Here is a 113,464-nt window from a genome sequence, read left to right as displayed (position 1 = left end):
GAACGCCGGGATCGGCTCGCCCGGGCGCACCAGCGTCTGGAACTCACCCAGCACGATGCCGCCGCGCACCTTCACCGCACCGATCTCGGTGATGTTCCTGCCGGCGGGTGCGCCGCCGGTTGTCTCCAGGTCGAGCACGACGAAGGTGACATCGGACAGTGGTGTGCCGAGATCGTCGAGTGTCGCCTGGACTGCGACCGGTCTGGTGGACATGTTCCGAACGCTAGGTGCCGCCACCGACAACGACCCGTAGGACGCGCGGCGCAGCCGGTGGACAGCGTCGGGAGGGCCGTGCTCGAGGCGTGTCCGCGGCTCGTCCGAGGTCGGGCCCGAGCAGGTTGTCGGTGCTCACCCTTAGCGTCTTCGGCGTAGTGGAAACCGAGTCGGAGACCAAGCGATCCGACCGAACCCGAAGGAGGACCACATGCACGACGAACTGCACATCGACTGCCGTACCTGCCCGGTCCGAGACCGGATGTGTGGCGACTGCATGGTCACCCATCTGTACGCACTCGCCCCGCCCGCCCCGCGACAGCCCGCACTCGACCGCGGCGAGCGAGCAGCGCTGGACATGTTCGTCTCACTCGGACTCGTCGACGTCGCGGACCTCGCGAGCGTCGAGGTGGAGGTGGATGAGACGGGCCTGCGTTCGGTCGGCTGACCTGGCGCTCCACCGATCTCGCCATCGGCGACGATGTGTCCATGGCTGAAGTCGACCGTCGCGGTGCCCTCACGGGGTTCGCCGGCCTGGTCGGTGTCGCCGTGCTGACGTCATGCGGTCGATCTGTCGAATCCGAGTCGTTCGAGACGTCGGCGACCTCCGCCCGTTCGACGAACCGCGCCCGCATCGTGCTCGACGCCCAAGGACTGCCGACGCAACTGCGAGCAGCAGTGAGCCGCGACGCCGAGAAGGCGGCGAGCATCGTCACGTCCTTGTGGGGTGATCAATCGCCCTGGCCGTCGGCAGGCGCGCACCTCCGCGCCTTCGCAGACCACGACGCGTTCGTTGCTGCCGGTGGGGACCGCAACGCACGATCCGTCACTGCGACCACCACCGAGGACGGCACCGTCCTCATCTCGCCATCCCTCCTCGAATCTCCCTCAGCAGCCAGGGTTTTCGTCCTTTCTCACGAGTTCACTCATGTCCGGCTCGGGGTTCGCTCCGCGGCTGCTCGATGGGTTGCCGAGGGCGCGGCCGAGCTCACGGCCTGGCACGCATCCGGTCTGTCGTTCGCGCAGTACGCACCGACCTTCGTGCGTCGTGTTCGAGCGGGTGACCGGCCATACGGGCCACCGTCGGACGCCCAGCTGGACTCGGACGCCGCCGACCTTCAGCGCGCCTACCAGCACGCCTGCGCCTACAGCGACTTCCTGCTCACGCGCACCGATCCGGTGGGCTACCGCCGTTTCGTCGTTTCCGCGGTCGCCGGAGGGCGACCCTTCGACGACCTGTTCGACGCCACCTTCGCCGCCACCCAGCGAGGCGCTCGGTGCATCGTTCGCCGAGCATCTGGCGAAACTTGCATCCGGCCGTCGATAGGGTGGCCGCATGGCCGACAGCACCCAGTCCACGATCGACATCGCCGCCGACGCGGCGACGGTTCTCGACATCATCGCCGACTTCGACGCCTACCCCGAGTGGGCGACCCAGGTGAAGAGCGCGAAGGTGCTCTCCGAGGACGAACTCGGGTGGCCGGAACAGGTCGAGTTCACCCTCGACGCTGCACCGATCCGCGACACCTACGTGCTGGAGTACGACTGGGACGTCACGGAGGACGGCACCGGATCGGTCAGCTGGCACCTGGTGCGGTCCGACCTGCTCAAAGGTCTCGACGGCACCTACAGCATCACCGGGTCGGGCGACACGACGTCCGTCACCTACAAGCTGGCGGTCGCCTTGAAGATGCCGCTCATCGGTGCGCTGCGCAACAAGGCCGAGCGCACGATCATCGACACGGCCCTCGCCGGCTTGAAGAAGCGCGCCGAGGGGTGAGCCCCAGGCTGCTGCTGGTCGGCGGCCCCGGAGGCTCCGGTTCATCGACCTGGGCCGCTGCGCTCGCCGACGACTGGGCCGCGCGCGGGCTCAGCGTCGGTGTGGTTTCACTCGACCCGAGATTCGGTGCCCACACGCTGACGACACACCGCGACGCCGTGATGGTCCGACCGGAGGTGGACCTTCCGGAGATGTTGTCGTCGGCGGCCCGGTCCTGGGGGCTCGATCCGTTCGTGGTGGACCAGGCGCTGGCGCTGCTGTCTGCCACGGGCGGCCCGGCGCTGTGGCAGCTCCCGCGCCTGCTCGAGCGCTTCGACCGGGTGGTGGTGGACGCCGGGGCGCAGCTGTCCGGACTCGTCCTGCAGGCTCACCGGCTGCCGTGGCTGCTGTCCGAGGCGGGCCCCCTGCACAGCGGCTGGTTGCGCGCCACGCGTCCGGTGATCGCTCTGGCGATGGGTTCATCGGCCATCGACAAAGCAGGCGCGAGTCGACTGGCGGCGGTGGCGGAAGACGCGGTTCGGTTGTCCGAACTGGTGATGTCCCGGGCGACGGCGTCCGTTCTGTGTGCGAGGAACGGGAGCCCGACTGCGAAAGTGCGGCACCACGCCTGCGCCCTCGCTCTTGCCCAGTGCCGTCTGGGGGCGGTCGTGACCGCGGGGGACGACGTCGTGCTGTGCGATGGCCCTCCGGTAGTTCCGATGTGGTCCGACCTGCCCCGGAACTGGGCCGAGAAGCTGGCAGACCCGCGCCGGGAATCGAGCGTCCGGGGGGACGCGCGAGATGGTGCTGTCACCTGGGAGTTGCCCTTGCCGTTCGTCGATCCGGCAGAGGTCGAACTCGAACAGTCAGGTAACCGGTTGACCGTTGCGGTGCAGGAGTCGCGCCGCACCTTCGTGCTTCCCTCACTGCTTGCGCGCCATGTCGCGACAGGTGCCACGGTTCGGCAAGGCATCCTTGGGGTGACATTCGAACCGACGCAGCCCGAGGAAACTTCGTGAACCAGCAGTCCGAACCACGTGCGCCCGAGACCGGCTCGGTCGCCGATGAGGCGATCAAGCTGATGGAATCGCTCGGCGCGTGGGCCGACACACAGGCACAGGCACAGGCGTCGGCTCAGTCGTCCGGTGCTCCCGCTCCGGACACGCAGGAAGCACCAAGGCAGGAGTCAGCCGAGAAGTCGACCACGGGTGGCTGTGACTGCAGTTCGACACACGCACCCAAGGTCTGTGCGGTATGTCCGGTCTGCCGCATCGGTTCGTTCGTCGAGAGCCTCGGCCCGGACGCGATGGAACGCATCGCCGATGTCATCGGGATGCTCGCCGGGAGCCTGCAGGAAGCGGCCCGGCAACGTCGCGGCATGCCGGAGCAGAAGTCGGCCGCCGAGGCCCAGCAGCCACCGCGAACGCACAAGGTTCCGGTCACGACAGAAGCCGGCACAGATCCGGACGCCGCGCGTCCCCGAACCGGCGGCGGTGACTCGGCAGAATGACCAGCGTGAATTCGACGCGAGCGACCATCGGTATCGACATCGGCGGCACGAAGATCGCCGGGGGACTCATCGCCCCCGACGGCACGATCCTCAAGCGCGACCGCCGCGACTCCCCGGCGCAGAACGTGGACGAGATCGCAGCGACAGTCGCCGACGTCATCAGCGATCTCGCCGAGGGCGAGGACGTGGAGCGGGCCGGCGTGGCGTGTGCGGGATACATCGACAAGTCCGGGACCACGGTCCTGTTCTCACCCAACCTCGCTTGGCGCGACGAACCGCTCAAGGAACGACTTGAGAAGTCGGTCGACATCGAAGTGACGATCGAGAACGACGCGAACGCCGCTGCCTACGGCGAGTTCATCCACGGAGCCGGCCACGACGTCGACGACATGGTGATGATCACGATCGGTACCGGAGTCGGTGGTGGCGTGATCATCGACGGTGAGCTCTTCCGGGGCTCCTACGGCATCGCCGCCGAGATCGGTCACATGCGCGTGGTGCCCGACGGTATTCGCTGCGGGTGCGGCAACCGCGGATGCCTGGAGAGCTACGGCAGCGGTCGCGCCCTCGTGCGTGAAGCCCGCGCACTGGTCGCCGGTGGCTCGCCGTACGCCGGCGGCCTCGCCGACAAGTGCGGGGGGACGCCGGACAACTCGAGGGCAAACACGTCACCGAGGCGGCACAAGCAGGGGATCCGGCCGCCGTCGAGCTGCTGGCCGACATCGGCCGATGGATCGGTGAAGGCGCCGCCTCGTTGACCTCGGTGCTCGACCCGGCTCGGTTTGTCATCGGTGGCGGTGTGGCCGATGCCGGCGACCTGCTTCTCGGACCCATCCGTGAGGGATTCGGCCGCCAGTTGACCGGCCGCGGTCACCGGCCGACCGCCACCTTCGAGATCGCCCAGCTCGGCAATGACGCCGGCATGGTCGGCGCAGCGGCCCTGGTGCGGCCGGCGAAGGCGTGAGCGCGAACGTGAAGCCCGGCCGGAGCGACGAACTCGCGATCGGGATCGACATCGGGGGCACGAAGGTCGCCGGCGGCATCGTCGACTCCGACGGCACCGTCGTTGCCCGGACTCGTCGGGACACCCCGCATCGTTCGACCGCGCCGCACGTCGTCGAGGACGTCATCGTCGACGCGGTCCAGGAACTCCTACGACACACCGAGCGCCGCCCGGTCGCGATCGGCATCGGCGCCGCGGGCTTCGTCTCCTCGGACCGGGCCACGGTCGTGTTCGCACCGCACCTGTCCTGGCGGCACGAGCCGCTGCGTGAGGCGTTGCGGCAACGGATCGACCTGCCGGTCTTCGTCGACAACGACGCGAACGCGTCCTGCTGGGCCGAGTGGCGCTTCGGAGCGGTGCGCGATGTGTCCCATGTCGTGATGGTCAACCTGGGCACCGGCATCGGCGGAGCGATTCTCACCGACGGTCAGATGCAGCGTGGCCGGTTCGGCATCGCGGGGGAGTTCGGCCACATGCAGGTCGTCCCCGACGGACACCGGTGTGAATGCGGTAACCGTGGCTGCTGGGAGCAGTACGCGAGCGGGAATGCGCTTGTGCGAGAAGCCCGTTCGATGATCGCAGCGAACTCGCCGATGGCCGCCGACATGGCCGCCATGGTCGATGGCGACGCCTCGAGACTGACCGGCCCGATGATCACCGAGGCCGCGCAAGGCGGCGACCCGACTGCCCAGGAACTCCTGGCCGAGATCGGTACCTGGCTGGGAGTGGGTCTGGCGAATCTGGCCAACGCGTTCGACCCGGGAGCCTTCGTGATCGGTGGAGGCGTCAGCGCGGCCGGTCCGATGCTGCTCGACCCGGCCCGCGCATCCTTCCGCAGGCACCTGTCCGGCCGTGGCTACCGGCCCGAGGCGCGCATCGTGAAAGCCGAACTCAGCAATGAAGCCGGTCTGGTCGGCGCCGCCGACCTGGCACGCACGGAGGTACTGGACGCATGAGGGCAGCGCACACCCTGCGGGTGGTGTCGTACAACGTCCGCGCTTTCAAGGACGACACGGACGCGTTGAAGGAGATCATCCGGCTGATGGAGCCGGATGTGCTGCTGGTGCAGGAGGCTCCCCGGCATCCGCTCTCCGGGCACCGGATCGCGCGGTTCGCGGCCGACATCGAAATGACCTGGGCGAACGGTAAGCGCGGCTGGATGAGCACCACGTTGCTGACCAGCCTGCGGGTGCACGTGCACGACAGCGTCCACCGCAACCTGGAGGTCCGCAAGGGCGACGAGCCGCGCGGGTATGCGCTGGCGACGATCAGCCTGCCCGGACACTCGCCGCTGCACGTCGCGAGCCTGCACATGTCGCTGCGTTCGGACGAGCGCAAACCGCAGGCGGCGGCTGTGATGAGCGTGCTGCAACCTGACGTCATTCCGGCGATCATCGGCGGCGATCTCAACGAGACCCCCGGGCACGACGTCTGGAAGATGTTCGGCGAGACGCTGCACGAGGCGACGCTGGACGAGTTCACTTTCCCCTCGAAAGCTCCGGTCAAGCGGATCGACGCGATCTTCGCCTCTGCGTCCCTGCCGCACAGCCGCCCGGTGTTCTCCCTCGATCCGGCGAAGCTCGCCCGCGCGACAGACCACCTGCCGCTCTATGTCGACTTCGACCTGAGTTCGCTCGCCCTGTAAGGACTACAGCCTGGCGCCGTCGTCGAAGGGGTCGTCCTCGTCCCGATTGGCGGGTTGACGAACCACCATCAGCACGATTCCGGCGATCGTGATGAGCACCGCCGCGACCCACCAGAGTGCGGCGGCGTAGCGGTCGAAGAAGAACAGGTAGAGCAGCCAGAGCGGCCCGCCGACCAGGCAGGCGATCGTTGCCCAGAAACCTTCGTCCTTGGGCAGTGGCGGGGGAGCGGGAGGGTGGAAGTCCTCCTCGTGCTCCTCGACGAAACCGGGGCCGGTGCCGGCGCGCCACTGCGTCGGGACGGTGAACGCCGCGGGTGCGGACGGCTCCGGATCTTCGAGGTCGATCGGTTCGGCGGCTGGGCCGTCCCAGTCGGTCATCATCTCCTCGAACCGTCGGTCGACCTCCTCGTCGGAGTGCGGGTGCTCGTCGGGGCGCTCGTCGCTCATGCGTTTCCTGCAACTCGTCGGGTGAAGTCGGTGACCGCTTCATGAATGCGCGGAGCGTCGTTGTCGAGGGTTGCGACGTGGTAGCTGTTCTCGAGCACGACATCGGTGACGTCGGTGCTCGAGATCCGGGAGAGAAACAGCTGCGCACTCGCCGGAGGCACGATGTGATCCACCCGAGAACGCAGCACCAACACCGGCTGCGTGATCTGCGGCAGGTCGCGGGTCACGCGGTGCCACAGCTGCGCCTGGGTGTGCAGCGGACGCAGCGGCATCCGCTCGTAGGCGTCGTGCGAGACGCCGTCCTTCTTGATGTCGCCGCCGATTCCGGAGACCGTCGAGCGCAGCCGTCGGGCAACCGGGATGAGGCGGAACTTCAGGTTCTTGGTGCGCATGACCGGGTTGATCACCACGAGTCCGGCGATCTCCGGGTTCCGTTGCACCAGAAGGGTGCTCAGCGTTGCGCCCATCGAGAGGCCACACGCGACCACGGTGTCGCATCGTTCCGTGAGTTCGGCGTACGCGCCCTCGAGTTCGGCGTACCAGTCGGTCCAGGTCGTGCCGTCGAGGTCCTGCCACGTGGTGCCGTGCCCGGGGAGTCGGGGAGCGCGAACGCTGAACCCCTCGTCGACCAGATGCTCGACCAACGGGCGCACCGCGGCCGGCGAGCCGGTGAATCCGTGGCAGACCAGGACGCCGGTGCGGGAGCCGTCGTGGACGATCGGGGTGGCACCCTCGCGGATCTGCATGACGTCCATCTTTACGCATGCCTGCGAGGTGGTGGCGGTGGGCGTTATGGTTCAGGCCGAAGCAATTCTTGGAGGCGCGGTGCTGTACTGGTTCTTGAAGCGGGTCCTGATCGGTCCTATTCTCAATCTGCTGTTCCGACCCTGGGTCGACGGTGAGAAGAACATCCCCGATAAGGGGCCGGCGATCTTCGCCAGCAACCACCTGTCGTTCTCCGACTCCTTCTTCCTCCCGCTGGTCGTGCCGCGCCGGATGACCTTCGTCGCCAAGGCCGACTACTTCACCGGCACCGGTATCAAGGGCCGCCTCACGGCCGCCTTCTTCCGTGGGGTCGGGCAGATACCGATCGACCGCGCCGGCGGATCCGCGTCGAGCGGGGCGTTGCAGTCCGGCCTCAACGTGCTACGCCGGGGCGAACTGTTCGGCATCTACCCCGAGGGGACCCGCAGCCCCGATGGGCGTCTCTACAAGGGCAAGACCGGCGTCGCTCGGCTTGCTCTGGAGGCCAAGTGCCCGGTCATCCCGGTCGCGATGATCGACACGGACAAAGCGCAGCCGACCGGTAAGAAGATCCCGAAGATCATGAGGATCGGCATCCGCATCGGCAAGCCGATGGACTTCTCGCGCTACGAAGGCATGCAGGACGACCGGTTCGTGCTGCGCAGCATCACCGATGAGGTGATGTACGAGCTGATGCTGTTGTCCGGCCAGGAGTACGTCGACGTGTACGCGTCCACGGTCAAGGACCGGATCGCGGCCAAGGCCAAGGAGATCGGCGGCGCGGCCGTCGCCGTCGGCAGCGGTGCCGCCCAGGCCATCGGCAACAAGGTGTCCCGACGTTCCGGCGAGGACGCCGGCGCGAAGGACGAGACCTCGCCGGAGGCATCCGAGGGCGGTCTCGCGATCGACCTCGAGACCGACGCCGACACGGTTGCTGGCACTGTCCACGACGCCGACGGTGACGCCGCTCACACCCCTTCGCAGAGCTGACGTCCCGCGCATCGGGCACCTGATTCGGACGTGGTGAGCGGCGCGTAGGCTTGCCGGGTGAGTACCACCGCACTGAACCCCGACGCCCTGAACGAGATGCCCGAGTGGCCGCAGCTGCCTGCCATGCAGCAGCCCACCTGGCCCGACCGTCAGGCCGTCGAGTATGTGCGCTCCGAGCTGGCTTCGCTGCCGCCGCTGGTGTTTGCGGGGGAGTGCGACGTGCTGCGCGATCGCCTTGCCGCGGCCGCGAAAGGTGAGGCCTTCGTGTTGCAGGGAGGCGACTGCGCCGAGATGTTCTCCGCGGCGACCGCAGCGAACATCCGCGACCGCATCAAGACGATCCTGCAGATGGCCGCAGTCCTCACCTATGGCGCGAGCACCCCGGTCGTGAAGCTCGGTCGCATCGCCGGCCAGTACGCCAAGCCGCGCAGCAAGGACACCGAGACCCGGGGTGACGTCACCCTCCCGGCGTACCGCGGCGACATGGTCAACGACTTCGCGTTCACCGAGGAATCCCGCACCCCCGACCCGCAGCGACTGCTGCGCGCCTACCACACCAGTGCCTCGACGCTGAACCTGGTGCGAGCCTTCACCACCGGTGGTTTCGCCGACCTGCGTCACGTGCACGAGTGGAACCGCGGGTTCATCGCCAACTCGGCGTACGCCCGCTACGAGTCGACGGCCCGCGACATCGACCGTGCGATGAAGTTCATGAAGGCGTGCGGCGCCGACTTCGATGCGATGAACGCCCGCACCGTGGAGTTCTTCGCCAGCCACGAGGCGTTGCTGCTCGATTACGAACAGCCGTTGACGCGGATCGACTCGCGGACCGGCAACCCGTACGCGGTCTCGGGCCACTTCGTCTGGGTGGGCGAGCGCACCCGCGACCTCGACGGCGCACACATCGACTTCGTGTCCCGCATCCACAACCCGATCGGCGTCAAGCTCGGCCCGAACGCCGACCCCGACGACGTGCTGCGGATGATCGACCGTCTCGACCCGCAGCGCACTCCCGGCCGCCTGACGTTCATCACCCGGATGGGCGCCGGTGTCGTCCGCGAGAAGTTGCCGAACCTGGTTCGGCGGGTGACCGAGTCGGGTGCCCAGGTCGTCTGGGTCTGCGACCCGATGCACGGCAACACCTTCGAGTCGCCCAGTGGCTACAAGACGCGTGAGTTCGACCAGATCGTCGATGAGGTGCGAGGCTTCTTCGAGGTGCACGCCGCGCTCGGCACGATCCCCGGTGGCGTGCACGTCGAGCTCACCGGCAACGACGTGACCGAGTGCCTCGGCGGTTCGGAACAGATTCTGGACGCCGACCTGGAGAAGCGGTACGAGACCGCTTGCGACCCGCGACTCAACCACCAACAGAGCCTGGAGTTGTCCTTCCTGGTCGCCGAGATGCTCGCGCAGCGCAGCCGCTGACGATCAGCAACAGAAAGGGGCCGGTTCACAGTGAACCGGTCCCTTTCTGTTGCGGCTGACGCGTCAGACGATCGACAGGGTGATCGTGCTGCCCTTCTTCACCGAGGTGCCGGGGCGCAGGCTTTGATCCCGGACGGTGTCGAAGAGCCCGCCGAAGAACCGGTCGAGTTTGACGGTGAATCCCTGTGACTCCAGGAGAGTCTTGGCGGCGCCGCTCTTCATGTCGATAACTCTGGGGACCTGGACCATCTCCGGCCCCTTGGAGACGATCAGTTCCACCGAGTCGCCCTTGTACAGGTTCGCGCCGCTGGCGGGAGTACTGCGGATGACCGAACCCTTGGCGACGTTTTCCGAGAACTCCTCCGTGCCGTAGGCCACCTTCAACCCAAGACGGGTCAACGAACCTTCAGCCTCAACTCGAGGTCGACCGGCAACGTTCGGGACCGGCACCGGCTGCTTGCCCTTGCTCACGACGAAATTGACCTTGGCACCCTTCTTGAGCGCGGTGCCGGGTGCCGGGGTGGACGAAATGACCGAGCCGGTCGGGACGCTCTCGTGGAAGGCCTGCGTCACGGTGCCCACGCCCAACTGCGCCTTCGTGATCGCCGCCCGCGCTGCAGCCTGCTTCGACCCCGCAAGTTTCGGGGCACTGAACCGCTCGGGCCCCTTGGAGACGGTGAGGGTGACGGTGGAGTTCTTGCGCTGCTCAGACCCGGCGCCCGGTTCGGCCCTGATGACCCTGCCCTGTGCGACGCTCTCGCTGAAGGTCTGTCGGACGCGTGCCTTGAGATCAGCCTTGCTGATCCGTTCGACCGCCGAGCCCTGGGCCAACCCGTTCACCGTCGGCACCTTTGTCGACCCCAACGGGCCGGACGTAAAGGCCCAGGCGGCGGCTGCGCCGAGCAGCAGCAACGCCACCAGGAACAGGACGACCAGCAGGAGACGGCGTCGAGGACGCCGGGAGTCCTCGCCCGGCTGATAGCCGCGGGTGTCGAGCGGATTGGTCTTGCTGTGGATGGCAGTGGTGTGCGACCTGCCGGCGTCCACCGGCTCGTGGTCGACCTGTGCATCGGTGGTCTCGGTGGTCTCGGCGTCCGAGGGGAGCGCACGGGTGCGCCGGTCGCCGTGATCGGTGTGATCGGTGTGATCGGTGTGATCGGTGTGATCGGTGTGTCCGGACTCGAGCCCGCGTCGCACCGTCCGGAGCGCGACCAGCAGGTCGGCGGCAGTGGCCGGGCGATCGTCCGGATCCTTGGCGGTGGCCTGGGCGATGAGGTCGTCCACAGTGTCCGGGATACCGCAGACGGCGTCCGACGCGCGCGGCATCGTGCCGTGCACGTGCTGGTACGCGACGTGGATCGGCGAGTCGCCCGGGAACGCCTTCTCGCCGGTGAGGATCTCGAAGAGCAACAGACCGGCGGAGTAGACGTCCGAACGCGCGTCGGCCGATCCGTGCTCCACCTGCTCGGGGGACAGGTAGGAGGCGGTGCCGAGCAGGATGTCGCTGTCGCCCGTGAGTGTGCTCGTGGTGACCGCACGTGCCAGTCCGAAGTCGGTGACCTTCACCTGGCCGGTCTGGCTGATCAGGACGTTCTCCGGCTTCACGTCACGATGTACCAGGCCGGCACGGTGCGCGGCGGCGAGGCCGTCGAGGATCGGGTCCATCAGGCCGAGGGCCTCGTCGACCGGTAGCGGTCCGCGCCGCCGGATCAGCTGGCGCAGCGTGTCACCCAGCACCAACTCCATCGCCAGGAACGCGTACTGCCCGTCCGAGCCCTGGTCGGTCACGGCGACGACGTTGGGGTGCCCCAGGCGGGCCGCCGAGCGCGCCTCGCGTCGGAACCGCGCGACGAACGCGTCGTCGCGCGCGAGGTCCGCACGCATCACCTTCAACGCGACGTCACGCTCGAGGCGCTCGTCGATCGCCACGAAGACCGAGCCCATCCCGCCGTCGGCGAGGTGCCGGGTGACGCGGTATCGACCGTCGATCACTCGTCCCACGATCGAGGCTTCACTGGCTGGACTCACCCGCAAATTCTAAGTTCCTTCCGCATCAGGGCCGGGGAGGTTGGGCTGCGTGTATGGCTCTGCCCGTCACGACGAGACCCGGCGCCGCATCGATCCGACGCACGACATGCCAAGCTGGTGCCGTGAACGATGTGGAAACCCTGGTCGGCTCCTGGCTGTCCGTGCCCGAAGTCGCCGATGCTCTCGGCCTGCCGCACCGCACCGTCCGCCGGATGATCGATGACGGTGAGTTGCTCGCTGCACGCATCGGCTCCAACGAGGCGCTGGCGGTACCGGCCGCCTTCGTCAAGGACGGCGAACTGCTGCCGGCGCTAATGGGCACGATCACGGTGCTGCGCGATGCGCATCTCACCGCCGACGAGGCGCTGCGCTGGTTGTTCACCCCGGACGAGACCCTGCCGGTGGTCGGTTCACCCATCACGATGTTGCAGCTCGGCCGCAAGGCAGAAGTGCGCAAACGGGCCAGCGAACTGGCCTGGTGAGGCACGCCCTCCCGGGCTGAACGGTCAGGCTGCGCGCGCGACGGCGATGCCGATCAATTCGCGCAACATCTGCTCGCCCTCCGGATCGAGGTCGGCCCGGTCGAGTGCCGAGCCGGCTTCACGGCTCAGGTCGGTGATCATCTGCTCGACCCGCTCGACCGCGCCGGACGTGGTGATCCAGTCCCGCAGTCGACCGATTCCGTCGTCGTCGAGATCGTCGTGTCCGAAGGATTCGTTGAACAAGCTGACCTCCCCGGCGGAACTGTTGTCGAGCGCCAGGGCGATCAACACGGTGCGCTTGCCCTCGCGCAGGTCGTCACCGGCGGGCTTGCCGGTGGCTTCCGGGTCGCCGTAGACACCGAGCAGGTCATCGCGCAGTTGGAACGCTTCGCCGAGTGCGAGGCCGTACTCGGACAGCGCCGACTCGGTGTCGGCGTCGACGCCGAACGCGGTCGCGCCGATGAGCAGAGGCTGTTCGACGGTGTACTTGGCACTCTTGTAACGGATCACGAGTCGGGCCCGTTCGATGCGGTCCTGCGTCGAGGCCGACTCCCACGGGCGCACCGATTCCAGGACGTCGAGGTACTGGCCGCCCATGAGCTGAGTCCGCATCCGGTCGAACACGACGCGACCTCGAGCCAGTTCGTCGGCCGGCAGCCCACTGGTGCTGTACAACTCGTCGGTCCAGTTCAGGCACAGATCGCCGGCGAGAATCGCGGCGGCTTCGCCGAATCGGTCCGATTCACCGTCCCAGCCGTGCTCCCGGTGCAACGCCGCGAGCGTGCGATGTGCGGTGGGCATACCGCGACGGGTGTCGCTGCGATCCATCACATCGTCGTGCAGCAACGCCGCTGCCTGGAAGACCTCCATGGCGGTCGCCACCTGCACGATCGCGTCGTCGTGTCGTCCGCCGGCGGCACGGTAACCCCAGTAGCAGAACGCGGCACGTAGTCGCTTCCCGCCACGCAGCAGCGCGTTGATCGGCGCGATCAGGGCGTCCATCTCCGGGCCGATCGGCGCGAGCTCGGCGGTGTGGTGGGCGTGTGCGCGATCAAGGACGGTCTGAACCTGGGCGCGCAACTCCTCGAGGGGAAGGGGCTGGTTCACACGGGGTCCTCTCGGCGGGCTTCATCGGGGGTTACTCACGAGTCGGTCACTGACGGGTCGAGGGCCGGGTAACCGCTAAGGTCGCCCACATGCCCGCTGCGAGCGCTCGTCCGCACCCAAGCATTCCAGACCTGCTCCACGCGCCCGACACGGCGTTCAGTTTCGAGTTCTTCCCGCCGAAGGACGACGCGAGTGAAGCGATCCTGTGGGATTCCATCCGGCGCGTCGAGCGGATCCGACCCTCGTTCGTCTCCGTCACCTACGGCGCAGGGGGCTCGACCCGTGACCGGACGGTACGCGTCACCAGCCGGATCGAGCACGAGACGACACTCACCACGATGGCGCACCTGACCTGTGTCGGTTCCTCGACGACCGAGCTGCGTCAGATCGTCGGCCAGTACGCGGGTGCGGGCATCCGCAACATCCTCGCCCTGCGCGGCGACCCCGCTGGTGGGCTGGGCACGCCGTGGACCCCCCACCCGGAGGGTCTCGACCACGCCGACCAACTGGTCGGTCTGATTCGAGAGCTCGGCGAGTTCACCGTCGGAGTGGCCGCATTTCCCGACAAGCACCCGGAGTCGGGGTCGCTCGAGGACGACGCTCAGGTTCTGATCCGCAAGGCGCAGGCGGGTGCGTCCTTCGCGATCACCCAGATGGTCACCGACGTCGACGCCTACCTGCGCCTGCGCGACCTGGTCGCCGCATCCGGGCGATCGATTCCGATCGTTCCCGGACTGATGCCGGTGACTGCCTACGGCCAGCTGCAACGGATGACCGAACTCAACGGTCAGCCGTTGGCCGCGGAGGTCGTCGAGCGCATCGAGGCGGTGAAGGACGACAAGTCGGCCGTCCGGGAGGTCGGCATCCAGATCTGCACGGAGCACGCGCAGCGCATGCTGGCCGAAGGTGCGCCCGGTCTTCACTTCATCACGATGAACCGGTCGACCGCGACGCTGGAAGTGCACCGCAACCTGGTCGGCTGAACGCTTGCGCGACGGGTTGTCGGTGGGGGAACCTACTGTATGAGCGTTCGAACATGAGTTCGAACAACTCGTTCGGTCCACCCCTTCGCAGGAGGCGCCATGTCCACCGTCACCAGCCCGACCCCGCTCGCCACCGGGGTCCTCGATCTCATCGATCGCTCCCGCGGTTGCCTGCTCGAGGCCTGTCATCAACAGGACGTCATCGAGCGGTACCGCTGCGCACAGCTGGCCGCCTTGCGCGCAGCGGCTGCGTTGCTGGCCGCGCGGAGCCGGCGCAACGCCAGGTCGGGTCCTCGGTCGGTGTGGGAGGTCGTCCCGACCGTCGCTCCCGAGCTCGCCGAGTGGGCGACCTACTTCACCGACACCGGGCGCCGGGGGCAGATCTTCGATCGGGGAGCACAGCGGCCCACCGTGCGCGAAGCCGACGATCTGATTCGCGCCGGTGAGACCTTCCTCGGGCTCGTGCTTCGCTGTCTGGGTCTGCCGATGGCGTCCGTTCTGGGCGCCGGGCTCGACGCCGCGGTGGCTCCGTCGATGGCGCGGTGAGTCGCGGCCGGAAATTCAAAGTGACGAGTTCTGCTGCCCGGCCTACCATGCGGCCCGCCGGCGACTTATCCTCAGAAGTACACGTCGATGCTCGACGTGCATCCGGAACATTTCTGCTGGGAGGTCGACCGTGCCGCTGTCGGAGCACGAGCAACGCATGCTCGAGCAGATGGAACGCGCGTTGTCCGAAGAGGACCCGAAGTTCGCCTCCCAGATGCGTGCGGTCACCAGCCCGCGACGCGGACGCCTGATGATCGCCGCGTTCGGGATGATGATGGGCCTCGCGGTCGCCGTCGTCGGGGTGATGAACAACCTCATCTGGCTCGGCGTCGTGGGCTTCGTGGTGATGGTGGCTGTCGCGGCATGGGCCTTCAACGGCTCTGGTTCGGCCGCGAACCTCGGCACCGTGCAGGACGACGGCACTGTTCGTCCGGCTGAACCCCGCGGGCACCGTCCACGTGGTGGGCGAGGTCGCGGCGTGAGTCGCCCGGGCAAGCAGCGATCCTCCGGTTCATTCATGCAGCGGCTCGAGGCGCGCTGGGAGAAGCGTCGTCGCGAGCAGTGGTGACTCGTCGGTCGGCTTCTCAGCGAGTGAGAAGTAGCCCGCCCACCCACAGCAATGACACGGTGACCGCTGCCGCGAGTTCGATTCCGATGCTGGACAGCACCGCTTTCAAGGCCATCTTGGTCGAGGTCCACGCTGCCGAGGGATTGCGCAGGCGTACCTGCTCGGCGAGGTATACGCCGGCGATGAAACCGAGGAAGAGCCCCACATAGGGGATCACGAAGAAGCCGATCGTGGCCAGCACGATGCCCGCGAGGCGGGACCGCCCGGGGACGCCTGCCTGGCGCAGCGACCTGTTCGGGATCTGGTACTGCAGGAACCAGCCGATCAGCGCGATCACGACACTGATCCCGAAGATCACCCAGGCGGTCGTCGATCCGTTGTCCCAGGCCCACAGCAGGACACCGGCCTCGACCACGAGCAGGCCGGGCAGGACCGGCACGATGAGGCCGAGGATGCCGATGAGGATGAGTGCGCCGGCCAGAAGAGTCACGGGTTCCACGCGATGAACCTATCGCCCGGACAAGCGAATCGCCCGCACCGAGAACGGTGCGGGCGATTCGTTCTCACCGGCATGCCGGTGGGGTGTCTGTCGCGCTGTCAGTCCTGAGCAGCGTGCAGGCGGTCGGTCTCGTCGATGACTTCTTCGGCGACGTCCTGAAGCTTGTCCAAGTGGCTGCGTCCGTGGTGGGCGCAGAACAGCAGCTCCATGTCGCCGGCAAGACGGGCCCGGATAAATGCCTGAGCGCCGCATCGGTCACAGCGGTCAGCGGCGGTCAGCGTAGGTGCGAGTGCAGTGGCCATTGGGTCCATCCTTTCGTCGGGCGCCGAGACGCCGTCAGTTTCCTCTCGAGGAGGTCGTTCGTCACGACGGTCGATGCCCCCTCGCGGTTGCAACGGTGTGCGCCGTTCCGATGAGACAACATCCAAGCACCTCCGTGTGTTCCCGGAGGGGTTCTTCACCGGTGTGGCGTGTGCCATATCCGATCTGTGACCAGAACTGTCACCAGCCTCGGTCGGCCAGCCTCCCGGCGATGTCGGTGAGCGCGGTTACGCTGCGAGCGCCGTCCCGCACGAAGGAGTTCGACCCCCGTGGTTCCTCGCAGTACATCGTCCGCCTCCGAATACAACGCTCGGCACCTGCAGGTGCTCGAAGGTCTCGAAGCGGTGCGCAAGCGTCCGGGCATGTACATCGGGTCGACCGATGGGCGCGGTCTCATGCACTGCCTGTGGGAGATCATCGACAACGCCGTCGACGAGGCGCTCGGCGGTCACGGCGATCGCATCGAGGTCACGTTGTTCGCCGACGGGTCGGTGCAGGTCAGCGACCACGGCCGAGGCATCCCGGTCGACATCGAACCTCGCACCGGACTCTCGGGTGTCGAGGTCGTGTTCACCAAGCTGCACGCGGGTGGCAAGTTCGGCGGAGGCTCCTACACCGCCTCCGGTGGCCTGCACGGCGTCGGCGCATCGGTCGTCAACGCGCTCTCGGCGCGACTCGACGTCGAGGTCGACCGGGCGGGAAAGACGTACGGGATGAGCTTCCGCCGCGGCGAACCCGGCACGTTCGCCGGCGACGGCCCGGACGCGCCGTTCACTCCGTTCGAGGTGGGCAGCGAACTCGCGGTCGTGGGCAAGGCCAAGCGTGGGGTCACCGGTTGCCGCATCCGTTACTGGGCCGACGACCAGATCTTCCTCAAGAACGCACGGTTCGACTACGAAGGTCTGCTGGATCGTGCACGCCAGACCTCGTTCCTGATTCCCGGTCTGGCGATCGCCATCCGCGACGAACGCGGTCTGCCCGAGACTCCCGGTGCCGATGGTCCCCACGAAGAGTTGTTCCTGCACGACGGTGGCATCAGTGAGTTCACCGAGTACCTCGCCGCCGACCCTGCGGTCACCGACGTGTGGCGCTTGCAGGGTGAGAGCACGTTCACCGAGACGGTGCCGGTGCTGGACGACAAGGGCCACATGATGCCGACCGAGGTCGAGCGCAACTGCGTCGTCGACATCGCGCTGAGGTGGGGCACGGGCTACGACACGAAGGTGAAGTCGTTCGTCAACATCATCGCAACGCCCAAGGGCGGCACCCACGTCAGCGGGTTCGAGCAGTCGCTGCTCAAGGTCTTCCGCAAGCAGTTGGAGGTCAACTCACGTCGGCTCAAGGTCGGCAACGACAAGGTCGACAAGGACGACATCCTGGCGGGACTCACCGCCGTCGTCACCGTCCGGCTGGCGGAGCCGCAGTTCGAGGGGCAGACCAAGGAGGTGCTGGGCACCTCGGCGGTGCGGGCCATCGTCAGCAAGGTCGTCGAACAGGAACTCACCGCCAACCTCACCTCGGGCAAGCGTGACTTGAAGACCCAGTCGACCCAGCTGCTGGAGAAGGTCGTGTCGGAGATGAAGACGCGCATCAGCGCGCGTCTTCACAAGGAAACCCAGCGCCGCAAGACAGCGCTCGAATCCTCTTCTCTGCCATCGAAATTGAAGGACTGTCGCTCCACCGACTCCGAACGCACCGAGCTGTTCATCGTCGAGGGAGACTCCGCGCTCGGCACCGGCATGGCGGCCCGTAACTCCGAATATCAGGCGTTGCTGCCGATCCGCGGCAAGATCCTCAACGTGCAGAAGGCGTCCGTGGGCGACATGCTCAAGAACGCCGAGTGCGCCTCGATCATCCAGGTCGTCGGTGGCGGTTCCGGTCGTTCCTTCGACCCGGAGATAGTGCGTTACGGCAAGGTCATCCTGATGACCGACGCGGACGTCGACGGTGCGCACATCCGCACCCTGCTGTTGACGTTGTTCTTCCGGTACATGCGTCCGTTGGTCGAGGCCGGCAAGGTGTACGCCGCCGTGCCTCCGCTGCACCGCATCGAGACCAGTGCGCAGGGCCGCAGCAAGGGAGAGGTGATCTACACCTACTCCGAGGCGCAGATGCGCAAGACGATGGCCGACCTGCAGAAGAAGGGCCGTCACATCAAGCAGCCGCAGCGCTACAAGGGGTTGGGCGAGATGGACGCCGACCAGCTGGCCGAGACGACGATGGAGCCGCGCCATCGCACACTGCGCCGGGTCACACTCGCCGACGCCGAGGCCGCCGAGCGGATGTTCGATCTGCTGATGGGCTCGGAGGTCGCGCCCCGCAAGGACTTCATCGTCGACAACGCAGCGGGCCTCGATCTCGAGCGCATCGACGCCTGAGATCGGGCCCGCCGGGTCAGGGCTGCTACGCGGTCAGTCCTCGAACTCGACGTCCTCGTCCTCGATGTCGACATCCTCTTCGTCGGGGGACTGCTCATCGTCGTCCACGACGTGCAGCGCCGCTTCCTCCGCGGGTTCGGTCTCGTCGCGCCGCTGGTACGCCGAGTCGTCGACCTCGTCGGGGTCACCGATGAAGTCCTGGTCGGCCGGGATCGCGTCCGGGTCGTCACCGCCGGCCATGGCGTCGTCGCGTAACGCCTCCGCCTCTTCCTCCGGCGCGCCGTAGGCGGTGCCTTCCTCGGGGATTTCCTGCCCGATGCGCTGGTCGATCGTCTCTTCCTCGTCGTCGTCGAGGAACTCCCCAGCCCGCGGCTGTCGCTCCGGCGGTGTCCAGGGTTCATCGTCGCTGTCGTTCGGGTCGTCGAGATAGGTCTCGGCGTCCCGGCGCTCCTGCGGGTCGAGTTCGGTGCTGCCGAAGTCGCTGTTCCATTCCTTCGATTCGTCGCTCATCCCCCCACCGTACGACCCGGAAGAGGTGGTCGGGTCGCTGCGCAGGGTGGCCGTTGTCGGCGGCTGATGCGAACATATGTTCGTGTCCGGTGAGGGAGTGGTCGAGGGACCGATGCTGCACGCCGATCTCGACTCGTTCTACGCCTCCGTCGAGCAGCGCGACGACCCTCGGCTGCGTGGGCGTCCCGTCGCGGTCGGCGGTGGGATCATCATGGCGGCCTCCTATGAAGCCAAGGCGTACGGCGTCTCGACACCGATGGGCGAGCGCATCGCCCGCCAACTGTGTCCTGATCTGCTGGTCGTGCCGATGCGGCCGAAGGTCTACATGGAAGCCAGTCGGGCGGTTTTCGAGATCTTCCACGACCTCACGCCGAACGTCGAAGGAATTTCGGTCGACGAAGCGTTCCTGGACGTCGGCGGACTCGCCCGTCTGGTCGGTTCACCGTCCCAGGTCGCTGCGCTGCTGCGGCAGCGGGTGCGGGACGAGGTGGGGTTGCCGATCTCGGTCGGGGTAGCTCGCACGAAGTACCTCGCAAAGATCGCGAGCGCGGTCAGCAAGCCCGACGGCTTGCTGGTCGTTCCACACGACGGCGAGGAGGATTTCCTGTACCCGCTCCCGATCGAACGGCTGTGGGGAGTCGGTAAGAAGACGTCGGAGAAGTTGCACGCCAAGGGAATTCGCACGATCGGGCAGCTCGCCGAGCTCGAGCATCGGTCATTGTCCGAGACAGTCGGCAAGGCCTCGGGGCGACACCTGTTCGCACTGGCGCATTTCCAGGATCCGCGTCCGGTCGAGCGGGGTCGGCGTCGCCGATCGATCGGCTCGCAGCGGGCGTTCGGCCCCGGGCGGCGTAGTGATGCCGAACTCGACCAGATCCTCGTCGGCATCGTCGACCGGGTCATGGGTCGAGTCCGTGACGGTGGCCGACCAGGGGCGACAATCACCGTCCGGGTTCGGTTCGGCGACTACGAGCGGGTCGCCAGATCACGCACGCTGCCTCGACCCACGATGGCCACCGAGACCGTGCTGCGGATCTCCCGTGAACTGTTGCTCGGGCTACGCCCGCTGATCGCTGACCGCGGAATCACGTTGCTGGGCTTGACGATCGGTGCTCTCGACGCAAGCGGCACCACGCAGTTGATGTTGCCCTTCGACGCCCACCAATCCGGTGTCCTCGACACTGCGTTGGACGAGGTGCGCGAGAAGTTCGGGTCGGGTTCGGTGCGGCGCGGTGTGTTGGTCGGCAGCTCGGACGGGTTCGACGTGCCGATGCTGCCCGACGGAATGTGACTCAGTCGGGGTCCTGCGGCCAGGTCCACCGCACCCCGACGGTGCCCGGACCGACATTGCATATCCTCGGAATCGAGGTGGCAGGTGCTCCGGCCGATTCGCCCCGGGGGGCGGCCTAGACTGCGCCGCATGGTGAAGCTGCAGATCGCCCAGGATGTCGAAGCCGACGAGTTGCTCTCCAGTGATCCGTTCGCGCTGTTGGTCGGAATGCTGCTGGATCAGCAGTATCCGATGGAGCACGCCTTCCGTGGTCCGGCCAAGATCGCGTCCCGCCTAGGCACGATCGACCCGAGAGTGATTGCCGCACAGGAGCCCGAGCAGTTCGCCGACCTTGCCTCCACCCCTCCGGCGATCCATCGGTACGGCCGTTCGATGGCCGGTCGCGTGCAGCAGCTGGCTCAGGTCGTCGTCGCCGAGTACGACGGCGACGCGTCGAAGATCTGGTCGACTGCCGGCGACACCAAGGAACTGCTCAAACGATTGAAGGCTCTGCCGGGCTACGGCGACCAGAAGGCCCGCATCTTCGCCGCCCTGCTGGCCAAGCGGCTCGACGTCCGGTCGGACGGCTGGCGTGAGGTGATCGGACCCTACGCAGAGGAAGGGAGCTTCCGGTCGGTGGCGGACGTCGTCGACGGTGAGTCGCTGCAGAAGGTGCGCGACTTCAAGAAGCAGACCAAAGCCGCGGCCAAGGCGAAGGCGGCTGAGGAGTCGAGCTGAATGTAGGCAATAGCCTTCATCCGTAGTACTTTAGGCATATGCCTGAATCGGACGCGGTGAAGGGTTCGGTCGTCGTCACGGCCGACCAGATCGGTAGTCGCAAGGGAGGCGACAACGTCCCGGCGGCGCTGGACGCCCTCGCGCAACTGCGGCTCGGACGAAGCTCGCGCCGATTCGCGCGTACAGCCGGTGACGAGATTCAGGGCTTGGTCACCGATTCGGCTGCGGTGGTGTCTGTCATCGAGACCCTCACGCGGCTCGGTGGCTGGCGTATAGGCATCGGTATCGGCGATGTCGATCGTCCTGTTCCGCGTGACGTCCGTGCCGCGAACGGTCCGGCCTTCCTCGCCGCCCGCGATGCGCTCAACACCGCGCGCAGCGCGCCGCAGGATCTACGCGTCGTGGGCCCTCCCGCATGCGCTGAAGCCGAAGCAGTGCTGTGGCTGTTGCTGAGTGTGTGGCGTCGCCGGACGCCGGCCGGCTGGGAAGCGTGCACCGTCGCCGCCGACGGTCGACCACAGCAGCAGGTTGCCAAGAGCCTGGGTATCACCGCTTCGGCGGTGAGCCAGCGGCTGCGATCGAGTGGGTTCGCCGAGACGCAGGCGGGGGCGCGGCTGGTCGAGCGACTGCTCGACCGGGCTCGCGCCGAGACTGTCGGTGGTCCCGGCTAGCGTGCACACCATGGATCGGGGATCGGCGCTCATCGTCACGGTGATCGGCTTCGTGGCCGTCCTGGTCGGCGGGCTGCTCACCATGCTCTGCTTCCGGGTCGTCGACCGCGGCAGCCACTCGACGCCGCCGGCGGCGGACGCCGACGAACACTCCGTCGAAGCCGCAGGGTCGAGCCTGCGCGGGGGCGCGTGGATCGGGGGTCTGGAGCGGCTGGCGATCTACTCGGGACTTCTTCTCGGTTGGCCCGAAGCGATCCCGATCGTGCTGGCTGTCAAGGGCCTGGGTCGATACCCGGAACTGAAGAACGGCGACAACTCGGCGGTGGCCGAGCGATTCATCATCGGCACCTTCGTCAGTGTGCTCTGGGCCTGCGGATGCGCGGGAGTTGCGCACTGGTTGATCAGCTGAGCCAGAACATCCACCTGGACAGGGTCGCCTGCTGCCTAGACCGAGCGTTTGGTCGCGCCGTCCGGGTAGAGGCTGAGCGCTGCGCGGCGGGTGGCATTGGCGGCGCCCCGGACCGACGCGCCGGGCAGGATCTGGGCCAGCTCGGCATCAAGGGTGCGGTCTCGTCGGTCTGCATGTGATGTATCTGGCGCTCTAGTCGAGCAACTCCACGGTCCAGTAGTTCGACGGTTTCGGCTGCTTCAGGCACGAGTCCTTGAGGTCTGGCCCGGCGCACGAGGTGACTTGCACACGCCAGGTGCGCCCGTTCCGGTGCTGCACCCGCATTCGGTCGACGTCCTCCTCCTCGACGGTGAATGCGTCCAGGGCGAGTTCACCGCTCTCGGCGCGGACGGCGGCTTCGGCGGCCTGCGCGGGTGGTGCGAGCACGCTGCGCCCCCGGTTGTGCGACAACGAATTCAGCGAGGCCGCCACCTCGCGCCGGCGTTCCGCGTCGTATGCGTCGAGCGCCGTCTGCCCGGTCAGTCGGGCGTAGGTCTGACCGGAGGGAAGCATGACCGCAGTGGGTGCGAACCGGTGTCCGCCCGTGTGCGAGCACTCCCACACGCGTCCGGGGTGTTGTTCGGACGCGTGTGCCGCCACCGGTCGGCCCCGTACCGCACAACACTGGTCGCGTTTACTGTTGGCGCAGACCAGGAGGGCGACGTCGCGTGTCTCCTCCAGCAGCGGCACCACCTGGCTCACAGCATCCGGACCTTCGGCGATGTGCAGGCGCCAATCGATACGGAGCAGGTCAGCCGGATCACCCAGCGATCCTTCCAACAGCCACGGGTCATCGGCCGATCCGCCTGCGACGAAACAGAATCGTGAGAGTGAAGTGTCGTGGGTGTCGACGTGTCGACCCGGTCGGCGGATGAGCAACAGCCGACCTCCGGCGTCCGAGATCGCGCGTTCGAGCGCAGGGCCGATACCTTCCGGCAAATGAGCTGTCGCGATGGCGTCATGACCCCACGGTCCGTTCTGTTCCAGCGCGACCCAGAACTGCGCCACCGATGCCGAACCCGGCGCCGGGAGCCCGGCTTCGTCCCACTGCCGCGAACACTGCGTCACGTCACTCATGCGGGCCAGTCTGCCGGACCGATCGTCGACGGTCAGTCGTCGGACGGTTCGGTTGCGGTGTCTGCGACCGAGCCGGCGATCGCAGCGAGGTTGCCGGTGAGGGGCACGCCACTGCCGTCGCGGCGGGTGTCGGCGTCCGGCAGGTCGACCGCGACACCTGCGCCGGTCGCGGCGCGTGGTGCGCGTCCGGCCCAGGCGAAGACGAGCTCGTCCTCACCGCGCAGGAAACGGTGGCAGCGGACGCCGCCGGTGGCCCGACCCTTGCCGGGGTAGGCGGCGAATTCGGTGACCTTGATCGACCCGCCTCCGGTGCCCGGCAGCGCACCGGAGGAGTCGGCAACCGTGACCAGCACCGCGTCGGCCGATTCGACGGCGCCGAACCAGATCGCCTTTGCGCCGGCGCCGAGCTTGATGCCTGCCACGCCACCACCGGTGCGACCCTGCGGCCGCACGCCGGACGCGGGGAAGTGCAGGAGCATGGCCGCCGACGTCACGAATGTGAGTTCGGCTGTGTCGGAAGCGGGTTGAGCTGCACCGACCACCTCATCGCCGTCCTTGAGCGTGATCACCTCGAACGAATCACGGTTCGGGTACTCGGTGGTGACCCGCTTGACCACACCGTTCGCCGTACCGATCGCGAGCGGCGGAGCCGAAGCGTCCAGGCTCATCAACGTGAGCACCTTCTCCCCGGCGGGCAGATCGACGAACGCCGCGAGCGGGGCTCCGCCCGACAACGCCGGCGCCTCATTGGTGGCGACCAGGGTCGGCAGGTCGAGGGCGGTCAGCCGGGTGACCCGTCCGGAGGAGGTCACCACGCCGAAGTCGCCGCGGACCGTCGTGCGTACTGCGCCGACGATCGCGTCATGCTTTCTACGAGAACCGCTGTCGGACAACGGATCCGCTGTCGTCGTGCGAGCCAGCAGTCCGCTGGAGGAGAGCAATACCCAGCACGGGTCATCAGTGACCTCGAGCGGCGTGGCCGTCTGCTTCGGAGCTCCGGAGGACTCAAGCAACACAGTCCGTCGAGGAGTGCCGTGAGCCTTGGCGACGTCGGCGAGTTCGGTCGAGACGAGCTTGTTGAGCACCTTCTCATCGCCGAGGATCGCCTCGAGTTCCTCGATGGCCTTGCGCAGTTCGTCGGCCTCCTGCTCCAACTCGATGCGGGAGAACTTCGTCAGTCGGCGCAGTTGGAGGTCGAGGATGTAGTTGGCCTGCGCTTCGGACAGATCGAACACCTGCATCAACCGGGCGCGGGCGGCAGCGGAGTCGTCGCTGGTGCGGATCACCTGGATGACCTCGTCGATGTCGAGGATCGCGATGAGCAGACCCTCGACCAGGTGCAGACGGTCCTTCTTCTTCGCCAGCCGGAACTCGGTGCGGCGGCGCACCACGTCGATGCGGAAGTCGACGTAAACCTTCAGCAGTTCCTTCAGGCCGAGGGCGCGCGGCTGACCGTCGACGAGCGCGACGTTGTTGATGCCGAACGACTCCTCCATCGGGGTCAACTTGTACAACTGCTCCAGCACTGCGTCGGGGTTGAAGCCGTTCTTGATCTCGATGACGAGTTCGAGGCCCTTGTTGCGGTCGGACAGATCCTTGACGTCGGAGATGCCCTGGATCTTCTTGCCCTGGTGTAGATCCTTGATCTTCTCGATGACCTTCTCCGGACCGACCAGATAGGGCAGTTCGGTGACGACCAGACCCTTCTTACGCGGCGTGACATTCTCGACCCGCACCGTCGCACGAGTACGGAACGAACCGCGTCCGGTGAGGTAGGCGTCCCGGATGCCTTCGAGCCCGACGATCTGGCCGCCCATCGGCAGGTCCGGGCCCGGAACGAACTTCATCAGGTCGTCCAGCGAGCAGTCGGGGTTGGTGATCAGGTGCCGCGCGGCGCCGATGACCTCGACCAGGTTGTGCGGGGGCATGTTGGTGGCCATACCGACCGCGATACCGCTGGCGCCGTTGACCAGCAGGTTCGGGAACGCCGCCGGCAGCACGGCGGGCTGCTGCTCGGATTCGTCGTAGTTGGGTACGAAGTCGACGGTGTTCTCGTCCAGCGACGCGGTCATCAGCAGCGCGGCGGGTGCCGGCCGGGCCTCGGTGTACCGCGACGCAGCGGGGCCCTGGTCGAGCGAGCCGAAGTTGCCGTGGCCATCGACCAGGGGAAGGCGCATCGTCCACGGCTGGGCCATACGCACCAGCGCGTCGTAGATCGCGGTGTCGCCGTGCGGGTGGTACTTACCCATGACCTCGCCCACGACGCGCGAACACTTGACGTGGTTGCGATCCGGACGCAGACCCAACTCGTCCATCGAGAACAGGATCCGGCGCTGCACCGGCTTCAGACCGTCGCGGGCGTCCGGCAGAGCACGGGAGTAGATGACCGAGTACGCGTACTCCAGGAACGCCGTCTGCATCTCGTCCTCGACCGTGATGTCGACGATGTTCTCGACGAAGTCGGGTTCGAGCGGTTGGTCGTCGTTACGACGGCGGGCCATGGGTCTCCCTCGGTGATGCCGGACAAGCTGAGTGTCCTGTCACCGCCGACGGCGACAGGCCATCTGCAAGTGTTGTTCAGCAGGCACCGTCACGCCCGTTCCGACACGCGTTCGCCGCGCAATTCCGGGACGAAAGAAGGGAATCGGAACTCAGCGCTTGGCCCGGCGCCAGCCTGCGTCCCGGGCTTCCTGCTCGGAGCAGAACCAGCGTTCGCCCTTGGACGTCGTGATCCTGGTCTTGTCGTACGCCGATTGACCGGGAAGGTGGTAGATCTTCTCACCCTCGCTGTTGATGTTGCCCTTGATCGAGCAGCCGGCCGGCTCGGCCGCGGGCGGAGGCGTTGTCGGGCGTGCGGTCGGGCGTGCGGTCGGGCGGGGTGCCGGCGGCTGGGTGGATGTGCTCGGCGGGACGAAGGGAGCCGGTGCGGTCGCGGACGGGACGGCGGAGGCCGGGTTGAAGGCCGCGTCATAGCTGCAGGCACCCCACAGGCCGAGCTTGGCCGACTGAGCCTGGGTCTGCGCGGTGCGGAACGTATCCTGCTTGCCGTACGCCGCCGCGTAGGTGTACTCGCGACCGAACCCGCCGGCGATCATCGCCTGAGACACGTCCGTTCCGTCGGGCAGCACGACATATCGCACCAGCCGGTGGTACCGATCACGGTCGACCTGGGTCGGGTCGGCGACCAGGTGAACCTGCTTGGACTGGACCAGGCTCTGCATCCTGCTGGTGGCTTCCTTGGCGTAGCAGGCCACGGCGGTGTTCGGTTTACGACTCTCGGGTGTGTCGACGCCGAGCAGGCGCACCGGCTGCCGGACCCCGTTGATCCACACCTTGATCGTGTCCCCGTCGGTGATGCCGGCCACCTGCACCAGGCTGCCGGCTGGCCGAGCAGAAGCGGTGCTACCGGGTGTCGTGGCCGTCGTCTCACCACCTGTGGACGGTGCGGCTGCCGCCGCTGCCGAGGTAGAGGTGCCGTTGGTCGGCTCGTCGCTCGCTGCTTCCGGTACCGCTGAATTCTCTTGCGCTGCAGTGGATCCGGCGTTCACGGATGCCGTCGAAACGGCCGATGTGTGCTGCGCGACGGAAGTCTGGGTCGTGTCCGGGGCCGGGTTGCAGCTCGCCAGAAGCGGCACGAGCAGGGCAGGAGTCAGCGCACGGAGTGAAAGGCGGGGCACCTCACGAGATTAGATTGCAGTACTCATCCCGCGCAGGCGTTTCGCCGTTTCCGAGTCGACCCAGGAGCACAATCGTCGGTATGGCACTTCGCTGGTACACGATCGTCGTCGACAGCCACGACCCCGCACGACTGAGCAGGTGGTGGGCCGAGACCCTCGGCTGGGTGATCGTGTACGAGGCCGACGACGAGGTCGTCGTTGTTCCGCCGGGCACCAGTATCGATCCGGTGAAGTCGCTGGACGACTGGCTGGCCGAGGGGCAGGGTCTGGTCTTCGTGCCGGTGCCCGAGGACAAGACCGTCAAGAACCGGCTGCACATCGACCTCGCTCCGCACTCATCCCAGGATCGCGAAGCCGAGATCAAAGCGTTGCTCGAACGCGGGGCCACCGGGGTCGAGGTCGGTCAATCGGACGCCGACAAAGGCGCGGTCACCTGGACGGTGCTGGCTGATCCGGAGGGCAACGAGTTCTGCGTGCTGTCCACCCGCGACCGCTGAACGTCCGCAATCGCAGCGAGTTGACCCGCGAGTTTCGCGGACTTTCGGATCAGTTGCCGTTGATCTCGTCGCGCCAACGCAGCCATGGCTCGACCGGAGCGAGGTCGTAGTCAGGCCCGCCGGTGCCCATCGTGAACAGACGCGCACCCAGGTCGTACAGCGGTTGTCCCTCGACCTGCGGAGCGTCCGGGGAGCGTCCCTCGCGCCCCTTACCGCCCACCCCGACGGAGATCTCGATCTCCTCGATGGGGCGACCTTCCCGCTCGCAATGCCCCTGCAGCACCGACAGCTTGTGCTTCAGCACCGCGGGATCGGCGAAGGAGTGCCACGTATCGGCGTACTGAGCGACGAGCTTGAGAGTCTTCTTCTCGCCGCCTCCGCCGATGAGCGTGGGGATCTTGCGCGTCGGTGCGGGGTTCAACTGCTCGTAGCGGTGCTCGATCTTCCGCAGCGCGGTCGCCAGCTCGTCCAATCGGCCTCCGGCAGTGCCGAATTCGTAGCCGTACTCGTCGTAGTCGCGCTCGAACCAACCCGAGCCGATGCCGAGGATCAGACGTCCGTCGCTGATGTGGTCGACGGTGCGGGCCATGTCGGCCAGCAGGTTCGGGTTGCGGTAGCTGTTGCAGGTGACCAAGGCGCCGATCTCGACCCGGGTGGTCTGCTCCGCCCAGGCGGCGAGCATCGTCCAGCACTCGAAGTGCATGCCGTCGGGGTCGCCGTTGAGCGGGAAGAAGTGGTCCCAGTTGAAGATCACGTCGACGCCGAGGTGCTCGGCGCGGCGTACCGCGTCCCGGATCTTGTCGTACGAGCCGTGCTGGGGCTGGATCTGGACGCCGATGCGGACGGGGCGGTTGGTCATGAAACCCACGCTAACGCGGTCCTAGGGTGGCAGGTATGCACCCGATGATCGAAGCTTTCCGGGAGACCGCTGCGCACCGTCTCGACCCACCGTTCTGGCAGTACGTCCAGCGCGGGTGCGGGATGGGAATCTCGGTGGCCGAGGCCGAATCCTCGTGGGCCGCCTACCGTCTGCGTCCACGGACGCTGCGCGATGTGTCGACCGTCGATCTCGGCCTCGACCTGTTCGGCACCTGGTCGAACCCCGTCGGGGTGGCACCGACCGCCTTCCACAAACTCACGCACGCCGAGGGTGAGATCGCGACGGCCGGAGCCGCCGGCGCGGTGGGCAGTCCGTTCGTGCTCTCCAGTCGCTCCACCTGTCGGATCGAGGACGTCGGTGCGGCCGTGCGGGGGCCGTGGTGGTTCCAGGTCTACATGACGCTCACGCGCGAGGTCACCGAAGGGATGGTGCGGCGCGCGGTCGCAACCGGTGCCACCGCCTTGGTGTTGACCGTCGACACCCCGTACGTCGGACACCGCAACATCCCCGACTCCGGGCGTCCGATGGAGATGACCGACGAACTCGCGCTGGTGAACATGGGCGATCACCTCACTCCCCAACAGGCCCGCGCCCCGTGGTCGCACATCGACCAGGACCCGGCGATCGGGGTCGAGACGATCGAGTGGTTGAAGCAGATCAGCGGCCTGCCGGTCGTCGTGAAAGGTGTGCTCCGCGAGGACGACGCACGCTTGTTCGTCGATCACGGCGCGGACGCCGTCTGGGTGAGTGCGCACGGCGGACGCCAGCTCGACCGTGCCGTGACGCCCGCGAGTGTTCTTCCCGAAATCGTCGAGGCGGTGGGTGATTCGGTGCCGGTGGTCGTCGATGGCGGAGTGCGTGACGGCTTCGACATCCTCACCGCTTTGGGCCTCGGGGCGTCAGCGGTCTTCGTCGGTCGCCCTGCCCTCTGGGCGCTCGCGTCGCAGGGCCGTCCCGGCGTCGAGTCGTTGCTGCTCGAGTACGCCGCCGAGCTGAAGCACGTGATGGGCTTGGCCGGCGTCACCGACCTGCAGCAGATCCGGGACGCGCACCTTGTCCGAGGTTGAGGCCGACATGTCGCAGGAACAGTTCTGCTCGGTGTACGACCAGGTATCGGCAGGGTGGTGTGCAGGACGAGATGCACCTTCATCAGCTGGTGAGGTGCTTGCCCTTCGCTTCGAGCGCGCGCCGCGCCTCGCTGTCGCACTTGTCGAGCGAGGCTCCGGTGGACGCTGTGACGCCGGCGATCACGAGCCCTTCGACCAGCGGTCCGCCGCACAGGCGTACCCGCGAGGCGAGGTCGGGGTCGAGGAACTCCAGCGCCATCTCGGCACTCATCACCGAGCTGCCCAGATCCATCAGGACGAGCACGCCGTCACCGGAGTCGGCCGCCTCGATCGCCGCGCTGACTGCGGTGGCATCCGTGCCGAATCCGCCGTCTGCGGTGCCGGACGCGACCACGATCGTGGGCGGGGTGCCGGCGCCGAACAGTTCGGACGACAACTCGACCGCGGCATCCGCAAGAGCTCGACTGTGCGAGACGACGACGATACCGATCACGCGCAATCACCTACGAGAGTGCGGGCGGCCGACTCCAGCAGCAAGGTGAGGCTGGTGGCTCCTGGATCCTGGTGATCCTTCGAGCGTTCTCCGAGGTAGGACGCGCGACCCTTCCGGGCGACCAGCGGGGTGGCTTCGTCGCGACCCTTCGCGGCCGCTTCGGCCGCCGCGTTCAGCGCTTCATCGAGCGAGCCGGCTGCGTCGAACGCGTCGACTGCGGGGGAGAGGGCATCGACCATCGTCTTGTCGCCCACCTCGGCCTTGCCACGTTGCACGACGCCGTCGAGTCCGGCCCGGAAGGCTGCGGTCAGCGCGTCCTTGCCACCGTCGCCCACCGCGCCGGCGAAGCGGAGCAGGAAGGTGCCGTACAGCGGGCCGGACGCGCCACCGACGGTGGAGACGAGTGTCATGCCCGCCTTCTTGAGGTACGCCGCCGCATCGTCGAACTCCGAGGGGTCAAGTGCGGCAACGGCTTTCATTCCGCGTTGCATGTTGCTGCCGTGATCGGCGTCACCGGTCTGACGGTCGAGGTCGGTGAGCATCGCCGCGTTCTCGTCGATGACACTCGCGTAGTCGGACATCCAGGCAGCTGCCGTTTCGAGATTCAACGTCATGCTCAGCACCCCCACCGAAGGCCGGGAGTGTTGACCGGTGCATCCCACAGGCTCACCAGCTCGTCGTCCGCGCACAGCAGCGTCACCGAACAGCCGGCCATCTCCAGCGAGGTGATGTAGTTGCCCACCAGGTTGCGAGCGATCGCAACGCCCTGGGCCTCGAGAATCTTCGCCACTTCCCCGTACATCAGGTACAGCTCTAGCAGCGGCGTGCCACCCATGCCGTTCATCATCACGATTGCCGGAGCGCCCTTGAAGTCGTGGTCCTTCAGGATCGGGCCGAGGAGTTGCTCGGCGATCTCGCGTGCCGACGCCAGAGGCCTTTTCTCCCGGCCCGGCTCGCCGTGGATGCCGATGCCGACCTCCATCTCGTCCTCGCCGAGTTCGAAGGTGGGTTCACCGGCCGCCGGGACGGTGCACGAGGTGAGCGCCATGCCCATCGAACGACCGTTCCCGTTCACCTTCTTCGCGACCTCGAGGACGGCGTCGAGGTCACGTCCCTCCTCGGCGGCAGCACCGGCGATCTTCTCCAGCAGCACGGTCACGCCGACGCCGCGGCGCCCGGCCGTGTACAGCGAATCCTGAACTGCCACATCGTCATCGGTCACGATCGAGGCAACGCGGATGCCCGAGTCGGCCTCGGCCATCTCGGCTGCCATCTCGAAGTTCATGACGTCACCGGTGTAGTTCTTCACGATGTGCAGGACGCCCGCGCCACCGTCGACGGCGGTGGTCGCCGCCATCATCTGGTCAGGTACCGGGGAGGTGAACACCTCGCCGCAGCAGGCCGCGTCCAACATGCCCGGTCCGACGAACCCACCGTGCATCGGCTCGTGACCCGAGCCGCCGCCGGAGATGAGCGCGACCTTGCCCTGCTTCGGGGCGTCCTTGCGGTAGATGGTCTTCAGGTCGAGGTCGACGCGGACCCGGTCGGAGTGAGCCGCCTCGAATCCACGCAACGCGTCGACGACGACATCAGCCGGGTCGTTGATGAGTTTCTTCATGTCTTCATCCTTCCGGAAGGAACCCCTTGAGATGGGTTCCTTGTCAGCACATTTCGATCGGTGGACCAGGGCGAGCCGAAACGACCGTCGTGCACCACCTCGCCCGTCGGACGACGACGGCGCGCCAGGGTGCTGCCACTCGGACGCTGGGTGCGCGCGTACCCCATCGCGACCACACCGACCAGCGACCGGTCTCCGGGGATGCCGAACGTCTCCCGGACGACATCGCACCGCTCGACCGGCACTCCGAAGAAGAGACCACCCAGGCCTTCGTCGACAGCGACGAGCAGCATGATGAGGGCGGCCATCCCGGTGTCGACGTCCCAGTAGGGCACGGGCCAGTGCGATTCGTCCATGTCCTGCCACGGCTTGTCCGGCTGGGCGTAGCGGCGAAGGTAGGTGTCCTTGTCGCCGCAGCACAGAATCAGCACCGGAGCCGAACTCACCTTCGCCAGCCAACGGTCGAGTTCCTCGTCGGCGTTGGTGGTGACCTCCCAGAACCGTTGCCGGTCAGCGGGATCGGTCAACACGACGAAGTCCCAGCCCTGGCTGAAGCCTGCACTCGGTGCCCGCAATCCGAGAGTCACCGCCGTGTCGACGACGTCGCGCGGGACCGGCCGGTCGGGGTCGAAATCGCGGATCATCCGGCGGCGACGGATCGCCTTCTGCAGTTCCATCATGACCTCAGATCCGGGAAGTCGGCTTCCCAGAACTCGAGCTTGGAGGCACGCGAGGTGGAGTCGCCACCGTCCCCGTGCGAACTGGCTTCTCGTTGCCGCAACTCGACCCGACGGATCTTGCCCGAGATCGTCTTGGGCAGGTCGAAGAACTCGATGCGCCGGATCCGCTTGTACGGAGCGAGATGCTCTCGGGTGAACACGAGGATGTCTCTGGCGATCTCGGCGGACGGTGACTTTCCCTCCGTGAGAACGACATACGCCTTCGGGACGGCGAGTCGGGTCGGGTCGGGCGAGGGCACGATCGCCGCTTCCGCGACGAGCGGGTGCTCGATCAGCACCGACTCGAGTTCGAAGGGGGAGATGCGGTAGTCGGACGCTTTGAACACGTCGTCCGCGCGTCCGACGTAGGTGACGTAGCCGTCCTCGTCCCGGGCCGCGACGTCACCCGTGTGATACATGCCGTCGCGCATCACCTGCGCGGTCTTCGCCTCGTCGCCGTAATAACCGGTCATCAGTCCGGCCGGCCGGCCGAGTGGTCCGGACAGGCGCAGGCAGATCTCACCCTCGTCGCCCGGACCGTTGCGCTCCTCACCGGTGGCGGGATCCACCAGCACCACGTCGTAGCCCGGCAACGGGCGGCCCATGGAGCCGGGTTTGAGGGGCTGCCCGGGAGTGTTGCCGACCTGGGCCGTGGTCTCGGTCTGGCCGAAGCCGTCGCGGATGGTGAGCCCGAGGGCCTTCTCCACCTGCTGGATGACCTCGGGATTGAGCGGTTCGCCGGCCCCGACCATCTCGCGCAGCGACAACTTGCCGCGGTAGGCGGCGAGGTCGGCCTGGATCAGCATCCGGTACACGGTGGGTGGGGCGCAGAACGTCGTCGCCTTCTCCTGTGCCACCCACTCCAGCAGTTCGCGGGCATCGAACCGCGGCTGGTTGACGACCAGCACGGTCGCGCCTGCGTTCCACGGTGCGAAGACGTTGCTCCACGCGTGCTTGGCCCAACCCGGAGAGCTGATGTTGAGGTGGACATCGCCGGGCTGCAGCCCGATCCAGTACATCGTCGACAGGTGGCCGAGCGGGTAGGAGGTCTGCGTGTGCAGCACCAACTTGGGACGGGACGTGGTGCCGGAGGTGAAGTACAGCAGCATCGCGTCGTCCGGTGCCGTGGTCACCGCGGGAGCGGGCGTCGTCGAGGCCTCGGAGTCGGAGTACGACAGCCAACCGGACGCCGGGTCACCGACGGCGATGCGCGTGAAGTCGCCCTCGACGGATGTGAATGCACCGGTGACCGCCGAGGCGGCGATCACGTGCTTGACCTCGCCGCGCTCGACCCGATCGCGCAGGTCCGCGGAGGTCAGCAGCATCGTCGCGGGGATCGTCACCGCGCCGAGACGGATGCAGGCGAGCATGCATTCCCACAACTCCACCTGGTTGCCGAGCATGAGCAGGACGCGGTCGCCCTGGTGCACGCCGGCGTCCGACAACCAGCCGGCGACCTGCTCGGAGCGGGCCGAAAGATCCGCGTAGCTGCGTTCGAGGCGTTCGTCGGCCGACTTCACGATCAGCGCAGGACGGTCGGGGTGTCGCGCAGCGATTGCGTCGAACCAGTCCGTCGCCCAGTTGAACGATTCGAATGCGGGTGTCTGCCAGGCGTTCGCGGCCGCAGCCGGGTCTTCCCGGGCGTCCAGCAACGCGTCCCGCAGACGGCCGAAGAGATTCGTGGGAGTGCTACCAGGCTCTGTGGTCGGCATGTTTTCGACACTAGCGACGAAGACGTCGTCGCGCGGGCCAACCGGTGAGTAGCGGTCGGCGTCCTGCTGTTCGTGACAGCAGTGACGTTGACCCCGATCCGGGTCGCCCGGTGTTGCTGCAATATTAGGCTGACCTTTCCGTCGCCCAGGTGGCGCAGAGCCTCGGCAAGTCCGAGGGCACGATCAAGCGGGATCTGTTCGATGCGCGCAAACTGTTGATGGAACGTCTGGAGGGACAGCGATGAACGGTTCGCCTTTCGGACGACGTCATGGCGACGACCCATCCCAGGATCCCGTGAACGAACCGGACCTGGTCGATGACTTCTTCGCCAAGCACCGCGACGCGATCGAGCCCGCTACGCCGAACGACGTGCACTGGCAACAGGTGGTGCAGACCGCCCGTCGCAGCCCGATGCGCACCGCCGGCAAGGCCTGGGGAGGCGTCATCGCCGCTGCAGTCGCCGCGATGCTCGTGCTGGCCGGCGTATGGATTTGGAAGCAGGAACCCTTCGGAGCCGACAACATCCGTCCGGGGCAGACCGTGGCCGCCAGCGAGGACGGGTCTGAGCGGGGCACTGCCGACGCCGGTGACGACATGGGAGCTGCCCAGCTGCCGCAGGGCGTGCCGGCCACGTTCCGCACCTGGTCGGTCAGCAATGCCGGCAGCGGAACCCTGTACAACCTCGGGTCGACCGAGTGTGGTTCGGACATCTGCCCGACACTGTTGCGCTCCGGCGCCGACGGTGAGTCCTGGCAGGCCGTCCACATCTTCAACGGCACCGACACCTCGAGTGCGTCCGGCGCCGATGTGCCGAACATCCAGCCGGACGGTGCGCTCAGCGACGTCCGCTTCGTCGACTCCCAGGTGGGCTACGTCTACGGCGGCGACCTGTGGGTCACCTCCGATCGCGGCGTCAGCTTCGACAAGGTCAACCACCCCGGACAGACCGTGCTCGACCTGGAGATCTGGGAGGGGCAGGTCTACCTGCTCACCGCGGACGGCTGCGTCCAGGGCACGTGTTCGGGCCCGGTCTACGTCTCCTTCAGCAGCCGCGCCAACCCCAGCTCGTTCACGACTGTCGACTCGGCGGCGCTCTCCGGACCGATCGACGACGCCTCCGTCGTGGTCAAGGACGCGCTGGTCATCGTGCAGACCAGCAACGACGGCCGCCCGATGCAGCAGCCGTGGATGCTGGCTGCCGAACGGCTGGAGCCCATGAAAGCCCCCGAGGTCTGCGGATCAAGCCCCCTCGAAGCGGTGACGATCACCGCCAGCACCGACGCGCACATGTTCGCGCTGTGCCGGCTGTCACAGGACCGCGGAGCCTTCCGTGTGGTGAGCAGCAACGACCAGGCGCAGAGTTGGGTCGAGCACTCCGTCGGGACGCTGCGCCTTCCCCAGATCGGACAGCTGAGCCTCGGTGCCGCCGACCCGCAGCACCTGGTGGTGACCGTCGGCGGCCCACGTGGTGGTGGCACGAGTTCCGGGGACGACGCGCGCAGGGTCCTGCAGATCTCCGCCGACGGCGGACGCAGTTGGACCGTGCCCCGATTCCCGCAGCCGCCGCCGGTGAACGGCTTCGACTGGACCGGTAGCCCGGGCGGGGCGGAGTTCTACGCGGTTCCGCGCACGACCCCGGGTTTCTGGGTGAGTTCCGACTTCGGGAAGTCCTGGAAGGTCGTCGTCCCGAAGTCGTGAACATGACATGCTGGGCCGCATGAGCGAGAATCCGGCGCCCTATCCGGCTGGATGGGAGGCGGACGTCGTCCTGCGAGACGGCTCCGTCGCGCAGATCAGGCCGATCCGTCCCGACGACGTCGCGGCTCTGCAGGACTTTCACCGCAAGCAGTCGCCGGAGTCGATCTACCTGCGCTTCTTCGCACCGATGAAGGAGTTGTCCGACAAGGACGCCAAGCGTTTCGCCAATGTCGACTACGTCGAACGGGTCGCGCTGGTGCTGGAGGGCAACGAGGAACTGATCGGGATCGGCCGGTACGACCGGCTCGGCGGGCCCACCGGGACATCGGCCGAGGTCGCCTTCAACGTCTCGGATCATTTCCAGGGGCGCGGTATCGGGTCGGTGCTGCTGGAACACATGGCGGCCATCGCCCGTGAGGCCGGGGTCGAGGAGTTCACCGCCGACGTCCTGCCGCAGAACCGCAAGATGATGGGCGTCTTCATCGATGCCGGGTTCGGCGTCAAACACCACTTCGACGACGGCGTCATCTCGCTCGCGTTCCCGATCGAGCCCACGGACGCCAGTGAAGCCGTCCGGATCGCACGGGAGCAACGAGCCGAAGCCGCGAGCATCCGCGCACTGCTGAACCCGCGCAGCGTCGTCGTGATCGGGGTGTCCCGCAACCGTGAGTCCACCGGCCGCGACTTGTACGAACACCTGCGCACCGGTGGTTTCGCCGGTGACCTGTACGCGGTGAACCGCACCGCGCACGCCGAGGTCGAGGGCGACCTGTACACCTGCCTCGCCGACGTCCCGGGCGACATCGACCTCGCGGTGATCGCGGTCCCGGCGTCCGAAGTCCCGGGCGTGGTCCGCGAGTGCGCCCAGCACGGCGTCCGCGGCGTGCTGGTCGTGTCGTCCGGATTCGCCGAGGCGGGTGAGGCCGGAGAGCAGTTGCAGCAGGAGTTGCTGCGAACCGCCCGCAACCACGGGATGCGTGTGGTCGGCCCGAACTCCTTCGGTCTCATCAACACCGCCGTCGATGTGCAACTGAACGCGTCGCTGGCACCGGAGCTGCCGGCTGCAGGTGACCTCGGCCTGTTCTCCCAGAGCGGTGCGCTCGCGATCGCCGGGTTGGAGTCCGCTGCGCGTCGTGGCCTGGGCATCAGCACCTTCGTGTCGGCCGGTAACCGCGCCGACGTCTCCGGCAACGACCTGATGCAGTTCTGGCTGGACGACGAGCAGACGCGTGCGGTCGGCATGTACCTGGAGTCGATGGGTAACCCGCGCAAGTTCAACCGCATCGCACGGCGCTTGTCGAAGGCCAAGCCGGTGATCGTGGTGAAGTCGGGTGTCTCGGAGTACGGCGTGCCGCCCGGGCATCGGGTGCGTCCGACCCGGATCCGGCCGGAGGCCTTCCGGGCGATGCTGCGTCAGGCCGGCGTGATCCGCGTCGAGAACGTGCACCAGATGTTCGACATCGCTCAGCTCGTCGTGCACCAGGAGATACCGAAGGGGGAGCGGGTCGCGGTCGTCGGCAACTCTTCAGCGCTGGGTGCACTGGCCGCCGACGCGTGTGTGTCCTGGCGCCTGCAGGTGACCCACGGACCGGTCAGCCTCGATCCCGAGGCAACGGCACAGGAGTTCGCCGACGCCGTCCGGGCAGCCTTCGAGGACCCGAACGTCGACTCGGTCGTCACCGCGTTCCTCCCGCCCCGCCAGTCGGCTGGTCTCGACATCGCCGAGGCACTCGGAGAGGTTGCCGGACGCTACGAGAAGCCTTGTGTGACAACGTTCCTTGGTATCCGCGGGGTATCCGAGGTGCTGGCCGGGCAGCCCCGCGAGGACGGCCGACGCGAGGTCGTCCCGTCGTACTCCATGCCCGAGGACGCGATCCGTGCGCTGGCCGCCGCCACGCGGTACGGGCAGTGGCTCGACCGGCAGAGCGACGACCTCGTGCTCCCCGAGGGCATCGACCAGGACAAGGCCGCAGCAATCATCGCCACGGTGCTGGAATCCGAGCCCGACGGCCGCGAGCTCACCGCCCTGGAGACACGGGAGTTGCTGGCGGCGTACGGCATCACCGTCTGGCCCTCGACGGCCGTGACCTCGGTGCAGGAGGCGGTCGCAGCCGCCGACGAGATCGGCTACCCGGTGGTGCTGAAGTCGACCTCGCCGATCGTGCGGATCCAGCCGGTGTCGTCGGTGCGAGCAGATCTCGGCTCCGCCGACGCGGTCGCCGAGGCCTACCGCGCGCTCGATGACCGGCTCGCCCCGATCGGTGCCAACACGTTCGTGGTGCAGAGGATGGCCGAACCCGGCATCCCGTGCGTGGTGATGTCGGAGGAGGACGCGTTGTTCGGTCCCGTCGTGCGGTTCAGCCTGGCGGGTGTGCCGACCGAGGTGATGAACGACTTCGGCTACCGCATCCCGCCGTTCAGCAGCAACGACATCGACGACCTGATCGACTCCGTCCGGGCCGCCCCGATCCTCGACGGTTTCGGGCACCGGGCGCCGATCGACCGCGACGCGCTGCGCGACGTCATCGCCCGGGTCTCGGTGCTCGCCAACACCAACCCGCAGATCTACGAACTCAACCTCAACCCGGTCAACACCCACCGGTGGGGCGCGGAGGTGCTGGGCGCGTCGATCGTCGTCGCGCCGCCGGTCGGCCGCAGCGACAGTGGTCGCCGCGCGATGAGCGGGTGGTGACCGCAGGCCGCTGACAGCGGCTTGGGCGATCCACATCGCCGCCGTCACGCAGCTGCCCCGGTGAGGACATGGGAAGATGGCCCTCATGTCCGCTTCGCACCTGACCGCCGCCACCTTGCCCGACGCGTTGTTGCATGACATCGAGCAGGCGGGCTACTACCCGGCCTTGGTCGCCGACGTGTTGAAGGCGGCCCTGGGCACTCAGGCCGTCGACGCCCACCTGGTACACGCGGAGACCACGATCGACACCGACACCGTGCGTCGGCACATCACCGTGCTGGTGATCAGCGGCGGACGCCTGGTCATCGCCCACGCCGACGACCACACCCCGTCCCTGGACGCACCCACGATCGTCGCCCGCAACGTCGCCACCGCGACCACCGAGACGGTGCCGCTGTCGGCGATCCGCGGAGTGATGCTCACCCACGTCATCAACTCGCCGGAGAAGTACGCCGAAGGGTCACTCGGACGTGAGGTGACGGTCACCATCGGTTGGGGCACGGTCAGCCGCGTCGACCTGCTGCCCGCAGCCTGCGCCGACCCCGACTGCGTCGCCGACCACGGCTACGAGGGCACGGTCACGGCCGACGACATCAGCGTCCGGGTCAGCGCCGACGCCGACGGCGAACGCAACCTGCAGAACGCACTCGACTTCGCTGCAGCGCTGTCCGCGGTCACCGGTCGCTGAAGCCGGTGATACGCCCGCTGCCCGCAGCGCCGAGCTACGGGGCCACCGACCTCGCCGGGGTGTTGCCGTCGGCAGCAGCTTCGCTCGGCGTCAAAGGTTTTCGCGGCGCCCTGCCGCAGGCTCGTGGCGCGGTGGTCGTGCTCGTCGACGGTCTGGGCGCCGAACTTCTTCGGGCCCGTTCCGGTCACGCACCGTTCATGCGGACGCTGATGATCGACGCGGCGAGTGCGACCGCGGGCTTCCCGTCGACGACCGCGACCAGCATGGGCACGTTCGGCACCGGACTTCCCCCGGATCGCACGGCCTGCTCGGCTACCAGGTGGTCGATCCGGCCACCGACCTCCTGTTCAACGAACTCTCCTGGGAGAACGGACCCGATCCGCGCCGCTGGCAGCGTGAACCGACCGTCTTCGAGCGCGTTGCCGCTGCCGGGATCGAGACGACGATGGTCGCCAACGACTACTTCGACGGCTCCGGCCTGACGACGGCTGCGCTACGCGGTGCCGGTTTCGCCACGGCCGCCACGCTCGCCCAACGCGTCGACATCGTGCTGGCCCGCGTGGCTCGGCAGCCCCGCAGCCTCACCTACCTCTACTGGGGAAACCTCGACCGCACTGGTCACGAATTCGGTTGCGAATCATGGGAATGGGTTGATGAACTCGAAGCGGTGGACGCCGAACTGCAACGGTTGTCCACGCGTCTTCCGCGCGGCGTCAGCCTCACGATCACCGCCGACCACGGCATGATCGACATCCCCGAATCCAACAAGACCGACATCGCCTTCGACCCCGAGCTCGCCGCCGGCGTCCGGCACACCGGGGGTGAGATGCGATCCCTGCAGCTCTACTGTGAGCCCGGCGCGACCGACGACGTCCTAGCCGCCTGGACCGCGCGGCTGGGCGAACAGGGCTGGGTGTTGCCGATGGCCGATGCCGTCTCGCGAGGACTGTTCGGCCCGGTGCAACCGCACATCGCGCCCCGTCTCGGCGACGTGCTCGTGGCCATGGACGGCCCGTACGGCTACTGGGATTCACGCGTGATGACCACCAAGGTGGGTGAGCTGACCGGTCAGCACGGCTCGCTCACCGCCGCGGAGATGGCCGTTCCGGTGCTGCACCGTCCCGCCGACTGATCCGGCCATCTAGAGTCGTACCTCGTGGCTGAACTCGTCTTCTTCTCCGGCACCATGGACTGCGGCAAGTCCACACTCGCCCTGCAGATGGAGCACAACCACCGAGCGCGCGGGCGCGAAGGACTCATCTTCACCAAGAACGACCGCGCCGGCGCGGCCGTCATCTCCTCCCGTCTCGGCCTGTCGCGTGAGGCGGTCGAGGTGACCGACGAGCTGGACTTCTGGGAACTGGTCATCGCGCAGACCGCCCATGGTCGCGAGATCCATTACGTCATCTGCGACGAGGCCCAGTTCTACGAGCCGGAGCAGATCGAGCAGCTCGCGCGGGTCGTCGACGAATGCGACATCGACGTGTACGCGTTCGGCATCATGGCCGACTTCCGCACCCAGCTCTTCCCGGGTTCGAAGCGACTGATCGAACTCGCCGACCGGTTGCAGGTACCACAGGTCGAGGCGCTGTGCTGGTGCGGTCGCCGTGCCACCCACAACGCCCGCGTCGTCGACGGACACATGGTCGTCGAGGGCGAACAGGTCGTCGTCGGCGACGTCGCCGGTGAAACCGCGCACGCGGTCGAGTACGAGGTGCTGTGTCGACGGCATTACATGCGCCGGATGACCTCGGCCGCCGCCCGCCTGCAGAGCGGTTCCGCGGACATTCTTCCCTTCGATCTCGGATTGTGCCCCCTGCCTTCGGCGCCGATGAGCGATACTTCACCCGGGCAGTGACACCGGCGGATGGAAGCATGATCGACATGGACGCCGGGCAGGGGACGAGGCGATGAGCGAGCGGGACGAACACCGGCCCACCGCCCCGTTGCCGCGCCCGCGCACGGAGCACCCGGACGACCGGCGGCGGGAGTCCCGTCGTTACGACGATCGTGGCCACGAATCCCAGTACGGACGTGACGACGACGATCGCCGTGACCGACGCCGGTTCGACGTCAGGTACGCCGACCGCCGAGATGGACTGTCAGGTGGCACCGCGATGCCGTCCTCGCGCACCCGTGTAGTCGGTCGAGGAGTAGCACGCTCGGCCGGCGCTGTCGCCCGGATGACCGCCGGTGCCGGACGAAGCACCCTGAAGGCTGCCCGTCGGGCGAGCAACTCGCACGGCGCCGGTGAGTCCGGTCTCGGCCGCCTCATCGAGGTGCACGCGTTCAGTTCGGCCGGCGACGCCGCGGTCGCCATCGGTCTGGCCGGCACCGTCTTCTTCGCCGCACCCGGGGAGCAGGCCAAGACCCAGACGCTGCTGTTCCTGCTCCTCACGATGCTTCCGTTCGCGATCGTCGCGCCCCTGATCGGTCCCGTGCTCGACCGCCTGCGCCACGGTCGCCGGTGGGCGATCGGCGGCACGCTCGCGATCCGCGCCTTCTTCTGTTGGGTGCTCGCAGGAGCGGTTGCCGCTGAATCCACCCTGCTGTTCCCGGTCGCGATGTGCGTGCTGGTCTCGTCCAAGGCGTATCTGGTCAGCCGATCCGCGGCGACCCCACGCCTGCTGCCCGATTCGATGACGCTGGTGAAGGCCAACAGCCGGCTGTCGCTGGCCGGAGTCGTCGGCGCCGTCATGGCCGGTGCACTTGCCGGTGGTGCGGCGAAGTTCGGCGGGTCGGAGTGGGCACTGCGAGTTGCCTTCGTCCTGTTCACGATCGGCACGATTTTGGCGATCCTGCTGCCACCCCGGGTCGACTCGACCATCGGCGAGAAGCCCGCGCCGATGTTCCGGCGCAAAACGAAGTTCCCGATCTCCGGCGACGTCATCTCCGCGCTGCGGGCGAACGCCGGCCTCCGCTGGCTGTCCGGCTTCCTGACGCTGTTCATGGCCTTCCTGATGCGCGCCGAACCGTTCCCGGGCTGGGAGAACAAGCAGACCCAGTTGCTGGCCCTCGTGCTCGGCGCAGCGGGACTCGGCAATGCTCTCGGCACGGTGATGGGCAACCTGATGAAGGTTGCTTCACCGCGGATCATCGTCCTGGTGATGTTGATCGTCGACGCTGCCGTGGTGGTGTTCGCGGCGCTGAACTTCCGCCTGTGGACGGCCGTCCTGGTGGCGCTCGTCGCCGGTGTCGGACAGCAGTTGGGCAAGCTCGCGCTCGACTCATTGATCCAGGACCGCGTACCCGAACACATGCGCACCAGCGTCTTCGGGCGCTCGGAGACGCTGCTTCAGCTCTCGTGGGTCATCGGTGGCATCGTCGCCGTCGTCATCCCCACCGACGCGACACTCGGCATGTACCTGTCCGCGGCTTTGCTGGTGGTGTGGGCGGGCCTGGTGCTGTGGTGGCACACCGGGCGCACGGTTCGTTCCGGTTCGACCGGCCCGTACGACCGGGTACACGACAGCCCGACGATGGGCATCAGTCGCAAGCAGGCGATGAACCCGCCACCGCGCGAACGACGCTGAGGCGCAGGCGGGTTCGAGCGCGGCCTACTCCTTCGGCCCGCGCTTACCGAACATGATGTCGTCCCAACTGGGCACCGACGGGCGACCCTTGCGGGCCTGACTCGGACGAGACGGCACGACCTGCTCGGGTTCGTCGTCGCCCCGGCCGTCGGACGGCTCGGCCGGCGAAGAGACGACCTGCTTCGAGGCAACCTCGTCGACGTCTGAATCGGCGTCGGACACGTCGTCGGACACGTCGTCGGACACGTCGTCGCCGAAGCTCGGACCCGGTTCGATGTCCGGGTGATCCGAGGCGTCTTCGGAGGCATAATCCCCAGGCTCGTCGACGGCGACGTCCTCAGGATCCTGGGCGACCACCTCATGTCGCAACGGCTCGACCTCGCCGAGACCGAACAGGTCGACCGTGCCGGTGACGGGGTCGTGGCCCAATTCGTCGACCGTGGGCTGATCCGGCTCCTCGGCGCCCCCGTCCGTGTCGTCGCCGGCTGCGGCGGACTGCTTGCCCGCCGGGTGATTGCCGGACGGGTGGCTCTCGCCCTTGCGGCGCGCGTTCGCCTTGCGACGGTTCTTCGACCGCTCGCGCATCACCGATACCAGGTCGACCGGACGGTCGTCCTTGTTCGCGACCGGCGTTGCCGCGTCGGCGTCGGTGTCAGCGGAGTCCGACGGCTCCGGTGAGCTGTCCGTCTCCTGCGCCTCGTCCGGCGCAGCGTGCGGGATCTTCGGTGCGGAGACACGCGCGGGACGGTGCGGCGCGGTCGCCTGCTGATCGAGACCACCTTCGGCAACGACGTCGTAGACGACCGAGTTGGCGGGGTTCTTGCCGAACGGCATCGTCGCGGTCGGCTGGTCGTCCTCGCTCAGCCAGCGTGCTTCGTCGTCGGTCGGGTGCAGGCTCTGGGTCTGCGCGTCGTAGCGCCAGGTCGCGACTCGGGCACGTCCGCCGGCGGGGAAGCGGCACTCGATCGTCCACCCGCGGTCGCCGCGGTAGGCGTCCCAGTTCATGTCGGATGCGGCCACGCCACGGTGCGAAAGACGGCTGCTGACACGTTCGCCGACCGTGGTGCCCTGCTCACGTCCGCCGACGCGGACGTGCAACGGCAGCTTCTGTGCGGTGAGCGCCACGTGGTCGCGCTCGGCGCGGATCGGCGGTTCGAATCGGCCGACCTTGTCGGTGGACCAACCGGTGCGATCGGCGACCTCGTCGATCGTCAGGCCGGAGCGCAACAACGCCTGGATGTCGCGGGGGCGCACGTTCGGGTCGACGCCGTCGTCGTTCAGCCGGGAGCGCACCGCGCGGACGGCGCTGCGCAGGGCATCGTCGATCTCGACCTGGTGCTGTTCACCGTCGTCGTCGACGAGGAGCAGTCGCGTGCCTTCGTCATCGACACCGACGAATCGCAAGTCGCGCATGTGTATGTATGCCTTCCCGGGCTTCGACAAACCGTGGTTCACCTTGCCACGGTGAGTGTGATCCGACCGGACGGCACGCCGGGCGCGAGGCACACACGAGACCTCGACGGGTGCCGCGCCCCGCCCCGGGGACGGGGGTGACAATGGACCCATGAGTTCTCCCACCGCCGACCCCCGTGACCCTGCGGACTCCGGCTCCGCACCCATGAACCCCGAGGCAGCGTCGGATGCCACCACGGATCCCACCACGGATCCCACCACGGACATCGGGCAGACCACCCCTGAGCCCCAGCCGTCGGGCGAGGGTGGGGACACCGCTCTGCCGCCGTACGACGCGATCGTCCTGCTGTCGTTCGGTGGTCCGGAGTCACCGGAGGAGGTCATGCCCTTCCTGCGCCGGGTGACCGGTGGACGTGGCATCCCCGACGAGCGACTGGAAGAAGTGGCCCACCACTACATGGAGTTCGGCGGTCGCAGCCCCATCAACGACCAGTGCCGGGCCCTGCAGTCGGCGCTGCACGACGAACTGCGCCGGCGGGGCATCAGCACCCCCGTGCTGTGGGGCAACCGCAACAGCGAACCGTTCCTGACCGATGTGCTGCGGGAGGCCTACGACGGCGGCATGCGCAATGTCGTCGCGCTCACCACGAGCGCCTACTCCTCCTACAGCTCGTGTCGGCAGTACCGCGAGAACATCGCTGCCTCGCTGGCCGAACTCGCCGAGGAAGGCAAGGAACTCCACGTCGACAAGGTGCGCCAGTACGCCACGCATCCCAGTTTCGCCCGCACCAACATCCGGCTGATCACCGACGCCGTCCGTGCGGCCGACCAGCCTGACGACTCCAAACTGCGGGTCGTGTTCGTGACCCACTCCATCCCCGAGGCGATGGACGACACCTCCGGCCCGGGCGATGGCGAGGGAAACCTGTACGAGCACCAGCACGACGAACTGGCGCACGTCGCACTCGACGAGATCGGCGCGACGCTCGACCGCGACCTCGACGGCGCACTGGTCTACTGCTCGCGGTCCGGCCCGCCCAGCCAGCCCTGGCTCGAGCCCGACATCAACGATCACCTGCGTTCGCTCGCCGAGGACGGCGTCACGGACGTCGTCGTGGCACCGATCGGCTTCATCTCCGACCACATGGAGGTGAAGTTCGATCTCGACACCGAGGCCGCCGAAACCGCACAGGAAGTCGGGCTGCGCATGACGCGCGTCCCGACCGTCGGTATCGACCTGGAGTTCGTCAGCGGGCTGGTCGACCTCGTCGAGGAGCGCGCCGCTCAGGCCCGCGGTGAGCAGGTGACCATGCCGGCGTGGCCGGGTGAGGCGATGCCGCCGATCTGTCGCCCGGGCTGCTGCCCGAACCTGCGTACCGCGCTGCCGGCTGCCTGCGGCTCCGACTGATGGCATCGCACGACGCCGCAGCGCTGGAACAGGTTGCCCGCGACGTGGCGGTGCTCGCCGGCCGGTTGATCGTCCAGGAGCGCCCCGCCGGGCTCGGTGTCGCGCAGACGAAGACCAGCCTGACCGACGTCGTCACCGAGATGGACCGGCGCAGCGAACGTCTGATCCGCGACGAGCTCGCACACCGTCGTCCGGACGACGGTGTGCTCGGTGAAGAAGGCACCAGCGACGCGGGCTCGAGTGGGATCACCTGGGTGGTCGACCCGATCGACGGGACGGTCAACTACCTGTACGAGATTCCGGCATACGCGGTGTCGATCGCAGCCTGTACCGGCGACATCACCCGGCCGGAGGAACTCGTCCCCGTCGCGGGCGCGGTCTACAACCCGGTGACCGACGAACTCTTCCACGGCCATCGTGGCGGGGGAGCGCACCTGAGCATCGGGTTGCGTCAGCAGCCGCTTTCGGTGAGCGGCACGAAGGATCTGGGGATGGCGCTGCTCGGTACGGGCTTCGGGTACGAAGCGGCCAAGCGGGAGCGACAGGGCGCTGTGCTGGCCGAGCTCATCGGTGACGTGCGCGATGTGCGCCGGATCGGGAGCGCGGCGCTCGATCTGTGCTCCATTGCGGCCGGACGCCTGGACGTGTACTTCGAGTCCGGCCTCAATCCGTGGGACCGTGCGGCCGGTCAGTTGCTGGTCCGGGAAGCGGGCGGAGTGGTCCGCGGGGCAGACCAGGAGCCCGACAAGCACATGGTGATCGCAGGCCCGGCGGGGTTGGTCGAGCAGGTGGCGCTCCGGGTGCTTGCTGACGGATGACCACCCACGAGGGTGAAACCGCGGACCCGGTGCGCACTCCTCGGCCGCGATGGTGCACAATTCCCGCGCGGCGGGCACAAAAAACGGGTCGGGAGCGTTACCGCGACTGAAGCCGGGGTACCGCCCGGCCGACGCACCGAACTGACGACGAAGAAGGACCTCGATGGCCACCGATTACGACGCTCCACGAAAGACCGACGACGACCTCTCCGAGGACAGCCTCGAGGAACTCAAGTCGCGTCGCAACGACACCAGCGGTCAGGTCGACGTCGACGAGACCGAGCAGGCAGAAGGCTTCGAGCTGCCGGGTGCGGACCTCTCCGGTGAGGAGATGGAGATCCGCGTCGTCCCGCGTCAGGCCGACGAGTTCACCTGCTCACGCTGCTTCCTGGTCAACCACCGCAGTCAGCACGCCGGCGAGCGTGACGGCCTGCCGATCTGCAAGGACTGCGCCTGAGCGCTGTGCCTGACCGACTGCCGCTGATGATCCACCAGCTCGACCCGGAGCTGCCACTGCCCGCGTACGCCAAACCCGGCGACGCGGGCATGGATCTGTATGCGGCGCAAGCGGTTTCACTGCCACCCGGTGAGCGCTCGTTGGTGCGCACCGGTATCGCGCTCGCCATACCCGACGGCTTCGTCGGCCTGGTTCACCCGCGGTCCGGGCTGGCCGCGAAGCACGGCATCACCATCGTCAATGCTCCTGGCACCATCGACGCCGGCTACCGCGGCGAGGTGCTGGTGAACCTGATGAATCTGGACCCACGCGACACCTTCCAGGTGCAGCGAGGTGACCGCATCGCCCAACTCGTGGTGCAGACATGTGCCCGGGTCGAGTGGGAACCCGTGGATGCCCTTCCCGATAGCGTGAGAGGTGTGAGCGGACACGGAGCCAGTGGTGGCTTCGGTTCGTCCACGACACCGACAGATCGCCCTTCGGACCGACCGTCCGACAGCACGACTTCCGACAGCACGAGCAAGGACTGAGAACCGTGGGTATTTTCCGTCGCAAGGACAAGGCGGCCGAGGTCGAGAAGCCAGCCGTGACCGAGGTCGACACCGAAGAGGTGCGTGACGTCGAGACGGACGCCGCAGTCGGCGAACCGGTGACCGGGACCTCTGACGACAGCGCCGACGACGCACGCACCGACCCGGCTGTTGCCGCCGACAAGAACGCCGACAAGCTTGCCCGCACCCCGCGCCTGAACTCGCGTGAGGTCGACCGCAGCAATGGCCCGTTCGACCGCACGGAGGTCGACGACCTCGAGGGCCGCGTCGACTTCGGTTCGATCGCCATCGTCCCGATCGCCGAGATGGAACTTCGCCTGGACGTCGACGAATCGGGACAGGAGATCACCGGCCTGACTGCGATCGTCGGCGAATCTGCGTGTCAGATGCAGGTTTTCGCTGCACCGAAGTCCAGCGGTGTGTGGGAAGGAATCCGTGGCGAGATCCACGACAACCTGCTGAGCACCGGCGGTACCGCGCAGGAGATGGTCGGCGCACTGGGGTACGAACTGCACGTCCGGATGCCGGCCACCGGCCCTGACGGTCGCACCACGCACTCCGCCGCGACCTTCGTCGGCGTCGACGGCCCACGCTGGTTCCTGCGCGCCGTCCTATCCGGCAAAGCCGCGATGGAGGACGAGGCCGCCGAGCAGATGCTGGAGTTCATCCGCGGCGTGGTCGTGACCCGTGGCGGTGAGCCGCGCGCTCCCCGCGAACTCCTGCCGCTTCGACTGCCGGAGAACACCGAGCCGGTGCGCGAGTACGACGAGGCGGGCGAGGAACTCCCGAACCCGTTCGACCGCGGTCCGGAGATCACCGAGATCCGTTGATGGATTCCCGCCTGCGTCGCTGGGCCCGAAAAATCTCGGGTTCGAGCGTTGAACACGACCGAGAAGCGTTGCAGCAGAACGCCCTTGCCTCGGGCAGCATTCGTGTCGCCGAGCTCGTCGACCGTTCATCGGCGACCTGCACGGGCACGATCACCGAGGTCTCTGCTCAGCAGTTGGGTGAGGACGGTTGGACCCTGCTCGCTGCCGTCGACGACGGTTCGGGCGTGCTGACGCTGAGCTGGCTCGGTCGGCGCAGCATCGCCGGAATCGAACCAGGCGTGATGCTGACCGCGCACGGTCGAGTGTCGTTCAAACGCAGCCTGCCGGTGATGTTCAACCCGCGCTACGAAATCATCCCCTGCAGCGACCGCTGACCACTGCCGCCCATCTCCAAGGTCAAAGGACGTCTGGGGTCACCAGACGGATCTCGGACGCGTCCTGACCGGTGAGCGCGGTGCCGAGCAACGGCTCGGACGCGGGGGTGGTGAGGAACAGCAGTTCGTCGAACCCTTCGACGACGTCGTGCGGCTTCGGCGCGATCGGCGTCTCGTCGCGAATGATCGCGACCAGCACGGTGTCCTTCGGCAGCTCCAACTCGGCGATGGTGCTGCCCACGACGGGTCCGTCGGCGGGAACGGTGATCTCGACCATCGCAGCGCGACCCTGCTGGAACTGGAACAGCCGGACCAGGTCACCGACGGAGACAGCCTCCTCCACCAGGGCGGTCATCAGGCGCGGGGTCGACACCGCGACGTCGACACCCCAACTCTCGTCGAACATCCACTCGTTCTTCGGGTTGCTGATGCGGGCGACCGTGCGCCCGACGCCGAACTCGGTCTTCGCGAGCAACGAGACGACGAGGTTGACCTTGTCGTCGCCGGTCGCGCAGACCACGACATCGCAGTCCTCGAGGCCGGCCTCGTGCAGTGTGCTGGTCTCGCACGCGTCGGCCAGCAACCAGGACGCCTCGGGCACGGACTGGCTCTTCGCCTCGTCCGCGTACTTGTCGATGAACAGCACCTGGTGCTTGTTGACGAGCAATTCACGGCCGATCGAACGGCCGACCGAACCTGCTCCGACGATGACGACTCGCATCGAAATTCCCTCGCTCAGACTTCGGTCGGACGCTGACCCGCGAGCAACTGCTCGAGGGCGGCGAGACGGTCGGTGCGCACCAGCATCTGCAACAGGTCGCCGTCCTGCAGGACGGTGTTCTTGACCGGGAGCATCCCTTCACCCAGCCGCGTCAGGTAGGCGACGCGGGCGCCGGTGATCGCCTCCAGTTTGACCAGCGGAGTGCCGACCCAGCTGGGGTCGGTCGGGATCTCGGCCAGTGTCACCGCGCCGCTCGCGTCGGTGTGCACCGGGACGGCTCCGGCAGGCACCAGCCGGCGCATCACCTGGTCGGCGGTCCACTTCACGGTGGCCACCGTGGGGATGCCGAGCCGCTGATAGATCTCCGCGCGGCCCGGGTCGTAGATACGGGCGACCACGTGCTCGACGTCGAACGTCTCACGGGCCACGCGGGCGGACAGGATGTTGGAGTTGTCACCGCTGCTGACTGCCGCGAATGCGTACGCCCGGTCGATGCCGGCTGCACGCAGGGTGTCGCGGTCGAATCCGACGCCGGTGACGCGTCGTCCCTTGAACGCTGCGCCGAGGCGCCGGAAGGCGGCCTCGTTCTGGTCGATGACGGCGACTGAGTGTCCCTGTGCTTCCAGCGACATCGCCAAGGTGGAGCCCACACGGCCGCAGCCCATGATCACGTAGTGCACTCAGCAGACGCTACCGGAGCAGGTGGGTGCACTCCCAACCTCGGCGGTTCGCCCCATGCCGTACCTGCTGCCTATGCTCCGATCATGTCCCTTCCATGCATCCCCGGCCCGTCCTGCCCGTGCACCGCCGCGTGGGTCGCGCGATGAGCCGTCCGTCGGGTTCGGGACGTGGGCGTCGACGTGGCGACCAGCGCCGTCCGCGGTCGCGTTCCAACCAAGGCCGATCGCTGGTCGGTCAGGAGTTCGAGGTCGAGATCGGTCCAGTCGCGCACGGCGGTCACTGCGTGGCTCGCCACGAGGGACGCGTGTTGTTCGTCCGGCACGCCTTGCCCGGCGAGCGCGTGATCGCGCGGGTGACCGACGGGGGAGACAAGTCGAGCTTTCTGCGGGCAGATGCCGTCCGGGTGCTCGAAGCATCGGACGAGCGAGTGGACGACGGGTGTCCGTTCGCCGGTCCGGGCAAGTGTGGCGGGTGCGACTGGCAGCACACGACCGCCGCCTATCAGCGCGATCTGAAGACCGCCGTGGTGCGCGAACAGTTGCAGCGGCTGGCCGGCATCGAATGGAACGGTCAGGTGCAGGCCGTGCCGGGTGACGACGACGGTGCCGGCTGGCGCACCCGGGTCGAGTTCACGATCAGCGGGGGAGGGCGTCTCGGCCTGCGTGGCCACCGCTCGCACGACATCATCAAGATCGACAACTGCCGGATCGCGCACCCGCTGATCGGTCAGGTCGGTCTCTACGAGGAGCGTTTCAAGCCCGGTCTGTCGGGTCTCGACGTCGCGGTGACCTCTGAGAACGAAGTGATTGCAGTCGAGTTGCCGCTGGAGTCGGGGGACGAGATTCCGGTGCTGGGCGAGGTGGTCGCGGCGAACGGACGCGAACACGAGTTCGAGGTGAGCGCGCGCGGCTTCTGGCAGATCCACCCGGGGGCCACCACGACCTTCGTCGAGCACGTGCTGTCGAAGTTGGCGCCGGTCGAGGGCGAGAAGGTGCTCGATCTGTACTGCGGTGTGGGCCTGTTCTCCGCGTTCTTCGCAGATGTCGTCGGTGCGCCGAACGTCCTCGGTGTCGAGGGCTCGGAGCCGGCCGTGGAGCAGGCGCACGCGAACGTCCCCGGCGCGAGTTTCATCGTCGGTGACGTGCGAGAGCAGTTGGACTTCCTGGAGGCCGAGGCCGATCTGGTCGTGCTCGACCCGCCACGCACGGGCGCGGGGCGTGAGGTCATCGAAGCCATCGCAGCCCGTGCGCCGCGGGCTGTCGCGTACGTCGCGTGCGATCCCGCAGCGTTGGCGCGCGACCTGGCGTACGCGTCCGAGGTCGGTTACGCGCCGACCTCGATCGAGGCGTTCGATGCCTTTCCCATGACCCATCACGTCGAGACGATCGCGATCCTCGAAGCGCGGTGAGACCGGGTCGGGCGCTCACGAGGATCTTGCCCGGCAGGGGCGTGTCGCGCGGTCGAACGGTGTTGAATCGGAGCAGGCACACCACGCGCGTGAGTTAGGTGAACCTTCGTGATTCCGCGCCGATCCGGTGTGATTGGATTATCTTGACGTCAAGATAATCGGGCTGTTGCCCGTGACAGCCAGACCGATGCGATGAAGGAGTTGGCGTGAGCACCAACAGTTTTGGGGCCAAGGGCACCCTCGAGGTAGGGGATCAGTCCTACGAGATCTACCGGTTGAACACGGTCGAGGGCAGCAACAACCTCCCGTTCAGCCTCAAGGTGCTGCTGGAGAACCTGCTGCGCACCGAGGACGGCGCGAACATCACCAAGGAGCACATCAACGCGCTCGGTCAGTGGGACGAGAACGCCGAGCCCGACACCGAGATCCAGTTCACGCCGGCACGCGTGATCATGCAGGACTTCACCGGCGTGCCCTGTGTCGTAGACCTCGCCACCATGCGTGAGGCCGTCGCCGAGCTCGGTGGCGACGCGAAGAAGATCAACCCGCTCGCGCCGGCCGAGATGGTCATCGACCACTCGGTGATCATCGACGTCGCCGGCCGCCCCGACGCGTTCGAGAAGAACGTCGAGATCGAGTACGGCCGCAACAAGGAGCGCTACCAGTTCCTGCGCTGGGGTCAGACCGCGTTCGACGACTTCAAGGTCGTGCCCCCGGGCACCGGCATCGTCCACCAGGTCAACATCGAGCACCTGGCCCGTACCGTGATGGTGCGCGACGGCGTCGCCTACCCCGACTCCTGCGTCGGCACCGACAGCCACACCACGATGGTCAACGGCCTGGGCGTGCTCGGCTGGGGCGTCGGTGGCATCGAGGCCGAGGCCGCGATGCTCGGCCAGCCGGTTTCGATGCTCATCCCGCGCGTCGTCGGCTTCAAGCTCAGCGGCGAGATTCCCGCCGGTGCGACCGCGACCGACGTCGTCCTCACGATCACCCAGATGCTGCGCCAGCACGGCGTAGTGGGCAAGTTCGTCGAGTTCTACGGCGACGGTGTCGGCGCCGTGCCGCTGGCCAACCGCGCCACCATCGGCAACATGAGCCCCGAGTTCGGTTCAACCTGTGCGATCTTCCCGATCGACGAGGTCACGCTGGACTACCTGCGCCTGACCGGCCGCAGCGACGAGCAGGTCGCGCTCGTCGAGGCGTACACCAAGGAGCAGGGTCTGTGGCACGACCCGTCGCACGAGCCGCGCTACTCGGAGTACCTCGAACTCGACCTGTCGACCGTCGTTCCCTCGATCGCCGGCCCGAAGCGTCCCCAGGACCGCATCGTGGTCTCGGAGGCCAAGGAGCAGTTCAAGCTCGACATCAAGAACTACGGCGTCGATGGTGACCTGCGCTCCGCGTCCGTCAACAAGGAGGGCGACACCTTTGAGCTGAAGGACGGCGCGGTCGTGATCGCGTCGATCACCTCGTGCACCAACACCTCGAACCCCTCGGTGATGATGGGCGCCGCCCTGCTGGCGAAGAAGGCCGTCGAGAAGGGTCTGACGGTGCCGCCGTGGGTCAAGACCTCGATGGCCCCCGGTTCGCAGGTCGTCACCGGCTACTACGAGAACGCCGGACTCTGGCCCTACCTGGAGAAGCTCGGCTTCCACCTGGTGGGTTACGGCTGCACGACCTGCATCGGTAACTCCGGTCCGCTGGCCGACGAGATCTCGGCGTCGATCAACGAGAACGACCTCTCGGTCGTTTCGGTGCTGTCGGGTAACCGCAACTTCGAGGGCCGCATCAACCCCGACGTGAAGATGAACTACCTGGCCTCGCCGCCGCTGGTCATCGCTTACGCGCTCGCCGGCACGATGGACTTCGACTTCGACACCGACGCGCTGGGCAAGGACGCCGAGGGCAACGAGGTGTTCCTCAAGGACATCTGGCCCGACCCGGCCGAGGTGGAGTCGACCATCGCCCAGGCGATCAGCAAGGAACTGTTCGTCAAGGACTACGCCGACGTGTTCGCCGGCGACGAGCGCTGGAAGTCGCTGCCGACTCCCGAGGGCGACACCTTCGAGTGGGACGGCGAGTCGACCTACGTCCGCAAGCCCCCGTACTTCGAGGGCATGAAGCTGGAGACCACTCCCGTCGAGGACATCTCCGGTGCTCGCGTGCTGGCCAAGTTGGGCGACTCGGTCACCACCGACCACATCAGCCCGGCCGGCGCGATCAAGGCCGACAGCCCGGCCGGTCGCTACCTGAACGAGCACGGTGTGGAACGCAAGGACTTCAACTCCTACGGCTCGCGTCGCGGTAACCACGAGGTGATGGTGCGCGGCACGTTCGCGAACATCCGCCTGAAGAACCAGCTGCTGGACGGTGTCGAGGGTGGCTTCACCCGCGACTTCACCGCCGGTGGCGAGCAGGCCGCGATCTACGACGCCGCCGAGAACTACGCCAAGGAGGGCACCCCGCTGGTGATCCTCGGTGGCAAGGAGTACGGCTCGGGCTCCTCGCGTGACTGGGCCGCCAAGGGCACCCGTCTGCTGGGCGTCAAGGCCGTGATCACCGAGTCGTTCGAGCGTATCCACCGCTCCAACCTCATCGGCATGGGCGTGCTGCCGTTGCAGTTCCCGAAGGGTCAGTCGACCGACTCGCTCGGCCTGGACGGCACGGAGACCTTCGACATCTCGGGCATCACCGAGCTCAACGAGGGCAAGACCCCCAAGACGGTCCACGTCACCGCCACCAAGGAAGGCGGCGACACGGTCGAGTTCGACGCGGTCGTCCGCATCGACACCCCGGGTGAGGCGGAGTACTTCCGCAACGACGGCATCCTGCAGTACGTCCTTCGCAGCCTGGTCAAGTGATTCGCCTGTAACGCAAGGCAGTACGAAGCCCCGGTCCGTTTCGGACCGGGGCTTCGTGCCGTTCGTCGCCGATGGCCTCGAGCAGGTTGCGGCCGACGATGGTGTAGTCGGTGTCATCACCCTGGCGGGCGGGCAAGCCTGTGTGCTTGCGTCCTGCGGGTTGGATCGCACAACGAGCCGGGGCCTCAGGTGTAGAGGCAGAATGGATGGCCGGCGGGGTCGAGAAGTACCCGCACGTTGTCCTGCGGCTGGTGGTCGATTCAAGGCGAAAGAATAGGCGTGCCCGCCACGTCCAGGTGGCGGGCACGCATCATTCTCAGCGCGAGCGCTTCACAGCAGCACTCCACCGAACACGAAGCCGAGCGCGACCGAGAACGCGATCGCCAGGACGCCCGGCAGCAGGAACGGGTGGTTGAAGACCGCCTTTCCGATGCGGGTTGTGCCGGTGTCGTCCATTTCCACGGCGGCCAACAGGGTCGGGTAGGTCGGCAGCACGAACAGTGCCGATACCGCGGCGAAGGACGCGATGGCGGCGACGGGGGACACGCCGAGGGCGAGGGCGGTCGGCATCAGTGCCTTGGTGGTGGCCGCCTGGCTGTACAGCAGGCATGCGGCGAAGAACAGCACGACGGCGAGCGTCCACGGGTGATCGCGCAACAGGTCGCCGGCCGCCGACTTGATCTCGGCCTCGTGGGCACCGACGAAGGTGGCCCCGAGCCAGGCGACACCGAGGACGCAGATGCACGCGCTCATGCCCGACTTGAAGGTCGACGCGGAGAGAATCTGCGAGGTGTCGACCGCGCAGAACGCGACGATCGTGGTGGCGATGGTGAGCATGAACGCGATGATGGCCGCGTCGCGCGTCATCGGCGGGTCGGAGATGAGTCCGACCTTGTCGCTGATGGCGGTGGCGTAGGCCATCACGGCCACCAGTCCAGTGAGGAAGATCGCGACGGACAGCTTCGCCCGGGGCTTCAGGACGATCTCGGTGTGTCCGCGCATGTCGACCGTTCCGGCCGCCAGCCGGCGCTGGAACTCGGGATCGTCGGTGAGCGCGCTGTGCTTGCTCATGCGATCCCACAGGTAGATGCACAGCGCGGCCAACATCGAGCCGATGAAGGTCGAGGGGATCACGACCGCGAGCAGTTGCAGGTAGTCGACACCCTGCTTCTCAAGCACGGAGGAGAAGAACACCACTGCGGCCGAGATGGGCGATGCGGTGATCGCGATCTGCGAGGCGACGACGGCGATCGACAACGGCCGGGCCGGCTTGATGTTGCTTTCCTTCGCCACCTCGGTGATGACCGGCATGGTGGAGAACGCGGTGTGTCCGGTGCCGGCCATGAAGGTCATCAGATAGGTGATGACCGGCGCGAGGAAGATCAGGTGGCGTGGATTGCGGCGCAGCACCTTCTCGGCGACGCTGACCAGGTAGTCCATGCCTCCGGCGACCTGCATCGCCGCGATCGCTGCGATGACCGCCGCGATGATCGAGATGACGTCGAGCGGCATGTCGCCCGGTTCGACGCCCAGCAGGGCCAGGACGAGCACACCGAGGCCACCGGTGAAACCGATCGCGATGCCGCCGAGGCGGGCGCCGAGGAAGATCGCAGCGAGAACGACGAGGAGTTCGACCCAGATCATCGCGCGGCCTTCGGTTCGTCTTGTTCGGCGAGCGTGGTGATGTCGCGGGGATGCATCAGGTTCTGCGGCGACAGGACGGTGTCCAGCACCGTCTGATCCAGCAGCCCCATCTCGAGCACGACCTCGCGGACGCTGCGTCCCGACCGGGCGCACTCCTTGCCGACCAGGTCGCCGTTGTGGTGACCGATGAGGTCGTTGAGGTAGGTGACGATGCCGATGGAGTTCATGACGTAGTCACGGCAGGTGTCCGGGTTGGCGGTGATGCCCGAAACACACTTGGTGCTCAGAGTGGTGCACGCGTTGGTCATCAGCGAGATCGACTCGAACATGACCTGACCGATGACCGGCTCCATCACGTTGAGCTGTAGCTGGCCGGCCTCTGCGGCGAAGGTGAGTGTCACGTCGTTGCCGAAGACCTTGAAGCACACCTGGTTGACGACCTCGGGAATGACCGGGTTCACCTTCGCCGGCATGATCGAGGAGCCCGCCTGCATCTCCGGCAGGTTGATCTCGCCGAGTCCGGCACGGGGACCGGAGGACAGCAGCCGCAGGTCGTTGCAGATCTTCGACAGCTTGGAAGCCGTCCGCTTCACGGTGGCGTGGACCTGAACGTACGCCCCGCAGTCGCTGGTCGCCTCGATGAGGTTGGGCGCCAATGTGATGGGCAGCCCGCTGACTTCGGCCAACTTGGCGGTGACGACCTTCGGGTACCCCTTGGGGGTGTTGAGCCCGGTACCGATGGCTGTCGCGCCGAGGTTCACCTCGGCCAACAATTCCCTGGACGCCTCGAGCCGGTCGATCTCCTCGCGTAAGGTCGCGCAGAACGCGCGGAACTCATCGCCCAGGGTCATCGGGACGGCATCCTGCAACTGGGTACGCCCCATCTTGAGGACGTCGGCGAACTCCTCGCCCTTCGCCTCGCAGGTGTCGGCGAGCGTGCCCACGGCGTCGATGAGACCCTGCAGCGCGAAAAGGACGCCGATGCGGAAGCCGCTCGGATAGGCGTCGTTGGTCGACTGCGACCGGTTCACGTGGTCGTTCGGGTTGACGATGTCGTACCGGCCGCGTTCGTGTCCGAGGTGCTCGAGTGCGAGGTTGGCTAGCACTTCGTTGGTGTTCATGTTCACCGACGTGCCGGCGCCGCCCTGGAAGACGTCCACCGGGAACTGGTCCATGCACCGTCCCTGGTCGATGACCTGGTCGCACGCCCACTCGATGGCGTCCGCGATCTCGGGGGACAGGGCGCCGAGTTCAGCGTTCGCGCGCGCGGTGGCCTTCTTGACCATGACCATTCCGCGGATGAAGTCGGGGCAGTCATTGATCGTTGCTCCGCTGATACGGAAGTTCTCGATGGCGCGCAGGGTGTGCACACCGTAATAGGCGTCCCCGGGTACTTCACGACTACCGAGGAGGTCCTCCTCGATCCGAACCTGACTCATGGGTGCTTCAACTCCTTCGAAGACGGATCCGATCTGAATCCACTACACAGCGTAGTACTAGTGCGGATCGGAGCGCATCTCACGACCACCTGTTCGGGTGACTGGTCGGTCACACGATCGGTCACACGATCGGTCACCCGGCCGGTCTGCCGTGAAGACTGCGCAGGGCGCGCAGGAACGGCGGCCGGGCGTCCGGTCGTTGGAACCCCGGATCGCCTAGACTCGACTGACCCCCTGTGGAAGGAACGTGCACACCCGTGGGACTGCTTTCCGGCATTCACGCACCGGGCGACGTCAAGAACGTCCCGGTCGAGCAAATCGACGAACTCGCGCGGGAGATCCGCGATTTCCTGGTCGACTCGGTCTCCCGCACCGGCGGACACCTCGGCCCGAACCTCGGGGTCGTCGAGTTGTCGATCGCGCTGCACCGAGTGTTCGATTCACCGAGCGATTCGATCGTCTTCGACACCGGTCACCAGTCGTACGTCCACAAACTGCTCACCGGGCGGCACGACTTCTCCGACCTCAAGAAGCAGGGAGGTATCTCCGGCTACCCCTGTCGCGCGGAGTCCGAGCACGACATCGTCGAGAATTCGCACGCCAGCACGTCCCTGTCCTGGGCGCACGGCATCGCCAGGGCTCGCAAGCTCAAGGGCGAGGATCGCCACACCGTCGCGATCATCGGCGACGGGGCACTCACCGGCGGCATGGCCTGGGAAGCGCTCAACAACATCGCGGTCGACCGCGAACTCCCGCTCGTCATCGTGATCAATGACAACGAGCGGTCCTACGCCCCGACCATCGGCGGTCTTGCCGAACATCTCGCCACGCTACGCACCACCCGCCAGTACGAGCAGGTTCTCGACTGGGGCAAGGCGCGGCTACAGCAGACTCCCGTCGTCGGCAACGCGATGTACCAGTCGTTGCACGGCATGAAGAAGGGCATCAAGGATGTCCTCTCGCCGCAGCGTGGCATGTTCGAAGACCTCGGTCTGAAGTACGTGGGACCGGTCGACGGCCACGACGAGCAGGCTGTCGAACATGCGCTGGAGAAGGCAAAGACCTACGGCGGCCCATGCTTGGTGCACGTGATCACCCAGAAGGGCCGCGGCTACGCGCCGGCGGCCGAACACGAGGGCGATCAATGGCACGGCATCGGCAAGTTCAATCCCGAGACCGGGCTACCGTTCGAGGTGTCCGGGCGCATCTGGACCGATGAGTTCAGCGACGAGATGGTGCGCCTGGGAGCCCAACGCGACGACATCGTCGCCATCACCGCGGCGATGCTGATCCCGGTCGGCCTCGACCAGTTCGCCGCCAAGTACCCCGAGCGGGTCTTCGACGTCGGCATCGCCGAGCAGCACGCCGCCACGATGGCCGCCGGTCTCTCGTTCGGCGGCATGCACCCGGTCGTGGCGATCTACGCCACCTTCCTCAACCGCGCATTCGACCAGTTGCTCATGGACTGCGCGCTGCACAAGCAGGGCGTGACCTTCGTGCTCGACCGCGCCGGCATCACCGGCTCGGACGGCCCGTCGCACAACGGCATGTGGGACATGGCGATCTGCTCGATCGTGCCCGGGCTGCGCCTGGCCGCACCGCGCGACGGGGAGCAGGTCAAGGCGCAGCTGCGCGAGGCGGTCGAGGTCGACGATGCGCCGACGGTCATCCGCTTCCCGAAGGGCGACGTCGCGGAACCTCTCACTGCTGTTCGGCAGAACAATGGTCTCGACGTGCTGCACGACGCGTCCGCGCCGCAAGTATTGGTGGTGGCGGTCGGCTCGATGTGCGCGGCCGCGATCAGCGTCGCGGAAAAGCTTGAAGCACAAGGACATTCGACTTTGGTGATCGACCCGCGGTGGGTCATCCCCGTGAACGAAGCGATCGTCGAGCAAGCGCGGTCGGTTGAGCGCGTGGTCGTGATCGAGGACAACCTGGTTACTCACGGTGTCGGCGTCGCCGTCTCGCATGCGCTGCGATCCGCGGGTGTCGACGTGCCGGTTCACACCTACGGCATTCCGCATCGGTTCCTCGATCACGCGTCGCGCGGTCAGGTGCTGGAGTCGATCGGCCTGACGCCTGACGTCATCACGACCGACGTCCTGGCCCGTATCGCGTCCCACTGATCGTTGGGCGAGTACTTCACGACTGATCTGTGGTCCTCGCGCGACTGGTTGCGCGATGCGACGGCCTGGATCGACGACAACCTCGAACGCCGCGGTGTCACGCGCATACCCACGTCACCGCGGCAACCGCGCCTGCGCCCATGGTCGACCCTTCTCGTGGTCGATACCGATCACGGACGCGTGTGGTTCAAGGCATGCGCACCGCAGCAACGAGCCGAGGTGCCGGTGCTCGACGCACTCACCGACGTCGCGCCTGACCTCGTCCCTACGTTGTGGTCCGCCGATGCCGAGCGGGGTTGGTTGCTCGTGCCGGATCAGGGGCCGACCCTGCGCGACGTTGCCGACGCGCAGAACATCACGGGGCACCTCTCGGCGGTGCTTCGCCGATATGCCCGGGCGCAACGAGCGTCCGTCAAGGCGGTCGATGCGATGGCGGCGGCCGGCGTACCCACGCTCCGTCCCTGCGATCTGGTGCATGAGTGGACGAGTGAGGGCCTGGCCGCAGAGGCCACACCCGCGTTACGTGACGCCGCGGCGCGCCTCGACGCGGTCGGCCTGCCGACCACCGTCCAGCACGACGACCTGCATGCCGGCAATGTCTTTGTCGCCAACGCGGCCAGTGCCAGCATGCATGACTCACGCATTTTCGACTGGGGTGACACCTATCTCGGAAATCCGTTGTGCTCGTTGCTGATTCCGCTGCGTGGCCCGTCGCACCACTTCGATCTGCCCGCTGACCCAGAGCGCGACGCTCGCATGGTGCGGGCCTACCTGGCGTGCTGGTCGGACGTCGCGTCGTCGGCCGAATTGTCGAAGGTACTTCCCGACGCGCTGCTGCTGGCCCGGGTCGGTCGCATCATCGGGTGGCGCCGAGCGCTGGCGAATGCGACAGATGCCCAGAAGCGGCAGTGGTCGGACCACCCGATGCAATGGGTGAAGGAAGTCGTCGCAGCCGTACGGTCTGCACGCCGGCGATGAGGCGAGCCGCATCCGTGCTGGGTAGTGGTCGTCCAGTGGCCGCGAATCCCTCGATCGCGTGATTCATCCAGCGCTCCTCGGCCGCCACCCTAGGGTCACAGCATTTCTAGTGGTCGCGGTCCGCTCGGCGGCGGAAACGCACGGTCTAGAGCGTCCAAGTCTTCGCGGGTCAGCTCCACCTCCAGTGCTGTGGCGTTGTCGCGCACGTGTTGCGGGCTGCTCGCCTTGGGGATCGTGCAGAGCGAGTCGCGGCGCAGCACCCAGGCGAGGGCCGCCGCCGCGGGGCTGACGCTGTGACCGGCCGCGACGTCGTTCAACGTCGCGTCGTGAAGGATGCGGCCCTGCTCGATCGGCGAATACGCCATGACCGGCAGCTGGTGGTCGGCGCACCACGGCAGTAGGTCGTACTCCGGTCCTCGCCGCGACAGGTTGTACAGCACCTGATCCGTGGCCAGCCCGCCGCTGCCCGGCACGTCCCGGAGGTCGGCGAGGGCCAGGTGGTCGAAGTTGCTGACGCCCCAGTATCGGATTTTCCCGTCCGCGACGAGCTGTTCAAAGGCCGCGACGGTGTCCTGCAGCGGGTACCTGCCCTGCCAGTGCAGCAGGTAGAGGTCGATCCGATCGGTGCCCAGGCGTTTCAGGCTGCGTTCGCAGGCCGCGATCGTGCCGGAACGGGAGGCCTGGGACGGCCGGACCTTGCTGACCACGAACGCCTCGTCGCGGCGACCCGCCAATGCTTCACCGACCACCTCCTCCGCGCCGCCGTCGGCGTACATCTCGGCGGTGTCGACCAGTGTCATACCCAGCTCGAGGCCGGTGTGCAGCGCGGCGACCTCGTCGCCGCGTCGGCCGGGGTCCTCACCCCAGCCCCAGGTGCCCTGGCCCAGCACAGGGATGGACTCCCCGCTCGGTAGCGTTATCTGTCGCATCCGCGATCACTTCCTTGTTGTCCTGAGGTGGGAGGTGGGCTGAGATCCTCCAAGGGCCCGCGCGTCCCCGGCCGGTGCCGGCCTACTGCGTGGGTCATCGATCGAGTTGGAAGAGGGCCCGGACGCAGCCGTCCTGCTTGTTCTTGAACATCTCGTAGCCGTGGGGTCCTTGGTCCAGCGGCATGATGTGGGTGGCGAGGTGCTCGGTGGTGCCGGGTGTCGAGCCGGTAGTCAGCCCCGCCTGTGCCATGTGGCGTACCGGGCTGCTCACGAGCGGTTTCCGGCGCCGGTGGGCTGGGCGGCTTGGCGGAAGGCTAACACGATGGCGCAACAGAAGGCCGGGGTGTCATCGGGTGAGCGGCTGGTGACCAGGTTCCCGTCTCGGGCCACCTCTTGGTCCACCACGTTCGCGCTGTCGAGGCCCGCGGGCGGTAGCCGTCGCGTTGGGCCGAACGCGAGGCCGTACTCAGCGTCGACAATCGACCTGGCCGTTCAGGCCCACTGACCGCGTTCCTGCAGAACGGTTTTCAGCAGGTCGGCACGGTCGGAGATCAGGCCGTCGACGCCGAGGTCGAGCAAGTCGTGCATCTCCTCGGGGTCGTTGATCGTCCAGACATGCACCTGTACCCCGGTGCTGTGCGCCCGCTGCACCAGCGCTCTGGTCACCACGGTCACCCGACCATGGTGATGGGGGATCTGCAGAGCGTCTACCGGGCCGAGTGCTCGGCGCGCCAGCGGTGAGAACCCGGCCTTTGCGGCCAGCACAGCGGTGCGAGTCCGACTCTTGCCGGCCGAGGTCGCCACCGGTCTCGACAGTCGCTTGAGCACCTCGTGACGCGTGTGATCGTCGAACGACGCGACAAGGACGCGGTCGTGCGCCGCGTGCTTCTCGATCGTGTCGGCAAGGGTCTCAGCGGCGCTGATGTGCTTGCAGTCAATGTTCAGACGGAGGGCGGGCCAGGCATCCAGCACGTCGTCGAGGCGGGGCACGGGATGATCGCCGATTCGGGCGAGCTCGACCGTGCTCCAAGGCAATTCGCGGATCAGCCCCTGCGCATCGGTGACCCGGTCGAGGGTGTCGTCGTGGAAGGCGACCAGCGTGCCGTCCGACGTGACGTGCACATCAGTCTCGACATAGGCGAACCCCAGATCGACCGCCTGCTCGAAGGCAGCGAGGGTGTTCTCGTGGCCGTCGACCGAGAAGCCGCGATGCGCCATCGCGATCGGGGCCGGGTGATCGAAATACGCCGTACGTGCCATGAGGGCGCTGCTCAGTCGCGGAAGGACTCGATCTTCGCGCCGAGGTCGTTGAGGCGCTCGGCGAGCTCCTCGTAGCCACGGTTGATGACGTAGGTGTTGCGCAGCACCGAGGTGCCCGGTGCGGCGAGCATGCCCAGCAGGATGACGACTCCCGGACGCAGCGCCGGCGGGCACATGACCTCGGCCGCGCGCCAACGGGTCGGGCCCTCGATCAGCACGCGGTGCGGGTCCATCAGCTTGACCTTCGCGCCGAGCGCGTTGAGGTCGATCAGGTAGATCGCCCGGTTGTCGTACACCCAGTCGTGGATCGTGGTGCTGCCGGTCGCAGTCGCGGCGATGACGGCGAAGAACGGCAGGTTGTCGATATTGAGGCCGGGGAACGGCATCGGGTGGATTTTGTCCTTCGGCGCCACCAGATCGCTCGGGATCGTGGTGATGTCGACCAAACGGGTCTCACCGTTCTTCGACAGGTACTCCTGGCTCATCTCGTACTGGAAGCCCATGACCTCCAGCTGAGCCAGTTCCATCTCCATGAACTCGATCGGCACGCGCTTGACGGTGATCTGCGACTTGGTGACGATTGCGGCTGCGATGAGCGACATCGCCTCGATCGGGTCCTCGGACGGGTGGTACTCGACGTCCTTGTTGATCTCCTTGACGCCGGTGACGGTCAAGGTTGTCGTGCCGACGCCCTCGACCTCGACACCGAGTTCGCGCAGGAAGAAACAGAGGTCCTGAACCATGTAGTTCGGGCTGGCGTTGCGAATGATGGTCGTGCCCTCGTGGCGGGCGGCCGCGAACAGTGCGTTCTCGGTGACGGTGTCGCCGCGCTCGGTGAGCACGATGGCACGCTTGGGGCGCACCTCGCGGTCGACGGTCGCGTGGTAGTAACCGTGCGTCGCGACGACGTCGAGACCGAAGTGGCGCAGCGCGTGCAGGTGCGGCTCCACGGTGCGCTCACCGAGGTCGCAGCCGCCGGCGTTCGGCAGCTTGAACTTCTCGTACTCGTGCAGCAGCGGGCCGAGGAACATCAGGATCGTCCGGGTGCGGCGGGCAGCTGCCTCGTCCATCGAATCGAGGTCGATGGTGTCGCCCGGGACGATCTCCAGGTCGGAGCTGTTCGGCAGCCAGCGGGTCTTCACGCCGACCGAGTCGAGCACCTCGGTGATGCGGTTGACCTCTTCGATGCGCGCAAGGTTGCGCAGCGTCGTCTTCCCCTTGTTCAGCAGAGCCGCACACAGACACGCGACTGCGGCGTTCTTGCTGGTGCGTACGTCGATCTCACCTGAGAGCTGACGCCCGCCTTCGATGCGAAGGTTCAGGGGAGTGTTCGATGCCACGGTTACCACCTCGGTGTCGAGAGCCTGTCCGATCCGCGCGAGCGTCTCCAGACTCAAGTTCTGTTTGCCTTGTTCGATGCGCGCGACGGCGCTCTGACTGGTGTTCAAGGATGCTGCAAGTTCGTGCTGGGTCAGTTGTTTGTGGCGCCGCGCGTCGCGAATGATGCGGCCGACGCGTACCAGATAGTCCTCAGTCACCTCGCGAGCGTATCTCACATATGAGATATCGACGGGATGCAGAGCAGTTTGTCCAGCGTAACGCTGATCACCCCTTCGACACGAAAGGCCGCGTTGACTCACGCTAAATGCCCGCGTGGGTGGAGTCATTGACTCATCCCAGAATGCCCGCGTGGGGTGCAGCCTCGATGGATGGAGCTCACGGTGGGTCAGCGCAAGGCGGTCCTGGTCTCGCAGGTGAAGGCGTGGCCGAAGGCGACGAAGGCGGAGAAGACAGCGATCCTGGACCATCTGGTCGCGGTCAACGGGTGGCACAGGGACCACGCCCGCAAGATGCTCCGCCGCGCGGTCGCCGGTCATGACCCGAATCGTCCCCGAGCACAGCGTGATCCGGTCTACCGCTACGACCCTGCCGTGATCGATGCCCTGGTGACCTGCTGGGTGGTCCTGGACGGCCCCACCGGGAAGCGACTGCACCCTGCGCTGCCCGACCTGACCACCGCGCTGATCGCCCACGGCGAACTGCACTGCACCCCTGACACGTTGGCCGCGCTGCTACGAATGTCACCCGCCACGATCGACCGCCGCCTCAAACCACACCGCACCGGCCTGATCGCGACCAAGGGCCGGTCGATGACCAAACCCGGCAGCCTCCTCAAGGCCAGCATCCCGATGAAGACCTGGCACGAATGGAACGAAACCGTCCCCGGCTTCCTCCAGATCGACCTGGTCGCACACGAAGGCGGCGACAACAATGGAGCCTTCCACTACACCCTGGACGCCACCGACATCGCGACCGGTTGGACCGAAGCGATCAGTGTCCGCTCCAAAGGCGAACGAATCGTCGCCGCCGGCCTGACCGACCTGATCCTGCGATTCCCGTTCGGCATCAACGGAATCCACTCCGACAACGGGGGCGAGTTCATCAACCACCACCTCGCGAAGTGGTGCGACGCGCGACGTATCACCCTGACCCGCGGCCGGGCCCACCACAGCAACGACCAGGCCTACGTCGAGCAGAAGAACTGGTCCAGCGTCCGCCGCGCGGTCGGTTACTACCGGTACGACACCCGCCACGAGCTCGACCTGCTCAACCAACTGTGGCCCCTGCAAGCAGCACTCGACAACCTCTACCTGCCCCAACAAAAGCTGCGCAGCAAGTCTCGCAACGGCGCCAAGGTCACCAAAACCTACGACACCGCCGCGACCCCGCTGCACCGCCTGACCCGGGACCACCCGCAGTACCTCACCGATCAAGACGCCGCTGACCTGAGCACACGAGCCACCCAGATCAACCCCGCCGAACTACGCCGTCAGATCCACGCGATCCAAGCCAGTCTCATCGAACTCGCCCGCCGCAGAGGCAAAGTCGAACAACGACCCAAGCGCAACGCGACCTACCTCAGCCGCAAGAAAATCCACCCCACCAAGCGGGCAAATTCAGATAAGTCAACGACTCACTCCACGCGGGCATCTTGACGTGAGTCAACATGAAGGCGCGACCCGTCACGTGGACAGGTCGCGCCTTCGCGCTCGAGATGTGCTCAGGACGTGGGCACGCTCGCAACGCCCGGAGCCAGGAACCGCGAACCCGTGACCTTCTCGGAGGTGCCGGTGCGGTCCAACAGCGGTGAGATGCCGCCGTTCCAGAACGGGAAGCCCGCACCGGTGATCATGGCGAGGTCGATGTCCTGCACCTCGGCAACGACGCCTTCGTCCAGCATTCGGCGGATCTCGTCGGCCATCGAGGCCAGCGCGCTCTCGCGCACCTGCTCGGCGGTGAGCTCCTTCGGGTCGGACGGAGCATCGAACAGCTCCATGACCTTCGGGTCGATCTTCCCGTCGGCGCCGTAGAACGAGGGGATCTTCGCCTCCACGACCTTGGCCAGGTTCTTGCTCGCCCGGAAGCGGTCCGGGAAGGCCTTGGCGAGGGTCTCGCTGTTGTGCAGCGCGATCGGGGGACCGACCAACGAGATCAGCATGAACGGCGGCATCGGGGTGAGGCCGGCGAACGCCTTCTCGACGGTCTCGATCGGCGTGCCCTCATCGACCATGCGACCCGCGTCGCCCATGAAACGCCCGAGCAGACGGTTGACGACGAACGACGGCGAGTTCTTCACCAGGATGCAGGTCTTCTTCAGGCCCTTTCCTGCAGCGAATGCCGTTGCGAGAGTAGCGTCGTCGGTCTTCTCGCCGCGGATGATCTCCAGCAGCGGCATGACGGCCACCGGGTTGAAGAAGTGGAAGCCCACGACCCGCTCCGGGTGCTTGAGGTCTTCGGCCATCTCGGTGATCGACAGCGACGAGGTGTTGGTGGCCAGCACGCACTCCGGCGTGACGATCTCCTCGACCTCGGCCCAGACCTTCTTCTTGACCGACATCTGCTCGAACACCGCCTCGATGACGAAGTCTGCGTCGGCGAATCCGTCCTTGGAGGTGGAACCGGTGACGAGCGCCTTGAAGCGGTTCACGCCATCGGGGGAGATGCGTCCCTTCGCAGCGAGCTTGTCGATCTCTGCGTGGACGTACTCCACACCCTTGTCGACCCGCTCCTGGTCGAGATCGGTCATCACGACCGGCACCTTCAGCTGACGGATGAACAGCATCGCCATCTGACTGGCCATGAGTCCTGCACCGACGATGCCCACCTTGGAGATCTTGCGGGCGAGCGACTTGTCCGGCGCACCGGCAGGACGCTTGGCGCGGCGCTGCACCAGGTCGAACGCGTACAGGCCGGCACGCAGTTGGTCGCTCATGATGAGGTCGGCCAAAGCCTGGTTCTCAGCCTCGAAAGCCTCCTCGCGCGACGCCGTTCGAGCGGCAGCGACGAGGTCGAGCGCGCGGTACGCCGAGATGGCAGCGCGACCGGTGCGCTGGTCCGCCGTCTTGCGCATCTTCGAAACGGCTGCGTCCCAAGCGGTTTCGTCGGTGTCGACCGACCCCCGCTCGACCTTCTCCTCGCCCGAGATGACACGTTCGGCGAACGCCAGCGAGTCCTCCAGGAAGGTGACCGGCTCGAGCAGGCGGTCCGCGCAACCCAGGGCGAAGGCGTCCTTGCCCTTGATCATGCGGTTCTGGTTGAGCGGGTTCTCGACGATCAGCTTGAGCGCGTTCTCGACACCGATGAGGTTCGGCAGCAGGTAGGTGCCACCCCAACCGGGCACGAGACCGAGGAAGACCTCGGGCGTGGCGTACGCGGGCACGTCCGAGGAGATCGTGCGGTAGTCGGCGTACAACGCGATCTCGACGCCGCCCCCCATGGAGGCGCCGTTGATGAACGCGAAGCTCGGCACCGACAGGTCGCTGATCTTGCTGAACGTCTCGTGACCCTGACGGGCGATCTCCAGCGCCTGGTCGCGGGAGGTGATCGTGCCGACACCCTTGAGGTCGGCGCCGACGGCGAAGATGAACGGCTTGCCGGTGATGCCGAGGCCGACGATCTCCTTGGCGTCCGCGCGGCGGGCGGCCTCGTCGAGCGCGTCCGAGAGCTCGGTGAGACCGGCCGGGCCGAAGCTGTTCGGCTTGGTGTGGTCGAACCCGTTGTCGAGCGTCAGGAGCACGAAAGTGCCTGCACCACCGGGCAACTCGACGTCCTGGCTACGGACGTGGGTGACGACCTCGTCCGCGTGCTGGTTCTGGTTCTCGGCCATCAGGCAACACCCTCTTCGGAGTTGTTCGAGTGGAGCTTGGAGACCTCGCTGTCGACCGAGCTGGCGTACTCGGCGTGGTGCGGGTTCTCCCAGATGACCGCCCCACCCATGCCGATTCCGATGCACATCGCGGTGAGGCCGTAACGCACCTCGGGGTGCTCCTCGAAGTGACGCGACAGTTGCGTCATCAGCCGGACGCCGGACGAGGCCAGCGGGTGACCGGTCGCGATCGCACCGCCCCACGGGTTGACACGCTTGTCGTCGTCGGCGATGCCGAAGTGTTCGAGGAAGGCGAGCACCTGCACGGCGAACGCCTCGTTGAGCTCGAACAGGCCGATGTCGTCGATGCTCAGACCGGCGTGGTCGAGTGCCTTCTCGGTGGCCGGTACCGGACCGATACCCATGACCTCCGGTTCCACACCCACGAACGAGTAGGTGACCAGGCGCATGCCGACCGGCAGGCCGAGCTCGGTGGCTGCACGCTCGGAGGCGAGCAGGCAGGCGGTCGCACCGTCGTTCAGGCCGGCCGCGTTGCCGGCGGTGACGTTTCCGTGCGGACGGAACGGGGTCTTCAGCGACGTGAGGTCCTCGAGCTTGACGTCCTTGCGCGGCGGCTCGTCGACGGTGGCCAGGCCCCATCCCTTGTCGGCGTGGCGCGTCGCGACGGGCACCAGGTCGGGTTGGATCTTGCCGTCCTCGTACGCCTGCTGCAGCTTGTTCTGGCTGGCGACCGCGAAGTTGTCGCAGCGCTCCTTGGTGATGCTGGGGTAGCGGTCGTGCAGGTTCTCGGCGGTCTCGCCCATGACGAGTGCAGAGGTGTCGACCAGCTTCTCGGCGACGATGCGCGGGTTGGGGTCGACGCCCTCACCCATCGGGTGGCGGCCCATGTGCTCGACGCCGCCGGCGATGGCGATGTCGTAGGCGCCGAAGGCGATGCTGGACGCGGTGTTGGTGACGGCCGTCATCGCACCAGCGCACATGCGGTCGACGGAGTAGCCGGGAGTGGTCTTGGGCAGGCCGGCCAGCAGGGCGGCCAGGCGGCCGAGGGTCAGGCCCTGGTCACCGATCTGCGTCGTGGCCGCGATCGCGACCTCCTCGACGCGCTCGGGCGGCAGGTTGGGCTGACGGCGCAGCAGGTCGCGGATGCATTTGATGACGAGGTCGTCAGCGCGGGTCTGGGCGTAGATGCCCTTCTCGCCGGCCTTGCCGAACGGCGTACGAACGCCGTCGACGAAGACGACCTCGGAAAGCGTGCGGGGCACAGTGCCTCCCGGGATGAGTCGATAGGTCAGGACGACTCTAAACCCGATTTGTTACTCGCTGGTAGGCAGGTCGGCGGAAACCGCGTCGACGATCATCGGGGTGACGACCTCGATCTGCCAGGGCCGCGCTCCGAGCTGGGTCAACTCGGCCGAGATCGTCTGTGCATCAAGGTGATTCGCGGGATCCCAGAGCACTCGGCGCAGGTGGTCGGGGGTGAGGATGTTCTCGACCGGCAGGTTGTGCTCCTCGGCGAAGACCGCGAGATCGTCACGCACCTTGGTCAGGCGGGCTGCTGCGACGGGGTCGCGGTCGGCCCAGACCCGCGGCGGCGGAGGAGCGTCGCTGCGGACGGTCGCCGGCGGCAGGTCGGCGTCCGCCATCGAACCGACTCGGCGGACCGCCTCCAACCAATCGCGTTGGTGACGGGCTACGCCGGTGTGCGGGCGTCCACGCCGACTGGTGGCGCTCGGCAGTGCGAGCAACTCGGCCGGAGTCTTGGGGGCTGTGTTGGCGATCTCGACCAGGAGTGCGTCGGGCAGGACGCGTCCGGGCGACGTGTCGCGGCGCTGGGCGATGGTGTCGCGGGTGAGCCACAGCTCGCGCACCCGGGCGATCGCGCGACGGTTCTTGATCTTGTGCATCCCGGAGGTCCGTCGCCAAGGATCCTGACGCGCCGGGGGGCCGGTGAAGGAGGTCAGCGCGTGAAACTCCTGCTCAGCCCACTCCCACTTGCCCTGCTCCTGCAGGTCGGCGGCCAGGGCGTCACGCACCTGCACCAGCACTTCGACGTCGAGTGCCGCGTACGACAGCCACGGTTGCGGCAACGGCCGCTCGGACCAGTCGACCGCCGAGTGCTCCTTCGCGAGTGTCATGCCGAGGTAGTGCTCGATCACCGCGGCAAGACCGACCCGCGGGATCCCGGCCAGCCGCGAGCCGAGTTCGGTGTCGAACAGGCGGCTCGGCTTCAGGCCGACCTCGGCCAGGCACGGCAGGTCCTGCGTCGCAGCGTGCAGGACCCACTCGACGTCGGCGATCGCGTCCTGCACCGGGCTGAGATCGGGGCAGGCGATCGGGTCGATCAGGTGAGTACCGGATCCTTCCCGGCGGATCTGGACGAGATAGGCACGGTTTCCGTAGCGGAACCCGGACGCCCGCTCGGCGTCGATCGCGACCGGACCTTCACCGCCGGCGAGCGCCTTCGCAGTCTGCGTCAGCGCGCGTTCGGTGTCGACGACCGCCGGGACCCCGTCAGCGGGGGCGGCCAACAGTGGGTAGGTGGTGGGTTCGGCGACTTCGTCGGTCATCGACGCTGCCCCGGCAGCGCCACGACGCCCTCGGGCAGCGGGGGCAGACCGGCGATCGTGCACAACATCGCACCCCAGGCCTGCAGGTGGGACGCGAGGTCCTCGGTGGTGGGGGTCCACGAGGCGCGGATCTCCATCTCGACCGTGGTGCCGTTGTCGGCGAGGCCACCGAAGCCCTGTGACAGGACGCGGGTGACGGTGCCGGCCTCGGCGGTGAACTCGGCGCCGGCCTCGGCCAGGGAGTCGATGAGCCAGGTCCAGCCGACCTCTCCGAGCATCGGGTCGGACGCCAGTTCCGGTTCCAGTTCGGCGCGCGCGAAGGTGACGATGCGCCAGGCGCCTGCCCAGGGCTCGGGGCAACTGGGGTCGTGCAGCACGACGAAGCGTCCCGAGGCGAGTTCGTCGTCGTCGGGGGAGTTCGCCACCTCGGCGGTCATGGCGACGGAGTACGGCGCGATGCGCCCGGGCGCCGGAACCTCGGTCAGGCTGACCTCGGGCCGAAGGCGCACGGTCTCGAGCTCGCGGACGACGCGAGAGAAGTGCGACCCGATGTCGCTGCTGGCATTCTTCGAACCCACGTCGTCGAGGGTATGTCGAACATGCCTACGAATCGCGGAACGGCACGCCGTGAGCCCGGACGGGTACAGCAGGATGGGCGGATGGTCGCTCTCCTGGCTCTCGGTTCCAGTCTGGTCTGGGGCATTTCGGACTTCGCGGGCGGTCTGTTCGCCAAGCGGATCGCCGCCGTCCGGGTCGTCGCCGTGGCGCAGATCGGCGGTCTGCTCACGATGTGTGTCGCGCTCGGCATCCGGGTCGCGCAGGGCGTCGCGATCGCGGACGGGCCCTGGTACCTCTACGGGGCGTTGGCCGGCCTGACCGGCGCGGTCGGCCTGGTCTGCTTCTACGCCGCGCTGTCGATGGGCACCATGGGCGTCGTCTCGCCGATCGCCTCGATGGGTGCGGTCGTGCCGGTCGCGGCGGGGCTGGCCACCGGTGACCGGATCGGCGTGGCGGTCGGAATCGGGTTGGCACTCATGCTGTTCGGCGTGGTGCTCGCATCCGGTCCTGAGCTCGGTGGCGGCGCCGGACGGACACCGGTGCTGCTCGCGTTCGTGGCGGCCGTCGCGTTCGGGTTGTCGCTGTTCTGCATGGATCGCGCCGCCGAGGTCGACGTCATCCCCGCATTGTGGGCGATGCGGATCGCGAGCGTGTCGGCTCTGCTGCTCGCCTGGCGCTTTTGGCCGGGTGGCCCGGTGGGCGCACGGGTGCCTCGCCGCGATGTGCCGATGATCATGCTCGTCGGAGTCGGCGATCTGGCAGCCAACGCACTGTTCAGCTTCGCTGCTGCGCAGGGAATGGTGAGCGTGGTCAGTGTTCTCGGATCGCTTTACCCGGTCGTCACGCTCATCTGGGCACGGGTGCTGCTGGACGAGCGACTACGTCCCGTCCAGGTCGCGGGGGTGGCAGCAACGCTCGGCGGCATCGCGGTGGTCGTGGGCTGAGCACCACTGCGGTCGTGGGAGGATCGGCGGCGTGACCGTTGCATCGTCTGACCCGCGCGACAGCGCCCTCGTCCGTGCCGCTCGCGGCCAGTCCGTCGACCACACCCCGGTGTGGTTCATGCGCCAGGCCGGGCGCTCGCTGCCTGAGTACCGAAAGGTGCGCGAGGGCGTCCCGATGCTCCAGTCGTGCCGCACACCCGAACTGGTCACCGAGATCACGCTCCAGCCGGTGCGTCGGCACAAGGTGGACGCGGCGATCTTCTTCAGCGACATCGTCGTGCCGCTCGCCGCAGCCGGGATCGACCTCGACATCGTTCCGGGTACCGGCCCCGTCGTTGCGTCGCCGGTGCGTTCGCGAGCCGATGTCGACGCACTGCCGGAACTCGACCCCTCGCAGATCGACGACATCGCGACGTCCGTCGGCATGCTGACCGCCGAACTCGGCGGCACTCCGCTGATCGGCTTCGCCGGTGCGCCCTTCACGCTCGCCAGCTACCTGGTCGAGGGCGGTCCGTCCAAGAACCACGAACACACCAAGGCGATGATGTACGGCGACCCGGACGCGTGGAATGCGTTGTGCGCCAAGCTCGCCCGCATCTCCTCCACCTTCCTGAAGGTGCAGGTGCAAGCCGGTGCCTGCGCGATCCAGTTGTTCGACTCGTGGGTCGGTGCACTCAGCCGCGTCGACTACCTGACGTACGTGCAGCCGCATTCGGCGGCCGTGCTGTCGGCGTTGGGTGAGCTCGACGTCCCGCGCATCCACTTCGGCGTCGGCACCGGAGAGCTGCTCCCGGCGATGGGCGAGGCCGGCGCGGACGTCGTCGGCGTCGACTTCCGCATTCCGTTGGACGAGGCTGCACGACGGGTCGGCCCGACCTACGCCCTGCAGGGCAACCTCGACCCGGCGCTGCTGTTCGCTCCCTGGGAACCGTTGCGCGACAAGGTGATCGAAATCCTGGAATCAGGCAAGGTCGCACCCGGGCACATCTTCAACCTCGGCCACGGAGTGCTGCCGAGCACCGACCCGGATGTACTCACCCGAGTCGTGGAACTGGTGCACGAACACTCGGCTCGCTGAACCGCACGCCGGCTCAATCGCCGCGTTCGGCGAGCTCCTCCGCGCTGGGCGCCGGTCGCTGACCGGGCAAGGTGACGATCGACCAGGGCAGGAAGAACTGCACCAGCGGTCCGATCAGGACGGCGTAGAGCACGGTGCCGACGCCGACGATGCCACCGAGCAGCCAACCGATCGCCAACACGGTGACTTCGAGCCCGGTGCGCACCAGGCGCAGGCTGAGGCCGGTGCGGCGGTGCAGTCCGGTCATGAGTCCGTCGCGTGGCCCCGGCCCGAGTTGGCTGCCGATGTAGAGCGCTCCGCCGAGGGCATTGATGACGAGGCCCGACACGAACATGCCTGCCTGCCAACCGATTCCGTGGGCGGTGGGTACGACGGCGAGCGAGAGATCGGTCGCCACGCCGATCCAGATGGCGTTGGCGACGGTGCCGAGGCCGGGCCATTGGCGCAGCGGTGCCCACAGCAGCAGCACCGGAATGCTCACCACGATCACCGTCACGCCCAGCGTCCAGCCGGTGTGCAGGAAGACTCCGTAGTGAAAGACGTCCCACGGGTCGAGGCCGATGCCGGCGCGCACCATCATCGCCATCGCCAGCCCGTACATCGACAACCCGACGAACAACTGCACAAGTCGCCGAGGCAGGCGGCCGGCATGCAACTGCGCGATGGGGGACAGGTTGGCCAGTTCGCGGCGAGGCGTCGGCCGGGCGATCGTGCTCATGGCTCAAGCATCCCGGAAAATTCGAGCGCGGGTTCGCACAGGCCAGGCGGGGTTCGGGGACGACCGTCACCGTGCCCGGTGGGCCGGTCGACGACGGGCAGGAGCCGCTGTGGGACGAATCGGCCGATCCGGCGAACGCCGATCTGATTCAGGCCGCGCCGGCCGCGACTGCGGGATTGCACGCCGCTCGCACGGTGGGCGCAGTCGGCGAACCTGCCATTGCGTGAGTACTACCCCGAGTAGGAGGTGAGGGGTCGGTGTGACAAGCTTGGGCCGTGGTTGCAGTGGCCGTCGTCGGAGGCGGAATCGCAGGTTTGAGTGCCGCGTGGGAGTTGGTCGGCGCCGGAGCCGAAGTCACCGTGCTGGAGTCCACCGACCGGGTCGGCGGCAAGCTGCGCACCGAGAAGGTTGCCGGCACTCAGGTCGACGTCGGAGCCGAGTCGATGCTCGGTCGGCGGCCCGAAACCCGTTCTCTGGTAGCCGAACTCGGTCTCGACATAGTCGGGACGGCACAGGTCGGTGCATCCATATGGAGCCGGGGCGAGCTGTGCCCGATGCCCCGCGGCACGCTCATGGGCGTGCCCTCGAATGCACAGGGTCTCGCAGGACTGCTGGAGCCCGATGAGGTTGCCCGCGCCGCCGACGAGGTAACTGTGCGCAGTGACGGTGACATTTCGGTGGGGGACGCCGTCGAGCAGGCCTTCGGCCCGGCGGTCGTCGACCGGCTCGTCGAACCACTGCTGGGCGGGGTGTACGCAGGCGACGCGCGTTACCTCTCGCTGCGAGCGTGTGTACCGGCGCTGTACGACGTCGTCCACCGCGGTGGCTCCCTGCAGGAAGCCGCGGCGAATGCGACCCGTCATCCGGCGGCGCCGGACGATGACGACCAGCCGCCGGTGTTCGCCGGCCTACGCGGCGGGATCGGTTCTTTGCCGATGCTGCTTGCTGATGCGCTGGCGGCCGAAGGAGCCATCGTGCGCACGTCGACCACCGTCACCGGGGTCGATCGGGACGGCGAACAGTGGCGACTCGTCCTGGCCGACGGCACCACGATGCATGTCGAGGCAATCGTCTTCGCCACCCCTGCGCCGGCGGCGGCGAAGTTGCTCAACCCGCTCGCGCCGCAGGTAGCAACCGAATTGCGCGCGATCGAGTACTCCTCGATGGCTGTCGTCACCTACGCCTTCCCGGTCCAGATCGCGCCGGCCCTCGGTGAACGTTCGGGGTTCCTGGTGCCTCCGGTGGAGCAGCGCCGGATCAAGGCGTCCACCTTCAGTTCGCTGAAGTGGCCGTGGCTGGGCCAGGAGCGAACCGACCTCGTCTTCGTCCGCGTCTCGGCCGGACGCTTCCGAGAGGCACACACGCTCCAGCGGTCCGACGCGCAACTGGCTGCGGACGGCATCGCCGAACTACGCGCCGCGCTCGGCGACATTCCTGCTCCCGTCGCGGCACACGTGCAGCGATGGGGTGGCGGATTGCCGCAGTACGCCGTCGGGCACGTCGATCTGGTGGCGCGGATCCGTGACGAACTTGCCGCTCTGCCGGCGGTTTCCGTCGCCGGAGCTGCCTACGACGGCGTCGGCATCCCGGCCTGCATCGGTTCCGGCCGGACGGCAGCACGTAACGTTCTCGCTCAGTTGAACCCCACCGGAATCACGTAAAGGACGGTCATGACCGACCAGGTGCACCACCAGCCCACCGAAGAAGAAGCCGAGGCGATCAACGCCAACATCGAGTACGCGATGTACTCGGTGTTCAAGGCTGTACGACCCAAGCCCGCCAACCTCAAGAAGGCGGTGAAGGAGGCCGAGAAGTTCGTCGCCGGCCTGCAGGACAAGGGCGTCACGGTCCGCGGTCTGTACGACGTCGGGGGTCTGCGCGCCGACGCCGACCTGATGATCTGGTGGCACGGAGCGAGCGTGGAGATCCTGCAGGACGCCTACCGCGGTTTTCTGGCCACCGAACTCGGCAAGAGCTTCGACCCGGTCTGGTCGAACGTCGGACTGCACCGGGCCGCAGAGTTCAACCGTGGCCACGTGCCGGCGTTCCTGTCAGGTGAGCCGGCCCGGCAGTACGCGTGTGTGTACCCGTTCGTGCGCTCCTACGACTGGTACGTCCTGCCCGAGGAGGACCGCCGTCGCATGCTGCGCGAGCACGGCGAGGCCGCCCGCGACTACGCCGACGTGCGCGCCAACACCATTTCTTCGTTCGCGCTCGGTGACTACGAGTGGCTGCTGTGCTTCGAGGCCGACGAACTGCACCGCATCGTCGACCTCATGCGCGAACTACGCGCCGTCGACGCACGCCTGCACGTGCGTGAGGAAGTGCCCTTCTTCACCGGGCCGGCGACCAACCTCAAGGACCTCGCCGACCGGATGCGCTGAGCGTCCGGTCGGACACGAAAGGAGGCCTTCGCGATCATCGCGAAGGCCTCCCTTCGAGAGCAGATCAGTTCTGTGGTTCGAGCGTCAGGCTGACCGAGTTGATGCAGTACCGCTGGTCGGTCGGTGTCGGGTAGCCCTCGCCCTCGAACACGTGTCCGAGGTGCGAATCGCAACTGCCGCAACGCACTTCGGTGCGCACCATGCCCATCGAGCGGTCCTCGATGAGGTTCACGTTGTCGTCCTGCGACGGGGCGTAGAACGACGGCCAACCACAGTTGCTGTGGAACTTGGTGGTGCTGCGGAACAGTTCCACACCGCACGCGCGACAGCTGTACACGCCCTCGGTCTCGGTGTCGGTGTACTCGCCCGTGAACGGTCGTTCGGTACCACCCTCGCGCAACACTGCGTACTCCGCCGGGCTGAGCTGCTCGCGCCACTCCTGGTCGGTCTTGCTCACCTTGGCCATGACGTCTCCTTCGTCTCGATTCAGCTCGTGCAACACCGTCCGGCGGCCGCTGATTCCGACGGGTGCCGATCGATCAGGATGCTGCGGTGGACCCCTTCGCCGCCTTGCTGATCTTCCGCTTACGACGGGGGTGGGCCGCACGACCAGCACGGGGCACGGAGCCGCGTATTGGACGCGCTGGGCAGTACTGCCCATCAAGACCGCCTCGCTGAGACCGCGACTGCCGCTCGCCATGACCACGAGTTCGGCATCGCCGGCGACAGCAGCGCGGACGATCTCGGTGGACGGCGTGCCGCTGCGGATCTTCTTGCGGACGACGGTGTCCTGCCAGTCCGCGAACTCCGCTGCCACCACGTCGACCGCGGCGGCGGCCGCGGCGCGGAACGACTGCTTCTCCATGGCGACCGGCGCCTTGGCACCCTGCGAGATCTCGTCGATGAACGGCAGCGAGGCGAGGGGGCGAATGACCGCGAGCACCGAGATCTCGGTGATCTTCTCCTCGTCGGCGAAGGTCTTGAAATAACGAGCCGCCCGCAGCGACTGTTTCGATCCGTCGGTCGCGATGATGACGTGCACGGTCAGGCCTCCAGGTCCTTCAGGTCGTCGCCGGATCGGTCCCGGCTTCCGGTGAGTCGCTCGATGACGAACAGCACCAACCCGATTCCCAGCAGAGCGGCGCAGTAGATCAACGAACTCGAGTCGTCCCAGATCACGTATCCGAGGATGACGAAGTTGGCGATGATGCCGACGTACAGCAACGCCCGAGGTGCTCTGAACCCGCCCGAGGTGCGGTCGTCCTTGTCCAGTTTGATCGCCGAGACGATCACCAACGCGTAGATCAACAGCGTGAACAGGACAGTGACATTGGCCAGCTTCTCCAGGTCGGCGGGGGAGACGAGGAGGCCACCGATGACCAACAGGGAGAAGATCGTCGCGATCCACGGCACCTGACGGCCGCTCACCTTGGCGAAGAATCCGGGGACGACGTCCTCGCGCGCCATGCCGTAGAGGATGCGCGACTCGGTGACGAGGCAGACCAGGCAGGTGTTGGTGATGGCGACCATCGCGATGATCGCGAACATCGTGGTCATTACCTCGAGTGAGATGGGCAGCACGTCGGTTCGGACGACCTCCATCAGCGCGGCTTCGGACTCCGACAACTTCGCGATCGGCACCGAGATCGCAGCCGTGATGGCGATCACGACGTAGAGCACGCCGGCGGTCGCCATTCCTGCGATGAGCGCCTTGGGGAAGGTGCGGACCGGGTCGCGGGTCTCCTCGGCGACATTCGCGGCGTTCTCGAAACCGGTCATCGCGAAGAAGGACAACGCCACACCGGCAAGCAGGCCGAGGGCGGGGTTGTCACCGACGGAGAACTCGGTCAGGACGTTGAAGTTCGAATCGCCCTTGCTGACCACGATCGCACCGATGATCAGGACGATGATGAGGCCGGCCACCTCGATGAAGGTCATGACCATGTTCGCAACGACCGATTCGGTGATGCCGATGGCGTTGATGATCGCGAGCATCACGATGAAGCCGAGCGCGACGATGAGGCTGGGTGCTTCCTTCCAGATCTCGTTGAAGTACTTCGCGAAGCCGTTGGCCAGCGAGCCTGCGGCGGCGAAGCTGGCCGAGAGCATGCAGAACGTGATGAAGAAGGTGAGGGGCTTCTTGCCGAACGCTTTGTGCACGTACAACGCTGCGCCGGCGGCCTGCGGGTACTTGGTGACCAGCTCGGCATACGCCAGGCCGGTGATGGTGGCGACCGTGACACCGACGGCGAACGCGGTCCAGAACGCGCCACCGACGGCGGCGGCGACCAGCCCGATCAGGACGTAGATGCCGGACCCGAGCACGTCCCCGAGCACGTAGAAGTACAGCAGCTTGCCCGAGATGCTCTGGTTGAGCTCGGAATCCTCGTTCGGTGATGGTGACTCATCCAGTGTTGCGGTGTCCGACGTCATCTGCGGCCCCTCGCACTTGGTCCGTGCCCAAGCGCTGGAAACGCCGGGCGTCCGGCCATCTTGTCAAGACAGCCGGACGCCTGGGTCCGATGCGAGCAGCGGGATCCTGCTGGTGAGAACTACCGGGTCACCTGCACGGGCAGACGGACGACCTGCGGGTCGTGGTCGGAATCCTGGTCGTGGAACTCGGCATTCGTGTGGACGATGTCGTAGGAGTAGCGCTTGTTGGCCATCGTGCGCACCAGGTTCCGGCTGAGCAGGATGTGGTCGAGCACCTGGCTGTTGCCCTGGAACACATAGGTGTACCGCTCGGGCGCCGGCAGCGTCCGCGGCAGATCGGTCAGTGCGCTCGAACCGGACCCCACCAGGATGTCGGTGGTGCGGCTGAACTCGAAGTCGTTGATGTCACCGAGGACGATGACGTTCGCGTTCGGGTCGGCGGCGAGCAGCTTGTCGACGAATCCACGCACCACCTGTGCCTGGCTGTGTCGCTGGGCCTCCGAACCACGCACCGGCTGCTGGAAGCGGCCGAACAGCGGGTCGTCGCCACCTTTGGATGCGAAGTGGTTGGCGATGACGAACACACTGCGGTCGTTGTAGCTGAACTGTCCGACCAGCGGCTTGCGCGAGTTGTCCCACGCGGCGTTGCCGACGTCGATGCGTCCCGGAGACTGGGTCAGTGAGGTGCCGCGGCCGGTGCCGACGACGTCCGTCGAGGTGTTCGCGGTTGCACCGGGCTTGTCGACGAACCAGACGCCTCGGTCGGTGCGGAACAGGAAGACCTGGCGGATGTTGCCTCCCGGCTGGCCACCGTCGGTCAGGTTGTTCGGATTGACCCACTTGGCCTCGTACGCCGGTCCACCGGCCGCTTTGATGGCGGCGATCAGCGTGTCGCTGGTCGCGGTCGAGTCGACCGTGCCGTCGTTGCGAGAGCCGCTGTTGTCCTGGATCTCCTCGAGCGCCAGGATGTCGGGCGACTTGAGGTTGGTGACGATCTGTCCGGCCAGCCGTGAGTACTTGTCCGCAGGGTCGGACGGCGCGAGGTTCTCGACGTTGAACGTCGCGACAGCCATCTCGTTGCCGCGCGGGGACGCGGTGACCTCACGCTGCAGGCCGTTGTCGGTCAGCATGCCGGGGTCGGTCGCGACCAGGGTGTAGTTGGCGAACGAGTAGTCCAGGACGCCCGTCGTGGTGCCGCTGAACACGTCGCCGACGTTCGCCGCACCGATCTGACCCTTGACGAGCGAGTCGTTGAGGATCAGCCGCATGGCGTTGGGGTGGGCATAGGAGCTGTACACGACGCCGCCGCGGGGTGAGTTGACCGCGTCGACGTTCTGGCCGGGAACGACCGGGGTTTCGCCGTAGCGCGTGTTCGTCGGTCCCACAGCGCGAGCGTCCTTCAGCGCCAGACGCATTCCTTCCATCGACTCGTTGAAATCGATGGCGTTCTGCGCGGGTTCGAACGGGACGCCGGGCAGTTCGATGTTGCCGGGGTCGCCGGCGAAGATCGTTTGCTGCGGAGCGACGCGGTCGACGCCGAGCACGACCGGCGCGGGCAGCGCAGCGGTGCCCGTGACGGTGACCGTCGGACCGTCGATTTCGGTGGTGGTCAGGTTGGTGGTGCCGCCCGAGCCGCCGGGGCGGTACTCGGCGACGGTACCGACAACAGAAACCTTGTCGCCCGCCTTCACCGTCGGTGCCGTCCGGGTGAAGACGTAGATGCCTTCGCTGGTCGAGTCGTCGCCGTCCGGAGTGAGCGACTGGATCCAGAAGCCGGAACTCTTGACCGCGGTGACGACGCCCTCGACGTCCTTGACCTTCGTGCCGGCCAGGGGGAGGTGTGTGAACTGCCCTGGATCTGCGCGACCGTTGCGACAGTGCCGTCGTCGGGCGGCGTCGGGCTGCAGTCCTGTTGTCCGGCAGCCGAATTGCGAGGACTCGGGGAGCCCACGGCGAAGTCGACCGAATTGTTGTCGGTGTCGGTGCACGTGGAGGTGCGTGCGACGGACGTCGGGTTGGAGGTGGCGGCAGCCGGGCTGCCCTCTGCGGTCGACGCGCTGCCCCATCCGAGCAGGTCGACGACCTTGCCGGACGGGTCGACGATCGCGACCCGTCCACCCGATGCGCTCATCGGAATGGTGCCGACGACGTCCGGCGTGGGCAGGGGAGTGGCCGACGTGTTCGCTCCGGATGCTTCCTTGACCAGGAAGCTCGTGGCCGGCGCGACCGTGCCGCTCAGCGGGGTGCGCTGGGCGGTGGTGCCGTTCGCCGACCAATACTGGACGCTCCAGCCATTCAAGTCGACCGGGGTACCGCTGAGGTTGTACAACTCGACGAAGTCGCTGTTGTGGACGGCGCCGGAGTTGCCGCCACCGCCGTACACCTCCGAGATGACGACGGACGAGGAGACGGCTTGAGCAGAGGGCGCAAGTGACACCGCGCCTGCGGCGGCGAGGGTGGCGGCAGAGCCTGCCACGGCGAGGCGGAACAACGAACGAGAAGGCATCGGGGCACTCCGGGGGAATTTGACTGGGTCTTGGGACGGGGCAGTTCCGACGCTAGGTCGTCCCGACGTCCTTCCCCTCCGGTTTCGGTGAATGTCCGGCAACGGTTCGGTCATGAGATGGCAAAGTCGCCGGGCCCAACTGTGCGAACCGCGGATCGGAACACCCGGGCTGCCGGCGTGCCAGGCCCCTAGGGTGAGTACATGGCAGCTGCGAAGCCGGTGATGCTCGAGGTCGACGGACCGGCCGGCGTCCGGACGGTGAAGATCTCCAGTCCGGACCGACTGATCTATCCCCAGGACGGGATCACCAAGCTCGACCTGGCGCAGTATCTGGTCGCCGTCGGCGAGGCGTTCATCCACGCCAACGGCAACAGACCCGTCGCGCTGGAACGGTTTCCGGAGGGCATCGAGGGGGAGCAGTTCTTCTCCAAGAACCCACCCCGCGGAGTACCCGAGTACATGCGCTCGGTCATGTGTACCTACCCCTCCGGACGCAAGCACCCGCAGTTGGTGCTCGACGAGCCGGCTGCCGCGGTGTGGTGTGCACAGATGAACACCGTCACCTTCCATCCGTGGCCGGTCTGCGCCGATGACAACGACAACCCGGACGAACTGCGCATCGACCTCGACCCGCAACCCGGGCGCGGTTTCAAGGATGCTGTCGAAGCAGCCTTCCCATTGCGCGACCTGCTCACCGAACTCGGCTACCAACCGCGAGTGAAGACCTCCGGCAACCGGGGAGTCCACGTGTACGCCTCGATCGAACCGACGCACGAGTTCCTCGACGTCCGCCACGGCGTCATCGGTATCGCTCGCGAACTCGAGCGCCGCCTGCCCGATCTGGTGACCACGGCGTGGTGGAAGGAAGAACGAGGCGAGCGAGTCTTCGTCGACTTCAACCAGGCGTGCCGGGATCGCACGATCGCCGGCGCATACTCGCCACGTCCTTTGCCCGGTGCTCCTGTCTCCATGCCGCTCACCTGGGAACGGCTGGCGGACGCCGACCCGCGCGAGTTCACCGTGCGCACCGCTCCCGGCATCGTCGAATCCGAAGGTGATGCGTGGGCCGATCGCGGCGAGCCCGGCGATATCGCTGCCGCGATCGCGTTGTGGGACAGAGACGTTCAGGAACGTGGGCTCGGCGAACTGAACTTTCCTCCCGATTATCCGAAGATGCCCGGCGAGCCGCGCCGCGTCCAACCGAGCAAGAAACGCAACGACCTGCCGGATCCCGAATTTCGATGAAGGGGTACCGATTCAGCCGGGTTTACGTTCACCGGAACCAGGTCTCGATCGCGCTCGGTCGGTGACCCTGCCTCACCACTCGACCGGCGGGTTGTGTCGGGCCTGCCCGAGCAGCCCATGGGGAGTTCTCCCCATGGTCACCCCGGCTGCCGATCGACAAGATGTTCGTGGGGGCAAGAGATCGGCGCCGGATCCTCGGGGGAGGTCCGGCGCCGATCTTCGTCCGGTGATGATCAGCGGCTGAGTACCGCGCCGAGGTCGTATGCCGGGGCACGCTCCACCTGGTCCAGCAGACACGATTCGGGGTCGCGATCGGGCCGCCAGCGCAGGAACGTCACGCCGTGCCGGAAACGAGAGCCCTCGAGTTGATCGAACTTCACCTCGACCACGCGCTCCGGACGAAGGCGTACGAACGACACGTCCTTGTTGCTGCTGAACCGCGACCGGTCGGTCTCGCCACGAACCGTCTCTCCCTCGTCGTCGGTGACCACGAGGTCGGAGAGTTCGTCGATCAGCTCCACCCGTCGCTTCGCGGTGAATGCAAGAATGCCGCCGACGTTGCGCAGGTTGCCGTCTTCGTCGTACAGCCCGAGCAGGAGCGAGCCGACTCCGTTGCCGCTCTTGTGAATTCGATAACCGAGCAGCACCGCCTCACACGTGCGGCTGTGCTTGATCTTCAGCATCGTGCGCTTGCCCGGCTCATATGGGCTGGTGACATCCTTGGCGATCACGCCGTCCAGACCGGCTCCCTCGAACTGTTCGAACCACTGCTGCGCGACCTGTGGATCCTCGGTCACGCGGGTCAGGTGGAAGGGGCCGTCGGTGGGCAGACCGTCGAGTGCCTCGACCAGCGCGGAGCGGCGTTCGGCGAACGGTTGTTCCATCAACGAGTCGCCGCCGGTCCACAGGCAGTCGAAGAAGATCACCTCGGCGGGTGTCTGCACCGACAGCTTGGTCACCCTCGAGGCGGCCGGGTGGATGCGCTGCCCGAGCGCTTCGAACGACAGGCGCTGCGCTCCCGGTGCGCCGGAGCGAACGACGATCTCGCCGTCCAGGACACACTGCTGCGGCAGCAGCCGACGAGCCGCTTCGATCAGTTCGGGGAAGTAACGGGTGAGCGGTTTGGAGCCACGCGACTCCAATTCGACCTCGTCCCCGTCCTTCACCAGAACACACCGGAAGCCGTCCCACTTGGGTTCGTACAAGTACCGCTTGGTGTCGTCGGGCTTGGGCACCGCGGGAGTGGCCTTGGCCAGCATCGGCGTGATCGGGGTCTCGAACGGCACGGTCATGCCCGCCATTGTGCTGCCCGGATGTCACGATGGACAGGTGCAGCCTCGCCACATCGTTCGTGCCGCCTCCATGCTCGGCGCCGGAGCCCTCATGGGGGCCGGAGCCGTCACGTCGGCTGCCGCCGTCTTCGCCCGCAAGGTGCTCACACCCGAGCCACCGGCCGACAAGAGCGTGATCAGGACGTTCAACGACCTCACGATCACCCTCGACGTCAACGACGAGACGGTTGCGCCCGGCCGCTACGGACTCTTCGTCGGTGGGTACGACACCCACGCCCGCATCGGGGACGTGCTCGCCGTGGAGGGCGAGGAGGTCACCCGTGAACTGCTCGGCGTCGACTTCGGTGAGCTCGATGCCGGACCGGCGCGGGTCAACGGCAGCTACTTCGTCGGACCGCCGGCGGACTCCCTCGGTATTGATCTGCACGAGGTGGTCTATCGCAGCCCGGTGGGGGAGATGCCGGCCTGGCGGATGGACGTGCCCGACTCCACCCGGTGGGCCGTCCTGGTGCACGGGCGCGGCGCGCTGCGCTCGGAGTGTCTGCGAGCGCTGCCGACCCTGCAACGTTGCGGCATCAATGCATTGATCATCAGCTATCGCAACGATCCAGGGGTTCCGTCCGGAGCCGACGGTCTGTACAACCTCGGCCTCACCGAGTGGCAGGACGTCGAAGCGGCCATGCGCTACGTCCTGGACGCGGGTGCCGCCGACATCCAGTTGTTCGGGTGGTCGATGGGTGGCGCCACCGTATTGCAGACCGTCGATCGATCGCCGCTGGCCGAGCACGTGAGCCGTATCGTGCTGGACGCCCCGGTGATCAATTGGCGGCATGTGCTGGCCTTCCACGCGGGGCTCAACAAGATGCCCGGTGTCGTCAGTCGGATCGGGCTCGACTTGATGCGAGGACCGTTGCACCGCAACCTGATCGGGTTGGCCGAGCCACTCGACGTCACCCGGGCCGACTGGGTCACCCGAGCGGAGGAACTGACGAAGCCGACGCTGCTGATCCACTCGGTCGACGACGACTTCGTGCCCTTCGAACCATCGCAGGATCTGGCCGACGCACGACCCGATCTGGTGCGTCTGGAGACCTTCGAGGTGGCACGGCATTGCCGGGAGTGGAATGTCGACAGTGAGCGCTGGGAGAAGGTCGTGCGTAACTTCTGTGCGCCGGCCTCAGCGCACTGACCAACGAGCCAGCAGCGTCGACTCGGATTCGATCAGTCCGACCAGCCTCGCGCGCAGGTCGAGCGGTGCTCCGTCGACCATCCGGTGGGCCGAGCCGCCCACCAACAACGGCGAGGTGGTCAGGCAGATCTCGTCGATCAGGTCGTCCCCGAGGGCGAGGCCCGCAATGGTCGGGCCGCCTTCGAGCAGCACGCGGTCGTAGCCGCGTCGGCGCAGACGGTGCAGAGCGGTTCGCACTCCGTCCGGGCCGCTGCTGTCGACCGCGAAGACGTCATCACGACCCATCGTGTCCATCCTCGGCGGCAGTTCGGCTTCGGTGCTCAGCACGGCCATCGCGGGGTGTTCCGGGCGCCCGGCACGCAGCGATCGCCACCGCTCGTCGGTGATCGGCGCGTCGTACTGCTCGGCGCGTGCGGTGCCTGCGCCGACCGCGATGACATCGGCCCATGCCCGCAGCATGTGGAAGACGAGCCCGTCGACGTCATTGTTGATCGACCCCGACCTATGATCCCCGCCGACAACCGAACCGTCTACTGTCGCAACAAAGTTCAGCCGCACGAACCAGCCGCGATCGACGCCGCATTCGTAGGCGTCCGGCAAATCACCGGGCGTGATTGCTGCGTGGTCGGGGAGCAGTTTCCTCATGTCGGTCATCCAATCGTGAGACCATCCCGTATGGCCAAGAAGAAGACGAAGAAGTCCGACAAGAAGTCGGAAAAGCAGCTCAACAAGTCCGGCGATCTCGCAGCCAAGATCACCGAGAAGCTCTGCGTCGCAGCAGGATTCGAGCTCAGCTCCCTGGATGCCTCGTCGACTCCCGGCTACAAGGGTGACAAGGCGGAAGCGGAGGAACTGCTCGCAGCGAGCGCCGCCGAGCTCGGCGAACTGCAGGAGCGCCTCTACGCCAACGGCCGCGACGGCGACGGCACGTCCGTCCTGTTGGTGATCCAGGGCATGGACACCTCGGGCAAGGGCGGGATCATGCGTCACGTCGTGGGAAGCATTGACCCGCAGGGAGTTTCGCTGACCTCTTTCAAGGCGCCGAACGCCGAGGAGCGCAAGCACCCGTTCCTGTGGCGGATCCGCAAGGCGTTGCCGAAACCTGGGATCATCGGTGTCTTCGACCGGTCGCACTACGAGGACGTGCTTATCGCACGGGTGCGCAATCTCGTTCCGGCCACTACCTGGCAGCGGCGGTACTCGCAGATCAACACCTTCGAGAAGTCGGTGACCGACAACGGCACCCGGATCATCAAGGTGATGTTGCACATCGACGCCGACGAGCAGAAGGCGCGCCTGATGGAGCGGCTCGATCGCAGCGACAAGTGGTGGAAGTTCAACCCGGGCGACATCGATGAGCGCGAGCTCTGGGACGCCTACCAGGAGGCCTACCAGGCCGCGTTGGACAAGACTTCCACCGACAGCGCTGCCTGGTACGTGGTGCCCGCGAACCGCAAGTGGTACGCGCGGTTGGCTGTCCAGCAGATCCTGCTGCACCACCTGCGTGAACTCGACCAGCCCTGGCCGGACGCCGACTTCGACGTCGAGGAACAGAAGGCGCGTCTCGAAGCGTCCTGAAGCCGACCTCCGCAGTGAAGGGCTCCCCGAGCGATCGGGGAGCCCTTCACGGGTTGTCAGGTCCGGTTCACTGCTCCTCGTCCGGGGTGCAGCTGAGCACCACGATGGACCGGCCGGCCAGGGTGAGTTCGTACCCCCCGGTGGCCACGCGCTCCTCGGTCTCATCGATGGCTTCGTCGGCGGTGTCGAGCACGACGCTCCACTCCGCGTCCTCGACCACGGTCGGGACGGTGAACGTCTTCTCCTGGTCGCCGGCGTTGAACAGCAGCAGGAAGTGGTCGTCGATGACCCGTCGCCCCTGGGGGTCCGGTGCCTGGATCGCTGCACCGTTGAGGAACACCGCGACCTCACGTGCCAGGCCGTTGCGCCAGTCGATCTGGGTCATGTGGTTGCCGTCGGGCGTGAACCAGCCAATGTCGCCGAGGGTGCTCTCACCGCCGTGTCCGGCGTCGCCGGAGAAGAACCGGCGCCGGCGGAAGGTCGGGTGCTCGCGACGTAGCGAGATGACCTTGCTCGCGAAGTCCAGCAGCGACTGCTCGTCCTCGTCGAGGTCCCAGTCGAACCACGCCAGTTCGTTGTCCTGGCAATACACGTTGTTGTTGCCGAGCTGCGTGCGGCCGAGTTCGTCGCCGTGAGCGAGCATCGGCACACCCTGGCTCAGCAGCAGCGTGGTGAGGAAGTTGCGCTGCTGACGCGCCCGCAGCGAGCGGACCTGCGGGTCGTCGGTCTCGCCCTCGACGCCGCAGTTCCAGGACCGGTTGTGCGCCTCGCCGTCGTTGCCGCCCTCGCCGTTGGCCTCGTTGTGCTTCTCGTTGTAGCTGACCAGGTCACGCAACGTGAAGCCGTCGTGGGCGGTGATGAAGTTGATCGACGCGATCGGACGGCGTCCCGAGTGTGCGTACAGGTCGCTGGATCCGGTGAGGCGAGAAGCGAATTCGGCCAGTGTCGATGGCTCACCGCGCCAGAAGTCACGGACGGTGTCGCGGTACTTGCCGTTCCACTCGGTCCACAGCGGCGGGAAGTTGCCGACCTGATAGCCACCGTCGCCCAGGTCCCAGGGCTCTGCGATCAGCTTCACCTGACTGATGATCGGGTCCTGTTGGATGATGTCGAAGAACGCCGAGAGGCGGTCGACCTCGTGGAACTGTCGCGCCAGCGTGGCGGCGAGGTCGAACCGGAAACCGTCGACATGCATCTCGGTGACCCAGTACCGCAGCGAGTCCATGATCAGCTGCAGCACGTGCGGGCTGCGCATCAGCAGGCTGTTGCCGGTGCCGGTGGTGTCGTAGTAGTGCGCCGGGTCGCTGTCGACCAGCCGGTAGTAGTGGGCGTTGTCCAGGCCGCGGAACGCCAGCGTCGGACCGAGCTGGTTGCCCTCGGCGGTGTGGTTGTAGACGACGTCGAGGATGACCTCGATGTCGGCGGCGTGCAGCGCCTTCACCATCGCCTTGAACTCCGTGACCTGCTGACCTTCGCTCCCGCCGGCGCTGTACGCGTTGTGCGGCGCGAGGAAACCGATGGTGTTGTAGCCCCAGTAGTTCGACAGGCCCTTGTCGACCAGGGTCGAGTCCTGGACGAACTGGTGCACCGGCAGGAGTTCGACCGCCGTCACGCCGAGTTGCTGCAGGTGGTCGATGATCGCCGGGTGCGCGACGGCGGCATAGGTGCCGCGGATCTCCTCGGGCACGTCCGGGTGGGTCATCGTCAGGCCCTTGACGTGCATCTCGTAGATGACGCTGTCGTGGTACTCGTGCCTGGGCGGACGGTCGTGGCCCCAGTCGAAGAAGGGGTTCACCACCACCGAGAGCATCGTGTGGTCGAGCGAGTCGTCGTCGTTGAATGCGTCCGGGTCGTCGAAACGGTAGGAGAAGAGCGACTCGTCGCCGTCGATCTGCCCGTCGATCGCCTTCGCGTACGGGTCGAGCAGCAGTTTCGAGGGATTGCAGCGGTGGCCGAGCTCGGGGTCGTAGGGGCCGTGCACCCGGAAGCCGTACCGCTGACCGGGCTGCACCCCGGGCAGGTAGGCGTGCCAGACGTGTCCGTCGACCTCGGTCAGATCGATGCGCTCCTCGTCCCAGGTCTGTTCGCCGTCCTCACCCGGCTCTTCACCGGGTGTGAGCAGGCACAGTTCCACCCTTTCGGCGACGGAGGAGAAGATTGCGAAGTTGACGCCAGAACCGTCGAAGGTGGCGCCGAGCGGATAGGGCTGTCCCGGCCAGATGTCCATGGCACGCCATTGTGGTGCACGGCGGGAGCCGTTCTGACCATTACCGTGGGTGACATGTGCTTCACGGGGTCGGCGTCCGGGGCGTGCGGGTGAGTCCGCGCAGCCGCGCAAGACGCGCACTCGGGCGGATCCCAGGGGCACTCGCGCTGGCACGTCTGACCCGCGAAACCGTGCGTTTGTGCATGCGATACCGGGTGACCGGCCTGGCGGCGGAAGCCGGTTTCTTCGCCCTCCTGTCGTTCCCGCCGCTGGTGTTCGGATTGCTCGGCGGGGTCGGTTATCTCGGTGGGTGGATCGGTGAGAACGCTGTGACTCGTGTCACCGAGGCGATCGAGGCCTACTCGTCCCAGTTCCTCACCGAGAACTCGTTGCGTGATGTCCTGATGCCCACGATCTCCGACGCGCTGCGCGGCGGAAGACCCGACGTCATCTCCGCCGGTTTCCTGTTGTCGCTCTGGTCGGGATCACGTGCACTCAACGTGCTGCTCGACACCGTCTCGATCATGTACGGGCAGGGCGGCAAACGAGGCATAGTCCGCACCCGGTTGATGAGCCTCAGCCTGTACTTCGTCACGCTCGCCTTCGGGGCCGTCGTCGTGCCGTTGATCGTCATCGGGCCGCAGTTGCTCAGTGAATGGCTGCCGGCGCGACTGCAGGTGCTGATGGTCTTCTACTGGCCGCTCGTCGGCGGCTTGACGATCCTCGGGTTCGCAACGCTCTTCTACGTCGCCACGCCGATCAAGACGCCCTGGGTACGCGACCTCCCGGGGGCCGTTCTCACCCTGATGATCTGGGTGCTGTCGGCCATGGCGCTGCGCTTCCTGCTCGGTGCGTCGGTCGGTAGCACCAGCATCTACGGGCCGCTCGCGGCGGCGATCGTGGTGCTGATCTTTCTGTACTTCCTCGGCATCGCGGTGCTCATCGGTGCAGCGCTGAACGCCGCCACGATGAAGCTATGGCCGGTCGAAGAGTTCTCGCCGGCTCATCACCGGGCCCGCGAACTGCTCAGCGACGGTGTGTCACGAACCCGTGCCCGGATGAACGACGTCAGGACGGGACCGATCCCGCTGACCCGCAACGGATCCGCCGGCAAGAAGGTCAACCCAGCACCCGCCGCGCGGTCACAAGATCCGGACGACGAAGAGTTCCCGACTAATCGGAAGGCAAGCACCGATGGCGACGGCGACACACCCGCACCCCGGCTGGATTCGGCGGCGTCCATCGGTTAGCCTCATGCACCGCACCTGAAAGCGTTTCGACAAGCGCACCTTCAGGCGCACGCGGACATAGCTCAGTTGGTAGAGCGCAACCTTGCCAAGGTTGAGGTCGCCGGTTCGAGCCCGGTTGTCCGCTCTGGTCTCGCCTTGTCGTGAGATCTCCGGTGGCGTGGCCGAGAGGCTTAGGCAACGGCCTGCAAAGCCGTCTACACGGGTTCGAATCCCGTCGCCACCTCGGGCGATTGGCGCAGCGGTAGCGCGCTTCCTTGACACGGAAGAGGTCACTGGTTCAAACCCAGTATCGCCCACCAGTACGCAAGCAGGTCCCGGTCGTTCTCGGCCGGGACCTGCTGCGTTTTGGAGTCGTGCTCAGTGCGAGGGCTCGTCCTCGGGCGGTCGGACCCCGGCGACCTCGAAGAGTTCACGCCGCCCGGCGATATGGTCGGCGCGCGTGCGCCGCACGGTGATCGTCAGCCGGTGCACGGTCACCACGGCGACCACCCAGCCGATGCCGAGGAACCACGCCGCGATCACGTCGGTGAGCCAGTGGTGCCCGAGATAGACGCGGGACAGACCCATGGTGATCGTCATCGCCGCCGTCAGGAGCACCGTGGCGACGCGGGCCCAGGTGCGGTGCGACCAGACCAGCAAGACGTACGCCGCGATGCCCATCATCACCGTCATGTTCAGGGTGTGGCCGGACGGGAAGGACGGCGAGGACTCGAAGGGCGGCACCGCGAGCTGCGTCGGCGGGCGCAGGCGGGCGGTCGCTTCCTTGCCGAGGACGGTCACCAGCAGCGATCCCGTCATCGCGATTCCCATGAGCACGGCCGGCGTCCGACGGCGCCACAGCAGGCACAGCAGGGCGGTCAGTACTACGCCGAGGATCGGGCCGCCGACCTTTCCACCGATGTCGGTGAAGTGCGTGACTGCAGCGTCGGCACCGGGGGAGCGCCACGAAACCATCCGGTCGAGCACCGGGCGGTCCCACCCGGCGACTCCGTTGTGGTCGAGCACGTTGTCGTACACCTGCGCTGCGATCGCCTGCGAAGCACCGAGCAGGAGGACGCCCAGCGCGGCCGTGATCAGGGCTGCGAGGGAGAGACTGCCGTCCGCGGAGTACCGGCGAATCGTGCGCTCCAGCCACCGGAAGGCACGCAGCAACAGTCTGCCCGCCCATGTCGTCCAACGGCGGAGGTCGCGTGAACCGATCGACTCGACGGCTCGGGGAAATGCGGTTCGCGCACCGGACTCGGTCTCGGGCCCCGGTGTGGCATCGGCTGGTTCGGGCATGCCATCCATTGAACCCTTCCGTGGCCCGAAGGACTCGTTTTGGAGAGTGGGCGAACTGTCGGGTATTGTCTTCCCGTTGCCCGCAAGGGCACAGGCGGACATAGCTCAGTTGGTAGAGCGCAACCTTGCCAAGGTTGAGGTCGCCGGTTCGAGCCCGGTTGTCCGCTCTCTTCATTTCCAAGGGCGATTGGCGCAGCGGTAGCGCGCTTCCTTGACACGGAAGAGGTCACTGGTTCAAACCCAGTATCGCCCACCATGAGCAAGAGGCCCCGGCATGAGCCGGGGCCTCTCTGCTCGTCACAACCGCATACCCCGGAGGCCGCAGGGGTGGTTGACTTGGCAACGACGCCCCGGCCCGGATCGGGTACCCAGATGGGCTCGGCGCCAAGGAGGTCGGTAGTGCCCGGTGAACACGCAGAGTTCGACGGGCTGTCGGCCAGAGGCGTCGCGGAGATCCGCCACGACGCCGAAGCGCTGGACGAACCCGGCGTGTGGGTGGTCGTGATCACTTTCGAGGGGCAACTCACCGCCGTCCGGATGCAACATGTCGACCGGGTCGCTCGGCCCGCCGTTCGAGCGACCCGGTCGACGCCGGCCGCCGACAACGGTGAGCATTCCTGGCGCAGTTCGCTCAGCCATGCGCAGTACGAGGCTGCGGTCGAGGAGGTCCGCCGCCGCGTCGCCCTCGGAGAGGTCTACCAGGCGAACATCTGCCGGGTGCTGTCCCGCGATGTGCCGGCGACGTTCGACCTGGGGCGTCTGGCGGACGTCCTGCTGGCGGGAAACCCGGCCCCCTACGCCGCCCTGATCGACCTGCCCACAGCCGGACTCGAGATCGTCTGTGCCAGTCCGGAGCTGTACCTCGAGCGGGACGGCGACCGGCTTGCATCGGCGCCGATCAAGGGCACCGCCCCGACCGAGCAAGAGTTGCTGCCGAAGGACTTCACCGAGAACGTCATGATCACCGACCTGGTGCGCAACGACCTGGCACCGGTCAGCGTGCCGGGCACGGTCGAGGTCGACGGCTTGTGCGCGGTCGAACAGCATCCCGGCCTGGTCCACCTGGTCTCGACCGTGCGTTCGCGGCTGCGTCAAGGAGTCGGCTGGCCGGACATCCTCGGTGCGTCGTTCCCGCCCGGGTCGGTGTCAGGTGCGCCGAAAATCACTGCCCTGCATGCAATTCGGGATCTCGAGCGAGTGTCGCGGGGACCGTACTGCGGTGCCATCGGGTACGTCGACAACGAGACTGCCACCGCCCGGTTGGCGGTGGGTATTCGTACCTTCTGGATGCAGTCCTTGCCCGGACGCCGGGTGCTGAAGTTCGGGACGGGCGCCGGAATCACCTGGGGCTCCGACCCCGAGGCGGAGTGGTGTGAAACGCTGCTCAAGGCGAGACGACTGATCGGGTTGGCCGAGGTCGCGTTGGAGGAGAGGACGTCATGACGGTTCGAGTGTGGGTGAACGGCGAGCTGGTCGGCGACCGAGCCAGCATCAGCGCGCTCGACCACGGCGTCACCGTCGGCGACGGGGTGTTCGAGACCTGCAAGGTCGAGAACAACGAGGTGTTCGCGCGGGAGCGGCACCACGACCGTCTCGACAACTCGCTCAAGGGCCTCGGTCTGCCGCCCGCGGACCGGGACCGGCTGGACGAGGGAATCGCCGCTGTCCTGTCAGAACCGTTGGAGTTCGGGCGTGTTCGTTACAGCGTGACGGCCGGCCCGGGACCGCTCGGCTCCGACCGTGACGACACCGAGGCGACGTACATCGTCCTTGCGGGGTCTGTGCCGCGTCCGCCGCGGACGACCGCGATCACGACCGTTCCGTGGACCCGGAACGAGAACAGCGCAGTCGTCGGACTGAAGACCACCTCGTACGCCGAGAACGTCGTCGCGCTGGCCTACGCGAAGGAACGCGGCGGCAGCGAGGCGATCTTCGCCAACACCCGCGGCGAACTGTGCGAGGGCACCGGCAGCAACATCTTCGTCGTCGTCGACGGCGACGTGCTCACCCCGCCGACCGACTCCGGCCTGCTGCCCGGGATCACCCGCGACCTCGCCATCCTCGCCGCTCGCGAAGAGGGCATCACGGTCAAGGAGGTCGCGCTGCCGCTGTCGATCCTCCAGACTGCAGATGAGGTGTTCATCACCTCGTCCACTCGGGATGTGCAAGCCGTGTCGCGCGTTGACGAACGGAACATGGACGCTCCCGGTCCCGTCACAGCGCGGGTCGCGGACGCGTTCCGGGCACGAGCAGCAACATTGGCGTGATGAAGAAGGAGACTGCAGTGGGGGAGCAGGTGGCGGACAAGCACGTCGTGTCCGGCGGCGACGGCGGGAGCACCGCCGTGGCGCCGAAGCGACGCGCGGACGGGGCCTTCGAGGAGCCGTTCTCACCCAAGACATACAAGTTCGCCTGGCGTCGCAAGCTCGCGGCGAACCCGGTCTCCAACCACACCTACCGAATCGTGGTCGGTGTCGTCGGGTTCATCGTGACCGGCATCGGCGTCGTCGCCATCCCGTTCCCGGGTCCGGGCTGGTTGATCGTCTTCCTCGGCCTCGGCATCTGGGCGACCGAGTTCATGTGGGCCGCGCGTCTGCTCAACTTCGCCCGGGAGAAGGTCGAAGCCTGGAACGACTGGATGCGTCCGAAACCGTTGTGGTTCAAGGGCATTGTCGCGTTGCTGACGTTCGCGTTCGTGTGCTTCGTCGTCTGGCTGACCCTCAAGCTCGGCGGCATTCCCGGCTTGTTGCCCGGCTCGGCCAAGGACTTCCTGCAGCAAATGCCCGGCCTCGGCTGAGCGCACAGGCCCGATTAGGCGGCGACTTGAACGGCGGGTAAAGTACTTCCTCGCAGCCCGGGCGGGCTGTGATCCGCACGGATGTATAGCTCAGTTGGTTAGAGCGTTCGCTTCACACGCGAGAGGTCAGGGGTTCGAGTCCCTTTACATCCACCGACATGCACTGAAGGACCCGCCACGTTTTGGTCGGGTCCTTCAGTGTTCGGTCAGTCGGCAGCGTCCGTGAATGCAGCGAGCACTTCGGCGGTGATCGCTGTCATCGCCGATTGCGCGGCCCTGGTGTCGCCACGCCAGATGGCGTCCGCGACGTCCTCGTGCGCGTCCAGCGCCTCCGGCTTGGGCTGCTGGGGCATGAGGGACAACTGCGTGCGACCGATGAGCACGACCTCAACGAGATCCGCCATCGCGGCGAAGAGGTCGTTGCCGCTCGATTCCAGGATCATCCGGTGCATCCGGATGTCGAGGGTCATGAACTCCTCCAGGCGTCCGGCCTCGCCCAGTTCACGCATCCGGGCAGCAAGCGGGGGGAGGGCTGCGCGGGCCTCGACGGTTGCCAGGCGGGCGGCCGCACCGGCTGCGGCCGGCTCGACGACGTGCCGCAGCTCAGTGAGATCGCGCAACTGCTTGGGGCGGTCGGTCGAATGCAGGCGCCAGTCGATCAGGGTGGGGTGCAACGCATTCCAGCCGGCGCGGTCCTGCACGACGATGCCGACCCGGCGACGCGAAGTGACCAGGTGCAGCGTCTCCAGTTCGCGGACGACCTCGCGGGCCACGGTGCGCGAGATCCCGAAGCGGCGTTGCAGGTCGTCCAGCGTCATGCCGGCGTCGACCGCGATTCTGCCCTCGATGATCTCGATGCCGAGTTCGCGCGCGGGCGCGCGGTGCAGCAGCGGCGCGGACGGCGTCCGGACGGCCTGCCCGATACCCGACATCGGCGTCCCCTTTCGGCTTCTCTCGGCAACTGCTCTCGGCCTGGTGAATGCGACCGAGCCTACGTCGCGGCGCCACGCCCGTATTAAAAATACTCATATTGCTTGATTAAGTACTACGAATAACTCTACAGTCGTGTGACCCACCCCACGTGATTCATCACACTCGACGAAGGATCCTCGATGTTCCTGACCGCAGAAGAGGTGCAGCCCGCATACAGCTCGGGCGTCCTGCTCCTCATCGCCGCAGCGGCGGTGGCAGTTCTGCTCCTGCTGATCATGCGTTTCAAGTTGCACGCCTTCGTGGCGCTCGTGCTGGTCAGCTTCCTGACCGCCCTGGCCACGAAGGTTTCGTTCGAGAAGGTCGTGCCGACCTTGCTGGACGGGTTCGGATCGACGCTCGCGAACGTCGCCCTCCTGGTCGGGTTCGGCGCGATGATCGGACGACTGCTGGAAGTGACCGGCGGTGCTCAGGTGCTCGCCGACACCTTGATCGCACGATTCGGCGAGAAGCGCGCACCGCTCGCGCTCGGTGTCGCCTCGCTGCTGTTCGGATTCCCGATCTTCTTCGACGCCGGCCTGGTCGTCATGCTCCCGATCATCTTCTCGGTCGCCCGTCGCTTCGGCGGCAGCGTGCTGACCTACGCGCTGCCTGCCGCGGGTGCGTTCGCGGTGATGCACGCGTTCGTCCCGCCGCACCCCGGCCCGGTCGCCGCAGGTGAGTTGCTCGGCGCCGACCTCGGCCTCGTCCTGGTGCTCGGCATCATCATCGGTCTGCCGACTTGGTACATCTCCTCCTACCTGTTCGGTCTCTGGGCGGGCAAGCGCGTCCACATCCCGGTGCCGGAGCTGCTCTCCGGTGGCGACGTCGAGGAGGGCAAGGCCGGTGGGTCGAAACCGTCGTTCGGCCTCGTGCTGTTCGTGCTGTTGCTGCCCCTGGTGCTGATCTTCCTCAACACCGGACTGAACACGTTGGCCACCAACAAGACGATCGACGGTGACGCGACGTGGGTTCGCCTGCTGCGCATGTTCGGTCAGACCCCGATCGCTTTGCTGATCACCGTGCTGGTCGCGATGATCCTGCTCGGCATGGGACGCCGCTCGAAGGCCGACATCGAGGAGATCGTCAACGGCGCACTCGGCCCGGTCTGCGCGATCATCCTGATCACCGGTGCCGGTGGCATGTTCGGTGGCGTCCTTCGCGCCAGCGGCATCGGCCAGGCGCTGGCCGGCTCGCTCGAGTCGACCGGTCTGCCCGTCATCGTCGCCGCGTTCGTGGTGGCGACCGCACTGCGCGTGGCGCAGGGTTCGGCGACAGTCGCCCTCACCACGACCGCCGGGCTCATGGCGCCGACGGTGGCTGCGACCGGCGGACTGTCCTCGATCGACCTGGCCTGCATCGTCATCGCGATCGCCGGTGGCGCGACCGTGTTGTCCCACGTCAACGACTCCGGCTTCTGGCTGGTCGGTCGGTTCCTCGGCATGGACGAGAAGACCACGCTGCGCACCTGGACCGTCATGGAGACGCTCATCGGTGTCGTCGGCTTCACCTTCGCCGCTCTCGTGAGCGCGATCCTGTGACCGTGGGCGTGCGCCACGCTGTCCTGATGGGTGTGTCCGGCAGCGGAAAGACCACGGTCGCCATGGGCGTCGCCCGGGAACTGGGATGGGAGTTCGGCGAGGCCGACCTGTTCCACCCCGAGGCGAACGTGGAGAAGATGCGCGCCGGCACCCCGTTGGACGACGACGACCGGCTGCCGTGGCTGCAGACCTTGGCCGACTGGATCGCCGAGCGGGACGCCGCCGGCACCAGCACCGTCCTGGCCTGTTCGGCTCTGCGTCGTCGCTACCGGGACATCCTGCGCAGCAGCGGGGCCCAACTCGACTTCGTCCACCTCGCCGGGTCGAAGGAACTGATCGGTTCGCGACTCGTCGCTCGCCAGGGTCACTTCATGCCGGGAAGTCTGCTCGATTCCCAGTTCGCGACGCTCGAGCCGCTGGAGGAGGACGAGGCGGGAATCACCCTCGACCTCGCGCACACACCGTCCGAGCTCGTCGCGCTGGCGGTTGAGTACCTGCGCGCCGGATGATGCGCGCACGAAGGCCCGGGACGTTGGTCCCGGGCCTTCGTGGTGCCGCGGGTGCACGATGGACTCATGAAGACCGTGCGGTTGGACGATGTGTATCCCGATGAGCGCGAGCGCGCCGGTGAGTCGAAGGTCGGTCGCAGCGCGCTGACCTTGAAAGGTGGCGGTGGCCAGACTCTCGGCCAGGTGCTGCTCACCATGAACGCCGGGTCGCAGTTGGCAGACCACAACAACCCTGGTGAGGCGACCCTGCTGGTCCTGTCCGGTGAGGTCACTCTCGGCTGGGCGGACGGGTCCGCCCGACTGAAGGCGGGGGAGTACACGGTCATCCCGCAGACCAAGCATCGCCTCGATGCGCACGCCGACAGCGTTGTCCTGCTGTCCGTGGCGCGGACGGGCTGAACCCTCAGGCCGCGGCAGCGCAGAGCTGGGCGTCCCACAGACGTGCGTAGTGGCCCCCGCGCAGCAACAACTGCTCGTGGGTGCCCTGCTCGGCGATGCGTCCCCGGTCGAGTACGACGATGCGGTCGGCGTCGCGGACGGTCGACAGGCGGTGCGCGATGGTCAGCGTCGTGCGCCCGGCGCCGGCCGCGTCCAACGCGCGTTGCACGGCGCGTTCGGTGGAGTTGTCCAGCGCCGAGGTGGCCTCGTCCAGCACCATAATCTTCGGATTGCGAAGAATGGTGCGCGCCAACGCGATCCGCTGCTTCTCACCGCCGGAGAAGCGGTACCCGCGAGCACCGACGACGGTGTCGTAACCCTGCGGGAGTGACTCGATCAGTTCGTGTACCTGCGCTGCCCGGGCTGCTTCGATCATCTGGTGGTCCGTGGCATCCGGACGGGCGTACCGCAGGTTGTCGGCGACCGACGCGTGCAACAGGTAGCTCTCCTGGCTGACGACACCGACCAGGCCGGCGATGTCGGTCAGACGCAGGTCGCGCAGGTCGTGGCCGTCGATGAGGACCCGCCCGTTCGTCGGGTCGTGCAGACGTGAGACGAGGGCTGCCAGGGTGGACTTGCCCGAGCCGGTGGCGCCGACGACCGCGACCGTCGACCCCGCCGGGACGGTGAGGTCGATGCTGTCGAGAGCGGGGCGGTCGGCGTCCGGATAGGTGACGGTGACCCCGTCGAATCTGATTTCACCGCGCGCCCGATCGGTCTGCAGCGGGGCCGGATCGGCCGGGTCGTCGATCTCGACGGGAAGGTCGAGGTATTCGAAGATGCGGCTGAACAGCGCCATCGAGGTGACCACTTGGGCGCCGACGTTGAGCACGCCCATCAGGGGTCGGAACAACTGGGTCTGCAGTGCGACGAAGGCGACCAAGGTGCCGATCGTCATGCCGCCGCCGGTGGCTGGGAGTCCGGCCGCGAGGTAGATGAGGGCGGGGATCGCGGAGAAGATGATCGCCATCGTGCCCATGCGCCAGCGTCCGGCGAGCTGTGACTGCACCTCGAGTTCGGTGAGGGTGGTCGAGGAACCGGAGAACCGCTGGGAGAGAGCGGGTCCGGAGCCGAGCGTCTTGGCGAGGATGACACCGTTGATCGACAACGACTCCTCGATCTGGGTCTGCATGTCGGCGAGCGTGCGCTGTGCCTTGCCTTGGATGGCACGCCGCTGGTGGGCGACGCGGCGGGTCAGCCAGATGGCCGGCGGCAGCACGACCAGGCTGAGCAGCGACAACTTCCAGGACAGGAAGGCCATCGCTGTGGCTGTGCCGACGGCGGTGGTGACATTCGATGCGATCGATGTCGCGGAGTCGGTGACGACCGCCTGCATCGCGCTGATGTCGTTGGTGACGCGGGATTGCACCTCACCGCTGCGGGTGCGGGTGAAGAAGCCGAGCGGCATCCGTTGCAGGTGGGCGAACAGGCGGGTGCGCAGGTCGTGCATCACCTGCTGGCCGATGCGGGTCGACAGCCAGGTCTGCAGGACGCCGAGCAGTTGGGTACAGACCGTGATCGTGAGCATGCCGCCGACCAGGGCCAGCAGCAGCGGCACGTTCTGGGCAGGGATCGCGTCGTCGATCAGGTGCTTCACCAGGAAGGGCGATGCGAGACCGATCAGGGAAGTGAGGACGATGAGCGCGCAGACAGCGGCGAGCCGGCTGCGGTAGGGGCGAAACAACGCCGCGATGCGCGAGAGTTCGACCGGGTGGTCATCGAGTTGGCGGACGTCGGAGGCGCTCTTGTGCGCCACGCGTCCGGGACCGCCGCGTCCTGAGGCGGTCATGGGTTGGGATCCGGCTGCCATGCGGACTCCCTTCGGTCGGAGATGTGCTGAGGTTACTTCAACATGTCGTAACCTCCACAATCGCTAGGATGTTCCCGTGCCTTCCCACGAGTCGTCCGAAGAACTGCCGCTGCGCCAACTGTTGATGCGTGTCGCGCACGTCTCCCGACGGGCGTGGCTCGCCGATCTGGAGCCGTACGGTCTGAGCCCGCACCTGGCTCGAGCGTTGAATGTGATTGCCGCGCAAGAGGATTCGGGCATGCGGGCAGCAGAGCTCGCGCAGCGTCTTCGGGTGTCCCCGCGTTCGGCGACGGAGGTCGTCGACGGACTGGCGGAGCGTGGCCTCGTGCTGCGCAGCCCTGATCCGGACGACCGTCGGGCCAAGGTGTTGTCGCTGACGGATGAAGGCGTCCGCTTGTGGCGCACCCTCGACACCTCGCGCCGCGAACGTGATGACGCGATGTTCGACGTCCTGAGTGCCGACCAACGCGAGGAACTGCGCGCGTTGCTCCTGGTCGTCCTGCGCTCCACCGACAGTGAGCTCGAGTGAGGCGCGACCGACCGGCAGGCGTGCTGGCGCCGGCCGGTCGACGGAGTTCCGTCCCGGATCCGGTTGCGTGAGATGGCTCATCGCGGTGAACTGCCCGGCGTCACGAAGTCGAGTTGCTGATCTCTTAGCCACTTTTCGGGTGCGGAGTTTGGCAACCTGGGTGCATACCCAGTTCCCGCGGCTGCGGCCGCGGGTGTGCCCATCCCACGAGGAGGACGACATGAGCAACTCCGGTCAGGCGAAGGACCTGTTCGACAAGGCCAAGAAGGCTGCGATCGGCGGCGTCGACAAGGTGAAGAAGGCTGCTGCCGAGAACCCCGACAAGGTGCGCGGGGGCATCGACAAGGTCACCCAGACGGCCGACAAGGTCACCAAGGGCAAGTACACCGACAAGATCCAGACTGCCGGCAACAAGGTCGAGGAAACCGTGCAGAAGCAGGCGCACAAGCCGACGCCGGGTGTGAACCCGACCGGCACCGACGCGACAGCCGACGGCGGATTCAGCACGGACGCCACCGGTACGACCGGCGCCCCCGGCACGGCGGGAGCGCCGGACGCCGGCACCGCGGGTCGCCGTCCGGGCCACGTGCCCGACCCGGTCGACCCGCTGGACCGCCCGGACCCGATCGACCGCCCGGGTCCGCTCAACTGAGTCTCGAATTGAAGAAGCCCGGGTGCCGAAAGGCGCCCGGGTTTCTTCGTGCCCGGGACGGGACGACATCGAGGTCGACGCCGTGCGGCGACTGGGTGGACGTGCTTTGCTGACGCGCGGGTCGATGTCGTTGGGGGAGAAGGACGAAGGGCTCCACCTCGAAGCGGTCATGGCGCGACACCAGCAGTTCGCGCAGCAACTGGTCACCGGCTGACCGTGCTGCGGGCGGTTGCCGGGGGACAGTGATATCCGGTCGAGAGCAACGTTGATCGACCGATAACCTTGCGGGGTTCAATCCGAACCCAGATCAAGGAGCACCACGTGTCCAGCCAGATCACCGTGTCCGTCGCCGGAAGCGAGCGAGCGGTGCAGCAGGGCACTACCGGCTCCGACCTGTTCGGCGGCGACCGCAGCGTCGTCGCGATGCGCGTCGACGGTCGGCTCCAGGACCTCTTCCGCGAGATCCCGGACGGCGCCGTCGTCGAGGCGGTCGACCTGTCCCAGCAGGACGGCCTCGACATCCTGCGCCACTCCGCCGCGCACGTCCTGGCGCAGGCCGTGCAGCAGGTGAACCCGGATGCCAAGCTCGGCATCGGCCCGCCGGTCAAGGACGGCTTCTACTACGACTTCGACGTCGAGACCCCGTTCCAACCCGATGACCTGAAGGCGCTCGAGAAGGCGATGCAGAAGATCGTCAACGAGGGCCAGACCTTCTCGCGCCGGGTCGTCAGCGACGAAGAAGCCCGTGCCGAACTCGCGCAGGAGCCGTACAAGCTGGAGCTCATCGGGCTGAAGGGCAATGCCGCCGACGCCGCCGAGGGTGCTGAGGCCGAGGTCGGCGCCGGCGAACTCACGATCTACGACAACATCCGCCGCGACGGTGAGCGTGCCTGGGGCGACCTGTGCCGCGGACCGCACGTGCCGTCGACCAAGGTGCTCGGCAACGCGTTCAAGATCATGCGTTCGGCCGCCGCGTACTGGCGCGGCAGCGAGAAGAACCCGCAGTTGCAGCGCATCTACGGCACCGCCTGGGCCAGCAAGGACGAACTCAAGGCCTACCTCGACCGCATCGCCGAGGCCGAGAAGCGCGACCACCGCAAGCTCGGAGCCGAACTCGACCTGTACTCCTTCCCGGACGAATTGGGTTCGGGCATGGTCGTTTTCCACCCCAAGGGCGGTGTCATCAAGCGGGAGATGGAGGACTACGTCCGTCGCCGGCACCTGGAGGAGGGGTTCTCCTACGTCAGCACCCCGCACATCTCCAAGGAGGGGCTCTTCCACACCTCGGGGCACCTGCCGTACTACGCCGACACCATGTTCCCGCCGATGGAGATGGAGAACGCGGAGTACCGGCTGAAGGCGATGAACTGCCCGATGCACAACCTGATCTTCAGGTCGCGGGGCCGTTCGTACCGTGAACTCCCGCTGCGGTTCTTCGAGTTCGGTTCGGTCTATCGCAACGAGAAGTCCGGTGTGGTGCACGGTCTGACCCGCGTCCGGGCGATGACCCAGGACGATTCGCACTCCTACGTGACCCCTGAGCAGGCACCGGCCGAGATCGAGCACCTGCTGAACTTCGTTGTCGGCCTGCTCAAGGACTTCGGGCTGAACGACTACTACTTCGAACTCTCGACGCGCGACACCGAGGGCGACAAGAAGGACAAGTTCATCGGCTCGGACGAGCAGTGGGAGACCGCGACCAGGGTGCTCGAGGACACCGCACGAAAGTTCGGTGTCGACCTCGTGCCCGACCCCGGCGGTGCCGCGTTCTACGGACCGAAGATCTCCGTCCAGGCCAAGGACGCGATCGGCCGCACCTGGCAGATGTCGACGATCCAGTACGACTTCAACCAGCCGCACCGCTTCGGACTGGAGTTCCAGGCCGCGGACGGCAGCCGCCAGGAGCCGGTGATGATCCACTCGGCCAAGTTCGGTTCGATCGAGCGGTTCATCGGTGTGCTCGTCGAGCACTACGCGGGGGCTTTCCCGGTGTGGTTGTCGCCGGTGCAGGTGCTCGGTGTGCCGGTGGCCGACGACTTCGCCGACTACCTGAACGACGTTCTGAAGCAGTTGCGCGACAACGGAGTTCGGGTCGAGCTCGACGACAGCGACGACCGCTTTCCGAAGAAGATTCGCAACGCGTCGAAGTCGAAGGTGCCGTTCGTGCTCATCGCCGGCGCCGAGGACAGGGACGCCGGCGCGGTGTCGTTCCGCTACCGCGACGGCTCGCAGCGCAACGGTGTGCCGGTCGGCGAGGCGATCGAGGAGATCCGAGCCGCGATCGGGTCCAAGGCGCAGATCACCACCGCGCCTCTGCATGACTTCGACGCAGGTGTGCTTCGATGCCCAGGTGAGCAGAATCGTCCGTGCCGAGCGTGAACACGCCTTCATCCTCGGCGCGTTGACGCTGCAGGCCGATCTGGAGGACGGCGGCACGAACCGTGCCGGGTTCATTGCGCAGTTCGCGGACGCCTGGTTGGAGGAGTTCGAATCCATGCCGACCTGGGTCGCGTTCTGCGATGACGGATCCGCGGTCGGATTCGTCCAGACGAACTGGGTGTCGAAACTGCCCAGCCTGCGTCGGCCGACGACCGGTTGGGTGCACGTGAAGAAGGTGTTCGTCACCCCGGCCGCGCGTGGGAACGGCCTCGCCGAGCAGATGCTGCGCGCGATGATCGCCTGGGGTACGACCAACGGGGTTGAGCGCTACCAGCTGACGGCGCGTCCGACAGCACGTTCGCTGTACGAACGGCTCGGCTTCACCGCCCCCGACGAGCGACTGATGGAATTGCGTCCGGCAGCTTTCAGCTCGCCTCGATGAGGAAGACCGGGATCTCCCGGTCGGTCTTGGTCTGGTACTCGGCGTAGGGCGGAAAAGCAGCAACGGCGCGCTCCCACCATTCGTCCCGCTCGGCGCCCGAGATCCGCCGCGCGACACCGTCCAGGTGACGCGAGCCGTCCTGAACCTCGACGTCCGGGTTCGCGACGATGTTGTGATACCACGCCGGGTGCTCCGGAGCGCCACCCTTGGACGCCACCGCGGCGTAGACGCCGTCCTTTTCCACCCGCATCAGCGGAACCCGGCGCAGCAGACCCGACTTGTTGCCGCGGATCGTGTAGACGACCACAGGCATTCCCTGCACGTCGGCCACCTCGGTGGTGCCGGCTTCGTCGATCGCGGCCAACTGCTGCGCGACCCACGGCGTCTTCTCCAGCGCGTACTCACCCTGCAACGGCATGACGAACTCCTTCGAACGTGTCGATCGGTACGTGCGGTGCAACCGTCCGCACCATGATGCATGGCAACGGCCGGTGCCACCGAGGCTATTCCAGATGGGGCCACTTAGGATCGACGCCGTGACCGATCCGACCGATTCGACCGACTCGACCGTGCAGTCCGAGAAACCCGACGACTTCGCCGGTTCGCCCGACGGTTTCGAGCGCCTGTGGACCCCGCACCGGATGGTCTACATCGAGGCAGACCGGCCGGCCGACCACGACGACGAAGCCTGCCCCTTCTGTGCGGCGCCGAAGAAGGACGATGCCGACGGGCTGATCGTGCATCGCGGCGAACGCTGCTTCGTGGTGATGAACCTGTTCCCGTACAACCCCGGTCACCTGCTGGTCTGCCCGTACCGACACGTGCCGCTGTACCTCGACCTCACCGACGAGGAGACGGCCGAGTTCACCAAGCTGACCAAGGAGGGCATCCGCGCGCTGCAGGCCGTGTCGGCGCCGATGGGTTTCAACCTCGGTATGAACCAGGGCGAGGTCGCCGGCGCCGGGGTGGCCGCTCACCTGCACCAGCACATCGTGCCGCGCTGGGGCGGCGACTCGAACTTCCTGCCGATCATCGCCCGGACCAAAGCGCTGCCCCAGCTGCTGGAGGACGCCAGGTCGCGGCTCGCCGAAGCATGGCCGAAGAACTGAACCGGTCGCTCGGTAACCTGGGACCACCATGCTGAACAAGTACGCCCGGGCGTTTTTCACGAAGGTCTTCACCCCTGTCGCCAAGCTCTTCCTCAAGATGGGGATCAGCCCCGACGTCGTGACGATCATCGGCACCCTCGGCGTCTGCTTCGGCGCGCTGGCGTTCTACCCGCGTCACGAATTCCTGATCGGGACGCTGGTCATCACCGCGTTCGTGTTCAGCGACACGATCGACGGTGTCATGGCTCGCATGTCCGGTCGCTCCAGCGTCTGGGGCGCCTACCTGGACTCGACCCTCGACCGGGTCGGCGACGCAGCCATCTTCGGAGCACTCGTCCTGTACTACGCCGGCGACCAGGGCCACAACATGCTGCTGGCCGGGCTCGCACTCGCCTGTCTGATCTTCGGCAGCGTGGTCTCCTACGCCAAGGCACGCGCCGAAGGCCTCGGTATGACCGCGAATGTCGGCATCGCCGAACGCGCCGAACGGCTGGTCGTCGTGCTGGTTGCCACCGGTCTGTGCGGATGGTTCCTGCGGCCCTGGGAAACCTGGATCATGGGCGTCGTACTCGGCCTGCTCGCGCTGGCCAGCTTCATCACCGTGATGCAGCGGATGCTCACCGTGCGTCAACAGGCGCTCGGCAAAGCTCTGTGAGTTTCGCCGATTCGCTGCAGGTCGCCGGGTTCCGGACGGCCTGGAAACTCGTCTGCAGACTGCCAGAGTCCGCGGCCTACGGACTCTTCGAACGTATCGCCGACGCCACCTACAAGCGCGGCGGCAAGTCGGTCGAGCGGATGCGGTCCAACTACGCCACAGTTCGTCCCGAACTGTCCGATGGCGAGCTGGATGCATTGGTGCGCAACGGGATTCGTTCCTATATGCGGTACTGGTGCGACGCCTTCCGGCTCTCGGTGCACTCGCCTGAGGAACTCGCCGAGCGAATGCGGCTGACCGGCGCGGACGAGCAGGCCAGGGCGATCGTCGGGCGCGGCGAGCCGATCATCCTGTTTCTCGGCCACATGGGCAACTGGGACCTCGCCGGAGCCTGGTCGACCACCTACTTCGCGCCCGTCACGACCGTCGCCGAACGACTCAAGCCCGAGGAACTGTTCGGGGAGTTCTTGGCCTTCCGAGAGTCCTTGGGCATGACGATCCTTCCGCTGACAGGGGGCGACAACACTTACGGACGCCTGGTCGATGCCCTCGACGCCGGCGGGTTCGTCCCGCTTCTGTCCGATCGAGACCTGACGTCCAACGGCGTCGAGGTGCGGTTGCTCGGCCACCGCATCAAAGCGGCCACCGGGCCGGCGCGATTGGCCCTCGACACCGGCGCCGCGCTGTTCCCGCTCGCGATCACCTACGAACCCGTGCCAGGTCGGGCGGCACAACGCGTGGTCGCGCACTTCGGCGACCGGGTGATCGTGCCGGACGGCGACCGGTCCGACCAGGTGCGTGCGATGACCCAGCAATGCGTGGACGCGCTCGGGGACGTGATCAGGCAGCGCACCGAGGACTGGCACATGATGCAGCGCATCTTCCTCGACGACTTCGACAGCGGCCTGCAGGAGCGGCGATGAGAATCGGGCTGGTCAGCCCGTACTCGTTCGACGTGCCGGGCGGCGTCCAGCTGCACGTGCGCGATCTTGCCGAATACCTCGTCGGACGCGGTCACTACGTCGAGGTGCTCGCGCCGTCCGAACCCGACACCCCGTTGCCGCCGTACGTGGTGAGCGCGGGCAGTGCGCTTCCGGTGCCCTACAACGGCTCGGTCGCGCGGCTGACCTTCGGCCCGGTGACGGCGAGCCGCGTGACCCGCTGGATCGAACGCGGCCGCTTCGACGTGCTGCACGTGCACGAGCCGGTGAGTCCTAGCGTCTCCATGCTCGCGATGTGGGCCGCCGAAGGACCGATCGTGGCGACCTTCCACACCAGCAACACCAAGTCGCGGGCTCTGCTGGCTGTCGGCCCGATGCTGCAACCGGGCCTGGAGAAGCTCATGGGACGCATCGCGGTGTCGGCGGAAGCGCGCCGGTTCGTCCACGAACACATCGGCGGGGACGCGGTCATCATCCCGAACGGGGTGTACGTGGACCAGTTCGCGAACGCCCCGGTCAATCCGGCCTGGCAGGGCACCGACGACCGTCCGACGCTGGCGTTCCTCGGGCGCATCGAGGAGCCGCGCAAGGGCCTGCACGTGCTGCTCAACGCCATGCCTGCGCTGCTGGCTGCGCGACCTGGGCTACGCCTCATCGTCGCCGGGCCGGGCGACCCTAAGCAGGTTCTCGAGGGACGCCCGCGCAACGTCATCGACGCCTGCGAGTTCCTCGGCACCATCAGCGACGCCGACAAGCAGTCGTTCCTGCGGTCGGTCGACTGCTACATCGCGCCCAACACCGGCGGCGAGAGCTTCGGCATCATCCTGGTCGAGGCGATGAGTGCCGGCGCCGCCGTGGTCGCCAGTGACATCAGGGCCTTCCGCGCGGTGCTCGACGACGGCTGGGCGGGTGCGTTGTTCGCCAACGAGCAGCCGGATGAACTCGCGGACGTCGTCCTCGAACTCCTCGCCAACGCGGCCGACCGATTGCAACTCGCGGCACAGGGGAGCAGACGTGCGCGTCGCTTCGACTGGTCGCGGGTCGCGTCCGACGTTTTCTCGGTGTACGAAACCGTTTGTGCAGCAACTGTTCCGACAAGGATGGGCAGATCCGATGTCCGTCCGGTCCGTTGGTGGAGAGGCGAGAGCTGATGCGTGTGTGGTTCTGGGTCATGCTCGTCGTTGCGGTCCTCGCGCTCGTTGCCTGGTACCTCTCCTACACCGCGGCACGGTTGGACCGCTTGCACGCCAGGCTGGAGGGTTCGGTGTCGGCACTGGATGCCCAGTTGGTGCGCCGGGCCGAGGCGGTCATGGAACTCGCGCACTCCGGTGTACTCGATCCCGCGAGTTCGATGTTGCTCGCGCAAGCGGCCACCGGCTCGCTCGACTTCGCCGACGACGCCGAGGTGCACGACGAGGTGCGTGACTTCGGCATCGACCGGGAACGAGCCACCGCCGAGTCTGCGCTCAGCCATACGCTGCGACTCACGCTCACGCCGGACGCGGTCCGCGAGATCGAGACGCACAAGGGTGGGCTCGCGTTGACGCAGCGGGTGCAGCAGGCGGGCCAGCGTGTCGTCCTGGCTCGTGCGTTCCACGACGACGCAGTACGCGCCGTGCGTCGGGTGCGGGCGCAGCCGCCGGTCCGTGCCTTCCGGCTCGCCGGCCGCACCACCATGCCGAAGGTCGTCGACTTCGACTCCGACCCACCGGCCATCGACAGCTTCTGAGCTGTCTGGACGCTGCCTTGGCAGCAAAGTGCCATATCCGACGATGTGGCTCGAAGTGGACTCTGCACGGGTCTAGCCTTCGAGCAACACCATCGAGGTTCGAACGAGGAGTTCCGCCGTGACCCAGGTCGCCGACCACACCACCGATTTCACGCGCACCGGCACCGCCCGCGTCAAACGCGGCATGGCCGAGATGCTCAAGGGCGGCGTGATCATGGATGTCGTCACCCCCGAACAGGCGAGGATCGCCGAGGACGCGGGAGCCGTGGCGGTGATGGCGCTGGAGCGCGTTCCCGCCGACATTCGCGCCCAGGGCGGTGTCTCCCGGATGAGCGACCCGGACATGATCGACGCAATCATCGAGGCTGTCTCCATCCCGGTCATGGCGAAAGCACGGATCGGTCACTTCGTCGAGGCGCAGGTGCTGCAGAGCCTCGGCGTGGACTACATCGACGAGTCCGAGGTGCTCACCCCGGCCGACTACGCCAACCACATCGACAAGTGGGAGTTCACCGTCCCCTTCGTCTGCGGCGCCACCAACCTCGGCGAGGCGTTGCGCCGCATCACCGAGGGTGCGGCGATGATCCGCTCCAAGGGTGAGGCCGGCACCGGCGACGTCTCCAACGCGACCACGCACATGCGTCAGATCCGCCAGGAGCTGCGTCGGTTGCAGAACCTGCCCGAGGACGAGCTGTACGTCGCCGCCAAGGAACTGCAGGCACCGTACGAGCTGGTCAAGGAGGTGGCCGAGCTCGGCAAGCTGCCCGTCGTCCTGTTCACCGCCGGAGGCATCGCCACCCCGGCCGACGCCGCCATGATGATGCAACTGGGCGCGGAAGGCGTCTTCGTCGGGTCGGGAATCTTCAAGAGCGGCAATCCCGCCGAGCGCGCAGCCGCGATCGTGAAGGCGACCACCTTCCATGACGACCCGGACGTGATCGCCAAGGTCTCGCGCGGCCTCGGAGAAGCCATGGTCGGCATCAATGTCGATGACATCCCGGCGCCGCACCGATTGGCCGAACGGGGCTGGTAGTCCTAGCTGATCCGGATGGCGCCGGCGGGCAGGTCTACCGTCAGGCGGTCGCCGTACGTCAGACCAGTGATGCGCGGCATGAGCAACTCGATGACTGAATCCGGTTGGAAATGATCGGGTTTGGTCTCCGGGTGCGGCCAATAGAGGTACCCCCCGAACCGCTGATCACCGTTCAGTGCAGAACACCGAACGAGCGAGAAGGTCTCCGCGTCATGCTGATCGGTCCATGCGAGGCCCGCCAGGGTGATGGTCGGCGGACCATCTGCACGGTGGCAGCGTCGAGCGAGAGATTGATCGTGGCGGGCTCGAGCCCGGCGAGGTCAACGCCGCGCGCGGTGAAGTGGGGCGTCTGAGCGGCAATCGTCCCACCCGGATGTCTCGCGTCGCGGCCGGTGCCGGAGGCAACCCCATGACCTCGAACGACTTTGCCGGACAACAGAATTCGACCGATATCGTCGGGGAGAGCGAAGAACTGGACATCAGGCGCCCAGTCGGGCAACCAGTCGGGACGGCTGTGGCCGAGGAATCGCCAGCCCCGGTGTCGATAGACCGCGGTGGCGCTCGACCTGCTCTGGGTGACGTCGAGTACAGGAGTCAGACCTCGGGCACGGATCTCGGCGACAGCGGTGTCCATCAGTCGTCCACCGACCCCGAGTCCGGCAGCCTCCGGTCCGACGAAAAGCACCGAGAGACAGCCCAGCGCTTCGATCGGCCGGCCGGTTCCGCGCGACCAGAACGCCCCGTCCGGGTTGTCGCTCACCCGGGTGACAGACACGTGGCCCGCGACCTGATCGTCGATCTGCGCGACGAAGGCAACCAACTCGGTGTCGCGGACGATGAACTGCTCAGGCGGGAACGGCAGTGGCCAGCGCAGGGGGTACTCGGAGACCGGTTGCTGGGTGCGCAGCTGCTCGACCAGCTGCGGCAGGTCCGACTCGAGGCGAGGACGGATGATCACGGACACAACGGGAGGCTAACCAAGTGACCGCTGCATCGGTGCCGGATGCTCGGCAGGTTACCGTCGGCGTCCTGGCTCTGCAGGGCGATGTCCGCGAACACCTGCACGCTCTGCGCACAGCGGGAGTCGCCACGGTCGCGGTGCGACGGCCCGCCGAACTCGACGCAGTCGACGGTCTTGTGCTGCCCGGTGGCGAGTCGACGACGATCGACAAGCTGCTGCGCATCTTCGACCTGCGGGATCCGATCCGCGAGCGTCTAGCACAGGGGATGCCGGTCTACGGATCGTGTGCCGGGATGATCCTGCTGGCTGACTCGATCGTCGGTGGCACCGCCGACCAGGAGACTCTCGGCGGTATGGCGATCACGGTGCGCCGCAACGCTTTCGGTCGACAAGTGGACTCGTTCGAGTGCGACCTGCCAATGCCTGCGCTCGGTGACATCCCGGTGCACGCCGTGTTCATCCGAGCGCCATGGGTCGAAGCCACGGACGACGCCGTGAAGGTTCTCGCCCGGGTCCCGCAGGGTCATGATGCGGCGTCGGGGCGAGCGGTCGCGGTGCGCCAGGGCAACCTGCTCGCCACCTCGTTCCATCCTGAGGTCACCGGTGACCACCGCGTGCACGCCTACTTCGCCGACATGGTCCGGCACACCTGAGGCCGGACGCAGGAATGCCGCGGACGAACGTCCGCGGCATTCCTGAACTGATCGACGATCAGGACAGCGAGATCACTCGGTGGCCTTGATGTCGTCCGGCAGACCGGACGCGTTCGGCGCCTGAGCGGCCGTCCCGGCGTCCGGCTTGATCGCCGCGTCACCCAGGTCGGTGACCATCGGAGACTGCAGACCCTTGCCGATGCCGTTCTGGATCTCGACGACCTCGACACCGGAGATACCGAGGTGGCTGTCGGCCGAGTAACGGAAGGGCAGCTTCTGCGGGCCCTTCCACTTCGCGCCGTTCTGCTCGATCGCCTTGATGATGCCTTCACGGGTCAACTTCTTGCCCGAGGCCTGCAGCGCCGAGACGAACGCGTACGCCTGGGACATGCCGTAGATGCGGTAGTTGGTCAGTTCGCCCTTGCCGCCGGACTCCTTCCAGACCTTCTGCCACAGCTTGACCCACGGGTCGTCGGCCGAGTCGACACCCGGGATGTACTCGGTCGTCATGATGCCGTCGAGAGCCGAGCTGCCGTTCTTCACGCTGCCCTTGGAGAACTTCGCGAGCAACTCCCCGACGAGCTTCGGGTCGGATCCGACATTGGTGTAGAACCACTTCGGCTTGTAGTTCAGCTTCATCGCGGTGAGCTGGCTGAGGGCGGTGTAGGACGGGACGTTGAAGCCCACGATGAGGTCGGCCTTGGACGCTTGCAGCGCGGCGATCTGCGGCGCGACGTCCGTGTTACCCGTCGTGTACTTGACCTCCTTGACGACCTGCCCACCGGCGAACTGCTTCAGGCCCTTGGCCCCGTCGGCGCCGAGATCGTCGTCCTGGAGGTAGAGGCCGATCTTGGCGTTCGGCATCTTCTCCTTGATGTACTTACCGATGATCTTGCCCTCGATCTCGTAGTCCGGCTGCCAGCCGAACGTCATCGGGCGCTTCTTCGGGTCGTCACCCCACTTGATCGACCCCGAGGAGACGAACAGGTCGGGCACCTTCTCACTGTTGAGGAAGTCGACGACCGCGGAATGGGTGGGGGTGCCGAGACCACCGACGACCGCGAAGACCTGGTCCTTCTGCACCAGCTCGTTGACGGCCTGTGTGGTGTTGGTGGGGATGTACCCGTCGTCCTTGACGACGTACTGGATCTTGCGCCCGTGAATGCCGCCCTTGGAGTTGACGTAGTCGAAGTACGCCTTCGCGCCCGACGGAATCTCGCTGTAGCCGGGTGCGGCGACGCCGGTGAGCGGGTAGTGCGCACCGATCTTGACCGTGGTGTCGGTGACGCCGGTCGTGGAACCGGCGGACCCGCCGTCCTCGGAAGCCTTGTCGTCGCGACCGCCTGCGCCGCAAGCGGCGAGCAGAACGGTGCTGAGCGCCATGCTCACGACGACCGTGCCCTTCTTGGACCTTCTCATCATTGGTGCCTCCTCGGCGGTTGTTCCTCGCGGGCGAGGTCAGTGGTGGGTGTTGCGGTGTGCGGTGCGCGGGAGGCCGGCGCCGCTCCGGGAGCTGATGAGTGCTTCCCGGTGTCCTGGGGGTGGGCCGAGTCGGCTTCCACGGTCGGGGTGTCCGCGGCTGCGCCGGGACCACCGCCACGACCCGGACGTCGAGCCCACAGTTTCCTGATGCCGCCGACGATTCCGCCGGGCATGAGCAGAATGACCAACATCGTGGTCAGACCGATGATCAGCGGTGCGAGCTGAGCCGCCTGGATGTCGGTCAGACCGGCCGAAGTGCCCGCGTTCGTCGCGAAGTTGGGCAGCAGGGCCAGCAATCCGGAACCGAGCAGGGCTCCTGTCAGACTGCCCAGCCCGCCGAGCACGACCGCGCTGAGCAGGGTGAGCGACAGTGTCAACGAGAACGATCCGGGAGCCGCCAGCCGGTTGGCGAGGGCGAGCAGAGCGCCCGCGATTCCGGCGCACGCCGCACTGACGACGAACGCGATGACCCGATCGCGGCCGAGGTTGATCCCGGCCAGGGACGCGGCGACCTCGTCGTCACGCACTGCACGCCAGCGTCGTCCGACCCGGCTGGAGGAGAGGTTCGCCAGCAGGATGTAGACGAAGATCAGAAGGAACCACCCCGAGTACGCGACCCATTCCGAGGGTGTGGTCTCCGTGCCGGTCAGGAAGTACAGCGCGTCGTCGGCGAGTTTCGGTACCTCGGGCACCATCACGCTGAGGCCCTGTTCACCGCCGAGCGTCTCGGAGAAATGCAGCGCCAGAGCGGGCACGGCAACGGCGAGTGCGAGCGTGGCACCGGCGATGTACGGACCGTGCAGACGAGCAGCGGCGACCCCCACCACGGCGCCGATCACGGTGGCGGCCAGTGCCGAGAGCGCGATGATCAACAGCGTCGGCAGGGCGCCTTCGCGATCCTGCAGCAACAAGGCCGTGGTGTACGCGCCGATCGCCATGAACGCGCCGTGACCCAGGGAGAGTTGACCGTTCAGGCCGGTGAGGATCGTCAGACCGCCGGCCGCTATGGCGTAGTACGCCATCATCGCCAGCTGTCCCTGCCGGAACGGGTCGACCGATTCCATGACGAGGATGACGAGGGCCGCGGCCAGCAGGCCGAGGAGCAGGTGCCGGAGCAGGGGGTTGCCCCGGACGGTTGTCACTGCGGAACGCATGTCAGACCTTCCGCTCGGAGGTGTGGGAGAACAAGCCGCCGGGCCGCACGAGCAGGACCAGGACCAGGATGACGAGGGCGGCGAAGGAGACCAGCCCGGAGCCTAGGTATCCGGAGACGAGGCTGAGGCTGAGCCCGATGATCATGCCGCCGGCGACGGCACCGAACGGACTGTCGAGGCCACCGATCACAGCCGCCACGAAGCCGAAGACGACGACCGAGTCCATGTAGCCGGGGTGCACCAGGTTGCCTCCCGCGATGAGCAGGCCGGACAGTGAACCGACCAGTGCGGCGAGCGCCCAGCCGAGCGTCAGCATCGTGCTCACCCGGACGCCCAGCAGGCGGGCCACCTCGGGGTTGAACGCGGAGGCGCGCATCTGCAGACCGATGTCGGTTTTCTGGAAGAGCACGAGCAGTAACAGCATCACCGCGAACACCGCGAGGATGGTGAAGATGCCGAACGGGGTGATCGCCAGGTTCGTGCCGCCCACGGTGATGCCGCGGACTCCGAAGGCCGCCGGGAAGGACTTGTAGTCGCTGCCGAAGATGAGCGCCGCCGCCGAGTGCAGCACGATGAACAGACCGAGGGTCAGGATCACCGCGTTGATGTCGGACTTGCCTTCGACCGGGCGGACGATCACTCGTTCGACGAACGCGCCGAGCAGGAAGCCCGCGACCAGCGCCGCGATGAAGGCGATCCAGTAGTTCATCCCGCGTTCGATGAGGTTCATCGCGACGTAGGTGGTGA

110 protein-coding genes, 6 tRNA genes and 5 pseudogenes (2 of these 121 only partly in view) are annotated in these 113,464 nt (G+C 67.0%); 73 read left to right on the top strand and 48 right to left on the bottom strand.

What is annotated here, in order from left to right; translation table 11 throughout:
* Window positions 1-213, bottom strand: partial view of a DEDD exonuclease domain-containing protein gene (locus tag MF407_RS08340; protein WP_239702005.1) — the 5' portion only. The gene continues 1,527 nt to the left of window position 1, outside the view; 213 of the gene's 1,740 nt are visible here — the first part of the coding sequence; its start codon is at window positions 211-213; its stop codon lies beyond the left edge, outside the window.
* A gap of 211 nt (window positions 214-424) precedes the next feature.
* Between MF407_RS08340 and MF407_RS08335 the strand changes: the two genes are divergently transcribed.
* From MF407_RS08335 to MF407_RS08305, 8 genes and pseudogenes are all read left to right on the top strand, one after another.
* A complete protein-coding gene (locus tag MF407_RS08335) occupies window positions 425-661 on the top strand; it encodes a hypothetical protein (RefSeq protein ID WP_239702004.1) in 237 nt (78 codons plus the stop codon).
* 888 nt (window positions 662-1,549) lie between these two features.
* Entirely contained in the window at window positions 1,550-1,993 is a 444-nt protein-coding gene (locus MF407_RS08330; protein WP_129624015.1) for an SRPBCC family protein, read from the top strand.
* Entirely contained in the window at window positions 1,990-2,991 is a 1,002-nt protein-coding gene (locus tag MF407_RS15865; protein ID WP_239702003.1) for a hypothetical protein, read from the top strand. The genes MF407_RS08330 and MF407_RS15865 overlap by 4 nt, the downstream gene beginning before the upstream one ends.
* On the top strand, window positions 2,988-3,482 hold the full coding sequence (locus MF407_RS08320; protein ID WP_239702002.1) for a hypothetical protein: 495 nt from the start codon (window positions 2,988-2,990) through the stop codon (window positions 3,480-3,482). The genes MF407_RS15865 and MF407_RS08320 overlap by 4 nt, the downstream gene beginning before the upstream one ends.
* Window positions 3,479-4,006: pseudogene (locus MF407_RS15860) on the top strand (ROK family protein); the annotation flags it as partial. The gene MF407_RS08320 and the pseudogene MF407_RS15860, both read left to right, overlap by 4 nt.
* A gap of 107 nt (window positions 4,007-4,113) precedes the next feature.
* Complete coding sequence (locus MF407_RS15855) at window positions 4,114-4,446, top strand: ROK family protein (RefSeq protein ID WP_345770845.1); 333 nt, start codon at window positions 4,114-4,116, stop codon at window positions 4,444-4,446.
* Entirely contained in the window at window positions 4,443-5,441 is a 999-nt protein-coding gene (locus MF407_RS08310; protein ID WP_239702001.1) for an ROK family glucokinase, read from the top strand. Before MF407_RS15855 ends, MF407_RS08310 begins: the two co-directional genes overlap by 4 nt.
* Window positions 5,438-6,130, top strand: a complete 693-nt coding sequence (locus MF407_RS08305) for an endonuclease/exonuclease/phosphatase family protein (RefSeq protein WP_239702000.1) — start codon at window positions 5,438-5,440, stop codon at window positions 6,128-6,130. Before MF407_RS08310 ends, MF407_RS08305 begins: the two co-directional genes overlap by 4 nt.
* Before the next feature lie 3 nt (window positions 6,131-6,133).
* Here MF407_RS08305 and MF407_RS08300 read toward each other — a convergent pair whose 3' ends face one another.
* Entirely contained in the window at window positions 6,134-6,577 is a 444-nt protein-coding gene (locus MF407_RS08300) for a hypothetical protein (protein ID WP_239701999.1), read from the bottom strand.
* On the bottom strand, window positions 6,574-7,323 hold the full coding sequence (locus MF407_RS08295; RefSeq protein ID WP_129624009.1) for an alpha/beta fold hydrolase: 750 nt from the start codon (window positions 7,321-7,323) through the stop codon (window positions 6,574-6,576). Before MF407_RS08295 ends, MF407_RS08300 begins: the two co-directional genes overlap by 4 nt.
* Window positions 7,324-7,402: 79 nt before the next feature.
* Between MF407_RS08295 and MF407_RS08290 the strand changes: the two genes are divergently transcribed.
* Entirely contained in the window at window positions 7,403-8,311 is a 909-nt protein-coding gene (locus tag MF407_RS08290; RefSeq protein WP_129624150.1) for a lysophospholipid acyltransferase family protein, read from the top strand.
* 96 nt (window positions 8,312-8,407) lie between these two features.
* A complete protein-coding gene (locus MF407_RS08285) occupies window positions 8,408-9,736 on the top strand; it encodes a 3-deoxy-7-phosphoheptulonate synthase class II (protein WP_239702882.1) in 1,329 nt (442 codons plus the stop codon).
* Window positions 9,737-9,799: 63 nt separating this feature from the next.
* Here MF407_RS08285 and pknB read toward each other — a convergent pair whose 3' ends face one another.
* Window positions 9,800-11,764, bottom strand: coding sequence for a Stk1 family PASTA domain-containing Ser/Thr kinase (pknB, locus tag MF407_RS08280; protein WP_239701998.1), 1,965 nt, complete (start codon window positions 11,762-11,764; stop codon window positions 9,800-9,802).
* Between the two features lie 122 nt (window positions 11,765-11,886).
* On the opposite strand from pknB, the gene MF407_RS08275 reads away from it, so the two are divergent.
* Window positions 11,887-12,246 (top strand): Rv2175c family DNA-binding protein, encoded by a 360-nt coding sequence (locus MF407_RS08275; RefSeq protein WP_239701997.1) that lies wholly within the window; start codon window positions 11,887-11,889, stop codon window positions 12,244-12,246.
* 24 nt (window positions 12,247-12,270) lie between these two features.
* On the opposite strand, the gene MF407_RS08270 is transcribed toward MF407_RS08275, so the two are convergent.
* Window positions 12,271-13,353: a polyprenyl synthetase family protein gene (locus MF407_RS08270; RefSeq protein WP_239701996.1), complete on the bottom strand. Its 1,083-nt coding sequence runs from the start codon at window positions 13,351-13,353 to the stop codon at window positions 12,271-12,273.
* A gap of 89 nt (window positions 13,354-13,442) precedes the next feature.
* Here MF407_RS08270 and metF point away from each other — a divergent pair, with 89 nt between their 5' ends.
* The 3 genes from metF to MF407_RS08255 all read left to right on the top strand — a co-directional run bounded on the left by metF (window position 13,443) and on the right by MF407_RS08255 (window position 15,450).
* Entirely contained in the window at window positions 13,443-14,336 is an 894-nt protein-coding gene (gene metF / locus MF407_RS08265; protein ID WP_239701995.1) for a methylenetetrahydrofolate reductase [NAD(P)H], read from the top strand.
* A gap of 99 nt (window positions 14,337-14,435) precedes the next feature.
* Window positions 14,436-14,882 (top strand): SAV_6107 family HEPN domain-containing protein, encoded by a 447-nt coding sequence (locus MF407_RS08260; protein WP_129624006.1) that lies wholly within the window; start codon window positions 14,436-14,438, stop codon window positions 14,880-14,882.
* Between the two features lie 130 nt (window positions 14,883-15,012).
* Window positions 15,013-15,450, top strand: coding sequence for a DUF3040 domain-containing protein (locus MF407_RS08255; protein ID WP_129624005.1), 438 nt, complete (start codon window positions 15,013-15,015; stop codon window positions 15,448-15,450).
* Between the two features lie 16 nt (window positions 15,451-15,466).
* Here MF407_RS08255 and MF407_RS08250 read toward each other — a convergent pair whose 3' ends face one another.
* Together MF407_RS08250 and MF407_RS08245 are read right to left on the bottom strand one after the other, a co-directional pair.
* Window positions 15,467-15,949 (bottom strand): DUF456 domain-containing protein, encoded by a 483-nt coding sequence (locus tag MF407_RS08250; RefSeq protein WP_239701993.1) that lies wholly within the window; start codon window positions 15,947-15,949, stop codon window positions 15,467-15,469.
* A 98-nt stretch (window positions 15,950-16,047) separates the two neighbouring features.
* Window positions 16,048-16,251 (bottom strand): hypothetical protein, encoded by a 204-nt coding sequence (locus tag MF407_RS08245; RefSeq protein WP_129624003.1) that lies wholly within the window; start codon window positions 16,249-16,251, stop codon window positions 16,048-16,050.
* A 288-nt stretch (window positions 16,252-16,539) separates the two neighbouring features.
* On the opposite strand from MF407_RS08245, the gene MF407_RS08240 reads away from it, so the two are divergent.
* Window positions 16,540-18,648 carry a DNA topoisomerase IV subunit B gene (locus MF407_RS08240; RefSeq protein ID WP_239701992.1) on the top strand — a complete coding sequence of 703 codons (2,109 nt, stop codon included), beginning with the start codon at window positions 16,540-16,542 and terminating at the stop codon, window positions 18,646-18,648.
* A 33-nt stretch (window positions 18,649-18,681) separates the two neighbouring features.
* Here the strand turns inward: MF407_RS08240 and MF407_RS08235 are convergent, their stop codons facing one another.
* Entirely contained in the window at window positions 18,682-19,158 is a 477-nt protein-coding gene (locus tag MF407_RS08235; protein ID WP_239701991.1) for a hypothetical protein, read from the bottom strand.
* Window positions 19,159-19,240: 82 nt separating this feature from the next.
* Here MF407_RS08235 and dinB point away from each other — a divergent pair, with 82 nt between their 5' ends.
* From dinB to MF407_RS08215, 4 genes are all read left to right on the top strand, one after another.
* Window positions 19,241-20,449, top strand: coding sequence for a DNA polymerase IV (gene dinB, locus MF407_RS08230; protein ID WP_239701990.1), 1,209 nt, complete (start codon window positions 19,241-19,243; stop codon window positions 20,447-20,449).
* A gap of 129 nt (window positions 20,450-20,578) precedes the next feature.
* Window positions 20,579-21,166, top strand: coding sequence for an HhH-GPD-type base excision DNA repair protein (locus MF407_RS08225; protein ID WP_129623999.1), 588 nt, complete (start codon window positions 20,579-20,581; stop codon window positions 21,164-21,166).
* 38 nt (window positions 21,167-21,204) lie between these two features.
* On the top strand, window positions 21,205-21,837 hold the full coding sequence (locus MF407_RS08220) for a transposase (RefSeq protein WP_129623998.1): 633 nt from the start codon (window positions 21,205-21,207) through the stop codon (window positions 21,835-21,837).
* Between the two features lie 10 nt (window positions 21,838-21,847).
* Complete coding sequence (locus MF407_RS08215; protein ID WP_239701989.1) at window positions 21,848-22,246, top strand: hypothetical protein; 399 nt, start codon at window positions 21,848-21,850, stop codon at window positions 22,244-22,246.
* 192 nt (window positions 22,247-22,438) lie between these two features.
* Here the strand turns inward: MF407_RS08215 and MF407_RS08210 are convergent, their stop codons facing one another.
* From MF407_RS08210 to MF407_RS08200, 3 genes are all read right to left on the bottom strand, one after another.
* Window positions 22,439-23,362 carry a sucrase ferredoxin gene (locus tag MF407_RS08210; protein ID WP_129623996.1) on the bottom strand — a complete coding sequence of 308 codons (924 nt, stop codon included), beginning with the start codon at window positions 23,360-23,362 and terminating at the stop codon, window positions 22,439-22,441.
* Window positions 23,363-23,394: 32 nt separating this feature from the next.
* Window positions 23,395-25,863, bottom strand: coding sequence for a DNA topoisomerase IV subunit A (locus tag MF407_RS08205; protein WP_129623995.1), 2,469 nt, complete (start codon window positions 25,861-25,863; stop codon window positions 23,395-23,397).
* Between the two features lie 150 nt (window positions 25,864-26,013).
* Window positions 26,014-26,727: a thermonuclease family protein gene (locus tag MF407_RS08200; RefSeq protein WP_239701988.1), complete on the bottom strand. Its 714-nt coding sequence runs from the start codon at window positions 26,725-26,727 to the stop codon at window positions 26,014-26,016.
* Between the two features lie 392 nt (window positions 26,728-27,119).
* Here MF407_RS08200 and MF407_RS08195 point away from each other — a divergent pair, with 392 nt between their 5' ends.
* A complete protein-coding gene (locus MF407_RS08195; RefSeq protein ID WP_129623994.1) occupies window positions 27,120-27,536 on the top strand; it encodes a VOC family protein in 417 nt (138 codons plus the stop codon).
* A gap of 49 nt (window positions 27,537-27,585) precedes the next feature.
* Here MF407_RS08195 and MF407_RS08190 read toward each other — a convergent pair whose 3' ends face one another.
* Window positions 27,586-28,395 (bottom strand): LLM class F420-dependent oxidoreductase, encoded by an 810-nt coding sequence (locus MF407_RS08190; protein ID WP_239701987.1) that lies wholly within the window; start codon window positions 28,393-28,395, stop codon window positions 27,586-27,588.
* 35 nt (window positions 28,396-28,430) lie between these two features.
* On the opposite strand from MF407_RS08190, the gene MF407_RS08185 reads away from it, so the two are divergent.
* Complete coding sequence (locus MF407_RS08185; RefSeq protein WP_239701986.1) at window positions 28,431-29,483, top strand: alpha-hydroxy acid oxidase; 1,053 nt, start codon at window positions 28,431-28,433, stop codon at window positions 29,481-29,483.
* An 82-nt stretch (window positions 29,484-29,565) separates the two neighbouring features.
* Here the strand turns inward: MF407_RS08185 and dhaM are convergent, their stop codons facing one another.
* The 5 genes from dhaM to MF407_RS08160 are packed head-to-tail and all read right to left on the bottom strand — an operon-like array spanning window position 29,566 to window position 34,025.
* On the bottom strand, window positions 29,566-29,976 hold the full coding sequence (gene dhaM / locus MF407_RS08180; RefSeq protein ID WP_129623992.1) for a dihydroxyacetone kinase phosphoryl donor subunit DhaM: 411 nt from the start codon (window positions 29,974-29,976) through the stop codon (window positions 29,566-29,568).
* The gene (dhaL, locus tag MF407_RS08175) at window positions 29,973-30,590 is read right to left on the bottom strand and encodes a dihydroxyacetone kinase subunit DhaL (protein ID WP_168990090.1); all 618 of its coding nucleotides are present in this window, start codon (window positions 30,588-30,590) and stop codon (window positions 29,973-29,975) included. Before dhaL ends, dhaM begins: the two co-directional genes overlap by 4 nt.
* 2 nt (window positions 30,591-30,592) lie before the next feature.
* The gene (gene dhaK, locus MF407_RS08170) at window positions 30,593-31,594 is read right to left on the bottom strand and encodes a dihydroxyacetone kinase subunit DhaK (RefSeq protein ID WP_239701985.1); all 1,002 of its coding nucleotides are present in this window, start codon (window positions 31,592-31,594) and stop codon (window positions 30,593-30,595) included.
* Complete coding sequence (locus MF407_RS08165; protein ID WP_345770844.1) at window positions 31,591-32,274, bottom strand: nitroreductase family protein; 684 nt, start codon at window positions 32,272-32,274, stop codon at window positions 31,591-31,593. The genes dhaK and MF407_RS08165 overlap by 4 nt, the downstream gene beginning before the upstream one ends.
* A complete protein-coding gene (locus MF407_RS08160; protein WP_239701984.1) occupies window positions 32,271-34,025 on the bottom strand; it encodes an AMP-binding protein in 1,755 nt (584 codons plus the stop codon). Before MF407_RS08160 ends, MF407_RS08165 begins: the two co-directional genes overlap by 4 nt.
* A 143-nt stretch (window positions 34,026-34,168) precedes the next feature.
* Here MF407_RS08160 and MF407_RS15850 point away from each other — a divergent pair.
* The 8 genes and pseudogenes from MF407_RS15850 to MF407_RS08130 form a co-directional block, all read left to right on the top strand.
* Window positions 34,169-34,270 (top strand): annotated as a pseudogene (locus MF407_RS15850) (hypothetical protein); the annotation flags it as partial.
* A gap of 50 nt (window positions 34,271-34,320) precedes the next feature.
* A complete protein-coding gene (locus MF407_RS08155) occupies window positions 34,321-35,724 on the top strand; it encodes a hypothetical protein (RefSeq protein ID WP_239701983.1) in 1,404 nt (467 codons plus the stop codon).
* 19 nt (window positions 35,725-35,743) lie between these two features.
* The gene (locus MF407_RS08150) at window positions 35,744-38,416 is read left to right on the top strand and encodes a bifunctional GNAT family N-acetyltransferase/acetate--CoA ligase family protein (RefSeq protein ID WP_239701982.1); all 2,673 of its coding nucleotides are present in this window, start codon (window positions 35,744-35,746) and stop codon (window positions 38,414-38,416) included.
* An 85-nt stretch (window positions 38,417-38,501) separates the two neighbouring features.
* A complete protein-coding gene (locus MF407_RS08145; RefSeq protein ID WP_129623987.1) occupies window positions 38,502-39,104 on the top strand; it encodes a DUF5998 family protein in 603 nt (200 codons plus the stop codon).
* Window positions 39,105-39,109: 5 nt separating this feature from the next.
* Window positions 39,110-39,343, top strand: a pseudogene (locus tag MF407_RS15845) (alkaline phosphatase family protein); the annotation flags it as partial.
* An 80-nt stretch (window positions 39,344-39,423) separates the two neighbouring features.
* A complete protein-coding gene (locus tag MF407_RS08140; RefSeq protein WP_345770843.1) occupies window positions 39,424-40,236 on the top strand; it encodes an alkaline phosphatase family protein in 813 nt (270 codons plus the stop codon).
* 24 nt (window positions 40,237-40,260) lie between these two features.
* Window positions 40,261-40,962 (top strand): thymidine kinase, encoded by a 702-nt coding sequence (locus tag MF407_RS08135; protein WP_239701981.1) that lies wholly within the window; start codon window positions 40,261-40,263, stop codon window positions 40,960-40,962.
* Between the two features lie 52 nt (window positions 40,963-41,014).
* On the top strand, window positions 41,015-42,637 hold the full coding sequence (locus tag MF407_RS08130) for an MFS transporter (protein ID WP_239701980.1): 1,623 nt from the start codon (window positions 41,015-41,017) through the stop codon (window positions 42,635-42,637).
* Between the two features lie 24 nt (window positions 42,638-42,661).
* Here the strand turns inward: MF407_RS08130 and sepH are convergent, their stop codons facing one another.
* The gene (sepH, locus tag MF407_RS08125) at window positions 42,662-44,050 is read right to left on the bottom strand and encodes a septation protein SepH (RefSeq protein WP_239701979.1); all 1,389 of its coding nucleotides are present in this window, start codon (window positions 44,048-44,050) and stop codon (window positions 42,662-42,664) included.
* 151 nt (window positions 44,051-44,201) lie between these two features.
* Between sepH and MF407_RS08120 the strand changes: the two genes are divergently transcribed.
* The 6 genes from MF407_RS08120 (at window position 44,202) to MF407_RS08095 (ending at window position 48,488) form a co-directional block, all read left to right on the top strand.
* Complete coding sequence (locus MF407_RS08120) at window positions 44,202-45,458, top strand: ferrochelatase (protein ID WP_129623984.1); 1,257 nt, start codon at window positions 44,202-44,204, stop codon at window positions 45,456-45,458.
* Window positions 45,458-46,276, top strand: a complete 819-nt coding sequence (locus MF407_RS08115) for an inositol monophosphatase family protein (protein ID WP_239701978.1) — start codon at window positions 45,458-45,460, stop codon at window positions 46,274-46,276. The genes MF407_RS08120 and MF407_RS08115 overlap by 1 nt, the downstream gene beginning before the upstream one ends.
* Window positions 46,277-46,439: 163 nt before the next feature.
* Complete coding sequence (locus MF407_RS08110; protein ID WP_129623982.1) at window positions 46,440-46,733, top strand: DUF4193 domain-containing protein; 294 nt, start codon at window positions 46,440-46,442, stop codon at window positions 46,731-46,733.
* Window positions 46,734-46,759: 26 nt separating this feature from the next.
* A complete protein-coding gene (dut, locus tag MF407_RS08105; RefSeq protein ID WP_239702880.1) occupies window positions 46,760-47,263 on the top strand; it encodes a dUTP diphosphatase in 504 nt (167 codons plus the stop codon).
* A 5-nt stretch (window positions 47,264-47,268) separates the two neighbouring features.
* Window positions 47,269-48,114, top strand: a complete 846-nt coding sequence (locus MF407_RS08100) for a DUF3710 domain-containing protein (protein ID WP_239701977.1) — start codon at window positions 47,269-47,271, stop codon at window positions 48,112-48,114.
* Complete coding sequence (locus MF407_RS08095; RefSeq protein ID WP_239701976.1) at window positions 48,114-48,488, top strand: OB-fold nucleic acid binding domain-containing protein; 375 nt, start codon at window positions 48,114-48,116, stop codon at window positions 48,486-48,488. The genes MF407_RS08100 and MF407_RS08095 overlap by 1 nt, the downstream gene beginning before the upstream one ends.
* Before the next feature lie 22 nt (window positions 48,489-48,510).
* Here the strand turns inward: MF407_RS08095 and MF407_RS08090 are convergent, their stop codons facing one another.
* Together MF407_RS08090 and MF407_RS08085 are read right to left on the bottom strand one after the other, a co-directional pair.
* The gene (locus tag MF407_RS08090; RefSeq protein ID WP_129623980.1) at window positions 48,511-49,209 is read right to left on the bottom strand and encodes a TrkA family potassium uptake protein; all 699 of its coding nucleotides are present in this window, start codon (window positions 49,207-49,209) and stop codon (window positions 48,511-48,513) included.
* A 14-nt stretch (window positions 49,210-49,223) separates the two neighbouring features.
* Entirely contained in the window at window positions 49,224-49,889 is a 666-nt protein-coding gene (locus MF407_RS08085) for a TrkA family potassium uptake protein (protein ID WP_239701975.1), read from the bottom strand.
* Window positions 49,890-50,032: 143 nt separating this feature from the next.
* Here MF407_RS08085 and MF407_RS08080 point away from each other — a divergent pair, with 143 nt between their 5' ends.
* Both MF407_RS08080 and acnA read left to right on the top strand, forming a co-directional pair.
* Complete coding sequence (locus MF407_RS08080) at window positions 50,033-51,298, top strand: TRAM domain-containing protein (RefSeq protein WP_239701974.1); 1,266 nt, start codon at window positions 50,033-50,035, stop codon at window positions 51,296-51,298.
* A gap of 206 nt (window positions 51,299-51,504) precedes the next feature.
* Window positions 51,505-54,162 (top strand): aconitate hydratase AcnA, encoded by a 2,658-nt coding sequence (acnA, locus tag MF407_RS08075; RefSeq protein WP_129623977.1) that lies wholly within the window; start codon window positions 51,505-51,507, stop codon window positions 54,160-54,162.
* A gap of 330 nt (window positions 54,163-54,492) precedes the next feature.
* Here the strand turns inward: acnA and MF407_RS08070 are convergent, their stop codons facing one another.
* A complete protein-coding gene (locus tag MF407_RS08070; RefSeq protein WP_239701973.1) occupies window positions 54,493-55,806 on the bottom strand; it encodes an anaerobic C4-dicarboxylate transporter in 1,314 nt (437 codons plus the stop codon).
* A complete protein-coding gene (aspA, locus tag MF407_RS08065; protein ID WP_129623975.1) occupies window positions 55,803-57,245 on the bottom strand; it encodes an aspartate ammonia-lyase in 1,443 nt (480 codons plus the stop codon). Before aspA ends, MF407_RS08070 begins: the two co-directional genes overlap by 4 nt.
* A gap of 257 nt (window positions 57,246-57,502) precedes the next feature.
* Between aspA and dxs the strand changes: the two genes are divergently transcribed.
* Together dxs and MF407_RS08055 are read left to right on the top strand one after the other, a co-directional pair.
* Window positions 57,503-59,371, top strand: coding sequence for a 1-deoxy-D-xylulose-5-phosphate synthase (gene dxs, locus MF407_RS08060; protein ID WP_129623974.1), 1,869 nt, complete (start codon window positions 57,503-57,505; stop codon window positions 59,369-59,371).
* 3 nt (window positions 59,372-59,374) lie between these two features.
* Window positions 59,375-60,349: a phosphotransferase gene (locus tag MF407_RS08055; RefSeq protein ID WP_129623973.1), complete on the top strand. Its 975-nt coding sequence runs from the start codon at window positions 59,375-59,377 to the stop codon at window positions 60,347-60,349.
* A 95-nt stretch (window positions 60,350-60,444) separates the two neighbouring features.
* Here MF407_RS08055 and MF407_RS08050 read toward each other — a convergent pair whose 3' ends face one another.
* The 5 genes from MF407_RS08050 to MF407_RS08030 form a co-directional block, all read right to left on the bottom strand.
* Window positions 60,445-61,278 (bottom strand): aldo/keto reductase, encoded by an 834-nt coding sequence (locus tag MF407_RS08050; RefSeq protein WP_239701972.1) that lies wholly within the window; start codon window positions 61,276-61,278, stop codon window positions 60,445-60,447.
* Window positions 61,279-61,372: 94 nt separating this feature from the next.
* Window positions 61,373-61,549: a hypothetical protein gene (locus MF407_RS08045; RefSeq protein ID WP_239701971.1), complete on the bottom strand. Its 177-nt coding sequence runs from the start codon at window positions 61,547-61,549 to the stop codon at window positions 61,373-61,375.
* A complete protein-coding gene (locus tag MF407_RS08040) occupies window positions 61,546-61,680 on the bottom strand; it encodes a hypothetical protein (protein ID WP_345770883.1) in 135 nt (44 codons plus the stop codon). Before MF407_RS08040 ends, MF407_RS08045 begins: the two co-directional genes overlap by 4 nt.
* A 90-nt stretch (window positions 61,681-61,770) precedes the next feature.
* Window positions 61,771-62,538, bottom strand: a complete 768-nt coding sequence (locus MF407_RS08035) for a glycerophosphodiester phosphodiesterase (RefSeq protein ID WP_239701970.1) — start codon at window positions 62,536-62,538, stop codon at window positions 61,771-61,773.
* Between the two features lie 11 nt (window positions 62,539-62,549).
* Window positions 62,550-64,076, bottom strand: coding sequence for a UDP-N-acetylglucosamine 1-carboxyvinyltransferase (locus tag MF407_RS08030; protein WP_239701969.1), 1,527 nt, complete (start codon window positions 64,074-64,076; stop codon window positions 62,550-62,552).
* A gap of 171 nt (window positions 64,077-64,247) precedes the next feature.
* Here MF407_RS08030 and MF407_RS08025 point away from each other — a divergent pair, with 171 nt between their 5' ends.
* Window positions 64,248-65,534 carry a DDE-type integrase/transposase/recombinase gene (locus MF407_RS08025; protein ID WP_205744823.1) on the top strand — a complete coding sequence of 429 codons (1,287 nt, stop codon included), beginning with the start codon at window positions 64,248-64,250 and terminating at the stop codon, window positions 65,532-65,534.
* A gap of 65 nt (window positions 65,535-65,599) precedes the next feature.
* Here MF407_RS08025 and MF407_RS08020 read toward each other — a convergent pair whose 3' ends face one another.
* From MF407_RS08020 to MF407_RS08005, 4 genes are read right to left on the bottom strand one after another with little or no spacing between them, the layout of a single operon-like run.
* The gene (locus MF407_RS08020) at window positions 65,600-67,705 is read right to left on the bottom strand and encodes a 3-hydroxyacyl-CoA dehydrogenase NAD-binding domain-containing protein (RefSeq protein ID WP_129623969.1); all 2,106 of its coding nucleotides are present in this window, start codon (window positions 67,703-67,705) and stop codon (window positions 65,600-65,602) included.
* Window positions 67,705-68,967 (bottom strand): thiolase family protein, encoded by a 1,263-nt coding sequence (locus MF407_RS08015; protein WP_129623968.1) that lies wholly within the window; start codon window positions 68,965-68,967, stop codon window positions 67,705-67,707. Before MF407_RS08015 ends, MF407_RS08020 begins: the two co-directional genes overlap by 1 nt.
* A gap of 51 nt (window positions 68,968-69,018) precedes the next feature.
* Window positions 69,019-70,272, bottom strand: coding sequence for a ribonuclease D (locus tag MF407_RS08010; protein ID WP_239701968.1), 1,254 nt, complete (start codon window positions 70,270-70,272; stop codon window positions 69,019-69,021).
* Window positions 70,269-70,823 carry a DUF3000 domain-containing protein gene (locus MF407_RS08005; protein WP_239702878.1) on the bottom strand — a complete coding sequence of 185 codons (555 nt, stop codon included), beginning with the start codon at window positions 70,821-70,823 and terminating at the stop codon, window positions 70,269-70,271. The genes MF407_RS08010 and MF407_RS08005 overlap by 4 nt, the downstream gene beginning before the upstream one ends.
* A gap of 108 nt (window positions 70,824-70,931) precedes the next feature.
* Between MF407_RS08005 and MF407_RS08000 the strand changes: the two genes are divergently transcribed.
* Window positions 70,932-71,774 (top strand): DMT family transporter, encoded by an 843-nt coding sequence (locus MF407_RS08000; protein WP_239701967.1) that lies wholly within the window; start codon window positions 70,932-70,934, stop codon window positions 71,772-71,774.
* 22 nt (window positions 71,775-71,796) lie between these two features.
* Entirely contained in the window at window positions 71,797-72,852 is a 1,056-nt protein-coding gene (gene hemE / locus MF407_RS07995) for a uroporphyrinogen decarboxylase (RefSeq protein WP_239702877.1), read from the top strand.
* A 13-nt stretch (window positions 72,853-72,865) separates the two neighbouring features.
* Here the strand turns inward: hemE and MF407_RS07990 are convergent, their stop codons facing one another.
* Window positions 72,866-73,570 carry a hypothetical protein gene (locus MF407_RS07990; RefSeq protein ID WP_239701966.1) on the bottom strand — a complete coding sequence of 235 codons (705 nt, stop codon included), beginning with the start codon at window positions 73,568-73,570 and terminating at the stop codon, window positions 72,866-72,868.
* 71 nt (window positions 73,571-73,641) lie between these two features.
* Here MF407_RS07990 and MF407_RS07985 point away from each other — a divergent pair, with 71 nt between their 5' ends.
* Genes MF407_RS07985 through hemQ form a run of 3 tightly spaced genes read left to right on the top strand, consistent with a single transcriptional unit; the run spans window position 73,642 to window position 75,954 of the window.
* Window positions 73,642-73,797 (top strand): hypothetical protein, encoded by a 156-nt coding sequence (locus MF407_RS07985; protein WP_239701965.1) that lies wholly within the window; start codon window positions 73,642-73,644, stop codon window positions 73,795-73,797.
* A 48-nt stretch (window positions 73,798-73,845) separates the two neighbouring features.
* Entirely contained in the window at window positions 73,846-75,231 is a 1,386-nt protein-coding gene (hemG, locus tag MF407_RS07980; RefSeq protein ID WP_129623963.1) for a protoporphyrinogen oxidase, read from the top strand.
* Between the two features lie 9 nt (window positions 75,232-75,240).
* Window positions 75,241-75,954, top strand: coding sequence for a hydrogen peroxide-dependent heme synthase (hemQ, locus tag MF407_RS07975; protein ID WP_129623962.1), 714 nt, complete (start codon window positions 75,241-75,243; stop codon window positions 75,952-75,954).
* Window positions 75,955-76,018: 64 nt separating this feature from the next.
* Here hemQ and msrB read toward each other — a convergent pair whose 3' ends face one another.
* From msrB to MF407_RS15835, 5 genes and pseudogenes are all read right to left on the bottom strand, one after another.
* Window positions 76,019-76,420: a peptide-methionine (R)-S-oxide reductase MsrB gene (gene msrB, locus MF407_RS07970; protein ID WP_129623961.1), complete on the bottom strand. Its 402-nt coding sequence runs from the start codon at window positions 76,418-76,420 to the stop codon at window positions 76,019-76,021.
* 147 nt (window positions 76,421-76,567) lie between these two features.
* Window positions 76,568-76,996 (bottom strand): annotated as a pseudogene (locus MF407_RS07965) (universal stress protein); the annotation flags it as partial.
* A 2-nt stretch (window positions 76,997-76,998) separates the two neighbouring features.
* Entirely contained in the window at window positions 76,999-78,387 is a 1,389-nt protein-coding gene (locus tag MF407_RS07960) for an APC family permease (protein ID WP_239701964.1), read from the bottom strand.
* A gap of 119 nt (window positions 78,388-78,506) precedes the next feature.
* Entirely contained in the window at window positions 78,507-80,375 is a 1,869-nt protein-coding gene (locus MF407_RS15840) for an endonuclease/exonuclease/phosphatase family protein (protein WP_239701963.1), read from the bottom strand.
* A 131-nt stretch (window positions 80,376-80,506) separates the two neighbouring features.
* Window positions 80,507-80,893, bottom strand: a pseudogene (locus tag MF407_RS15835) (lamin tail domain-containing protein); the annotation flags it as partial.
* Window positions 80,894-81,094: 201 nt separating this feature from the next.
* Between MF407_RS15835 and ligD the strand changes: the two are divergent.
* A complete protein-coding gene (gene ligD, locus MF407_RS07945; RefSeq protein ID WP_239701962.1) occupies window positions 81,095-82,138 on the top strand; it encodes a non-homologous end-joining DNA ligase in 1,044 nt (347 codons plus the stop codon).
* 233 nt (window positions 82,139-82,371) lie between these two features.
* Here ligD and MF407_RS07940 read toward each other — a convergent pair whose 3' ends face one another.
* Complete coding sequence (locus MF407_RS07940; protein WP_239701961.1) at window positions 82,372-83,430, bottom strand: ATP-dependent DNA ligase; 1,059 nt, start codon at window positions 83,428-83,430, stop codon at window positions 82,372-82,374.
* Between the two features lie 37 nt (window positions 83,431-83,467).
* On the opposite strand from MF407_RS07940, the gene MF407_RS07935 reads away from it, so the two are divergent.
* On the top strand, window positions 83,468-84,619 hold the full coding sequence (locus tag MF407_RS07935; protein ID WP_239701960.1) for an alpha/beta fold hydrolase: 1,152 nt from the start codon (window positions 83,468-83,470) through the stop codon (window positions 84,617-84,619).
* Here MF407_RS07935 and MF407_RS07930 read toward each other — a convergent pair.
* Complete coding sequence (locus MF407_RS07930) at window positions 84,608-85,264, bottom strand: dihydrofolate reductase family protein (RefSeq protein WP_239701959.1); 657 nt, start codon at window positions 85,262-85,264, stop codon at window positions 84,608-84,610. The genes MF407_RS07935 and MF407_RS07930 overlap by 12 nt on opposite strands.
* Before the next feature lie 30 nt (window positions 85,265-85,294).
* On the opposite strand from MF407_RS07930, the gene MF407_RS07925 reads away from it, so the two are divergent.
* Entirely contained in the window at window positions 85,295-86,197 is a 903-nt protein-coding gene (locus MF407_RS07925) for a PPK2 family polyphosphate kinase (protein WP_239701958.1), read from the top strand.
* 67 nt (window positions 86,198-86,264) lie between these two features.
* On the opposite strand, the gene glgX is transcribed toward MF407_RS07925, so the two are convergent.
* Window positions 86,265-88,424, bottom strand: a complete 2,160-nt coding sequence (gene glgX / locus MF407_RS07920) for a glycogen debranching protein GlgX (RefSeq protein ID WP_239701957.1) — start codon at window positions 88,422-88,424, stop codon at window positions 86,265-86,267.
* A gap of 182 nt (window positions 88,425-88,606) precedes the next feature.
* Here glgX and MF407_RS07915 point away from each other — a divergent pair, with 182 nt between their 5' ends.
* The 4 genes from MF407_RS07915 to MF407_RS07900 all read left to right on the top strand — a co-directional run bounded on the left by MF407_RS07915 (window position 88,607) and on the right by MF407_RS07900 (window position 89,952).
* Complete coding sequence (locus MF407_RS07915) at window positions 88,607-89,653, top strand: YihY/virulence factor BrkB family protein (protein WP_239701956.1); 1,047 nt, start codon at window positions 88,607-88,609, stop codon at window positions 89,651-89,653.
* Window positions 89,654-89,704: 51 nt separating this feature from the next.
* Window positions 89,705-89,777: transfer RNA gene (locus tag MF407_RS07910), tRNA-Gly, on the top strand.
* 27 nt (window positions 89,778-89,804) lie between these two features.
* A tRNA-Cys gene (locus tag MF407_RS07905) sits at window positions 89,805-89,876 on the top strand.
* 1 nt (window position 89,877) lies between these two features.
* Window positions 89,878-89,952, top strand: a tRNA-Val gene (locus MF407_RS07900).
* Between the two features lie 58 nt (window positions 89,953-90,010).
* Here MF407_RS07900 and MF407_RS07895 read toward each other — a convergent pair.
* Window positions 90,011-90,934, bottom strand: coding sequence for a phosphatase PAP2 family protein (locus tag MF407_RS07895; RefSeq protein WP_239701955.1), 924 nt, complete (start codon window positions 90,932-90,934; stop codon window positions 90,011-90,013).
* A gap of 94 nt (window positions 90,935-91,028) precedes the next feature.
* Between MF407_RS07895 and MF407_RS07890 the strand changes: the two genes are divergently transcribed.
* The 6 genes from MF407_RS07890 to MF407_RS07865 all read left to right on the top strand — a co-directional run bounded on the left by MF407_RS07890 (window position 91,029) and on the right by MF407_RS07865 (window position 93,884).
* Window positions 91,029-91,101: transfer RNA gene (locus MF407_RS07890), tRNA-Gly, on the top strand.
* 14 nt (window positions 91,102-91,115) lie between these two features.
* Window positions 91,116-91,190: transfer RNA gene (locus MF407_RS07885), tRNA-Val, on the top strand.
* Window positions 91,191-91,333: 143 nt separating this feature from the next.
* Window positions 91,334-92,377, top strand: coding sequence for a chorismate-binding protein (locus tag MF407_RS07880; protein ID WP_239701954.1), 1,044 nt, complete (start codon window positions 91,334-91,336; stop codon window positions 92,375-92,377).
* Window positions 92,374-93,201, top strand: coding sequence for an aminotransferase class IV (locus MF407_RS07875; protein ID WP_141928171.1), 828 nt, complete (start codon window positions 92,374-92,376; stop codon window positions 93,199-93,201). Before MF407_RS07880 ends, MF407_RS07875 begins: the two co-directional genes overlap by 4 nt.
* Complete coding sequence (locus tag MF407_RS07870; protein ID WP_141928172.1) at window positions 93,201-93,731, top strand: TIGR02611 family protein; 531 nt, start codon at window positions 93,201-93,203, stop codon at window positions 93,729-93,731. The genes MF407_RS07875 and MF407_RS07870 overlap by 1 nt, the downstream gene beginning before the upstream one ends.
* A gap of 79 nt (window positions 93,732-93,810) precedes the next feature.
* Window positions 93,811-93,884 (top strand) — tRNA-Val (locus tag MF407_RS07865).
* Window positions 93,885-93,937: 53 nt separating this feature from the next.
* Here MF407_RS07865 and MF407_RS07860 read toward each other — a convergent pair.
* Entirely contained in the window at window positions 93,938-94,663 is a 726-nt protein-coding gene (locus MF407_RS07860; protein ID WP_141928173.1) for an FCD domain-containing protein, read from the bottom strand.
* Window positions 94,664-94,843: 180 nt separating this feature from the next.
* Between MF407_RS07860 and MF407_RS07855 the strand changes: the two genes are divergently transcribed.
* From MF407_RS07855 to MF407_RS07845, 3 genes are all read left to right on the top strand, one after another.
* The gene (locus tag MF407_RS07855) at window positions 94,844-96,241 is read left to right on the top strand and encodes a GntP family permease (protein ID WP_141928174.1); all 1,398 of its coding nucleotides are present in this window, start codon (window positions 94,844-94,846) and stop codon (window positions 96,239-96,241) included.
* 2 nt (window positions 96,242-96,243) lie between these two features.
* A complete protein-coding gene (locus MF407_RS07850) occupies window positions 96,244-96,750 on the top strand; it encodes a gluconokinase (protein WP_239701953.1) in 507 nt (168 codons plus the stop codon).
* A 66-nt stretch (window positions 96,751-96,816) separates the two neighbouring features.
* Window positions 96,817-97,149, top strand: coding sequence for a cupin domain-containing protein (locus MF407_RS07845; protein ID WP_141928175.1), 333 nt, complete (start codon window positions 96,817-96,819; stop codon window positions 97,147-97,149).
* 4 nt (window positions 97,150-97,153) lie between these two features.
* Here the strand turns inward: MF407_RS07845 and MF407_RS07840 are convergent, their stop codons facing one another.
* The gene (locus MF407_RS07840; RefSeq protein ID WP_239701952.1) at window positions 97,154-98,998 is read right to left on the bottom strand and encodes an ABC transporter ATP-binding protein; all 1,845 of its coding nucleotides are present in this window, start codon (window positions 98,996-98,998) and stop codon (window positions 97,154-97,156) included.
* 76 nt (window positions 98,999-99,074) lie between these two features.
* On the opposite strand from MF407_RS07840, the gene MF407_RS07835 reads away from it, so the two are divergent.
* The 5 genes from MF407_RS07835 (at window position 99,075) to MF407_RS07815 (ending at window position 103,000) form a co-directional block, all read left to right on the top strand.
* A complete protein-coding gene (locus MF407_RS07835; RefSeq protein ID WP_205744616.1) occupies window positions 99,075-99,527 on the top strand; it encodes a MarR family transcriptional regulator in 453 nt (150 codons plus the stop codon).
* A gap of 220 nt (window positions 99,528-99,747) precedes the next feature.
* A complete protein-coding gene (locus tag MF407_RS07830; protein ID WP_141928176.1) occupies window positions 99,748-100,179 on the top strand; it encodes an antitoxin in 432 nt (143 codons plus the stop codon).
* A 22-nt stretch (window positions 100,180-100,201) separates the two neighbouring features.
* Window positions 100,202-100,393, top strand: coding sequence for a hypothetical protein (locus MF407_RS07825; protein ID WP_239702933.1), 192 nt, complete (start codon window positions 100,202-100,204; stop codon window positions 100,391-100,393).
* Between the two features lie 107 nt (window positions 100,394-100,500).
* Entirely contained in the window at window positions 100,501-102,558 is a 2,058-nt protein-coding gene (gene thrS / locus MF407_RS07820) for a threonine--tRNA ligase (RefSeq protein WP_239701951.1), read from the top strand.
* Window positions 102,530-103,000, top strand: a complete 471-nt coding sequence (locus MF407_RS07815; protein ID WP_239701950.1) for a GNAT family N-acetyltransferase — start codon at window positions 102,530-102,532, stop codon at window positions 102,998-103,000. Before thrS ends, MF407_RS07815 begins: the two co-directional genes overlap by 29 nt.
* Here MF407_RS07815 and MF407_RS07810 read toward each other — a convergent pair.
* Window positions 102,984-103,418 carry a nitroreductase family deazaflavin-dependent oxidoreductase gene (locus MF407_RS07810; protein WP_239701949.1) on the bottom strand — a complete coding sequence of 145 codons (435 nt, stop codon included), beginning with the start codon at window positions 103,416-103,418 and terminating at the stop codon, window positions 102,984-102,986. The two genes, MF407_RS07815 and MF407_RS07810, sit on opposite strands and share 17 nt — an antisense overlap.
* A 151-nt stretch (window positions 103,419-103,569) precedes the next feature.
* On the opposite strand from MF407_RS07810, the gene MF407_RS07805 reads away from it, so the two are divergent.
* From MF407_RS07805 to pdxS, 6 genes are all read left to right on the top strand, one after another.
* Window positions 103,570-104,109, top strand: a complete 540-nt coding sequence (locus tag MF407_RS07805; RefSeq protein WP_239702876.1) for an HIT domain-containing protein — start codon at window positions 103,570-103,572, stop codon at window positions 104,107-104,109.
* Window positions 104,110-104,137: 28 nt separating this feature from the next.
* A complete protein-coding gene (gene pgsA / locus MF407_RS07800; RefSeq protein WP_239701948.1) occupies window positions 104,138-104,764 on the top strand; it encodes a phosphatidylinositol phosphate synthase in 627 nt (208 codons plus the stop codon).
* Window positions 104,761-105,687 (top strand): phosphatidylinositol mannoside acyltransferase, encoded by a 927-nt coding sequence (locus MF407_RS07795; protein ID WP_239701947.1) that lies wholly within the window; start codon window positions 104,761-104,763, stop codon window positions 105,685-105,687. Before pgsA ends, MF407_RS07795 begins: the two co-directional genes overlap by 4 nt.
* The gene (locus tag MF407_RS07790; protein WP_239701946.1) at window positions 105,684-106,856 is read left to right on the top strand and encodes a glycosyltransferase family 4 protein; all 1,173 of its coding nucleotides are present in this window, start codon (window positions 105,684-105,686) and stop codon (window positions 106,854-106,856) included. The genes MF407_RS07795 and MF407_RS07790 overlap by 4 nt, the downstream gene beginning before the upstream one ends.
* On the top strand, window positions 106,856-107,434 hold the full coding sequence (locus tag MF407_RS07785; RefSeq protein WP_239701945.1) for a hypothetical protein: 579 nt from the start codon (window positions 106,856-106,858) through the stop codon (window positions 107,432-107,434). The genes MF407_RS07790 and MF407_RS07785 overlap by 1 nt, the downstream gene beginning before the upstream one ends.
* Before the next feature lie 118 nt (window positions 107,435-107,552).
* Window positions 107,553-108,467, top strand: a complete 915-nt coding sequence (gene pdxS, locus MF407_RS07780; RefSeq protein WP_345770842.1) for a pyridoxal 5'-phosphate synthase lyase subunit PdxS — start codon at window positions 107,553-107,555, stop codon at window positions 108,465-108,467.
* 172 nt (window positions 108,468-108,639) lie between these two features.
* On the opposite strand, the gene MF407_RS07775 is transcribed toward pdxS, so the two are convergent.
* The gene (locus MF407_RS07775) at window positions 108,640-109,431 is read right to left on the bottom strand and encodes a GNAT family N-acetyltransferase (protein ID WP_239701944.1); all 792 of its coding nucleotides are present in this window, start codon (window positions 109,429-109,431) and stop codon (window positions 108,640-108,642) included.
* Window positions 109,432-109,448: 17 nt separating this feature from the next.
* Between MF407_RS07775 and pdxT the strand changes: the two genes are divergently transcribed.
* Window positions 109,449-110,081: a pyridoxal 5'-phosphate synthase glutaminase subunit PdxT gene (gene pdxT, locus MF407_RS07770; RefSeq protein ID WP_239701943.1), complete on the top strand. Its 633-nt coding sequence runs from the start codon at window positions 109,449-109,451 to the stop codon at window positions 110,079-110,081.
* A gap of 72 nt (window positions 110,082-110,153) precedes the next feature.
* Here the strand turns inward: pdxT and MF407_RS07765 are convergent, their stop codons facing one another.
* The 3 genes in view from MF407_RS07765 to MF407_RS07755 are tightly spaced (at most 1 nt apart) and all read right to left on the bottom strand, a layout consistent with a single transcriptional unit that may run on beyond the window.
* Window positions 110,154-111,503, bottom strand: coding sequence for an ABC transporter substrate-binding protein (locus MF407_RS07765; protein ID WP_239701942.1), 1,350 nt, complete (start codon window positions 111,501-111,503; stop codon window positions 110,154-110,156).
* Entirely contained in the window at window positions 111,500-112,717 is a 1,218-nt protein-coding gene (locus tag MF407_RS07760) for a branched-chain amino acid ABC transporter permease (protein WP_129623934.1), read from the bottom strand. Before MF407_RS07760 ends, MF407_RS07765 begins: the two co-directional genes overlap by 4 nt.
* Before the next feature lies 1 nt (window position 112,718).
* Window positions 112,719-113,464, bottom strand: the 3' portion of a protein-coding gene (locus tag MF407_RS07755) for a branched-chain amino acid ABC transporter permease (protein WP_129623933.1). Its footprint extends 133 nt past the window's final position; only the last 746 of its 879 coding nucleotides appear in the window; the start codon falls outside the window, past its right edge — the gene reads right to left on this strand; the stop codon is at window positions 112,719-112,721.

Source organism: Yimella sp. NH-Cas1, assembly GCF_022359705.1.
Lineage (GTDB): Bacteria > Actinomycetota > Actinomycetes > Actinomycetales > Dermatophilaceae > Yimella > Yimella lutea.
Note: the sequence above shows the minus strand (reverse complement) of the source record. Positions and strands in the feature narration are given on the sequence as shown.

Excerpts from the sequence above, each read along its gene's own strand:
- dhaL (WP_168990090.1), bottom strand. The coding sequence starts at position 30,590 with ATGACGTTGAATCTCGAAACGGCAGCTGCCTGGATGTCCGACTACGCG.
- MF407_RS08000 (WP_239701967.1), top strand. The coding sequence starts at position 70,932 with ATGGTCGCTCTCCTGGCTCTCGGTTCCAGTCTGGTCTGGGGCATTTCG.
- msrB (WP_129623961.1), bottom strand. The coding sequence starts at position 76,420 with ATGGCCAAGGTGAGCAAGACCGACCAGGAGTGGCGCGAGCAGCTCAGC.
- MF407_RS07845 (WP_141928175.1), top strand. The coding sequence starts at position 96,817 with ATGAAGACCGTGCGGTTGGACGATGTGTATCCCGATGAGCGCGAGCGC.
- MF407_RS07990 (WP_239701966.1), bottom strand. The coding sequence starts at position 73,570 with ATGAGCACGATCGCCCGGCCGACGCCTCGCCGCGAACTGGCCAACCTG.
- MF407_RS07870 (WP_141928172.1), top strand. The coding sequence starts at position 93,201 with ATGAAGAAGGAGACTGCAGTGGGGGAGCAGGTGGCGGACAAGCACGTC.
- dhaK (WP_239701985.1), bottom strand. The coding sequence starts at position 31,594 with ATGAAGAAACTCATCAACGACCCGGCTGATGTCGTCGTCGACGCGTTG.
- sepH (WP_239701979.1), bottom strand. The coding sequence starts at position 44,050 with ATGCGCGACTTGCGATTCGTCGGTGTCGATGACGAAGGCACGCGACTG.
- MF407_RS08095 (WP_239701976.1), top strand. The coding sequence starts at position 48,114 with ATGGATTCCCGCCTGCGTCGCTGGGCCCGAAAAATCTCGGGTTCGAGC.
- dut (WP_239702880.1), top strand. The coding sequence starts at position 46,760 with ATGATCCACCAGCTCGACCCGGAGCTGCCACTGCCCGCGTACGCCAAA.
- MF407_RS07810 (WP_239701949.1), bottom strand. The coding sequence starts at position 103,418 with ATGCCGTTGCAGGGTGAGTACGCGCTGGAGAAGACGCCGTGGGTCGCG.
- glgX (WP_239701957.1), bottom strand. The coding sequence starts at position 88,424 with ATGGACATCTGGCCGGGACAGCCCTATCCGCTCGGCGCCACCTTCGAC.
- MF407_RS07940 (WP_239701961.1), bottom strand. The coding sequence starts at position 83,430 with ATGACCGTGCCGTTCGAGACCCCGATCACGCCGATGCTGGCCAAGGCC.
- MF407_RS07925 (WP_239701958.1), top strand. The coding sequence starts at position 85,295 with ATGGCCAAGAAGAAGACGAAGAAGTCCGACAAGAAGTCGGAAAAGCAG.
- MF407_RS08150 (WP_239701982.1), top strand. The coding sequence starts at position 35,744 with ATGAGCGAGAATCCGGCGCCCTATCCGGCTGGATGGGAGGCGGACGTC.
- MF407_RS08035 (WP_239701970.1), bottom strand. The coding sequence starts at position 62,538 with ATGGCACGTACGGCGTATTTCGATCACCCGGCCCCGATCGCGATGGCG.
- MF407_RS08330 (WP_129624015.1), top strand. The coding sequence starts at position 1,550 with ATGGCCGACAGCACCCAGTCCACGATCGACATCGCCGCCGACGCGGCG.
- ligD (WP_239701962.1), top strand. The coding sequence starts at position 81,095 with ATGGCAGCTGCGAAGCCGGTGATGCTCGAGGTCGACGGACCGGCCGGC.
- MF407_RS08110 (WP_129623982.1), top strand. The coding sequence starts at position 46,440 with ATGGCCACCGATTACGACGCTCCACGAAAGACCGACGACGACCTCTCC.
- MF407_RS08225 (WP_129623999.1), top strand. The coding sequence starts at position 20,579 with ATGGTGAAGCTGCAGATCGCCCAGGATGTCGAAGCCGACGAGTTGCTC.
- MF407_RS08080 (WP_239701974.1), top strand. The coding sequence starts at position 50,033 with ATGAGCCGTCCGTCGGGTTCGGGACGTGGGCGTCGACGTGGCGACCAG.
- MF407_RS07840 (WP_239701952.1), bottom strand. The coding sequence starts at position 98,998 with ATGGCAGCCGGATCCCAACCCATGACCGCCTCAGGACGCGGCGGTCCC.
- MF407_RS08245 (WP_129624003.1), bottom strand. The coding sequence starts at position 16,251 with ATGGCCACTGCACTCGCACCTACGCTGACCGCCGCTGACCGCTGTGAC.
- MF407_RS08090 (WP_129623980.1), bottom strand. The coding sequence starts at position 49,209 with ATGCGAGTCGTCATCGTCGGAGCAGGTTCGGTCGGCCGTTCGATCGGC.
- MF407_RS07855 (WP_141928174.1), top strand. The coding sequence starts at position 94,844 with ATGTTCCTGACCGCAGAAGAGGTGCAGCCCGCATACAGCTCGGGCGTC.
- metF (WP_239701995.1), top strand. The coding sequence starts at position 13,443 with ATGCCCGCTGCGAGCGCTCGTCCGCACCCAAGCATTCCAGACCTGCTC.
- MF407_RS07830 (WP_141928176.1), top strand. The coding sequence starts at position 99,748 with ATGAGCAACTCCGGTCAGGCGAAGGACCTGTTCGACAAGGCCAAGAAG.
- MF407_RS08285 (WP_239702882.1), top strand. The coding sequence starts at position 8,408 with ATGCCCGAGTGGCCGCAGCTGCCTGCCATGCAGCAGCCCACCTGGCCC.
- MF407_RS07785 (WP_239701945.1), top strand. The coding sequence starts at position 106,856 with ATGCGTGTGTGGTTCTGGGTCATGCTCGTCGTTGCGGTCCTCGCGCTC.
- MF407_RS08215 (WP_239701989.1), top strand. The coding sequence starts at position 21,848 with ATGGATCGGGGATCGGCGCTCATCGTCACGGTGATCGGCTTCGTGGCC.
- MF407_RS08050 (WP_239701972.1), bottom strand. The coding sequence starts at position 61,278 with ATGCGACAGATAACGCTACCGAGCGGGGAGTCCATCCCTGTGCTGGGC.
- MF407_RS08120 (WP_129623984.1), top strand. The coding sequence starts at position 44,202 with ATGAGTTCTCCCACCGCCGACCCCCGTGACCCTGCGGACTCCGGCTCC.
- MF407_RS08010 (WP_239701968.1), bottom strand. The coding sequence starts at position 70,272 with ATGACCGACGAAGTCGCCGAACCCACCACCTACCCACTGTTGGCCGCC.
- MF407_RS07790 (WP_239701946.1), top strand. The coding sequence starts at position 105,684 with ATGAGAATCGGGCTGGTCAGCCCGTACTCGTTCGACGTGCCGGGCGGC.
- MF407_RS08335 (WP_239702004.1), top strand. The coding sequence starts at position 425 with ATGCACGACGAACTGCACATCGACTGCCGTACCTGCCCGGTCCGAGAC.
- MF407_RS08025 (WP_205744823.1), top strand. The coding sequence starts at position 64,248 with ATGGAGCTCACGGTGGGTCAGCGCAAGGCGGTCCTGGTCTCGCAGGTG.
- MF407_RS07915 (WP_239701956.1), top strand. The coding sequence starts at position 88,607 with ATGCGATACCGGGTGACCGGCCTGGCGGCGGAAGCCGGTTTCTTCGCC.
- MF407_RS08070 (WP_239701973.1), bottom strand. The coding sequence starts at position 55,806 with ATGATCTGGGTCGAACTCCTCGTCGTTCTCGCTGCGATCTTCCTCGGC.
- pgsA (WP_239701948.1), top strand. The coding sequence starts at position 104,138 with ATGCTGAACAAGTACGCCCGGGCGTTTTTCACGAAGGTCTTCACCCCT.
- hemQ (WP_129623962.1), top strand. The coding sequence starts at position 75,241 with ATGACCGACCAGGTGCACCACCAGCCCACCGAAGAAGAAGCCGAGGCG.
- MF407_RS08205 (WP_129623995.1), bottom strand. The coding sequence starts at position 25,863 with ATGGCCCGCCGTCGTAACGACGACCAACCGCTCGAACCCGACTTCGTC.
- MF407_RS08195 (WP_129623994.1), top strand. The coding sequence starts at position 27,120 with ATGGCACTTCGCTGGTACACGATCGTCGTCGACAGCCACGACCCCGCA.
- MF407_RS08020 (WP_129623969.1), bottom strand. The coding sequence starts at position 67,705 with ATGGCCGAGAACCAGAACCAGCACGCGGACGAGGTCGTCACCCACGTC.
- MF407_RS08115 (WP_239701978.1), top strand. The coding sequence starts at position 45,458 with ATGGCATCGCACGACGCCGCAGCGCTGGAACAGGTTGCCCGCGACGTG.
- MF407_RS07765 (WP_239701942.1), bottom strand. The coding sequence starts at position 111,503 with ATGATGAGAAGGTCCAAGAAGGGCACGGTCGTCGTGAGCATGGCGCTC.
- MF407_RS08165 (WP_345770844.1), bottom strand. The coding sequence starts at position 32,274 with ATGATGGAACTGCAGAAGGCGATCCGTCGCCGCCGGATGATCCGCGAT.
- aspA (WP_129623975.1), bottom strand. The coding sequence starts at position 57,245 with ATGAGTCAGGTTCGGATCGAGGAGGACCTCCTCGGTAGTCGTGAAGTA.
- MF407_RS08190 (WP_239701987.1), bottom strand. The coding sequence starts at position 28,395 with ATGACCAACCGCCCCGTCCGCATCGGCGTCCAGATCCAGCCCCAGCAC.
- MF407_RS08305 (WP_239702000.1), top strand. The coding sequence starts at position 5,438 with ATGAGGGCAGCGCACACCCTGCGGGTGGTGTCGTACAACGTCCGCGCT.
- MF407_RS07760 (WP_129623934.1), bottom strand. The coding sequence starts at position 112,717 with ATGCGTTCCGCAGTGACAACCGTCCGGGGCAACCCCCTGCTCCGGCAC.
- MF407_RS08145 (WP_129623987.1), top strand. The coding sequence starts at position 38,502 with ATGTCCGCTTCGCACCTGACCGCCGCCACCTTGCCCGACGCGTTGTTG.
- MF407_RS08295 (WP_129624009.1), bottom strand. The coding sequence starts at position 7,323 with ATGCAGATCCGCGAGGGTGCCACCCCGATCGTCCACGACGGCTCCCGC.
- MF407_RS08160 (WP_239701984.1), bottom strand. The coding sequence starts at position 34,025 with ATGCCGACCACAGAGCCTGGTAGCACTCCCACGAATCTCTTCGGCCGT.
- MF407_RS07960 (WP_239701964.1), bottom strand. The coding sequence starts at position 78,387 with ATGACGTCGGACACCGCAACACTGGATGAGTCACCATCACCGAACGAG.
- MF407_RS07930 (WP_239701959.1), bottom strand. The coding sequence starts at position 85,264 with ATGAGGAAACTGCTCCCCGACCACGCAGCAATCACGCCCGGTGATTTG.
- MF407_RS07875 (WP_141928171.1), top strand. The coding sequence starts at position 92,374 with ATGACGGTTCGAGTGTGGGTGAACGGCGAGCTGGTCGGCGACCGAGCC.
- MF407_RS08220 (WP_129623998.1), top strand. The coding sequence starts at position 21,205 with ATGCCTGAATCGGACGCGGTGAAGGGTTCGGTCGTCGTCACGGCCGAC.
- MF407_RS08235 (WP_239701991.1), bottom strand. The coding sequence starts at position 19,158 with ATGAGCGACGAATCGAAGGAATGGAACAGCGACTTCGGCAGCACCGAA.
- MF407_RS08300 (WP_239701999.1), bottom strand. The coding sequence starts at position 6,577 with ATGAGCGACGAGCGCCCCGACGAGCACCCGCACTCCGACGAGGAGGTC.
- MF407_RS08260 (WP_129624006.1), top strand. The coding sequence starts at position 14,436 with ATGTCCACCGTCACCAGCCCGACCCCGCTCGCCACCGGGGTCCTCGAT.
- MF407_RS08130 (WP_239701980.1), top strand. The coding sequence starts at position 41,015 with ATGAGCGAGCGGGACGAACACCGGCCCACCGCCCCGTTGCCGCGCCCG.
- MF407_RS08210 (WP_129623996.1), bottom strand. The coding sequence starts at position 23,362 with ATGAGTGACGTGACGCAGTGTTCGCGGCAGTGGGACGAAGCCGGGCTC.
- MF407_RS07860 (WP_141928173.1), bottom strand. The coding sequence starts at position 94,663 with ATGTCGGGTATCGGGCAGGCCGTCCGGACGCCGTCCGCGCCGCTGCTG.
- MF407_RS08185 (WP_239701986.1), top strand. The coding sequence starts at position 28,431 with ATGCACCCGATGATCGAAGCTTTCCGGGAGACCGCTGCGCACCGTCTC.
- MF407_RS07895 (WP_239701955.1), bottom strand. The coding sequence starts at position 90,934 with ATGCCCGAACCAGCCGATGCCACACCGGGGCCCGAGACCGAGTCCGGT.